We start from the raw sequence: 115,343 nt of genomic DNA, 5'->3' as shown, positions 1-115,343 counted from the left end.
CGCCACCGCCACGGTGACCGCAGAACGCGGCCGCAGGGCACACCCGTTGAGTGTCGTCTCCAGAACGGCCGCTTCGCAGGGGTTGCCCACGAGCCGGTTGGCCAGCGCCGCCGCGGGCTCGTCGAGGGCGCCGGAGCGCGGTACGCCGAGGTGCGCGTGGCCGGGACGGCCCTGGTCCTGGACGGTGGTCAGGGCCCCGGCCCGGACGACGGAGAGGGCACGGTCGGTCATGAGCGCCTCGGTGCTGACAAGAGGGCCGGGTCGGTCACGGGCACCTCGTCGGTACGAAGCGGACCCGGGCGCCCGGAGCGAGCAGCGCGGCCGGCACGCGAGCGTGGTCCCACAACACGGCGTCCGTCGTCCCGATCAGCTGCCAGCCGCCCGGCGACGAGCGCGGGTACACGCCCGTGTATGGGCCCGCCAGCGCAACGGAACCCGCGGGAACCGTCGTACGCGGAGTCGCCCGGCGCGGGACGCCGTAGCGCGCCGGCAAGCCCGTGAGGTAGCCGAAGCCAGGCGCGAACCCGCAGAAGGCGACCCGGAATTCGGCCGCCGCGTGGATCTGGGGCACCAGCTGCTCGGGCACACCCCACAGAGCCGCGACATCCGCCAGGTCGGGACCGTCGTACCGTACGGGGATCTCGATCGCCTCGTCGGCGCGCGCGGGCAGCGGCGGGATGTCCCATGTCGGGAGCCGCTCCGCCAGGCGCGCGGGGTCGTCCAGGCCGTCCAGGAGGACCGTGCGGGCCGCGGGGACGATCTCCCGCACCGACAGGGAGCCCTCCGCGCGGCGGCGCAGCAGTTCGGCGTGCAGGGCCTGGGCCGCGTCGCCCGAGGAGACCTCGACGAGCAGGGCGCGGTCGCCGACGGGCAGCGCCCTCATGCCGTCGCCGGCGGACGGAGTCCTCCTCCCGTCCCCGGCAGGCAGTGCGCTCATACGAAGGCCTCCACGCGGACGCCGGACGATTCCAGCCGGGCGCGCACCCGGCGGGCCAGCTCCACCGCGCCCGGCGTGTCTCCGTGCAGGCACAGGGAGCGGGCGTGGACCGGGATGCGCTCCCCGGAGCGGGAGGTCACCGTGCCGAAGTGGGCCAGCCCCACCGAGCGTTCGACCACCGTGTCCGCGTCCGTGATCACCGCGCCGTCCTGGGTGCGCGGCACCAGGGTGCCCTCCTCGTTGTATGCGCGGTCCGCGAACGCCTCGGTGGCGGTGGGCAGTCCCGCCTGCTCGGCCAGCTTCAGGAAGCGGGAGGAGGGCAGGCCGAGGACGGGCAGGCCGGCGTCCGCGAGCACGACACCGTCGACGACCGCCCCCGCCTGTTCCTCGTCGTGCACGACGCGGTTGTAGAGCGCGCCGTGCGGCTTCACGTACGACACGCGCGTGCCCGCCGCGCGCGCGAACACCTCCAAGGCGCCGATCTGGTACGCCACTTCGGCGGCCAGCTCGTCGGGCGGCACGTCCATCGCGCGCCGCCCGAACCCCGCCAGGTCCCGGTAGGAGACCTGGGCGCCGATCCGCACACCGCGCTCGGCCGCCAGCTCGCACACCCGCCGCATCGTGGACGCGTCACCGGCGTGGAAACCGCAGGCCACATTGGCGCTGGTGACGACGGACAGCAGCTGCTCGTCGTCGGTGAGGCGCCAGCGGCCGAAGCCCTCGCCGAGGTCGGCGTTGAGATCGATCGGGGTCATGAGGTGGGTCTTCTCCTTCGTCGGGCCGTGATGTCGGCGGCTGTTCTCAGACCACGCGGTACTGCTCGTCGCGGGTGTCCGTGAGGAACATCTGGCCGGGCGCGTGGGTGATCGCGAAGGGCGGGCGGGACGCCATCACGGCCGCCTGCGGTGTCACTCCGCAGGCCCAGAACACTGGGATGTCGTCCGGTGCGGCGCCCACCGGATCGCCGAAGTCGGGGCGCGAGAGGTCCTCGATGCCCAGCCCCGACGGGTCCCCGCAGTGCACCGGGCTGCCGTGCACGGCGGGCAGCAGGCTGCTCTCCCTGATCGCCGCGGCCAGATGCTCCGGCGGGACAGGGCGCATCGACACCACCATCGGGCCGTGCAGCCGCCCGGCCGGACGGCACTGGCGCCCCGTCACATACATGGACACGTTGCGGCCCTGCTCGATGTGGCGCATCGGGACGCCCGCCTCGCTCAGCGCCCACTCGAAGGTGAAGCTGCACCCGATGAGGAACGAGACCAGGTCGTCGCGCCAGCGGTCGACCACGTCGGTGGGCTCGTCCACCAACTCGCCGTGTTCCCACACCCGGTAGCGCGGCAGATCGGTGCGCAGGTCGGCGCCCGGAGCGAGCGGAGTGCTCCAGGAACCGGCGTCGGTGACGTCGAGGACCGGACAGGGCTTCGGGTTGCGCTGGCAGAACAGCAGCATGTCGTAGGCCCAGTCGGCGGGCACCGAGATCAGGTTCGCCTGGGTGTGGCCCGCGGCGACTCCGGCGGTGGGGCCCGACACGCCCGAACGGAACTGGGCGCGCGCCTCGTTGGGTGTCCACGCGCACGCGTGGCCGTCGATTTCCAGCAGGCTCACCGGGCGGTCCTGGACGGTGTCGTTCACAGGAGTTCCTTCCCACGGGTCTCGGGGAGTCCGATCAGGGCCAGTGCGGCGAGGGCGTAGCCGATGGCGCCGAAGACCAGCGCACCGCCCACGCCCCAGCTGTCGGCAAGGAAGCCGACGGTGGTGGGGAAGACGGCGCCCACGGCGCGTCCCGTGTTGTACGTGAAGCCCTGCCCCGTGCCGCGCACCGCCGTCGGGTACAGCTCACTGAGGTACGAGCCGAAGCCGCTGAAGATCGCCGACATGCAGAAGCCGAGCGGGAAACCGAGCACAAGGAGAAGGGTGTTGGCGCCGCTGGGGATGTTCGCGTACGCCAGGATGCATGCCGCGGAGAGGATCGCGAAGAGCAGGATGTTGCGCTTGCGGCCAAGTTTGTCGGTGAGACAGCCGCCCGTGAGGTAGCCGATGAAGGCTCCGGAGATCAGGAACGTGAGATACGTGCCGGTGCCGACGACCGACAGTCCGCGCTCCGTCTTGAGGTACGTGGGCACCCAGGTGGCCAGCGTGTAGTAGCCGCCCTGGACTCCCGTGGAGAGCAGGCCCGCGAAGACCGTCGTCCGCAGCAGCCCGGGCGCGCCGTTCCTGCCCGGCTTGAAGATCGCCGCGAACGAGCCCTTCTCGGCGCTGTCCGCGCGGCGCTCGGCCGACTCCGGGGCGTCATGCACGTGGCGCCGCACCCAAAGGACGAGCAACGCGGGCAGCGCGCCGGACCAGAACATCACGCGCCAGGCCAGATCGGCGTCCAGGAACTGGAAGACAAGGGTGTTGACGAGCACGGCGAGCCCCCAGCCGACGGCCCAGGAGCTCTGGATCGCGCCGAGCGTACGGCCCCGGTGTTTGGGGCTCGCGTACTCGGCGACCAGGATCGCGCCGACCGCCCACTCGCCGCCGAAACCGAGGCCCTGGAGGGCGCGGAACACCAGCAGTGTCTCGTAGTTGGGCGCGAAACCGCAGGCCACGGTGAACACCGCGTAGGTGGCCACGGTGATCATCAGCGCTTTGACACGTCCGATCCGGTCCGCGACCACACCGGCGACGGCACCGCCGACCGCCGAGACGACCAGTGTGACCGTGGTGAACAGGCCGGTCTGGCCGCTGTCCAGGCCGAAGTACGCCGCCAGCGCGACCATGCTGAGCGGCAGTGTGAAGTAGTCGTAGGAGTCGAGGGCGTAGCCGCCGAACGCGCCGGCGAAGGCGCGGCGGCCGCGCGGACCGAGCGCGCGCAGCCAGGCGAACGCGCCTTCCTGAACGGTGAGTTCACCGGCGCCGGGCCGGGCGTCGGCCGTCAGGGCCTGGGGTGGAGGGGTCGTGCTCATGGGCACCTCACAGTGAGGGACGGAGGGTGCTGGGGATTGAGCCGTGCCGTGCGGGAGTCGAGAACGGGGCCGTGCCGTGCGGAAGCGGTGAGCGCCGCGGCGGTGCAGAGGGATGCGGTGCGGTCGAGCGGGCGGCGCCTGACCGCCAAGGTAGAGGATCGTTGAACGATCCCTCAATACCCATGTTGTTTCGTTCTTGTATCTGCGATTGAATTCCGGGCGTGGCAGAGCTGACGGGACTGGCCGACGATCGCGCCCTGCTGGGCCGCACCAGCACCGCCGAGCGGGTCTCCGACATCCTCAGGAGTCGCATCGCCGAGGGCTTCTTCCCGCCCGGCACGCGGCTGTCCGAGGACAGCATCGGAGGGGCGCTCGGCGTCTCGCGCAACACCCTGCGCGAGGCGTTCCGGCTGCTCACGCATGAGCGGCTGCTGGTGCACGAACTCAATCGCGGGGTCTTCGTCCGGGTGCTGACCGTCGAGGACGTCGAGGACATCTACCGCACCCGCGGTCTCGTCGAGTGCGCCGTGGTCCGCGGCCTCGGCGAGCCGCCGTACGCCGTGGACGGCCTCGCCCAGGCCGTCGCCGACGGGCGGCGGGCGGCACGCGAAGGTGACTGGAAAGGTGTCTCAACCGCCAACATCCACTTCCACCGGGAGCTGGTCGCGCTCGCCGGGAGTGCCCGCACCGATGAGCTGATGCGCAGCGTCTTCGCCGAACTGCGCCTTGCCTTCCACGTGGTGGACGACCCGCAGCGCCTCCACGAGCCCTATCTCGCCCGTAACCGTGAGATCCTCCGGACCCTCGAGGCGGGCGACCGGGACGGAGCCGAGCGGCTGCTCGCGGTCTATCTCGACGACTCGCTCAAGGGGCTCGTGGAGGTGTACGCGCGGCGGGTGGCCGACGGCGGGCAGGGTATCGGCTGAGTCGGGACGGGACGGGACGAGCACGAGGCACGGGGCGACGACTCGTTCCCCGGCCGCACGGCACAGGTCACCGGGGATCGGCCGCGATCATGAAGCAGCGGTACAGCCAGGGCCTTCTGCGTCGTTTCGACCGTTGTCAGACCGAGGACCTAGTCTGTGCACCGTGACTTCGCCTGCATCGACGGACAGCGTTCCGCCCCAGCTCAGCGCGGGGCCGCGCCCCGCTCCGGGCCCGGCCGCCGACGAGGGCCTGGCGCGGCGGCTGCGCGCGCTCGCCTGCACCGCGCCGCTGCACGACCTCGACGTACGCAAGGCGAACCTCGCGGGTGAGTACACGGTGTACGGGATGGCCGAGGTCGCCCTCGCCGCCATCGACCTCGTCACACTGAACATGGACTTCGACACGGGCGCCGACCACGACCAGATAGTGGCCAGGCTCATCCCGCGCATCGCCGCCCAGGCCCCGCGGCGGACCGTTGCCGAGCACGAGCGCGTGGCCCGCTGGGTGCTGGAGAACCTGATCAACGTCGGCAGTGTCGACCGCGGCTTCCGCGCCGTATACGGCACTTTCGCCCCGGACGGCTCCTATGTGCGCCGCGACTACGACTTCAAGCTGATCGAGGAGGTGCCCGGACACGGGGGAAGTGTCTATCTCCGGACGACCGACGAAGCGGTCAACGTCCTCGTCGGCGCCCTCGACACCGACGTCACCAGTGCGCAGATCGCCGCCGAGGTCAAGCTCGAGGTGCTGATCAGCCGCGGCCGGCTCGCCGACGCCCAGCTCGCCGCCGAGCAGGCCCGCTACCGGACCGTGCAGTACTCGGAGACGCTTCGCAGGGCCCTCGACGCGACCCGGCGCAATGTGCGCGCCGTCGACTGGCTCCAGGCCGTGCCCGACATGATCGCCGAGGCCCTCGACCACGTCGCCGACCGTTACCGCCATGAGAACGCGATCCTCACCAACATCCGCAAGGCCCGCGACGAGTCCGAGGACCCCGAGCAGAAGCGCCGCGCCGCCGAGCTCGTCGACATCGTCAAGGACTGCATCCGCAGGCATACGCAACTGCAGTCCCGGCTCCTGGAGGCCGGCCCGCTGTTCCGCGCCGAGCAGGACCGGCAGGCCTTCGCCACCCCCATGACGACCTCCGGCATCGACCTCTACGGTCATCTCGTGGCGCCCGTGCTGCCGCTGCCCGTGGAGCAGGCGCTGCGCGTGACGGACGCGTTCTTCGCGCGCGGGACGGGGTTGCGCACGCCTGTGGCCGTACGGGTGGGGGACCTGGTCGACATTCTGCTGACGCCGCCGCTGGAGCGGGAGCACCTCGGGGCGGAGATGCCCGAGCCCGATCTCATCGCCACCCCCGACGACAGTCGGTTCAGCGAGGAGCAGCTCGTCGGCGCGATGGAGTTGCTCGACCTGCCGGCCGATGCGCCGCGGCGGCTGTCCGGGCTGCTGGCCGAGGCCCGCCGCCGCGACCCTGAACTGCCCTACCTCGTTGCCCTGTTGGCCGTCCACGCGGCCAGTCCGCCGGTCGGTACCGCGTACCGGCAGGGCGAGGAGAAGCTGCTGTTCGCCGTGGACGACGGGACCGAGCTGGACGATCCCGAGTTCGGTGGGGCGGATCTCATCGTGGGGACGGCCCTGCTGGATGCGGCCGGGATGGCGGCCGACCGGACGGAGGCGGCGTGAACCGCGGGTCGTCCTCTTGCCGCGGGCCGGCTGTGGCTGGTCGCGCCCACTCGGCGGAGCCGCACGAGGTCACGCCCAGCGCCCCGTACGGGGCTGCCCTCGCCCCGGTTCTTCAGATCAAGGAGCCCCAACCGTGACCGAGCACGTCGAGTGGAGTGAGCCGGAGGCAGTCGCCGCTCCGGCGAACGCGCCCGTCACACCCGCCGACGCCGCCGACGCGGCGCGGCTCGTTGCCTTCGGGCTGCAGCCCAAGCTGCAGCCCGCGCGCGACCAGGAGTACGCGGAGCTGCTGCGGCGCTACCGCGAGGACCCGCCGTTCGCGCGGCTCGCCGACGCCGTGGCCGCCGGGCTCGGGCTGGTCGTCCTGGAGGTGTCCTCGCGCGCGGGCATGGCCGTGACCGCCGCGGAGGACTCCGTGTTCGCCGTCCGGATGGGCGACTACGCGCGTCGCGCGTCGGCCGACTCCGGGGACCGGTTCCTGCACGGGCTCGCACATCTCGCCGTCGCCGCCATGGCGTTCCCGCGCCCCGAGGACCTCGCGGACGACGGGTACATCGGGCGGGTCTCGGTCAACGGCGTCGACGCGTTCGTACGGCAGGCCTGTCGTCGTCTGGAGGAGCGGGCCGAGGAGCAGGGCGAGAACACCGACCCGGCCACGGACGCACCCGACTTGGAGGCCGCATGGCGGATCTGGGCGCGGCGCAGTTCCACCGGTGCCACCAAGGACGCGCGAAGACTCGCCGGTTCGACCACCGGCATCGTCGGCAAGGCCGTCGCGTTCCTCACCGACTCCGGGTTCCTGCAGCGCACCGGGGACGACGGTGGAGGGACGTACCGGACGACGGCCCGCTATCAGCTTCAGGTCCGTGACATGGCCGGCAGTGCGGCCATGGCCGAGCTTCTCGAGCTGGGCATCGTCCCGGTGACCGACGGCACCGCGACGCTGCTGCCCGCCGAGGACACCGACGACCTGGAGTTGGCGGCCGGAGCCGGACTGCCCTTCCACTCCTGAACAGGCCACGCAGCCTGAACTTCCTCGATCCTCCCCAGACTTACGACGAGAGTCCGCCGCCATGTACGAGCTGTCCCGGGTCCGCCTCTACTCCATCGGGCCTGCCGGTGCGCGCTACGCCGACACCGTGCTTGACCTGCGGGGTGTCGGCGAGCCCGTGCCCGACCCCGCGCCCACCCAGGCGGAGTTCTTCGAGGAGGACCCCATCGGGCCGCCGCGCCGGCCCGCGCCCGCGGGGGTGCTCTTCCTGGAGAACGGCGGCGGCAAGTCGGTGCTGCTCAAGCTGATCTTCTCGGTGATGCTCCCGGGCCACCGGAACACGCTGGGCGGTGCCAGCTCCGGTGTGCTGCGCAAGTTCCTGCTCGCCGACGACTGCGGGCATGTCGCGCTGGAGTGGCAGCACACACTGACCGGCGAGTGCGTCGTGGTCGGCAAGGTGAGCGAGTGGCGGGGGCGGCAGGTCTCCAACGACCCGAGGAAGTTCGCCGAGGCCTGGTACTCGTTCCGGCCCGGGCCGGGGCTGAGCCTGGACAATCTTCCGGTGGCCGAGGCCACCGCCGTGCGCACGCCCGTCGAGGGGGCCTCCGGCGCGCAGGGGCGGCGGCGCACCATGAAGGGCTTCCGGGACGCGATCAGCGAGGCAGGCAAGGCGTACCCGCACCTCGAAGTGCACTGGGAGGAGATTCACGACCGCTGGAACGAGCACCTCGGCGACCTGGGCCTTGACCCCGAACTCTTCCGCTACCAGCGGGAGATGAACGCCGACGAGGGCGAGGCGGCTGGTCTCTTCGCCGTCAAGAAGGACTCCGACTTCACGGATCTGCTGCTGCGTGCCGTCACCGACACCCGGGACACGGACGGGCTCGCCGACCTGGTCGGCGGCTTCGGCAACAAGCTGGGCCGGCGCGCCGAGCTGATCGCCGAGCGCGACTTCACCGCCGGGTCCGTGGATCTGCTCGGCCGGATCGTCGACGCCGCCGAGGCACGGGCGCACGCGCGCGACATCCACGCGGGCGCCGAGCGGCGTACCCGGACGCTCGCGCGGCGGCTGTCCGCGAGGGCCGTGCAGGAGCGAGTGCGCGCCGGTGAACTCGCGCAGCGCGTGACCGCCTCCGCGTACGCCGTCACGCACGCCGAGGGCGCCCGCGAACGCGGCGCGCTCATCGCCGCCGAACTCGCCTACCGGCACGCCTCGTTGGCGCTCGCGGGGGCGGAGAAGTCCGCCGCCGCGCAGAAGCGTGAGCTGGCCGACGCGCGCACCTTGCACGCCGCCTGGCAGGCCGCCGAGGCCGTGCTGCGGCACCGCGCCGCCGCCGACCGCTCCGCGCGCGTGGCCGCCGCGATCCGCGAGGCCGAGCGGGACGCCGCGCCCGCGCTCGCCGCGCGCGCCAAGGCCGCCGCCGACCTCGTACGCGCCCTGCACCGCGCCGCCGAAGGCGCCGAGGCGCTCGCCAACGAGGAGGAGGAGCGGTCCACCGGGCTCCAGGAGGTCGGCGAGACCGCGTACGCCGACTCGACCGCGGCGGCCACCGCCGCGCAGCGCGCCCGCAGCGAGGTCGGGCATCTGCGCCAGCGGCTCACCGAGGTCGAGCAGGAGACCGCCGAGGCAGTCCGCGCGGGCTGGCTCGACGACAGCGCCCCCGACGCCGACCCGGCCCGCGCTGCCCTCGCCGCCAGCGACGCCGAGAAGTCGGCCGTCGCCGCCTGGGACACCGCACGCGAGGCCTCGCGGCGCGCTTCGGAGCATGCGCGGGAGGCGGCCTCCACCGAGTCCCGCGCGGAGCTCACGGCAGCGCGCGCAGCCGATGCGGCGACTGCCGCCGAGCGGGCGTACGACGCGGAGCGGCGTACGGCGGAGGCGCTGGCGGGGGAGGAGCGGCTGGCGGAGCTGCTCAGCCTGCCGGGCGCCTCCGGCGCCGGGCGTGGCGGCGTGCCGGTGCCGCGAGCGGGAGCCGACGGTTCGGGCGGGCGCGGGGCCGCGCCCGAGGACAACGGGGATGGCAGCCAGGGCGGTGCCCGCACGACGCGACACCGTCCCGGCGCCGGTGACGGCACCGCGGGCGGCGCGACCGGAGCCGACGACCGGGGTGCCTCCGGTCGGCAGATCAGTGGCGCGGTGGGCGCCGGCTCAGGAAGCGTCCGGCAGGCCGTCGGCGCAGTGGCCGGCCGCCCGGGCGGCGGTTCCGGCGTGGCGCGGGCCGATACCTGGCCCCCGGCCGAAGGTCCCCTCACCCCTGAGCAGTTGGACCACTACGCCGACGAGCTCCGTGAGCTCCTAGACGACTCTGTCGCCTCCGCCGAGCGCCAGCTCTTCGAGCTGCGGACCGCCGCGGCGGACGACGCACGCATCCTGGGGGCACTCGGTGACGGCGGCCTGCTGCCGCCCGGGCCGGACGTCCTGGCCACGGTCGAGTACCTCGGCGAGCACGGAATCCCGGCGCTGCCCGGCTGGCGCTACCTCGCTCAGGCCGTCGACCCCGCCGACCACGCGCGCGTCCTGGCCACCAGGCCGGAGCTGGTCGACGGTGTGATCATCACCGACCCGGACACGCACACCCGGGCCCGCGAGGCGCTCAGCGAGGCCGCCCTGCTGCCGCGGTCCGCCGTCGCCGTCGGTACGGCCGCCGCACTGCTCGCTCCGACTCCGGCCCCCGGCGCGGGCGACAGCGACGTGTTCCTCGTCCCGCCGAACCCCGCCATGCACGACGAGCACGCCGCTGACGAGGAGCGGCAGGCGCTGCGCGCCCGCGCGACCCGGCGGGACGAGGAGATCCGGGCGCTCGCGGCCCGGCTCGGCAAGGACCGCGAACTGGCCGCGCGGCTGGCGTCCTGGCGGACCGGCTGCCCCGCGGGACGGCTCGTCGAGCTCGCCGCGGCCGCCCGGGACGCGCGCGCCTTCGCCGGGGAGGCCGAGGCCGAGCTCGCCGAGGCGCGGACCGTCCGGGCGGAGGCCGACGAGGCGGCGGCCGAGGCGGCCCACGTACGGGACGAGCGGCAGGAGGCCGCCCAGCGGGCCCGGCGCGCCGCCGACGCCCTCGCCGGGCTCGCCTTCCGGTTGCGCGAGCGGGCCGGCTGGCAGGTCAAGCTGCGCGAACTCGCCGACGAGGCAACGGAATCGGAGGCCCGCGCCCAGGTCTGCCTGGAGCGTGCCCGCGCCGCCGACGAGGACCGCCGCGCCGCCCAGCGCGCCGCCGACGACGCCCGCCGTACGGCCCGCGCGCTGCGTGCCGAGCGCGCGGAGATCGCCGGCGCCCCCGATGACGTACCGGAGGACGAGGCGGGCCCGGCGAAATCGTCGCTGCCCGCCCTGCGTGAGGCCTACCGGGCCGCGTCCCAGCTGTACGAGAAGGTCGGTGTCGGTGCCGACCTGAGGGCCGAGCAGGCGCGGGCCGAGAGCGACGAGAGCGCGGCGCTCGCGGAGCTGGACCGGCTCAGCAACAAGGTGCGCACCCGCGCGGCGACACTCCTGGAGTCGCCGGACGGTTCCGACGGGCCCTCCCGGCAGGCCGCCGCCGCGCGTGCCGAAGAGCTCGTGCAGCTCCTGGAGACCCGGATGTCCACCGCGAGCGAGCAGCTCGGACGGCTGCGCGGCGAGGCCGAGCGGCATGCGCCCAAGGACGGCGAGGTCCACACCGAGCTGGCCGAGGAGCTGGTCCCGCGCGACGCCGAGCACGCGCAGAGCCTGCTGCGCACCGCGACCACCGAACTCGCCTCCCGGACCGAGGCATTGAGCCAGGCGCGCGAGGCACACGCCGAGCTGCTCGACGCCCACCGCGCGGCCGAGGACGCGGCCGGCGGCTTCGACGAGACGGCCGCCCTCCTCAGGGACCTGCTGCGGGAGCATGCCGAGGAGGAGCAGGAGGAGCCCGAGCCCTACCCCGGCACCCTCGAAGAGGCACGGCACTCCGCCGCCGAGACCCGCCGCTCCCTGCGCGGCTGCGCCGCCGACCTCTCGGCCGCCGAGGCCGCCGTGCGCGAGGCGAGCGACGTCCTCGTACGGCATGCGAACTCCACACGGTACGAGCAGGTGCGCACCCCCGCCCGGCAGCAGATCCGTGAGCTGCCCGCTTCCGCGCTGCCCGAGCACGCGCGGAAGTGGGCGGACGCGTTCGCGCCCCGACTGCGGGTCCTCACCGACGAGTTGGAGCAACTGGAACGCAACCGGGACTCGATCGTCGACCGGTTGCGTGGGCTCGTGGAGTCCGCGCTGGCGACCCTGCGGTCCGCTCAGCGGCTCTCCCGGCTTCCCGAGGGGCTCGGCGAGTGGTCCGGGCAGGAGTTCCTGCGCATCCGCTTCGAGGAGCCCGACCAGGCGACGCTCACCGAGCGGCTGGGCGAGGTCGTCGACGAGGCCACCCGCGCGGCGGTCAAGAAGAACTCCGACATGCGCCGCGACGGCGTGTCGCTGCTGCTGCGCGGAGTCAGCGCCGCGCTCCAGCCCAAGGGCATCGCCGTCGAGATCCTCAAGCCGGACGCCGTGCTGCGCGCCGAGCGCGTCCCCGTCGGACAGATGGGCGACGTCTTCTCCGGCGGCCAGCTGCTCACCGCGGCCATCGCGCTGTACTGCACGATGGCGGCGCTGCGCAGCAACGACCGGGGCCGCGACAAGCACCGACACGCTGGAACGCTGTTCCTGGACAACCCCATCGGGCGCGCCAACGCGACGTACCTGCTGGAGTTGCAGAGGGCTGTCTCGGATGCGCTCGGTGTCCAGCTCCTCTACACCACCGGCCTGTTCGACACGACCGCGCTCGCCGAGTTCCCGCTGGTCATCCGGTTGCGCAACGACGCCGACCTGCGCGCCGGGCTGAAGTACATCAGCGTGGAGGAACACCTCCGGCCGGGACTGCCGCAGCGGCCTCATGAGGACGAGGCGGTGCACAGCGAGATCACGGCCACCCGGATGTTCAAACGCCCGGCACCTGCAACCCCCTAGGGGCGCGGGACTGTGTTGATATGCGGCTCCGCGGCGTGGGCGCAGGCGGTGCTTTGCGACAGCGAGGACGTGCTCGGTCTTGCGTTCCTCGCCGCGGGAGTCGGGTTCGTCGAGGACCAGACGGTGTAGCCGAGGGCCCACCTGGCCAATTGAAATGACCTGTAACGGACGCCAACGACCCCTCCCGTTGCCTGGCGCACCGCCGGACACGGAGAAATTCGGCGATGAACTCCCTTTCCTCTCAGGTAAGTTCAGGCTCGACCAGCTGTCCGAGAGAGGAACTCTGCCTTGCGCACTCCCTACCGTCGTCTGACGACTGTCCTCGGGACAGCCGCGGCTTCCGCGTCGGCGCTCGTCCTGGCCACCGCCCCGGCACAGGCCGACGGGTACATCTACGAGGCCTACAACGCCATCACCTCGCCGACCGCGAAGACCGAGTTCGCCCAGGACGGAGAGATCCTCACCGCCCTCGACATGAAGAAGGACGGCCACGGCACCGCCGCGCAGTGGCGCTACAACTCGAGCTCCGCCACCCACTCGTACTACAACGGCTACGGCTACGCCGTCGCCCACGAATGGAACCTGTCCTTCGCGGAGGGCACCACCCTGCAGATCCGCGCCTGCCTGCAGGACACGTCCAGCGGCACCCCGTACGACTGCGGCGGCTGGGAGTACGCCAGGGCCTGACCGTCACAAGTCGGCGAACGGGCGGGCCCTCGGGCCCGCCGCTTTCGTGTTCGCGGGTCAGTGCTCGCCCTGCGCCAGTGGCCGCGGCCCAGCGCCGGTTCACCGAGTGGGGCAAGGCCGGGGTGTGGGCCGAGCTGCACCGCCTGGTCCTCTACGACCTCGGCTCCCTCAAGGGTGCGACAACTGCCCCGTCTCGCCCCGTCGGCGTATGCTCTCCTGAGGCCGCTCCGCGGTACGCGCCTGCCGTCGTGCCCTGCGCCGCTCGCGCCGCAGGGATCGGGCGGTGCTGCTCGGTGCCGACACCACGCCGTTGCGCTGGTTCCACACCTGGCGCGTCACCCAGACGTCGAGGGCGGCCCACGTCGCCACCACGGTGCTCGCCACGCTACTGAGGACCATCGGGAACGCCAGCCATGATCCGGTTACAGTGCACAGGAACGCCACCATCGCCTGGATCAGCGTCATGGCGATGATCAGCACCGCCCGCACCGCAGCTGTGCGCACCGGATCGGGCATTCGGCGGCGCCGCGCGGACTCCTCGATCCACAATGGCCGGTAGTACGGCTGCTCTTGAGCCGTGGCGTGCCCAGCGGGCCCGGTCCCGCCTCCGTGCGCCGGAATGTCGCGATCCAGTGCCTCGGGGCTCCGCCGCGCCGCCAGGTGCGCCACACTGCTCTCCGTGGGCGCCTCGCGCCGCTCAGCCGTGCCCATTAACGTGTCACTCCCCACCGCCAGCAGACCGCTCGCCCCGTGTCCGAACATACGGCTCCCCAGTGGCTGCCCGGCTTGCGCTGTTTTACCCACCCAGTTGCGGGATGCGGCTCGTGTGGCCGATTCCGCCCCCATTTCCCGAAGAGAAGGACGAACGGCGCGTCCCGAAGATTCCCAGGAAACGAAAAGTTCTGGCCAACTGGCCGGCCGTGCCGATCGGATCCGTATGAGCGGTCGTCGCGCGATCGCGGGAGGCAATCTCCCGCAATGCCCGGACAACTCGCCATCTCGCTTCGCCAGTACGGAAGTTCGTCCTCCGGACGGGTCTTCGAGTTAACTGTGGGTCGGTAGTAGGCTCGCGCCGTTTGTTGACGCATATGTGTACCCCCGGCCGGCGGGGGTCGAGCTGGGGGAGGCCATGCGCTTTCGCGGGAAGTCGATCCGCCGGAAGATCGTGGCGCTGCTTCTCGTGCCGCTGGTGTCCCTGACGACGATCTGGGGCTTTGCCACGGTACTCACGGGGCGGGCGGTCACTCAGCTGTTCCAGGTGTCGACCGCTGTCGAGGACATCGGTTACCCCACCGAGGACACCGTCCGTGTCCTGCAGCAGGAACGCCGCCAGACTCTCGTCTATCTGGCCGACCCGCGGGCGTCGGACGCACTCTCCGCGCTCCGCAGCACCCGCAGCGCCACCGACGACGCCATCGTCAAGATCCGCAAGAACGCGAAGGACCCCGACGTCCGCGACGAACTGGACCAGGGCGATGGCGAACGCCTCACCGCCGTCCTGGACGCTTTCGACGGCGTCGACTCCTTGCGCCGCAGCGTCGAGGAGGGCACGGTCACCCGCCTCCAGGCCCTCGACCGCTACAACCGCCTGGTCGACCCCTGCTACGCCCTGCTGGCCTCCCTCGACGGGGTGGACGACGTGGAGATGGACACGCAGGCCCGCGCCCTCGTCAACATCACCCGCGCCCGCGAACTCCTCTCCCGTGAGGACGCCCTGCTCGGCTCCGCCCTTGTGGTCGGGAAGTTCACCCGCGAAGAGATCCGCGACATCTCCGACCTGATCGCGCAGCGCACCCTGATGTACGACATCAGCCTGCCGGTGCTGCCCGCGGCGGAACGCGAACGCTACGACAGGTTCTGGAAGAACGCCTCCACCGCTTCGCTGCACTACGCCGAGCAGTCCATCATCAACTCCGACCCCAGTACGCCCCGTTCCGTGGGCGCCAAGAGCTGGGACGCCGCCGCGGGCAGCGTGCTGAGCGAGCTCGCCACCCTCAACGACCAGGCCGGCGACCGTCTGCAGGAACGCGTCCAGCCGGTCGCGATGAACCTCATCGTCAAGGCGGCCGTCGTCGGCGTCCTCGGCCTGGTCGCCCTGCTCTTCTCGTTCTTCCTCTCGGTACGCATCGGCCGCGGCCTCATCCGCGACCTGAGGCAGCTGCGCCTGGAGGCCCACGAGGCGTCCGGCGTCCGGCTGCCCAGTGTCATGCGCCGCCTCTCCGCCGGCGAACAGGTCGACGTCGAGACCGAAGTGCCGCGCCTGGAGTACGACAAGAACGAGATCGGCGAGGTCGGCCAGGCCCTCAACACCCTTCAGCGCGCCGCCGTCGAGGCCGCCGTCAAACAGTCCGAACTGCGCGACGGTGTCTCCGAGGTCTTCGTCAACCTCGCCCGCCGCAGCCAGGTCCTGCTCCACAAGCAGCTCACCCTGCTCGACACGATGGAGCGCAGGACCGAGGACACCGACGAACTCGCCGACCTCTTCCGCCTCGACCACCTGACCACGCGCATGCGCCGCCATGCCGAGGGCCTGGTCATCCTCTCCGGCGCCGCCCCGTCCCGGCAGTGGCGCAAGCCGGTCCAGCTCATGGACATCGTCCGCGCCGCCGTCGCCGAGGTCGAGGACTACGAACGCATCGAGGTGCGGCGTCTTCCGCGCGTCGCCGTCACAGGACCCGCGGTCGCCGACCTCACCCACCTGGTGGCCGAACTCCTGGAGAATGCCACGGTGTTCTCACCCCCGCACACCGCCGTCCAGGTCCACGGCGAGCGTGTCGCCAACGGCTTCACCCTGGAGATCCACGATCGCGGCCTGGGCATGGCCGCCGAGACGCTCCTGGACGCCAACCTGCGCCTCGCCGAGACCCCCGAGTTCGAACTCTCCGACACCGACCGGCTCGGCCTCTTCGTGGTCAGCCGGCTCGCCCAGCGGCAGAACGTCCGTGTCTCCCTCCAGCCGTCCCCGTACGGCGGTACCACCGCAGTCGTGTTCATGCCCGACGCGCTGCTCACGGACGACGTCCCGGACACCAACGGCATCGGCTTCCGCCTCGACCGCGCGCTGCCCTCGAAGGAGGGCGAGAGCGAGGAGGGCCGCACGGCGGCGCTCTCCCAGGTGCCGGTGCGGCTCCCGGGCCTGCCCGCCTCGATCCTGGACGGTCCGGTCGAACTGGAGGCTCCGGTCGACCTGGACCGGGGGCTCGACACCCTCACCGGTTTCCCGGGCGCCCTCGACGACGTGGACAGCGAGCGCGGCGGACTGTTCCGGCCGCGCCGCTCCGTCGTCGGCGTCCCTGGAGAGCCGCACCAGCAGGCGGGCGACAGCAGTGGCGAGCCCGCCCGTTCCGGCGACGACGACCTTGCGGATGCCGCCCCCGTCCCGCTGTCGAGGCGCAGGGCCCCCAAGCTCGTCAGCTCGCACGGCCGCCCCGTGACCCAGACGAGGTCGCGGCGCGACGAGACGGACGAGGAACTCGCCAAGGACTTCGAGCCACTGCAGAGTCTGGAGCCGGTGCAGAACCTTGAGCCGACGGAGCGCGGCGCGCTGGAGCTCGACGGCGCGAAGCCGCTGCCGGCCCGGCGCGGTGAGCGCCGTGAGACCCCGGCACGGCGTGGCGGCGAGCGCTCCGAGGCTCCTGGCCTTCAAGAAGCCTCCGGCGCGCGAGAGACCACCGGTCTGCGTGAGGCGCCCGGCCTCCGCGATGCCCCCGCCCTCCCCAAGCGCACCCGTCGTACCTCCGCGTCGCCGATTACGGGCGAGACCACCCCGCGCTCCGACGCCATGACGGGAGAGGCAGAATCGGGTGTGGGCCCACTGCCCCGCCGCGTCCGACAGGCCAATCTGGCCCCGCAGTTGAAGGCCGGCCCCGAACGCCGAACCGAGCGGGACAAGGCTCGCAACGGCACAGGAGCGGACCCTGCCGACCGCGACGCCGACAAGGTACGCAGCCGGATGGCCTCGCTCCAGCGGGGCTGGCAGCGCGGCCGCCAGGAGAACGCCGCGGGCGACGAGGCCCAGGACGGCACAGCACCAGGAACGACAAAGGGGGACGGTCGATGACCGCACCGAAGGCCGCAGGACCCACCACGACCGGCACGGCGTCAGGCGAACTGAACTGGCTTCTCGACGAACTGGTGGACCGCGTCGCCAGCATCCGCAAGGCGATCGTGCTCTCCGGCGACGGCCTTCCCACCGGGGCCTCCAAGGATCTGACACGCGAGGACAGCGAGCACCTGGCCGCCGTCGCATCCGGCTTCCACAGCCTCGCCAAGGGCGTCGGCCGCCACTTCGAGGCGGGCAGCGTCCGGCAGACCGTCGTCGAACTCGACGAGGCCTTCCTGTTCGTCACGGCCGCCGGTGACGGCAGCTGCCTCGCCGTCCTCTCGGATGCCGACTCCGACGTCGGGCAGGTCGCGTACGAGATGACGCTCCTCGTCAAGCGGGTCGGCGTACATCTGGCAGCCACTCCGCGCACCGATCTGCCTTCGGGCGGGTAGTGGGATGACATGAGCGGAGACGGTCAGGGAAAACGCCACTGGTTCGACGACGAGGCCGGACCGGTGGTCCGTCCGTACGCCATGACACGCGGCCGCACCACCAGTCCGGCCCAGCACCGCCTCGACCTGATCGCGGTGGTCGTCACGGAACCACACGCCGACGACCCGGAAGCGGACCAGACGCTGTCCCCGGAACACGTGGACATCGTAGGACTCTGCCGCGACGCCCCCCAGTCGGTCGCCGAACTCGCCGCCGAACTCGATCTGCCCATCGGCGTGGTACGGGTCCTCATCGGCGACCTGGTCGACGAGGAAATGGTCCATGTGACACGCCCCGTACCCCCTGCCGAACTACCGGACGAGAGTATTCTGCGCGACGTGATCAACGGCCTCCGGGCGCTCTGAGCAGGGCGGAAGCGGGGAACAGACGTGACAGGCTGGCAGTTCTGGGTCGACCGAGGCGGCACCTTCACCGACATCGTCGCGCGACGCCCGGACGGCTGCCTGCTCACGCACAAGCTGCTGTCCGAGAACCCTGCCAGGTATGCAGACGCGGCGGTCGCGGGTGTGCGTGAGCTCTTCGACGAGGGCGGGGAGATCGAAGCCGTCCGTATGGGCACCACCGTCGCCACCAACGCCCTCCTGGAACGCAAGGGCGAGCGCTCCCTCCTCGTCGTCACCCGCGGCTTCCGCGACGCCCTGCGCATCGCCTATCAGAACCGCCCCCGCATCTTCGCCCGCGCGATCGAACTGCCCGAGCTGCTGTACGAGCGTGTCATCGAGGTCGACGAACGGATCGCCGCCGACGGCACGGTCCTGCGCGCCCCCGACCTGGACACCCTCGCCGGGCCGCTCCAGGAGGCGTACGACTCGGGGATCCGCGCGGTCGCCGTCGTCTGCATGCACAGCCACCTCCACCCCGCCCACGAACAAGCCGTCGGCGAGCTGGCAGCCCGCATCGGCTTCCCGCAGATCTCGCTCTCCAGCGAGGTCAGCCCGCTGATGAAGCTCGTCCCACGCGGTGACACGGCCGTCGTCGACGCCTATCTGTCGCCCGTACTGCGCCGCTACATCCAGCATGTCGCCGACGAACTCCAGGGCGTGCGGCTGATGTTCATGCAGTCCAACGGAGGTCTCGCCGAAGCGGGCCAGTTCCGCGGCAAGGACGCCATCCTGTCCGGACCCGCCGGCGGGATCGTCGGTATGGCCCGGATGTCGCAGCTCGCCGGCTTCGACCGCGTCATCGGCTTCGACATGGGCGGTACGTCCACGGACGTCTCGCACTTCGCGGGCGAGTACGAGCGGGTCTTCACCACCCAGATCGCCGGAGTCCGGCTGCGCGCGCCGATGCTCGACATTCACACCGTCGCCGCGGGCGGCGGCTCGGTGCTCCACTTCGACGGCTCCCGCTATCGCGTGGGCCCCGACTCGGCGGGCGCCGCCCCCGGGCCCGCCTGCTACCGCGGCGGCGGCCCACTCACCGTGACCGACGCCAACGTCGCTCTCGGCCGCATCCAACCCGCACACTTCCCACGGGTGTTCGGCCCCGATGGCGACCAGCCCCTCGACGACGCGCTGGTCCGCGACCGGTTCGCCGCCCTCGCGCGCGAGATTCGTGAGCGGACCGGCGACGACCGCACCCCGGAGCAGGTCGCCGAGGGCTACCTGCAGATCGCGGTGGCCAACATCGCCAACGCCGTCAAGCGGATCTCGGTACAGAAGGGCCACGACGTCACCCGGTACGCGCTGACCACCTTCGGGGGCGCGGGCGGCCAGCACGCGTGCATGGTCGCCGATTCGCTGGGCATCCGTACCGTCCTCGTCCCGCCCATGGCCGGCGTCCTGTCCGCCCTCGGCATCGGACTCGCCGATACGACGGCCATGCGCGAGCAGTCCGTGGAGGCGCCCCTGGGAACCTCCTCGATGCCCGGCATCCACAAGACGGCCGACGACTTGGAAAGCGCCGCCCGCGCCGAACTCCTTGCCGAGGACGTGCCCGAGGGCCGCATTCAGGTCACCCGCCGCGCCCAGCTCCGCTATGACGGCACGGACACAGCGCTCACGGTCGAGCTCACCGAGCCCGACACCATGACCCGCGCCTTCGAAGAACGTCATCGCGCCACCTACTCCTTCACCCTCGATCGTCCGGTCGTCGTGGAAGCCCTCTCCGTAGAAGCCACCGGTCTCACCGAACCCCCCGATCTCTCCGCACTCGCTCCCTACGAAACGGCCCTCGAAGGTCCCTCCGCCGCCGGGGAGACGGTCAGCCTGCACACCGGCGGTGCCTGGCGCGACGTCCCCCTGCATCGCCGCGAGGAACTGCCCCCGGGTGAGGCGGTCACCGGCCCCGCGATCATCACCGAGGCCAGCGCGACGACCGTCGTCGACGACGGGTGGCGGGCCGCGGCGACAGACGACGGGCATCTGGTCATGGAACGCGTCGCGGTTACGGAGAGTTCCGAACTCGGCACGGAAGCCGACCCCGTTCTCCTGGAGGTCTTCAACAACCTCTTCATGTCCATCGCCGAACAGATGGGTGCTCGCCTGGAGTCCACCGCCCAGTCGGTCAACATCAAGGAGCGATTGGACTTCTCCTGCGCCCTCTTCGATCCTGACGGCAACCTCGTCGCCAACGCCCCTCATATCCCGGTCCATCTGGGCTCGATGGGCACGAGCGTGAAGGAAGTCATCCGTCGCCGCGGCGGCGGTATGCGCCCGGGTGACACGTATGCGGTCAACGATCCCTACCACGGCGGCACCCACCTCCCGGACGTCACCGTGATCACCCCGGTCTTCGACACCGGGAGCGCGGAGAACACGGAGGGTGAGCGGATCCTCTTCTATGTGGCCTCGCGCGGTCACCACGCCGAGATCGGCGGCATCGCACCGGGCTCCATGCCCGCGAACAGCCGCACCATCGACGAGGAGGGCATCCTCTTCGACAACTGGCTGCTCGCCGAGAACGGCCGCTTCCGCGAGGCCGAGACCCTGGCCCTGCTCACCGAGGCGCCTCACCCCTCGCGCAACCCGAAGACCAACCTCGCCGACCTGCGCGCCCAGATCGCCGCCAACCAGAAGGGCGTGGACGAAGTCGGCCGCATGATCGAGGACTTCGGGCTCGACGTGGTCCAGGCGTACATGAGGCACGTCCAGGACAACGCCGAAGAAGCGGTGCGCCGCGTCATCGACGCTCTGGAAGACGGTGAGTTCGCCTATGAGACCGACTCCGGGGCCGTCATCCGAGTCCGCGTCCGCGTAGACCGGGAACAACGCTCCGCGACCATCGACTTCACCGGTACGTCCCCGCAGCTCACCACCAACTTCAACGCGCCCTTCGCGGTGGTCAATGCCGCGGTCCTGTACGTCTTCCGCACCCTGGTCGCCGACGACATTCCGCTCAACGACGGGTGTCTGCGGCCTCTCGACATCGTGGTGCCGCCGGGTTCGATGCTCGCCCCCGAGCCCCCGGCCGCCGTGGTCGCGGGTAACGTGGAGACGTCACAGGCGATCACCGGCGCCCTGTACGCGGCCCTGGGAGTGCAGGCCGAGGGCTCGGGCACCATGAACAACGTCACCTTCGGAAACGAGCGGTACCAGTACTACGAGACCGTGGCCTCCGGATCTGGCGCGGGCGACGGCTTCCCCGGCGCGCCCGTCGTGCAGACTCATATGACCAACTCGCGGCTCACCGACCCCGAGGTCCTGGAGTGGCGACTGCCCGTCCGGCTCGAGGAGTTCGCGGTCAGGCGCGGCAGCGGTGGCGCCGGGCGTCGGCGTGGCGGTGACGGTGCGGTGCGCCGCGTCCGGTTCCTCGAGCCGATGACCGTCTCCACGCTGTCCCAGCATCGCCGGGTGCCGCCCTACGGCATGGCGGGCGGCGCGCCCGGAGCGCTCGGCGCCAACCGTGTCGAGCGCGCGGACGGCACGGTCACCGAACTCGGCGGAAGTGATTCGACGGACGTCGGCCCCGACGACGTACTCGTCATCGAAACCCCCGGCGGCGGGGGCTACGGCCCACCGTCGCACGACCCCCATCAAGCAGGAGAAGAGATCGATGATCTTCGGGCGTTCTGAGCGCGGCAAGCCCCCGGTCGAGCCCGTCACGCTCAAGATCCTCGTGGCCGGCGGCTTCGGCGTGGGCAAGACGACCCTCGTCGGCGCGGTCAGCGAGATCAAGCCGCTGCGCACCGAGGAGGTGCTCACCGAGGCGGGCCGGCCGGTCGACGACACCAGTGGCGTGGAGGGCAAGCACACCACCACCGTCGCCATGGACTTCGGCCGCATCACGCTCCGCGAGGACCTGGTGCTCTACCTCTTCGGGACTCCCGGGCAGGATCGCTTCTGGTTCCTCTGGGACGAGCTCGCCACCGGTTCGCTGGGCGCCGTCGTACTCGCCGACACCCGCCGTCTGGAGGACTGCTTCGCCGCCGTCGACTACTTCGAGCGCCGTTCCATACCCTTCGTGGTCGGCGTCAACTGCTTCGAGGGCGCTGCCCGTTACCCCGCCGATGCTGTCCGCCAGGCCCTGGACCTCGATCCCGGAGTGCCTGTCGTCCTCTGTGACGCGCGGGACCGGGAATCCGTCAAGGAGGTCCTCATCGGAGTCGTCCAGCACGCGATGGCGTACGCCGCCGACCGCCGCCAGACGGTCACCACCTGACGCACGGCCGCAGCCCCGCACATGTCATGACCTGACGCACGGTACGGCCCGCCGATGCACAGGTACGGCCCGTACCCCCGCCGACCGGGGTACGGGCCGTAGTCATGCACGCGCGCGTGGCTCACGCGAGACGCACGCACGCGTAGACCCCTGTTTCAGCCGACCTCGTCCTCGTGCCAGCCGAAGCTCTTCTCCACCGCCTTGCGCCAGTTGTGGTACTCGTGGTCGCGCACGGAGGCCTCCATGGCCGGTGTCCACTCGACGTCCTTCTGCCAGTGCGACTTCAGCTCGTCGAGGTCGTTCCACACACCGGTCGCGAGCCCGGCCGCGTATGCGGCGCCCAGGCAGGTCGTCTCGGAGACCTTCGGACGGATCACCGGCACCCCGAGGACATCCGCCTGGTGCTGCATCAGCAGATTGTTCTTGGTCATGCCGCCGTCCACCTTCAGGGTGGTGATCTGCACTCCGGAGTCCTGGAACATGGCGTCCACGACCTCACGTGTCTGCCAGCTCGTCGCCTCCAGGACCGCGCGGGCCAGGTGCGCCTTCGTGACGTACCGGGTGAGTCCGGTGACGACACCGCGCGCGTCGGAGCGCCAGTACGGCGCGAACAGGCCCGAGAACGCGGGCACGATGTACGCGCCACCGTTGTCCTCGACGCTCGCCGCCAGTGTCTCGATCTCGTCGGCGCTGCGGATGATGCCGAGCTGGTCGCGGAACCACTGCACCAGCGCCCCGGTGATCGCGATCGACCCTTCGAGACAGTAGACCGGCGCCTCGGTGCCGATCTTGTACCCCATGGTCGTCAGTAGACCGTTCTTCGAAGGAACGGGCCGGTTACCGGTGTTGAGCAGCAGGAAGCTGCCCGTGCCGTACGTGTTCTTCGCCGTGCCCACGTCGTAGCAGGCCTGCCCGAACACCGCCGCCTGCTGGTCACCGAGCGCCGAAGCGACGGGGACGCCCGAGAGTTGGCCCACTGCGGTGCCGTACACCTCGGAGGAGGACCTGATCTCGGGGAGGACCGCTTCGGGGACGTTCATCGCGGAGAGGATGGACTGGTCCCACTGGAGCGTCTCCAGGTTCATCAGCATGGTGCGCCCGGCGTTGGTCACATCGGTGACGTGCCGACCGCCCTCCGTGCCGCCGGTCAGATTCCAGATCAGCCAGGAGTCGATGGTGCCGAAGGCGATCTCGCCGCGCTCGGCACGCGCGCGCAGCCCTGGCACGTTGTCGAGCAGCCAGGCCGCCTTGGGCCCGGAGAAGTAGCTGGCCAGGGGCAGTCCGGTCTGCTCGCGGAAACGGTCCTGTCCGTCCGAGCCGCCCAGTTCGTTGCAGAGGGCGGAGGTACGGGTGTCCTGCCAGACGATCGCGTTGTGCACGGGCTTGCCGGTGGCGCGGTCCCACAGGACGGTCGTCTCGCGCTGGTTGGTGATGCCGAGCGCGCTGATCTGGTCGGCGCGCAGACCGGCCTTGGCGATCGCGCCCGCGACCACCGCCTGCACCTTGGACCAGATCTCGGTGGCGTCGTGCTCCACCCAGCCCGGCTTCGGGAAGATCTGGCGGTGCTCGCGCTGGTCGACGGCGACGATCGCGCCGTCGTGGTTGAAGATGATGCAGCGGCTTGAGGTGGTGCCCTGGTCGATTGCGGCGACGTACTTCTCGGCATGGTCCGTCATGACGTCCCCTTCGTCAGAAGGCTGCGTTGTAGATCGCGGCCCCGAGGGCGGCACCCGCGATCGGGCCGACCACCGGGATCCAGGAGTAACTCCACTCCGAGGTGCCTTTGTTGGGAATCGGCAGCAGCGCGTGGGTGAGGCGCGGCCCCAGGTCGCGGGCCGGGTTGATGGCGTACCCGGTGGGGCCGCCCAGTGAGAGGCCGATGCCGACGACGAGGAGGGAGATGAGCAGGACGGGCAGGCCCGCGTCGCCGATGCCCGCGACGTGCTTGCTCCCGCCGACCAGCCCGAGGATGGGCAGCATCAGGGCGGCGGTGGCGATGATCTCGGTGATCAGGTTCTGCACGGGGTTGTTGATCTCCGGCCGAGTCGAGAAGATCCCCAGCGTCTCGATGGCCTTGTCCTCTTCGGCGTTGAGGTTGAACTGGCCGAGGTAGAGCAGCCAGCAGAGGGTGGCTCCGATGATGGCTCCGGCGAACTGCCCGAGGATGTAGAAGGGCACGTCCTCCCACTTCGTGGAGCCCTCGATCGCGAAGCCGATGGTCACCGCCGGGTTGATCTGTCCCCCGGACAGCGGTGCCGAGGTGTACGCACCGGCGAGCACGCCGAAGCCCCACCCGAAGGCGATGACCACCCAGCCCGCTCCCTGCGCCTTGGATTTGTTGAGTGTGACAGCGGCGCACACTCCCGCGCCGAACAGGATGAGAATTGCTGTGCCGATCAACTCGCCGACAAAAATGTCTCCGTTGCTCATGGCGACTCCTAGGCCCTCGCCCGGGGCGATCGGCCCCGGGCCACCGTGCAGGGTGCGTTTCCCATGGCTACTTCAGCCGAAGGCAGGGAGGTCCCGCGCCCCGCCCGGCATCCGTGACGAGCGTGCCGTCGCAGCGGAATCGCCCGTGGGGGAACGGCCCGTGGGTACAGGTCGGGAACCCGAGCGGTGCGGTGCCTGTAGACGCCCGAATGCGGCGATGCCGACTGACACCCGGAAGTGTTCACCGGTGCCCAGGGGGCGTCAAGGTCGCGGACCGCAACGGTTCGAAGGCCGCAAAGGGGACGTGGGGCGAGGGCCCGCCGAGTGCCGGCCCGGGACCGGGCACGGGCAAGCGGCTGGGCGCCTCGACTCCGCGACGGCAATCGCCGAGCCCGATCGGCGTTGACGGCCGAGGCACGGTGGCGGACCGGCTCGTGCACCAACGCTGGCGAAGGGGCGAAGGGGCGAAGGGGCGGAGGGGCGGAGGGGCGAAGGGGCGAAGGGGCGGGCCAGCGCGTCTGCGGGTCCCGGGGTCGGCAGGTTCGGCGGTCCTCCGGGGCGGCGGTGTGGCAGGTCGGTGGTCAGCCGGGGCGGGCGGTCAGCCCGGGGCCTGGGCCGAGCGGTCAGCCCCTCGGCCCAACAGCCCGTCGGCCCGTCAGCCCGCCAGCGTATGCCCGGACGGCTGGGTCGGTGCGGCCCCCGAGCCGCGGCGGATCTCGTGGCCAGGCAGACCCGCGCGCCCCAGCACCCAACTTGCCCCGTTCAGCGCCTTCGCGGCCTGCTTGAGAGGCGCCAGGCAGGCGGCCGCCTGCCGGTGATCGGTCACGCTGCCCGGCGCGCACAGCACCGTGGCCAGCGACAGTGTGACGATGCGTCCGCCCGCCGACCAGGGCGTGTCGAGCACCGAGTTGGCCAGCGGATCAAGGCTGTCCGGGTCCGCGAGGACCAGGAAGTCGTCCCCGCCGATGTGCCCTACCCGCGTCGTCTCGGATGCCGCGTACTGCAACGCCCGCCCGACCGCCCGGATCAGCTCGTCACCCGCCGCGAACCCCGCGCCGTCGTTGACCTGCTTGAAGTGGTCGACGTCCAGCCAGCTCAGTGCGAACGTCCGGCCGTCCGCGATCCGCCGGTCCACCTCGCCCGTGATCGCGTCCGAACCGGGCAGCCGCGTCAGCGGGTTGAGCGCCGCCGCCTCCTCGACCCGGCTCTCGGCCAGCGCACGGACGAGATCGGCCAGCCGTACGACACCCACGCACCGCCCGAACCGGTCGACGACCGCGACGTCGTCGGATGTGCGGTCCCGTTCCCCGTCCGCGACCACGTCGAGCACCTCCCACGCGGTGGCGTCGACACCGACCGTGCGCGGCGGATCGCCGAGCTTGGCGGCCGGCCGGTCGGCGTACAACGCATGCCCGTAGCGCGCCGACATCGACAGCAGGAACCGCGACCGGTGGACCGACCGGACCGGGATCCCGGAGGAATCCACGAGCAGCACCCCGGACACGTCGGTCGAGCCGGTGAGCAGCGCCCGCACCTGCCCTGCGGAGGCGGTGGTGGGCAGCAGCGCCGCCGGCCGCACGAACTGCCGCACGGACGGACCCGACCGGGGCGTCGACGCGACGCCGGGGGAGAGGGCCGGAACGTATACGTCCGCCGCGGGCAGCCGAGCGGGCGGCGCGAACAGCTCGCCCTGTGCCAGCTGCGCGCCCGCCGACACCGCGGCCGCGCACTGCAGCTCGGTCTCGACCCCCTCGACGGACAGCAGCGCGCCCAACTGCTCGCACAGCGTGCGCATCGCCCGCACCGCCGCCGGCCGCGTCAGCAGGGACACGTCGAGCTTCATCAGCTCGGGCGCGAGGTCTGTGAGCAGCCGCAGGGGTACGTCGCCGTCGCCCACCCCGTCCGCGCAGATCCGGAAGCCCTCGCCCCGCAGTGCGGCCACCGCTTCCAGCAGGGCGTGTTGCGGCACGTGGGTATACGGCGGCCCGACGTCGACGGTCACCTCCCACGGCAGCCGCCCGGCCTCGCGCACCGCATCGCGCATCGCCGCGAGGCCGCCGAGGTCGGCCAGGGTCCCGGCGAACACGTTGACGTGCAGCGGCAACAGGGTCTCCTTGCGTGCCGCAGCACGGATCGCCAACGCGGCCAGTCGGCCGTCGAGTTCGGGGTCACGGCGGGCCTGTGCCAGGATGTCGCCGGCCTCAGGACGGGCGAGTATCTCCAGCGCCGCAACCGCGCCGGTCGTCAGATTGACGACCGGTTGGAAGGCGAAGCGGACAGTATCCGTCCAGGAGGGCACGGCAGCATTTTGGCGCCGCCCGCGCAGGCCCGGGCCCGATTCATGAGCTGTTCACGCAGGATTCCGAGCTCGTCACACTGGGTGGCGACGGCTGCCGGGATGAGGGCGTGCGGCGGGTCACCGAGCCCACGACGGGCACACGCGGCCGGTCGCCGAGACGGCGACGAGCGCACGAGGACAGGTGCCGGAGCAAGCGTATGAGGACGGTTGCCGGGGCGAGCGTACGAGGACGCGCGCTGGGGCGACTGCCCGCCAACGCCTGCCGATTCAGCGTACGGCGACGACCGACGACCCGTGTCCGAAGAGCCCCTGGTTCGCGGTGACCCCCACCCGTGCCCCGGCGACCTGCCGGTCACCCGCACTGCCCCGCAACTGCCATGTCAGCTCGCACACCTGGGCGATGGCTTGCGCCGGGACGGCCTCCCCGAAGGAGGCGAGCCCGCCGCTCACGTTCACCGGTATGCGTCCGCCGAGTGCCGTCGCGCCCTCTCGCAGCAGCTTGGTTGCCTCTCCCTCCCCGCACAGCCCCAGGTCCTCGTACCACTGCAACTCCAGGGCCGTGGAGAGGTCGTACACCTCGGCCAGTGAGAGATCCTCGGGGCCGATGCCCGCCTCCTCGTACGCCGCGCGCGCGATCGACGCCCGGAAGGTGTCGGCCGCAGGTTCCACCGCGACGGCGGAGTCCGTGGCGATGTCGGGCAGATCGAGCACCGCGTGGGGATAGCGTGGAGTCACCGTGGACACCCCGCGGATCCGCACGGGATCGGCCGCCCCGTGCCGGCGCGCGAACTCCATGCTGGACAACACCACGGCCGCGCCGCCGTCCGAGGTCGCGCAGATGTCGAGCAGTCGCAGCGGATCGGAGACGACCGCGGACCCGGCGACCTCCTCGGCGGTGACCCTCTTTCGGTAGCGCGCATGGGGATTCAGTGCCCCTAGCGCGGCGTTTTTCACCTTGACCTGCGCGAAGTCCTCCAGCGTGTCCCCGTGGAGGGCCATCCGCCGCCGTGCGTACAGCCCGAAGTAAGTCGGATTTGTCGCCCCTAGGACGCGGAACCGCAACCAGTCGGGATCGTCCTGTCTGTCCCCGCCCGCCGGTCGGAAGAACCCCTTGGGCGCCGCGTCCGCGCCCACCACGAGCACGACGTCCGCGAGGCCCGAAAGGATCTGCGCCCGAGCCGTGTTGAGTGCCTGCGCCCCCGATGCGCACGCCGCGTACACGCTCGCGACCCGCGCACCCTGCCAGCCCAGTGCCTTGGCGAAGGTCGCCCCGGCCACGTACCCCGGATAGCCGCCACGCACGGTGTCCGCGCCCACGATCGAGCCGATGTCCCGCCAGTCGACTCCCGCGTCGGTCAGCGCCGCGCGCGCCGCCACGACCCCGTACTCGACGAACCCACGCCCCCATTTGCCCCACGGATGCATGCCCGCGCCGAGCACCGCCACGTCGCCGGTCATGCCGTCACCCCCGTACGCCCCATGCCCTTCATGCCGTCGCCCCCGTCGGCCGCCAGTGCCACGTCGTCCAGGTCGTCTCCGCGTCCTCGTTCAGCACACCGGGGACGACCTCCACCTCCATGCCCACCGTCAGGTCGGCGACGGTGATCCCGGGAACCGCCCGGCCGAGTATCACGATGCGCTCGGATTCCAGCTCCACAGCGATCAACGCGTAGGGCTCCCAGGAGAGTTCCGGATCGGTCACATAGGGTGGCGGCGGCCGATACCGGCTGTCGGTGTACGACCAGACGCGGCCGCGTCGGGACAGCGGCACCTCGGCCAGTTCTCCGCCAGAGCAGCCCGGATTGCGGCAGAAGGTGTCCTCGCGGGGGAAGAACACCGAGGAGCACGCCGAGCAGCGCGTACCGAGGAGGCGGAAGTCCGCCCCTTCCCCGGCGAACCACCCGGCGACAACAGGCGTGCGTGTACGCGACAAGTCCCCTCCATGACAATGGATCTGACGGAACGTCAGAAGTGTGCCACGGGCAACGGGAATTGGGCAGAGCGTCGGGACGAACCACAGGCGCCGCTCGGGCGTCGGAGTACCGGAGGGACGGCCGGGGCCCACGGGGGTGGTTCCGTCCGTTCCGCCGTACCCAGCAGGGCGCGCTCTGGTAGAGACGTCCGTCCGGTGATCGGATACAGTCCGCGGCGTGTCCGCAACCCCGCACCCGCCCGCCGACTTCGCACCGGACTCGCACTGTTCGAGCTGTGGCGCACCCTACGGAGAAGGCGTCTCCGGCTGGCCCCGCACCTGCGCCGCCTGCGGCACCGTGGCCTACCGCAATCCGCTGCCGGTCGCGGTGGCCCTGCAGCCCGTGTACGACGCAAGGGGAACGTCCCTGGTCGTCATCACCCGGACCATCGCCCCCGCGCGCGGGGGCATCGCCCTGCCCGGAGGGTTCATCGACCACCGGGAGGACTGGCGGCACGCCATCGTGCGCGAACTCAAGGAAGAGACGGGCATCGACGCGGCGAGCCGGGAAGTGCGGCTCGCCGACGCGATGAGTTCTCCCGCCGGGCATCTGCTCCTCTTCGGGCTCCTCCCGGAGCGCCCGGCCGCCGAGCTGCCGCCATCCGCGGCCACTGACGAGACGGAGGGCTGGCACCTGCTGCGCAGACCCGCCGAACTCGCCTTCCCGCTGCACACCTTGGCGGTGCGAGCGTGGTTCGAGGGACGGTACGTCTGAGGGGCCCGCGCACCCCTGGACAGGCTCGGCCTCCCCCGCCCAGATGTAGCCCCGCCGCGTCCGCACGTCTCACGGCGCGTTCGGGATGCTCAGTGATCCGTCAAAGGTGCCCCGAGCCCGCGCACCCGAACGGGATACGGCGGCTCGCTCATGCCGCCCTCACCCTCCCGCAGCACGACCACATGCCGACCCTCCCAGCGCGTCACATAACGCTCGACCTCGGGCTCCTCCCACCCGTCGCCCACGTCCGGCACGACAAGCCCGCCCCCGCTGCGTCCGCGCGTGGGAGCCCATGCCTCGAGCTCCAGACCGCCATCGGATCCCCGTACGGGCACGACGGCGCCGGCCCGAGCCAGCACCGGAATCCGCGACAAGGGTGCGTCGATCAGCACCTGGGCCGGTCCCTCGTAGGCCTCCTCGGTGACGGTGTCGTACCAGCGTCCCCGCGGCAGTTGCACCGCCCGCCGGTCCACCCCGTGGTCCAGTACCGGCGCCACCAGGAGACAATCGCCGAGCAGGAAGGCATCCTCGCAGTCGCGCAGCGCCCGGTCCTCGGGCGCACCCCACCACACCGGTCGCACATACGGCGCACCGGTTCGGCGTGCCAGATGCGCCAGTGTCATGAAGTGCGGGAGCAGCCGCCGCCGTTCGACGAGCGCCACGCGCGCGTGCTCCAGGACTTCGTCACCGAACTCCCAGGGCTCCCTGCGCCCCGCGCGCAGACTTGAGTGCGTACGGAACAGCGGGAGGTACGCGCCGAGCTGGAACCACCGCAGATACAGTTCGGGCGACGGGCTCCCGTCGAAGCCGCCCACATCGGGTCCCGAGTAGGGCACCCCGCACAGCCCGAGCCCCATCACCAGCGACAGCGACGCCCGCAACCCGGGCCAGCCCGTGGCCACATCCCCGGACCAGCTCCCCCCGTAGCGCTGCATTCCGGCCCACCCGGACCGAGAGAAGAGAAACGGCCGCTCCTGGGGTGCCCGTTCATGCAGACCCTCGTAGGCTGCCCGGGCCATCCCCAGCGCGTACACGTTGTGCGCCTCGCGATGGTCTCCGCCGCGCCCCTCCAGAGAGTGCCGGGCCGAGCGGGGCAGCGTCGACTCCCCGAACGCCGTGAAGGACGTCGGCTCGTTCATGTCGTGCCAGAACCCGGCGAACCCCTGCGCGAGCCGCTCCTCGTACAGCCCGCCCCACCAATCACGCACGCGCGCGTGCGTGAAGTCCGGGTAGACCGACTCTCCAGGCCATACGACACCCCGCACGGGCCGCCCCGAGGCATCCCGTACGAACGCGTCCTCGGCGAGCCCACTGTCGTACACGGTGTTGCCGGGCTCGGCCTTGACCGCCGGGTCGATGATCGACACCAGGCGGATACCGTCGCGGCCCAGCTCCTCGGCGAGCACCGGCAGCTTCGGGAAGTGCTCCCGGTCGACCGTGAACACCTGGTGCGCGTCGTAATGGTCGATGTCCAGGTGGACCGCGTCGAGCGGAAGACCGCGCTCCTGGTAACCCGCGACGATCCGCCGCACCTCCTGCTCGCTGCCGAAACCCCACCGCGCGTGATGGTGCCCCAGCGCCCACGCGGGCGGCAGCGCGGGCGCTCCGGTGAGCGAGACCCACGCGTGCAGCACGCGCGCGGGGGTGCCCACCATCACCCAGCAGCGCAGCGGGCCGCCGTCCATCCGGAGCTCACACGTACCGGCTCGGTCGTGCCCCGAGCCGGCCCCTTCCTCGCCTTCCCGCAGCGTCACCGTGCCGTCCCACGACGTGTCGTGGAACACGAGGTGCGTGGCAGCGTCCGCGACCACCATCTGCACGGGCATGGTGATGTACAGCGGATCGTCGCCGGGCCCGAAGGGCCGGCCGGGGTCCGTGTTCCACAGCCGGTACTGCCCGTCACGCAGCCGGGGACCCGCCGCGCGTCCGCCCAGACCGAAGAACCTCGCGTCGGCGGCCACTTCGGAACGTTGCATCCAGCGGGCCCCGCCGCCGTCGACCGGCTCCCACCAGCGAGGCGGCAGATCGCGACGCAGGGTCACACCACCGGGGGTACGCACCTCGACGGCCCCGTGCCGCGACACGACGACGGTCGCCCGTTCGGCCACGACCCGCCAGCCGCCGTCCTTGTCCGGCTCCAGGACGGCGCGCGGGTCCGGCTCCGGGCAGCGGCCGGCGAGCGCGTACGACGGCTCCGGGCCGACCCCGTCCCAGCCCCAGAACACCGCTCCGTTCACCGCGACCATGATCCGCAGTTCGGACCGCGTGAACCGGACGACACCGCCGCCCGGTCCCGGCTCCACACCGCGTACCGGCCCCGGCACCCGCGCGCGCTCGGCGCCCCGCCGCGGCAACCCAGCGGCGTCGGCACGCCTCCTGCGCCACGCGGCCCGCATGGTGCGCAACCCTTGAGCGGCACCCCCCGAACCGACCGACTTCACCGAACGCACCAGGTCACGACCGTCCATGCTGCTCACCCTGCCATTGCCGGCGCCAAATGGGTGAGTCGTTCAACTTCCGTTCACCCGTGGCGACGCCACATCTTCACTCTGCCGACTATGTGTGGCGCACCCTGGTGCAGAAGTCGATCACATGGCATCGTCCGTGTCAGCCGCGTGTCGCGCACACCCCTGCTCGTGCGCGACAGACGCACACGACGCGCACAGTCCGGGAGCCGCCCCATGTCCACCGCGAACCCCTCGCCGCTCTGGCAGCCCACCGAGGAACGCATCGCCCTGGCACAGATCACCAAGTTCCAGGCCTGGGCGGCCGAGCACCACGGAGCCCCGTCGGACGGCGGCTACGCGGCGCTGCACCGCTGGTCGGTGGACGAGCTGGACACGTTCTGGCAGGCCGTGACCGAGTGGTTCGACGTACGGTTTTCGACGCCCTACGTGCGCGTGCTCGGCGACCGCTCCATGCCCGGCGCCGCATGGTTCCCCGGGGCGACCCTCAACTACGCGGAGCACGCCCTCCGCGCGGCGGACTCTCGCGCGGACGAGCCGGCCCTCCTCTATGTCGACGAGACCCATGAGCCGACCCCGGTGACCTGGTCCGAGCTGCGTCGCCAGGTCGGCTCCCTGTCCGCCGAGCTGCGCGCCCTCGGCGTACGCCCCGGAGACCGTGTCAGCGGCTATCTCCCGAACATTCCGCAGGCCGTGGTCGCCCTGCTCGCGACAGCCGCTGTAGGGGGCGTCTGGACGTCCTGTGCCCCCGACTTCGGCGCCCGCAGCGTCCTCGACCGCTTCCAGCAGGTCGAACCCGTCGTGCTGTTCACGGTCGACGGCTACCGCTACGGCGGCAAGGAGCACGACCGCCGCGACACCGTCGCCGAACTTCGCCGGGAACTGCCCACCCTGCGCGCCGTCGTGCACATCCCGCTGCTCGGCGCCGAGGCGCCCGAGGGCGCCCTGGAATGGTCCGCCCTGACCTCAGCCGACGTGGAGCCGGTCTTCGAGGAGGTGCCCTTCGACCACCCCTTGTGGGTGCTCTACTCCTCCGGCACGACCGGCCTCCCCAAGGCCATCGTCCAGTCCCAGGGCGGCATCCTCGTCGAGCACCTCAAGCAGCTCGGCCTGCACTGCGACCTGGGCTCCGAGGACCGCTTCTTCTGGTACACGTCCACGGGCTGGATGATGTGGAACTTCCTCGTCTCCGGCCTGCTCACGGGCACCACGATCGTCCTGTACGACGGCAGCCCGGGCTATCCGGACACGGGCGCCCAGTGGCGCATCGCCGAACGCACGGGGGCGACCCTGTTCGGCACCTCTGCGGCGTACGTCATGGCGTGCCGCAAGGCGGGCGTCCACCCGTCCCGCGACTTCGACCTCGCGCGCGTGCAGTGCGTCGCCACCACCGGCTCGCCTCTGCCGCCCGACGGCTTCCGCTGGCTGCACGACGAGGTACGCGAGGATCTGTGGATCGCCTCCGTCAGTGGCGGCACCGACGTGTGCTCCTGCTTCGCAGGAGCCGTACCGACCCTCCCGGTGCACATCGGCGAACTTCAGGCCCCCGGCCTCGGCACCGACCTCCAGTCGTGGGACCCCAGTGGAAAGCCCCTCATCGACGAAGTCGGTGAGCTGGTGGTCACCAAAGCGATGCCGTCCATGCCCATCCGCTTCTGGAACGACCCCGACGGCAGTCGCTACCACGACAGCTACTTCGACACGTATCCCGGAGTGTGGCGCCACGGCGACTGGATCACCGTCACCTCGCACGGCTCAGTCGTCATCCACGGCCGCTCCGACTCCACGCTCAACCGTCAGGGCGTGCGCATGGGGTCGGCCGACATCTACGAAGCGGTCGAACGCCTCCCCGAGATCAAGGAGTCGCTCGTCATCGGCATCGAACAGCCCGACGGCGGCTACTGGATGCCCCTTTTCGTACACCTCGCTCCCGGAGCGGTACTCGACGAGGCCCTCCTGAAGCGCATCAAGGAGACCATCCGTGAACAGCTCTCCCCGCGCCACGTCCCCGACGAGGTAATCGAGGTACCCGGGGTGCCCCACACCCTCACGGGCAAGCGCATCGAGGTCCCGGTCAAACGTCTCCTCCAGGGCGCCTCCGTGGAGAAGGCGGTCAACGTCGGTTCCGTGGACAACGTCGAACTACTGCGCTTCTACGAAGACCTCGCCCGCAAGCGCGCCTGATCATCCCCCGTAGGTGGCCTCGGACTCGCCGAGCACGGCGGCGAAGTCCGAGGCCAGCCGCGCCGCGTCGGCGGGGTCGAGATCAGCGACCGAGATCCGTACACCGGGTCCGGAAGCGAGCCGGAAGCGCGCACCCGCCGCCACCCACCACCCGTCCGACCTCAGCCCGTTCACGACGGCCGACTCGTTCCGCACGGGCACCCAGAGGTTCATCCCACTGACACCGTGGGCCTCGATCCCGCGCCCTGCGAGCTCCCGGACGAGAGCGCGGCGCCGCAGCCGATACGTCTCCTGGGCACGTGCCACCAACGCGCGCGTGCCCTCGTCCGTCATGAGCCCGTACACCGTCTCCTGCAACAGATGACTGACCCAGCCCGACGTCAACAGCAGCCGACCGTCGTGCCGAGCCAGCGTCGTCGGATCGCAGGCCGCCGCGGCACACCTCAGATCGGTCCCCAGGAACTTGCTCACGGTCCGCACGTGCACCCAGCGACCCAGACAGCCCGTGGTCAACGTGCGCAGAGGTGCATCCGCGACGGCTGACGCGTGGTCGTTCTCGACGACCAGCACATCGGGCTCCTCGCGAAGCACCTCGACAAGCGCGTCCCGGCGCTCCGCCGAGAAACCGCCGCCGTACGGATTCTGCGCCCGCGGACTGCACACCACCGCGCGTACACCCGTCCGCAGGGCACCGCGCAGCGCCTCGGGGAGCATCCTCTCGTCGTCCACCGCGACCGGAACGGTACGCAGCCCCAATGCCGTGACCAGGTCAAGCAGATGGTGATATCCGGGGTCCTCCATGGCAACGCCGTCTCCCGGACGCAACTCCACTGAGAGCAGCCGCCCGATCAGATCCAGCGCACCGTGCGCGAACGTCACATGGTCCGTCGGCACCCCGTCGGGCCCGAGCCAGTCCCGTACTACGTCCTCCAGCCGCGCCAGCCGCGGCGTGCTGCGGTGCGACCGCGCACCTGGGGAGAGCCGCGAAGGCGGCACCAGATGGGGCAGCAGCTCTGGGTCCGGATGCCCGCCCGCCAAGTCGCGCAGTCCTTCCGGCACTTTCGGCGGACGCCGCGACGCGACCGAGGGCGCGGCGGCGACCACGGTCCCGCCGCGCCCCCGAGTCACCACGATCCCGCGCCGCCGCAGCTCCTTGTAGGCCGTAGCGACCGTCCCCGGACTCACGCCGAGCTCATCGGCAAGCCCGCGCACCGGAGGCAGTGTCGTTCCCGGCTCCAACCCGCCTTCGGACACGCCTCGTTCGACGGACGAGGCAATTCCCTTGGCCGTCGTGCCGCTGATCCCAAATTGTGTTGCCACGTTGCTGAGTGGAGCGGCAGACGGTCGGCGATACCCCCGACACGGCCCAGGCGCCTATCTCGGCGCCCACGGACTGGCGCAGTCCGCCCAACGCAGCGTCGGACCACTGGCCGTCACCGCGGCCATCGCCATGGGCCCCCTCGGCTGGACCGCATTCGGCGCGACCATAGCCGTGACCTGCCTGTTTCAACACCGTCTGGTGCGCGACCACCTCGCCCGCCCGGCATTGTCAGTGCCGCCAGTTACTGTGAGTGAGCATTGATCGACTGTGCACAGGGGGAAACATGGCGCACACCCAGCACCAGACCATGCGACGCGTTCTGCGTCGCGAAATCGCCGGCACCATCGGCCTGTTGACCGACGAACAGGACTTCACGGCGATGCGGCGCTACCGCACCTTCGCCTTCGACGACCACACCACCTACCTGCAGCAGGTGGAAGCCCTGCTCAGGACCCTCGCCGCCCAGGGCAGCCACACCACGGTGGCACTCTTCGACCCCGAGGAGTATGCCGAATTCTGCGCCGAAAGCGGCCTGGAACCCGACGCCCCGGCCAGCCGCACACGCTTCACCGCCGAGCTGGCCGCTACGGGCCCCACCGTTCCGTACGACGGACAGCCCCTCGACGAACTCGTCCCGGACCTCGTCGACGAGGCCGTCCGCAAGGCCACCTGGGAGTACGCGACCACACTCCTGGCCCGCATCGGCAACTGCGCTTCCTGCGGTGAGGACATCGGCCGAGCGTCCTTCGCCCGCGCCTCGCACCTGCTCGCCCGCATCATCGACACCGCGGGCCGCGGCGACCTGCACCTCGTCTGCAGCGTCTCGGCAGCCCCAGAGACACTCGTCGCCGTACTCCGAGCCGAAGGTGGCCGAGAGGGCGGTACCCGCCTCGATGAGACAGAAGTCCTCGAATTCACCACCGTGCTGGCCCTCGGTATCGCGACACGGAGTGCCGGAGGAGTGGTCATGCGTACCATCGCCCCCGACACCAGCGACCGTGTCCACGGTTGGCGCCTGCGTGGCGAAGACCTGGAACCCCTGACCGCCGCGGAAGTCTTCGACGCCTACTGCACCGACGCCGATTCCGGGGACCTCGTCTCCCCGGAATCGGGAGTCGACTACTGCGTGCCACCCGACCTCGGAGACGAAGGCCAAGGGACCGGGCATACGCACTGAACGCGCAGGGGCGCCCGACCCGCGGGTGGAGCGCCCCTGGACACCGGTCGAGCGACAACGCGGCCCGGCTTACTCGCCGGACAGCACCGCCTGCGCCGCCGTACGCGCCTCTTCGGCGGTGTCCGCGGCACGTGCGGCCGCGGCCGCACGCTCACACTGGGCCAGCGTGTACTTGGCCAGCGTCGCCCGAACATAAGGAATGGACGCGGCACCCATGGAAAGAGAGGTGACGCCGAGACCGGTCAGCACACACGCGAGCAGCGGGTCCGATGCGGCCTCACCGCAGACACCACAGCTCTTGCCCTCGGCCTTCGCCGCCTCGGCGGACAGTGCGACCAGGTCGAGCAGCGCGGGCTGCCACGGGTCCTGCAGACGGGACACCGCACCCACCTGGCGGTCGGCGGCGAAGGTGTACTGCGCGAGGTCGTTGGTCCCCAGGGACAGGAACTCGACCTCCTGCAGAATCGACCGCGCCCGCAGTGCAGCCGAAGGGATCTCCACCATCGCGCCGAACTTCGCCTGCAGTCCGGCCGCCCGGCACGCGTCCGCGAACGCCTTGGCGTCGGTGCGGTCAGCGACCATCGGAGCCATCACTTCGAGGTAGACCGGCAGCCCCTCCGAAGCCTTCGCAAGAGCGGCCAGCTGCGTACGCAGCACCTCGGGGTGGTCGAGCAGCGACCTAAGACCCCGCACACCCAGCGCCGGGTTCGGCTCGTCGGCCGGAGTCAGGAATTCGAGCGGTTTGTCCGCGCCCGCGTCGAGCACACGCACCACGACGCGGCCCTCGGGGAAGGCCTCAAGGACCCGACGGTACGCCTCGACCTGCTTCTCCTCGGACGGCGCGTTCTTGCTGTCGTCCAGGAAGAGGAATTCGGTACGGAAAAGACCGACACCCTCGGCACCGGCCTCGACAGCGGCCGCGACGTCCGCCGGACCGCCCACGTTCGCCAGCAGCGGCACCTTGTGACCGTCGGAGGTGGCACCCGGACCCGTCGACGCGGACAGCGCCGCCTTGCGCTCCGCCGCCGCGGCCTCCATCTGTGCCTTCTTCTCCGCGCTCGGCTCCACGAAGATCTCACCGGTGCTGCCGTCCACGGCGATCACCGTGCCTTCGGCGAGCTCACCGGCACCGGGGAGCGCGACCACGGCGGGGACGCCGAGCGCACGCGCCAGGATCGCGCTGTGGCTGGTCGGCCCGCCCTCCTCGGTGACAAAACCGAGCACCAGACTCGGGTCGAGCAGCGCCGTGTCCGCAGGCGCGAGGTCACGAGCAATGAGAACGTATGGCTCGTCGCTGTCCGGGACACCCGGCATGGGCACCCCGAGCAGCCGCGCGACGATACGGTTCCGCACGTCGTCGAGGTCGGCCACGCGGCCGGCGAGGTACTCCCCGGCGCCCGCCAGCAGCGCGCGATACGCGGCGAATGCATCGTAGACGGCGCGCTCGGCCGTGCTGCCGACAGCGATGCGCCGTTCCACATCCGCCATCAACTCGGGGTCCTGGGCCATCATGGCCTGGGCCTCGAGCACCGCCTGGGCTTCGCCCCCCGCCAGATTGCCGCGCGCAATCAGGTCGGCTGCCACCGCCTCCACGGCCTGGCGGGCACGCCCCTGTTCGCGCTCCGCGTCCTCCGCAGGGATCTGCTTGGCAGGCGGCTCAAGAACCGCCGTTCCCATGTGCCGAACCTCGCCGATCGCCACACCGTGGCTCACGCCGACGCCTCGCAGCGTTGTCTCCATCTCACCCGTCTCCGATAGTGCGGCGGGTCCCGCCGCCGCGGTGGTGGTTGTCCAAGTCGCCGTCTGTGACGGCCCTGATGTCAGCGCCAGGTGAAGAGAACGTCGCCGGCCTTCGTGTCGCCGTCCTCCTGGAGGTCGGAGAGGGAGTCGGCGGTGGCCTCAAGTGCCACGATCGGGCACACCGGGGACTTGCCGGCCTCCTCGACGACGACCGGGTTCCAACGCACGACGCTCTGGCCCCGCGTGACGGTGTCACCCTTGTTGACGAGCAGCTCGAAGCCCTCACCGTTGAGCTGTACGGTGTCGATGCCCAGGTGCGTGAGCACACCGTGCCCCTCGCCGTCGACGACGACGAAAGCATGCGGGTGAAGCGAGACGATCACTCCGTCCACGGGGGCGACAGCCTCCGAGGGCTCGCGCACCGGGTCGATCGCCGTGCCAGGGCCCACCATCGCCCCGGAGAACACGGGATCAGGTACTGCGGCGAGTCCGATGGCGCGTCCTGCAATAGGGGACGTCACGGTGGTCATGGGAAGCCTCCCAGGGGTGGAGATTTATATGGGCCGTCACTGCCTGTCCCGGACGGCACACTGCTGAGCAGGGTATGTCATATGAACTGCCGGTTCCGCATGGGACGTCCGGGTTGGCGGCCGTAGAGCACAGGGCAAACGATTTGCGCCCGCTCCCGGGCCCCATGTAGAGTCGTACTCCTGCTTGAGGCTGAGCGACGCGACCAAGCGTCCTTGCCTGGCAGCACCCAACTTGTCAGATCCTATCTCGGGGTCCCGTTCTGCATGTCCGCAGGATGATGGTCAGAGAGACGGAAAAACACTGATAGAGTTTGAAACACCGAAGGGAAGCGCCCGGAGGAAAGCCTGAGAGAGCCTCTCGGGTGAGTACAAAGGAAGCGTCCGTTCCTTGAGAACTCAACAGCGTGCCAAAAATCAACGCCAGATATGTTGATACCCCGTCTCCGGCCGATCGGCTGGGACGAGGTTCCTTTGAAAAAGTCCTGCCGGACAGTGTTCGGTAGGCGCACAGCGAGGACGCTGCGAATCGTCCGATTATTCCTCGGACGGTTCCGCTCTCGTGGTGTCGTCCCGATTACGGGAAAACATTCACGGAGAGTTTGATCCTGGCTCAGGACGAACGCTGGCGGCGTGCTTAACACATGCAAGTCGAACGATGAAGCCCTTCGGGGTGGATTAGTGGCGAACGGGTGAGTAACACGTGGGCAATCTGCCCTTCACTCTGGGACAAGCCCTGGAAACGGGGTCTAATACCGGATAATACTGCGGACCGCATGGTCTGCGGTTGAAAGCTCCGGCGGTGAAGGATGAGCCCGCGGCCTATCAGCTTGTTGGTGAGGTAGTGGCTCACCAAGGCGACGACGGGTAGCCGGCCTGAGAGGGCGACCGGCCACACTGGGACTGAGACACGGCCCAGACTCCTACGGGAGGCAGCAGTGGGGAATATTGCACAATGGGCGAAAGCCTGATGCAGCGACGCCGCGTGAGGGATGACGGCCTTCGGGTTGTAAACCTCTTTCAGCAGGGAAGAAGCGAAAGTGACGGTACCTGCAGAAGAAGCGCCGGCTAACTACGTGCCAGCAGCCGCGGTAATACGTAGGGCGCAAGCGTTGTCCGGAATTATTGGGCGTAAAGAGCTCGTAGGCGGCTTGTCACGTCGGTTGTGAAAGCCCGGGGCTTAACCCCGGGTCTGCAGTCGATACGGGCAGGCTAGAGTGTGGTAGGGGAGATCGGAATTCCTGGTGTAGCGGTGAAATGCGCAGATATCAGGAGGAACACCGGTGGCGAAGGCGGATCTCTGGGCCATTACTGACGCTGAGGAGCGAAAGCGTGGGGAGCGAACAGGATTAGATACCCTGGTAGTCCACGCCGTAAACGGTGGGCACTAGGTGTTGGCGACATTCCACGTCGTCGGTGCCGCAGCTAACGCATTAAGTGCCCCGCCTGGGGAGTACGGCCGCAAGGCTAAAACTCAAAGGAATTGACGGGGGCCCGCACAAGCAGCGGAGCATGTGGCTTAATTCGACGCAACGCGAAGAACCTTACCAAGGCTTGACATACACCGGAAACGGCCAGAGATGGTCGCCCCCTTGTGGTCGGTGTACAGGTGGTGCATGGCTGTCGTCAGCTCGTGTCGTGAGATGTTGGGTTAAGTCCCGCAACGAGCGCAACCCTTGTTCTGTGTTGCCAGCATGCCCTTCGGGGTGATGGGGACTCACAGGAGACTGCCGGGGTCAACTCGGAGGAAGGTGGGGACGACGTCAAGTCATCATGCCCCTTATGTCTTGGGCTGCACACGTGCTACAATGGCAGGTACAAAGAGCTGCGAAGCCGCGAGGCGGAGCGAATCTCAAAAAGCCTGTCTCAGTTCGGATTGGGGTCTGCAACTCGACCCCATGAAGTCGGAGTTGCTAGTAATCGCAGATCAGCATTGCTGCGGTGAATACGTTCCCGGGCCTTGTACACACCGCCCGTCACGTCACGAAAGTCGGTAACACCCGAAGCCGGTGGCCCAACCCCTTGTGGGAGGGAGCTGTCGAAGGTGGGACTGGCGATTGGGACGAAGTCGTAACAAGGTAGCCGTACCGGAAGGTGCGGCTGGATCACCTCCTTTCTAAGGAGCATCTAGGCCGCCAAGCTTGCTTGGTGGTCCAGGGCCACAACGCAGGCGAATGTCCTGCGGTGGTTGCTCATGGGTGGAACGTTGATTATTCGGCATCTTCAGCCAACTCGGGCTGCCAGTACTGCTCTTCGGAGTGTGGAACGCAGGCCACGGGTGGCGGGGGTGTCGGGCACGTTGTTGGGTGTCTGAAGGTACGGCCGAATGTGGCTGCCTTCAGTGCCGGCCCCAGTGAACTCCGGGTTGTACCGGGGGTGATGGGTGGTTGGTCGTTGTTTGAGAACTGCACAGTGGACGCGAGCATCTGTGGCCAAGTTTTTAAGGGCGCACGGTGGATGCCTTGGCACCAGGAACCGATGAAGGACGTGGGAGGCCACGATAGTCCCCGGGGAGTCGTCAACCAGGCTTTGATCCGGGGGTTTCCGAATGGGGAAACCCGGCAGTCGTCATGGGCTGTCACCCGCTGCTGAACACATAGGCAGTGTGGAGGGAACGCGGGGAAGTGAAACATCTCAGTACCCGCAGGAAGAGAAAACAACCGTGATTCCGGGAGTAGTGGCGAGCGAAACCGGATGAGGCCAAACCTCAAGCGTGTGAGACCCGGCAGGGGTTGCGCTTGGGGGGTTGTGGGATCTCTCTTCTGTCGTCTGCCGGCGACAGGACGAGTCAGAAACCGTTGATGTAGGCGAAGGACATGCGAAAGGTCCGGCGTAGAGGGTAAGACCCCCGTAGTCGAAACATCAGCGGCTCGTTTGAGAGACACCCAAGTAGCACGGGGCCCGAGAAATCCCGTGTGAATCTGGCGGGACCACCCGCTAAGCCTAAATATTCCCTGGTGACCGATAGCGGATAGTACCGTGAGGGAATGGTGAAAAGTACCGCGGGAGCGGAGTGAAATAGTACCTGAAACCGTGTGCCTACAAGCCGTGGGAGCGTCGGACAAGCACTTGTGCTTGTCTCGTGACTGCGTGCCTTTTGAAGAATGAGCCTGCGAGTTTGCGGTGTGTTGCGAGGTTAACCCGTGTGGGGAAGCCGTAGCGAAAGCGAGTCCGAACAGGGCGGTTTAGTAGCGCGCTCAAGACCCGAAGCGGAGTGATCTAGCCATGGGCAGGTTGAAGCGGCTGTAAGAGGTCGTGGAGGACCGAACCCACCAGGGTTGAAAACCTGGGGGATGACCTGTGGTTAGGGGTGAAAGGCCAATCAAACTCCGTGATAGCTGGTTCTCCCCGAAATGCATTTAGGTGCAGCGTCGTGTGTTTCTTGCCGGAGGTAGAGCACTGGATAGGCGATGGGCCCTACCGGGTTACTGACCTTAGCCAAACTCCGAATGCCGGTAAGTGAGAGCGCGGCAGTGAGACTGTGGGGGATAAGCTCCATGGTCGAGAGGGAAACAGCCCAGAGCATCGACTAAGGCCCCTAAGCGTACGCTAAGTGGGAAAGGATGTGGAGTCGCACAGACAACCAGGAGGTTGGCTTAGAAGCAGCCACCCTTGAAAGAGTGCGTAATAGCTCACTGGTCTAGTGATTCCGCGCCGACAATGTAGCGGGGCTCAAGCGTACCGCCGAAGTCGTGTCATTGCAGCATGAGGGCCAACGCCCGCTGTGATGGGTAGGGGAGCGTCGTGTGCCGGGTGAAGCCGCGCCGGAAGGCAGTGGTGGACGGTTCACGAGTGAGAATGCAGGCATGAGTAGCGATACACACGTGAGAAACGTGTGCGCCGATTGACTAAGGGTTCCTGGGTCAAGCTGATCTGCCCAGGGTAAGTCGGGACCTAAGGCGAGGCCGACAGGCGTAGTCGATGGATAACCGGTTGATATTCCGGTACCCGCTGTGAAGCGTCAAACATCGAACCAGGCGATGCTAAGTCCGTGAAGCCGCCCCGGAGCCTTCGGGCAAAGGGGAGTGGTGGAGCCGACGGACCAGACCTGTAGTAGGTGAGTGATGGGGTGACGCAGGAAGGTAGTCCATCCCGGGCGGTGGTTGTCCCGGGGTAAGGGTGTAGGCCGTGCGATAGGTAAATCCGTCGCACTTGTGGCTGAGACCTGATGCCGAGCCGATTGTGGTGAAGTGGATGATCCTATGCTGTCGAGAAAAGCCTCTAGCGAGTTTCATGGCGGCCCGTACCCTAAACCGACTCAGGTGGTCAGGTAGAGAATACCGAGGCGTTCGGGTGAACTATGGTTAAGGAACTCGGCAAAATGCCCCCGTAACTTCGGGAGAAGGGGGGCCATCACCGGTGAGGGAACTTGCTTCCTGAGCTGGGGGTGGCCGCAGAGACCAGCGAGAAGCGACTGTTTACTAAAAACACAGGTCCGTGCGAAGCCGTAAGGCGATGTATACGGACTGACGCCTGCCCGGTGCTGGAACGTTAAGGGGACCGGTTAGTCACAATTCGTTGTGGCGAAGCTGAGAACTTAAGCGCCAGTAAACGGCGGTGGTAACTATAACCATCCTAAGGTAGCGAAATTCCTTGTCGGGTAAGTTCCGACCTGCACGAATGGCGTAACGACTTCTCGACTGTCTCAACCATAGGCCCGGTGAAATTGCACTACGAGTAAAGATGCTCGTTTCGCGCAGCAGGACGGAAAGACCCCGGGACCTTTACTACAGTTTGATATTGGTGTTCGGTTCGGCTTGTGTAGGATAGCTGGGAGACTGTGAAGCATTGGCGCCAGCCAGTGTGGAGTCGTCGTTGAAATACCAGTCTGGTCGTGCTGGATGTCTAACCTGGGTCCGTGATCCGGATCAGGGACAGTGTCTGATGGGTAGTTTAACTGGGGCGGTTGCCTCCCAAAGAGTAACGGAGGCGCCCAAAGGTTCCCTCAGCCTGGTTGGCAATCAGGTGTTGAGTGTAAGTGCACAAGGGAGCTTGACTGTGAGACCGACGGGTCGAGCAGGGACGAAAGTCGGGACTAGTGATCCGGCGGTGGCTTGTGGAAGCGCCGTCGCTCAACGGATAAAAGGTACCCCGGGGATAACAGGCTGATCTTCCCCAAGAGTCCATATCGACGGGATGGTTTGGCACCTCGATGTCGGCTCGTCGCATCCTGGGGCTGGAGTCGGTCCCAAGGGTTGGGCTGTTCGCCCATTAAAGCGGTACGCGAGCTGGGTTTAGAACGTCGTGAGACAGTTCGGTCCCTATCCGCTGTGCGCGTAGGAGTCTTGAGAAGGGCTGTCCCTAGTACGAGAGGACCGGGACGGACGAACCTCTGGTGTGCCAGTTGTCCTGCCAAGGGCATGGCTGGTTGGCTACGTTCGGGAGGGATAACCGCTGAAAGCATCTAAGCGGGAAGCCTGCTTCGAGATGAGGACTCCCACCCCCTTGAGGGGTTAAGGCTCCCAGTAGACGACTGGGTTGATAGGCCAGATCTGGAAGGCGGGTAACCGCTGGAGGTGACTGGTACTAATAGGCCGAGGGCTTGTCCTCAGTTGCTCGCGTCCACTGTGTTGGTTCTGAAACCACGAACAACCCCATGCCCCGGGGCCACCGGGCATGGTGCGGTTGACAGTTTCATAGTGTTTCGGTGGTCATAGCGTGAGGGAAACGCCCGGTTACATTCCGAACCCGGAAGCTAAGCCTTACAGCGCCGATGGTACTGCAGGGGGGACCCTGTGGGAGAGTAGGACGCCGCCGAACTAATTGTAGAGCTCCGGCTCTTGGGCATGTCGCCCAAGAGCCGGAGCTTTTTTGTTTCTCGAGGAGTTGTCCGATGGCGTCTCCACCACCCCTCCGCTCCGCCGCGTATGCGCTGCGGGTAAGGTCAGGGGGCATCGTTGGCTCGTTTCCCACAGGAGGCCCCCGGGTGGAGGTCCAGGAGACCCATGTCCAGACGGACCGGGTGCTCACCATCCCGAACATCCTCAGCATGGCGCGCCTTGTCGGCGTACCCATCTTCCTGTGGCTCATCCTCAGGCCCGAGTTCGGCGGTCCCAAGAGCGACGGTTGGGCGCTGCTCGTGCTCATGCTGAGCGGTATCAGCGACTATCTGGACGGGAAGCTCGCCCGCCGTTGGAACCAGATCAGCAGCCTCGGCCGGCTGCTCGACCCCGCGGCCGACCGGCTTTACATTCTTTCGACTCTCGTGGGGCTGACCTGGCGGGAGATTCTCCCGCTCTGGTTGACAGCTGTACTTTTGGCGCGCGAGCTGGTTCTGCTGGTGATGGTGGGCATCCTCAGGCGCCACGGCTATCCACCGCCTCAGGTCAACTTCCTTGGCAAGGCTGCCACGTTCAACCTGATGTACGCCTTCCCGTTGCTACTGCTCAGTGACGGAAGTGGATGGATCGCGTCACTCGCTGCTATTTTCGGATGGGCGTTCGCCGGATGGGGTACAACGCTGTACTGGTGGGCAGGGATCCTCTACGTGGTTCAGGTCCGCCGTCTTGTCCGGGCGGACACCATGGCCGATTGAGCTCGCCGATAGCGGGCTGTAGTGGCTCGTTGGCCCGCGGACGAAAAGTGCGGGACAATCTGGACGGGTGAAGTCGGCTAGACCGTCGTCTCTTCAAGGAGGACGCTTCCGACATGAAGGCCGTCGTGATGGCCGGAGGCGAAGGCACACGCCTTCGTCCCATGACCTCAAGCATGCCCAAGCCGCTCCTGCCGGTGGTGAACCGCCCGATCATGGAGCACGTGCTCAGGCTGCTCAAAAGGCATGGGCTCAACGAGACCGTCGTTACTGTCCAGTTCTTGGCATCACTGGTCAAGAACTACTTCGGTGATGGCGAAGAGCTCGGTATGGAGCTCACCTATGCCAATGAGGAGAAGCCACTCGGTACCGCCGGGAGTGTCAAGAACGCCGAGGAAGCGTTGAAGGACGACGCCTTCCTCGTCATCTCCGGCGATGCTCTGACCGACTTCGATCTCACCGACCTCATCAATTTCCACAAGGAAAAGGGCGCGCTCGTCACCGTCTGTCTGACGCGCGTACCGAACCCCCTCGAATTCGGCATCACCATCGTGGACGAAGAGGGCAAGGTCGAGCGCTTCCTGGAGAAGCCGACCTGGGGTCAGGTCTTCTCGGACACCGTGAACACGGGTATCTACGTCATGGAGCCCGAGGTCTTCGACTACGTCGAGGCCGATGTCTCCGTCGACTGGTCCGGCGATGTCTTCCCTCAGCTGATGAAGGAAGGCAAGCCGATCTACGGCTATGTCGCCGAGGGCTACTGGGAGGACGTCGGTACGCACGAGAGCTATGTGAAGGCGCAGGCCGATGTCCTGGAGGGCAAGGTCGACGTCGAGATCGACGGCTTCGAGATCTCCCCGGGCGTATGGGTCGCCGAGGGTGCGGAAGTACATCCCGACGCGGTACTGCGCGGACCGCTCTACATCGGGGACTACGCCAAGGTCGAGGCGAACACCGAAATCCGAGAGCACACCGTTGTCGGCTCGAATGTCGTCGTCAAGAGCGGCGCATTCCTGCACAGGGCCGTTGTGCACGACAACGTGTACATCGGTCAGCACAGCAATCTGCGCGGCTGCGTCATCGGGAAGAACACCGACATCATGCGGGCCGCGCGGATCGAGGACGGAGCCGTCATCGGCGACGAATGCCTCGTCGGCGAAGAATCGATCATCCAGGGCAACGTGCGCGTCTACCCGTTCAAGACCATCGAGGCCGGCGCCTTCGTCAACACCTCAGTGATCTGGGAGTCGCGAGGCCAGGCGCATCTCTTCGGCGCCCGAGGCGTGTCCGGCATCCTGAACGTGGAGATCACCCCGGAGCTGGCCGTGCGCCTCGCGGGAGCGTACGCGACGACCCTGAAGAAGGGCTCCACCGTCACCACGGCCCGTGACCATTCCCGAGGCGCCCGCGCGCTGAAGCGGGCGGTCATCTCGGCGCTGCAGGCCAGCGCCATGGACGTACGCGACCTGGAGAACGTACCGCTGCCGGTGGCCCGGCAGCAGACTGCCAGGGGCAGTGCGGGCGGGATCATGATCCGGACGACGCCCGGTGTTCCGGACTCCGTCGACATCATGTTCTTCGACGGAGCGGGAGCGGACCTGTCGCAGGCTGGGCAGCGGAAGCTGGACCGTGTCTTCGCGCGGCAGGAGTACCGGCGTGCGTTCCCCGGTGAGATCGGGGATCTGCACTTCCCGTCCAGCGTCTTCGACTCGTACACAGGGTCGCTGCTGAGGAATGTCGACACCAGCGGTATCGCGGAATCCGGGCTCAAGGTGGTCGTGGATGCCTCGAACGGCAGCGCCGGCCTCGTCCTGCCCAGCTTGCTGGGCAAGCTCGGGGTCGACTCGCTGACCATCAACCCGGGTCTCGACGAATCGCGGCCTACGGAGACGGCGGACACCCGGCGGGCCGGTCTGGTGCGGCTCGGTGAGATCGTGGCGTCCGCGCGGGCGGCGTTCGGGGTGCGCTTCGATCCGGTGGGTGAGCGGCTCTCGCTCGTCGACGAGAAGGGGCGGATCGTCGAGGACGACCGGGCCCTGCTCGTCATGCTCGACCTGGTGGCCGCGGAGCGGCGCAGTGGGCGGGTGGCGCTGCCGGTGACCACCACGCGGATCGCCGAGCAGGTGGCGGCGTACCACGGCACGCAGGTGGAGTGGACGACCACGTCTCCCGATGATCTGACGCGGGTCGGGCGTGAAGAGTCGACGATCTTCGGCGGCGACGGGCGCGGTGGCTTCATCATTCCGGAGTTCAGCGGCGTGTTCGACGGCGCGGCCGCCTTCGTACGACTCATCGGGCTGGTGGCGCGCACGCAGCTCACCCTCAGCCAGATCGACGCGCGGATTCCGCGGGCGCACGTCCTCAAGCGCGATCTCGCGACTCCCTGGGCCGTCAAGGGACTTGTGATGCGTCGGGTCGTGGAAGAGGCCGGAGACCGCTTCGTGGACACGACCGACGGTGTACGGGTCGTGGAGACGGACGGGCGCTGGGTGATGGTGCTCCCGGACCCCGCCGAGGCCGTCACACATCTGTGGGCCGAAGGGCCCGACGACGAGTCCGCGGAGGCCCTGCTCGACGAGTGGGCGGCCGTGGTGGACAGCGCCGGTCGCTGAAACACCCAGCACACGCGCGTGCCGGACAAGTGCCCCCAAGGGGGCGTGTCCGGCACGCCGGTGGGGCCATTCGGAGGTAGCGCCCGCGACGTGCGACGATGTGCGGCATGCCGCAGCAGCCCCCCATTCGGAGCAGCGCTCCGCGCCCCTCGCGCCCGGACGCCTCCATGTCGCTGCTCACCAACGTCATGGACCACAGCCTCGACGACGGATATGCCGAGGTGGCTGCCCGTAAGAAGGCCGAGGGCGACGGTGGCATGCCGAAGACGGTGCGGGCGAAGTTCGGTCTGGCCGCCGGTCTGGTGCTCGCGGCCCTTGTGGTGACGGTGGGGGCGGCGAACGCGCGGATCGCGGCCCCGGTCGTCGCCAAGGAGCGCCAGGAGCTCATCGACCGCATCGAGCGTGAGACCACGGCCGCCGACAAGCTCGAGGGCAATGTCGACACTCTGCGTGCCGATGTGAACGCGCGGCAGCGCGAGGCGCTGAAGAAGAACGGCGGCGGGCAGGTCGACCTGGTGAGCATTCTGTCGGGCGCCACCGATGTGCACGGCCCCGGCGTGAAGCTTGTCGTGAACGACGCCAAGGAAGCCAGCACAGGTGGCGACGGCAATCCGCGGGAGACCTCCGGCTTCTCCGACACGGGACGCGTGCGCGACCGTGACATGCAGCGCGTTGTCAACGGGCTCTGGGAGTCGGGCGCCGAGGCCATCGCGATCAACGGACAGCGGCTGACGGCCCTGTCGGCGATCAGGGCCGCGGGTGACGCGATACTGGTCGACAACAAGCCGCTGGTGCCGCCGTACACGGTGCTCGCGGTGGGGGACGGCAAGCGGCTCAGCACCAGGTTCCAGAACAGTGCCGACGGGCTTTATCTGCACGCCCTGCAAGAGAACTTCGGCATCCGGACCAGCATCTCCGTCGAGGACGACATCCGGTTGTCCGCCGCACCAAGTGTGATCGTACGTACAGCACAGCCGAGCACAGAGAAGGGCACATCGTGATCGCCGTACTGGGCCTCGTCGTGGGAGTCGTGGCTGGATTGTTGGTCCGGCCCGAGGTTCCGGCGGTCGTCGAGCCTTACCTTCCGATCGCCGTGGTGGCGGCGTTGGACGCCGTGTTCGGAGGCCTGCGCGCGATGCTCGACGGCATCTTCGACGACAAGGTCTTCGTGGTGTCGTTCCTGTCGAACGTGGTCGTGGCCGCGCTGATCGTCTTCCTGGGTGACAAGTTGGGCGTGGGCGCCCAGCTCTCCACGGGTGTCGTGGTCGTCCTCGGTATCCGGATCTTCTCCAATGCCGCGGCGATCCGTCGGCACGTCTTCCGGGCGTGAGGCCGATGAGCAACGAGGAAGAGAGCCCTCAGCCCTCGCAGACCCCCCGGCCGGCCGAGACGCCGGAGAACCGGCTGCGCAAGGAGTTGCCCGACGAGGTGCCCGCGGCGGCTCCCGAGAGTTCCGAGCAGGGCAAGGGCGAAGAGGACGCCGCACCGTCGCTGACCGGCCGGCAGCGTCTGGTGAAGGGTCTGTGGCCGCCGCGTGTGACACGCGCGCAACTCATCGTCGCCGTGCTGTTGTTCGGCCTCGGCTTCGGCCTGGCCGTCCAGGTCGCCTCCAACAGTGACAGCGGCAGTGCCCTGCGCGGTGCACGTCAGGAAGATCTCGTACGCATCCTCGATGAACTCGACAACCGAACTCAGCGTCTTGAGGACGAGAAGCAGGGTCTCGAAGATCAGCGCACCGAGCTGGAGAACAGCTCGGACCAGGCCGAGGAGGCTCGCAAGCAGACGGTCGAGAAGGAGAAGCAACTCGGCATTCTGGCGGGCACCGTGGCTGCGCAGGGACCCGGCATCACCCTGACGATCGATGACACGAAGGGGACGGTCAAGGCGGACATGCTGCTCGACGCGATCCAGGAGCTGCGCGCGGCCGGCGCGGAAGCGATCCAGGTGAACGGCGTACGCGTCGTCGCCAGCACCTACCTGACGGACTCCGGAAGCGGAGTGAAGGTCGACGGGAACCAGATCACCCAGCCCTATCGTTTCAAGGTCATCGGCAAACCGCAGGACCTGGAACCGGCGCTGAACATCCCCGGAGGCGTGGTGCAGACAATGGAGAAGGAGCAGGCCACCGTCACGGTGGACCGCTCGACGAAGATCGTTGTAGACGCCTTGCGACCGGCGAAGCGGCCTGACTACGCTCGGTCGTCCTCCCAGTGAGCCGGGGTCGCATGGCGGGCGTTCGGCGAGGGCATGAGGTTGCGGGGGGTCGGCGCACCGAATGGGTGGTGCGTGGTGGAAACTGTCTGGTGGATACGGACGTTGTGAGGATGTCCGGGTCGACCGGTGTGTTCAATCAGGGTTCGTCCTGCCCCACGGGCGGGTCTGTTTCGGTCAAGGGGAATCGCCCGTGAAGTTGTTTGCGAAGTTGTTCGGCAAGAGCGCGCGAGAGGGCAGCGGTGACAGTGCGACTGCCCGCCACCGCGCACCGCGCCATGGAGACGTGGAGGGCCAGGGCGGCGACCGCCCGCTGTTCCGGGACCAGGTCGGTGACATTTCCGGTGGTCAGGGCGCGCCGTCTGTTGACCCTGCCCAGTCCGGCCGCATAGGTTTCGGGGATCCGTCGACCTCAAGTACGGGTGGAGGGTTTACCCCGGACCCGTACGCGTCCCATGCCCCTGGTGGGCAGCCGCGGCAGGAGGATCCGTCCATGTCGGCCCTGGTGTGTACGAGGTGCGGTAACCGCAACGCGGAGAACAGCCGCTTCTGCTCCAACTGCGGTGCGCCGCTGCGGGGCGGCACGGAGCGTCCGTCCGAGACGACGTCCACGATCTCCATTTCGGGCCTTGAGGCCTACGATGCCGAGGTGACGGGCCAGACGCCCTCGCCGATGCTCTCCCCGGAGGCGCAGGCGGCCGTCGACGCGCTGCCGCTCGGCTCGGCGCTCCTGGTGGTGCGCCGTGGCCCGAATTCGGGCAGCCGCTTCCTGCTGGACGGCGAGCTGACCACGGCCGGGCGTCATCCGCAGAGCGACATCTTCCTGGACGACGTGACGGTGTCGCGCCGCCATGTGGAGTTCCGCCGCCTCGCGGACGGCTCGTTCACAGTGGCCGACGTCGGCAGCCTGAACGGCACTTATGTCAACCGCGAGCGGATCGACCAGGTCGCTCTGTCGAACGGTGACGAGGTGCAGATCGGCAAGTACCGGCTGGTCTTCTACGCGAGCCAGCGGGGCATCTGACCGTCCCCCGGGCTCCGTCCGGGGGGACCCCCAGGAAGGTCCATGCTTCAAAGACCGAGCGGCGGTGCCGGCAGCGGTACCGCCGCCGCGGACAGTGGGCTGATGAGCATCGGCGTGGTGCTGAATGTGCTGCGCGACGAGTTCCCCGAAGTCACCATCTCCAAGATCAGGTTCCTGGAGTCGGAGGGGCTCATCGAGCCGCAGCGAACCCCCTCGGGGTATCGCAAGTTCAGCGCGAACGACGTCGAGCGCCTCGGTCACGTCCTGAGGATGCAGCGGGACCACTACCTGCCGCTGAAGGTGATTCGCGAGCACCTGGACGCTTTGGAGCGGGGCGAGCCGGTCCGGCTGCCGTCCGTGGGGCGTCAGCGCGCCTCCGGCGACGGTGAGTCGCTCGGTGACCTCTTCGGAGAGCCCGAGGTGCCCACGGCGGCGCGCGTGGGCCGTGCCGAGCTGCTGGCCGCCGCGGAGATCGGCGAGCAGGAACTCGAGGAGTGGGAGTCGTACGGGCTGATCGCACCGCTGTCGGACGGTGCGTACGACGCCGAGGCGGTGACCGTCGCCGCGCTAGTCGTCGAGCTGGGGAGGTTCGGGATCGAGCCGCGCCATCTGCGCGCGATGAAGGCCGCTGCCGACCGCGATGCGGGCCTTGTGGACCAGGTGGTGGCCCCGCTGCGCCGCCATCGCAATCCGCAGACCAGGGCGCACGCGGAGGCCCGTACGAAGGAGCTGGCGGGGCTCACGGTGAAACTGCACGCGGCGCTGGTGCAGACCGCGCTCGGCGTGCGACTGCCCTGATCCGGGGCGCGCGCCCAGGCTGTGGATCGTCCACCCGTTCTGTGCCCGACTACCCAAACGTCCCGGGCACGGCCTAGGGTTGCTGTGTGAACGAGCTCGATGTCGTAGGTGTCCGGGTCGAAATGCCCTCCAACCAACCGATCGTGCTTCTGCGTGAAGTGGGAGGCGACCGCTACCTCCCCATCTGGATCGGACCGGGGGAGGCGACGGCGATCGCCTTCGCCCAGCAGGGCATGGCCCCCGCGCGACCGCTGACCCACGACCTGTTCAAGGACGTGCTGGAGGCCGTCGGCCAGGAGCTCACCGAAGTGCGTATCACGGACCTGCGTGAGGGCGTCTTCTATGCGGAGTTGGTGTTCGCCAGCGGGGTCGAGGTGAGCGCGCGGCCGTCAGACGCCATAGCGCTGGCTCTGCGCACCGGGACGCCGATCTACGGCAGCGACGGGGTGCTCGACGACGCCGGCATCGCGATCCCGGACGAGCAGGAGGACGAGGTCGAGAAGTTCCGCGAGTTCCTCGACCAGATCTCGCCCGAGGACTTCGGCACCAATAGCCAGTGACGACCTGAAGCGTCAGCGCGCTCCGGGCGGCATTTGCCTGCGGCCAGTGTGGTGCGCCGCGGTCCGCTCTAGAGCATTCGGCTAGCCTTTCCCCGCGATGGGGCACGGGAAACCACTCCTAGGGTGATTATCACTCGGCGTGCCGAGTGTGGCGATCGTTGACGCACCCCTGGTGACTGCCTACCGTCGAGAGGGCAGGTCAAGGACGGAGGTCGGCGTGAGTAGCAGCGGCGACGGTACGGCTGGGGGTGCCCCCGGACGCGGTCCGGGGGAGAGCGGCCCGTACCCGCTTCACGGCAGCGCGGCCGATCACGTTCCGCGGCGGCCGACGGCAGTGCCCGGCGAGGCAGGGGCGGTTCCCGAGGAAGTCGGCTACCGCGGTCCCACGGCGTGCGCCGCCGCGGGCATCACCTACCGGCAGCTCGACTACTGGGCGCGGACCGGTCTGGTCGAGCCGAGTGTGCGGCCCGCCTACGGGTCGGGCACGCAGCGCCTCTACAGCTTCCGGGACGTGGTCGTCCTGAAGATCGTCAAGCGGTTCCTCGATACCGGGGTGTCGCTGCAGAACATTCGCACCACCGTCCAGCACCTCAGGAAGCGCGGCTTCCGGGACCTGGAGCGGATGACGCTGATGAGCGACGGCGCGACGGTCTATGAATGCACGTCCCCCGATGACGTCCACGCCCTGCTCCAGGGTGGCCAGGGGGTCTTCGGTATCGCCGTGGGTGTGGTGTGGCAGGACGTCGAGAGCGCCCTCTCGCAGCTGCACGGAGAGCGCGTGGACACGGGTGAGACGCTCGTCGGACACCACCCCGCGGACGAGCTGGCGCGACGGCGCAACCGGGCCGTCTGAGGCCCGGGCGCGGCGGCAGGGGGGTCGGCCGGGGCCGGGAGAAGGGCACGGGGAGCGGGCCGACCCGGGGCATTGTCAGTGGCGTAGGGCAGCATCGGAGATGTGAGAACCGCGCCCACGATCCTGCATCTCGACATGGATGCCTTCTTCGCCTCGGCGGAGCAGGCATCCAAGCCGAGCCTGCGCGGGAAAGCGGTCGTCGTGGGCGGGCTCGGGCCGCGCGGCGTCGTCGCCACCGCCTCGTACGAGGCCCGCGTCTTCGGAGTGCACTCGGCGATGCCCATGGCCCAGGCGCGCCGGCTCGCGCCGAACGCCGCGTATCTGGTGCCGCGCTTCGGGCTCTACCGCGAGGTCAGCGAGCAGGTCATGGGGCTGCTGCGGGCCCTGTCGCCGCTCGTGGAACCGCTGAGCCTGGACGAGGCCTTCGTGGACCTCGAAGCGGGGGGGACGGCCTGGGACGAAGGCTCGGCGCGGCTGGCAGGGGTCAAGCTGCGCGCGGACATCCGGGCCGTCACGGGGCTCACGGGATCGGTGGGGCTCGCCGCTTCCAAGATGCTCGCGAAGATCGCCTCGGAACAGGCCAAGCCCGACGGTCTCGTCGTGATAGAGCCGGGTACCGAGCGCGCGCTGCTGGGGCCGATGTCGGTGCGGACGCTGCCGGGCGTGGGGCCCGCGACCGGGGACCATCTGCGGCGTGCCGGGATCACCACCGTCGACGAGATCGCCGAGGCGGGCGAGGACGAGCTCGTACGGCTGCTGGGGAAGGCGCATGGGCACGCGCTGTACGCGATGGCGCTGGCCCACGACGAGCGGCCAGTGGTGGCCGAGCGGGAGACCAAGTCGGTGTCGGTCGAGGACACGTACGACGTGGACATCCATGACCGGGTGCGGGTCGGCCTGGAGGTGCAGCGGCTCGCCGACCGGTGTGTGCGGCGGCTGCGCGGGGCGGGGCTGTCGGGGCGGACCATCGTCCTGAAGGTGCGCAGGTACGACTTCTCGACGCTGACCCGGTCCGAGACGCTGCGGGGACCCACGGACGATTCGACGGTCGTGCGGGAGGCCGCCGCGCGGCTTCTGGAGGCGGTGGACACGACCGGTGGCGTACGGCTGCTGGGTGTGGGCGTGACCGGGCTCGCCGACTACACACAGGAGGACCTGTTCGCGCAGGCGTATGCGCAGGCGCAGGCCGCCGCGGGGGAGCCGGCGATCCAAGAGCATTCCGCGGAGGAGACGCAGCAGGAGTCCTCCGAGGAACATGTGCCGCCCGCCGAGCGGAGGTGGCCCGCCGGGCACGACGTGCGGCATGCCGAGTTCGGGCACGGGTGGGTGCAGGGCAGCGGCCTCGGGCGGGTCACCGTGCGGTTCGAGACGCCTTACTCCGAGCCCGGGCGCGTACGGACGCTCCGGACCGACGATCCGGAGCTGGAACCGGCGGAATCGCTGCCTCTGGTGGAACGAAGACTGCGGGATCCGGAGCCCCGGGTCGCGGACCCCGGACCTCAGGCGTCCTCCGTGCCCGCGAGTCGGCCGAAGTCGCGGTCCGGCGGGGGCGGAGCGGGCGCCACATCGAGACCGTAGTGGTGGTAGAGCTGGAGTTCCTGCTCGGGGGAGAGGTGGCGTCCGACGCCGAAGTCGGGGGCGTCCTTGATCAGGGCTCGGTCGAAGGGGATGCGAAGGGCGCCCTCGACGAGTTCACTGGGCTCCAGGGGCACGAAGGCGTCCCTGCTGAACAGGCCCGTGCGTATGGCCGCCCACTCCGGGATCCCGGTCGCGTCGTCGAGGTAGACCTCGTCGATCGTGCCGATCTTGGTGCCATTGCGGTCGAACGCCTTGCGGCCGATCAGGTTGCGCGGATCGATGTCGGTCTGCACGGTCCCTCCTCTTGGTCGCAACTCATCCGTAAGCACTACAAAAGAGCACATTCAGGAAGGCGGCCACTCGAAGGTTGGGCTCTTGTCCTCGCTGGTAGGCTGGCAGGCGGCTGCTGACCCCGTGCGGGAGAGTCCTCCAGACTTCATCGGAGGCGCCGAAGGAGCAAATCCTCCCCGGAATCTCTCAGGCTCACGTACCGCACGGACGAGGTCACTCTGGAAAGCAGGGCGGGCGTCGATGGCCTCCGCTCTCACCGACGGTGAAAACCGGGTCGTCAGCGGACGGTCCGGTGAAACTCTCAGGTTGAGATGACAGAGGGGGAGGCCGTCGGGGTACCCGTGCCGGGGTGCCCCTCGAAGGTCGCGTCAGACCAGGAGGCCTCCGCAATGACCGCCCATCGCATTCCGCTCTCCGAGCTCGAACAGGGAATCCCCTTCGAGCAGCGCCACATCGGGCCCGACTCCGAGGCACGGGCCAAGATGCTCGCGCAGGTCGGGTACGGCTCGCTCGACGAGCTGACGGCCGCCGCGGTCCCGGACGTCATCAAGAACGCCGACGCCCTGGACCTGCCGGGCGCGCGCACCGAGGCCGAGGTGCTGGCCGAGCTGCGCTCCCTCGCGGACCGCAACCAGGTGCTCGACTCGATGGTCGGCCTCGGCTACTACGGCACGTTCACGCCGCCGGTGATCCTGCGCAACGTCATGGAGAACCCGGCCTGGTACACCGCCTACACGCCGTACCAGCCGGAGATCTCGCAGGGCCGTCTCGAGGCGCTGCTGAACTTCCAGACCGTGGTCGCCGAGCTGACCGGGCTGCCGACCTCCGGCGCCTCGTTGCTCGACGAGGGCACCGCGGCCGCCGAGGCGATGGCACTGTCCCGGCGCATGGGCAAGAACAAGAAGGGTCTGTTCCTGGTCGACGCGGACGCCCTGCCGCAGACCATAGCCGTCATCGAGACCCGCGCCGAGCCGACCGGCGTCGAGGTCGTCGTGGCGGACCTCAGTGAGGGCATCCCCGCCGAGATCGCCGAGCGTGAGATCAATGGCGTAATGATCCAGTACCCGGGCGCCTCCGGTGCCGTACGCGACCTCAAGCCGATCATCGAGCAGGCACACGAGCTGGGCGCGGTCGTCACCGTCGCCGCCGACCTGCTTGCCCTGACCCTGCTCACCTCGCCCGGCGAGTTCGGCGCCGACATCGCGGTCGGTACGACACAGCGCTTCGGTGTGCCGATGGGCTTCGGCGGGCCGCACGCCGGATACATGGCGGTGCGCGAGGCCTTCGCGCGCAGCCTTCCGGGGCGACTCGTCGGCGTGTCCGTCGACGCGGACGGACACAAGGCGTACCGCCTGGCCCTGCAGACGCGTGAGCAGCACATCCGCCGCGAGAAGGCGACCAGCAACATCTGTACGGCTCAGGTGCTGCTCGCGGTGATGGCCGGTATGTACGCCGTCTACCACGGTCCCGAGGGCCTGACGACCATCGCGCGGCGTACGCACCGGTACGCCACGATCCTCGCCGCGGGTCTGACGGCGGGCGGGGTCGAGGTCGTGCACGGCGCGTACTTCGACACGCTGACCGTGCGGGTGCCGGGCAAGGCCGCCGACGCCGTCGCCGCCGCGCGCGTGGGCGGTGTCAACCTCCACCTCGTGGACGCCGACCACGTGTCGATCGCCTGCGACGAGACCACCACGCGCAAGCAACTGGCCGGCGTATGGACCGCGTTCGGCGTCGAGGGCGACATCGAGGCGCTGGACGCGACGGCGCTGGACACGCTGCCGGCCGAGCTGCTGCGCACCGACGGCTACCTCGCCCACCCGGTCTTCCACCAGCATCGCTCCGAGACCGCGATGCTGCGCTACCTGCGCAAGCTCTCCGACCGCGACTACGCGCTCGACCGCGGCATGATCCCGCTGGGCTCCTGCACGATGAAGCTCAACGCGACCACGGAGATGGAGCCGGTCACCTGGCCCGAGTTCGGCCAGATGCACCCCTTCGCGCCCGCCGAGCAGGCGCAGGGCTACCTCACGCTCATCCGTGAGCTGGAGGAGCGGCTCGCCGAGGTCACCGGCTACGACAAGGTCTCGCTCCAGCCGAACGCCGGCTCGCAGGGCGAGCTGGCCGGTCTGCTGGCCGTGCGTGGCTACCACCGTGCCAACGGCGACGCGCAGCGAACCGTTTGCCTCATCCCGTCCTCCGCACACGGCACGAACGCCGCGAGCGCCGTGATGGCCGGCATGAAGGTCGTGGTCGTCAAGACCTCGGACGACGGCGAGATCGACGTCGAGGATCTGCGTGCCAAGATCGAGCAGTACCGCGACGAGCTGGCGGTGCTGATGATCACCTACCCCTCGACGCACGGTGTGTTCGAGGAGCATGTCGCCGACATCTGCGCGCAGGTGCACGAGGCCGGCGGTCAGGTCTACGTCGACGGCGCCAACCTCAACGCGCTGGTGGGCCTCGCCAAGCCGGGCCACTTCGGCGGTGACGTCTCGCACCTCAACCTGCACAAGACGTTCTGCATCCCGCACGGCGGCGGCGGTCCGGGCGTCGGCCCGGTCGGAGTGCGCGCGCACCTGGCGCCGTATCTGCCGAACCACCCGCTGCAGCCCGCGGCGGGTCCCGACACCGGTGTCGGTCCGATCTCGGCCGCTCCCTGGGGCTCCGCGGGCATCCTGCCGATCTCGTGGGCGTACGTCCGGCTCATGGGCGGCGAGGGCCTCAAGCGGGCCACGCAGGTGGCGGTGCTGTCCGCCAACTACATCGCCAAGCGCCTGGAGCCGCACTACCCGGTGCTCTACACCGGTCCGGGCGGGCTCGTCGCGCACGAGTGCATCATCGACCTGCGCCCGCTGACCAAGGCGACCGGCGTCACCGTCGACGACATGGCCAAGCGCCTGATCGACTACGGCTTCCACGCGCCGACGATGTCGTTCCCGGTGGCCGGCACGCTGATGATCGAGCCGACCGAGTCCGAGGACCTGGGCGAGCTCGACCGGTTCTGCGACGCGATGATCGCGATCCGCGCGGAGATCGAGAAGGTCGGCTCGGGCGAGTGGGCGGCGGAGGACAACCCGCTGCGGGGTGCGCCGCACACTGCCGCCGCGCTCGGCGGGGACTGGGAGCACGCTTACACGCGTGAGGAGGCCGTCTTCCCGGCCGGTGTCTCGGCCGCGGACAAGTACTGGCCGCCGGTGCGCCGCATCGACCAGGCGTACGGCGACCGGAACCTTGTCTGCTCCTGCCCGCCGCTGGACGCCTACGAGGACTGATCAGCGCTCGGGACTTGGACGCCTACGGGGAGTAATCACCCTCGGACATGCGTCGGGGCCGGTTCGGAGAGTACGTCTCCGGGCCGGCCCCTCTTATGTCTGGGTGGCTTGCTGGTGAGGCCACCCGGTTGTGCGGCTCAGGCGGCCGTCATCACGTGTTCGCTGCCCATGGGGCGGTGTGGGGCGATGATCTGGCCGTCCGGCAGGAGCTCACCGGTGTCCTCGAAGAGCAGAACGCCGTTGCACAGCAGGCTCCATCCCTGCTCCGGGTGGTGCGCCACGAGACGGGCGGACTCCCGGTCGGCTGATTCGGCTGACGGACACGGTGGCTGGTGCTGGCACATGGATGGGATCTTTCGCTGGGTTGAGATGTGAGTGATGGCTGTGGTGTCTGTCCCGCGGCTTGATGTGTTCATGGCCGCCCCCCGTTGGTGTGTGGTCTGGGACCCAGTGTTGCCCTACGGGCGTCAATCCGCAGGGATTTCGCGGCACCGCTTCTCACAGGTTGATGACGCATCACCCGTGCGGTCGGTTCATTCCAACTGCACTGTCCCTTCGGGTGGTTCGAGGTGGCCGAATGGGGCTAGTCCGGTCGGGGTGAACGGGCGTTTTCCCTCGTACGAGCGGGGTGCAGCGCTAACGAGCAACGTGCCCCGCGGCCGAATGAACGGCGGCGGGGCACGGATGTTTCGCTGGTGCGGGGACTTATGCGGGGACCTCCGCGGGGGAGCCCAGCAGCGGGGCGCGCGTGACCCGGAGGGTGAGGACCGGCAGCAGTTCGGCGACGCGGTGCGGGCGGTGCGCGGCGATGCCGGGCGGGGCGGGTGCCAGCGGCACCAGGAGGTCGGTGGCGGCCGGATGGCCGGTGGCGCCGTCCGCGGCGCAGTCGCCGTGCAGCCAGAGCGTGAGCATGTAGAGCTCGGGCACGGACAACAGGCGTGCCTGGTACGGCTGCTGCATGGACTCGGCCTGGCGCAGGGCGCGTTCGGTGGCGGTGATGTACGGGCCCTCGAAGAAGCGCGAGAAGGCCCAGCCGTCGGGAGTCAGCATGGTGTCGGCGGCGGCCACCGAGCGGTCCCCGCTGCGGATCAGGAAACGCCACCCGGCGAGCCGGGTGGCGGAGGCGCCCGCGGGAGTGATCCGGTCCAGGACGTGCACCGGCAGCGGGAGTTCGGGCGTGACGGGTCCCTGGGCCAGGCGCAGGGACGGAGTGCGCGCCTCGCGGACAGCGGTGGGGGAACCGAGTGCCGTGAGGACGGTGCGCAGGGCGGGCGCGGGAGCCGGGGGTACGTGCAGCGGCATGGTGGGTCGCCTCTCATTCGACAGGCACAGTGGCGCGAGGGCGGGGGCGGACGGCGCTGTCAGCTCTCGGGGTCAGAAGGGCGAGCAGGTCTGGATCTGCCAACAGGGTGTCGCCTGCCGTACGCCACCTTGACGACGGGACCTAGGACCGCGAGCGCCAACTCTCTGCCTCGTTTGCGGAGTTTATACGACACGTGTTCAGACGGTGTTTCGTCTAGCCGTCTCGAATATGAAGAGCAAGACACTATTCGGTCGGCGAAACGCGAAGTTGATCCCGATTCCGTGGAGGCGTGCCGCGATGACCTCGGAATGCTTCGCCGGAGCGGTCGGCCGATTCGCGTCGGCATTTTTCACGAGATCATGTCGGGCTGAAACATGCACATTGCATCATGCCCGGTGAATGTGCCGCGGGTACCCGGGTACAGGGTAGCGGGCGGAGGGTGTGCCCAGGGCGTTATCGATCGCGTTGCCTGGGCATCATCCCCCGTGACCCGGGACGCCAGAGGGCCGGAGCATCGGCCTGCCCATCCGAGGAGGGACACTTCGATGGGGGAGAAGGTCGTGGCAGGGCCGTTCGACCTGTCCGATCGGCAGCGCTACCGCGGCAAGCTCCGGCAGTGTCTGACGGGGCTGGAGCGGCTGCTGGAGGAGAAGAGGTTCGATCGTCCGCAGAATCTCATGGGCCTGGAGATCGAGCTGAATCTCGCGGGACCCGACGGCATGCCGAGAATGATGAATGCGCAAGTGCTCGAAAGGATTGCGAGCCGCGATTTCCAAACAGAACTCGCCATGTTCAACCTTGAAGTCAACATAGCTCCCCATCGATTGGGTGGGCGGGTATTCGACCGGCTCGCCGAGGAGCTGCGCACCTCGCTCGGGTATGCCCATCGGAAAGCGAGCGAGGTCGACGCCGGAATCGTGATGATCGGCATCCTGCCGACCCTTGGTCAGAACGACCTGGTCTCCTCGAATTTGTCGGACGTGGACCGTTACACCCTGCTCAACGACCAGATCGTGGCCGCCCGCGGCGAGGACTTCGCCCTCGACATCGACGGTGTGGAGCGCCTCGTCTGTACGTCGAGGTCCATCGCGCCCGAAGCCGCCTGTACCTCCGTGCAGTTGCACCTCCAGGTCACCCCGGGCCGCTTCGCGGACGTGTGGAACGCGGCGCAGGCGGTGGCCGCCGCCCAGATCGCGGTGGGCGCCAACTCGCCGTTCCTGTTCGGTCGTGAGCTGTGGCGCGAATCGCGGCCCCCCTTGTTCCAGCAGTCCACCGACACCCGGCCGCCCGAGCTGCAGGCGCAGGGGGTCAGGCCGCGCACCTGGTTCGGCGAGCGGTGGATCTCGTCGGCGTACGACCTCTTCGCGGAGAACCTGCGCTTCTTCCCTCCCTTGCTGCCCATCTGCGACGACCAGGACCCACTCGCCGTCCTCGACGCGGGAGACATCCCCAAGCTCGCCGAACTCGTGCTGCACAACGGCACGGTGTACCGGTGGAACCGGCCGGTGTACGGCATCGCCGACGGCGTCCCGCATCTGCGCGTCGAGAACCGGGTGCTGCCCGCGGGCCCCACCGTCACCGACGTCATCGCCAACGCGGCCTTCTACTACGGGCTCGTGCGCGCGCTGGCCGAGGAGGCACGGCCCGTGTGGACGCGGCTGTCGTTCGAGTCGGCCGCCGCCAACTTCGACGCCGCCTGCCGCCATGGCATCGAGGCGCGGCTGGAGTGGCCGCGGCGCGGCCGGTACGGCGGGACCGGGCGGGTGGACGCCGTGAATCTGGTGCGTGAGGAGCTGCTGCCGCTCGCCGCCGCAGGGCTGGACGCGTGGGGTGTCGAGCCCGCCGACCGGGACTTCTACCTGGGCGTCATCGAGGACCGGTGCCGATTGCGTGTGAATGGCGCGAGCTGGCAGGCGGCCACCTTCCACCGGGCCCTGGAGAAGGGGCTCGGGCGGGATGCCGCGCTGGCCGCGACGACCCGGCGGTACGGCGAGCTGATGCACCTCGGGGAGCCCGTGCACACCTGGCCGGTGGGGCTGCCGGAGCCGGTTCCGCTCGGGTGAGCCCTTGGTCCGTGCCGCCGCACTGCTGAGCTGCGTCAGCGCGAGCAGGCCGGTCGCGCTGCACGTCGGATCGGCCGCCCCGAGCTTCAGCCGATCGCTCGTCATCGTCGCGCCGGCCAACTCGGTCCAGGTGTACGTCTTCTCGGGCCACCCCAGGGACTTCGCGGCCGACGGGACCATGGCGATGCCGACCGGTGAGTACGCGACGTTGCCCGCGTTGGTCACCTCGATCGCCGTGCTGTCCGCGCTCGCGCGCTGCACCCACACGTCGGAGTCCGGCACCCACACCTGAACGTCCGACGTCTTGCCCGACCGCAACGCGTCGGTGAACTTGTACGACTCGCGCGCGGTCACACTGACGTCGAGGCAACGGCCGTCGGAGGTGATGTTGTTCGTGCGGGCGTGATCGGCGGTGGCCCTGAGGGCGGGCGCCACGTCCGGCGACGCGGCGACCTCAAGGTGCACGGCGTTGTCCTGGCAGGAGCCGCCGAAGGAGAGCAGGCCACCGCGGACGGCGGCCGCCGTGCCCGCCGCGACCGTGAGCACGAGCACCGTCGCGATGGCCACGTTGCGGCGGCGCACGCGAGGTCGGGGGTCGACTGCGCCCGCCCGGTACGCGTCGGGCAAGCTGTGACGTCCCATGACGGTAGTGCCCCTCCCTGTTGAGCCTTGAGCCGTAGGACAGCCGTAAGACAGCCGTAAGACAGACAAAGGGGAGGTACGCCCCGTGCGGCGGCCGTCCCCCCAACGGCCTGTCGCGCACGATCTTCGTAACTTCTTTCGAGACCCTAGCGGGGCGAAGATGGGGATGAGGCGGGATTACTCAACTGGAGGCGGGAGTGCAGGTGGAGGCGGGGTCGGTGGCCGATCCCTTTCCGAAGGAGCCGCTGGCACGACGGATTTTCCGGGACGAGACGCTGCTCGTCCTCGGTCTCTCGCTCGGTGCGAGCGGGGTGTCCGCGCTGATCAGCTTTGTCGGATCGGTCACCAAACCGGGGGGTCTGAAGGACCAGGCGGCCACCCTGAACGCCTCGGCCGCGCCGGGTCGACCCTGGCTTGATCTGGCCTGGCAGTTGTTCGGAATCGCGTCGGCTCTGGTGCCGGTCGCACTGGTCGCGCACTTCCTGCTGCGGGAGGGGCAGGGGCTGCGCGTGATCGGTTTCGACCGCACGCGGCCGTGGCCGGACCTCGGGCGCGGGGCGGTGATCGCGGCGGTGATCGGCAGCACCGGCATCGCCTTCTATCTGGCGGCCCGGGGGCTCGGCTTCAACCTCACCGTGGTGCCGGAGGCGCTGCCCGACGTGTGGTGGAAGTACCCGGTGCTGATCCTTTCGGCCGTGCAGAACGCCGTGCTGGAGGAGGTCGTCGTCGTCGGGTATCTGCTGCGCCGGCTCGGGCAGTTGGGCTGGACGCCGGGCACCGCCCTGGTGGCGAGCTCGGTGCTGCGCGGCTCGTACCACCTCTACCAGGGCATCGGCGGCTTCGTCGGCAACATGGCGATGGGTGTGGTCTTCGTCATCCTGTACCGGCGTTGGGGGCGGGTGGGACCGCTTGTGGTCGCGCACTCGCTGCTCGACATCGGGGCGTTCGTGGGCTACGCGCTGTTGGCCGGGAAGGTGGGGTGGCTGCCGACGGCGTGAGCGGTGTGAGCTGCGTGAGCAGGCCTCAGGGGGCGTACGACACTCTCGTACGCCCCCTGCTGTGTGCCGTGCCGCTCGTCGCGGGCGGCGCGGTGGACGCTATGCGAGCAGCTCTCCCTCGATGACCGTGACCGCGCGGCCGGTGAGCAGGGTGCGGTCGCCGCGCTGTTGCGTGCGGACGAGGCCGGAGCGCGGGGAGGCCTGCAGGCCGGTGAGATCGGGACGGCCGAGGCGCTCGGACCAGTAGGGGGCGAGGGCCGTGTGGGCGCTGCCGGTGACGGGGTCCTCGTCGATGCCGACATTCGGGAAGAAACAGCGGGAGACGAAGTCGTAGCCGCGGGAGGGGTCTTCGGCGCGGGCGGTAGCGATGATGCCGCGCTCGGAGTACCGCGCGAGCGCCTTGTGGTCCGGGGTGAGGCCCAGGACCGTCTTCTCGTCGGCGACTTCGATCAGCAGGTCCCCGATGTTCGAGCCGGTGTCGAAGGCGGTGAGCGGTGCGGCGCCCAGCGCCTCGGCGACGCCGTCCGGGACCTCGACCGGGGTGAGCGGCGCGGTCGGGAAGTCCAGTGTGACGGCACCGTCCTCGTGGGGCGTGGCGATGAGGACGCCGCTGAGCGTGGCGAACCGTACGGGTCCCTCGTGGGCGCCCGTGGTGTGCAGCACGTGCGCGGTGGCCAGCGTCGCGTGCCCGCACATCGCGACCTCGGTGGCAGGCGTGAACCAGCGCAGCGCCCAGTCGGCATCGCCGCCCTGGGGAAGGCGGTGGGCGAACGCCGTTTCGGCGTGGTTGACCTCGAGGGCCACGTTCTGGAGCCAGGCGTCCTCCGGGAACGAGTCGAGGAGGACGACACCGGCAGGGTTGCCGGAGAAGGGGCGGTCGGTGAAGGCGTCGACGATTCGAATCCGCATGGCGCGACGCTAGCCGCGCCGCAAAGCCGCTGGCCAAGGCCAATTCGGGGTAGCTGGCCCTGTTGTCGGCCCGCTCGGCCCGCCGAGTCCGATCCGGAGTCTCGGCGCTGCCCAGTCCTCGGGGGTTGTCACGCGAACGCTTCCGATATATCGTTGACGCATCGCGACTGATCAGCGATGGAATGGAGTGATTGCGATGCGTTCCCGTGGAGAAGACTTCGGATACGAACACGGACACGGACCCCACGGCGGACCCGGCCATCGAGGTCGGGGCGGCTTCGAGGGGCGGCGTGGGGCTTTCGGGCCGTTCGGGCCGGGCGGTCCCGGCTTCGGCGGTGGCCCCGGCTTCGGCTCGGGCCCCTGGGGTGGGCGCGGCGGCCGCGGCGGGCCCCGGGGGAGGGCGCGGCGCGGCGACGTGCGCGCGTCGATCCTGGCCCTGCTCAAGGACCGGCCCATGCATGGTTACGAGATGATCCAGGAGATTGCCGAGCGCAGCGGCGGGGCGTGGAAGCCCAGCCCGGGTTCGGTCTACCCGACCCTTCAGCTGCTGGAGGACGAGGGCATGATCACCAGCGAGGCCGAGGGCGGCAAGAAGCTGTTCTCGCTCACCGAGTCGGGCCGCAGTGCGGCCGACGAGGGCCCCGACGCGCCTTGGGAAGAGGCCGGACGCGGGGTCGACTGGGAGACGCTGCACGAGATCCGGCAGGCCGGCTTCGGCCTCATGGAGGCCTTCGGTCAGGTCTGGAAGACCGGCAGCAAGGACCAGCGCGACAAGGCGGTGGCGGTCATCAACGAAGCCCGCAAGAAGCTGTACCTGATCCTCGCCGACGAGGACTGACGGCGTGCTGTGGTACCTGACGGCGCCCCGCGGAAGCGTTTCCGCGGGGCGCCTTTCCGCGTACGGGGCCGCGGGGTGCCGTTCCCGGTCGGGCGGCGGTGCGCGAGGCTCAGGTGACCAGTCCGGCCAGCTTGCGCAACGACTCGTTGAGGGCGGCCGTCGCCGAGTCCTTGAGCTTGCCCGCCATCAGCGAGACGGCGGCGCCGGTGAACTCCCCGTCGATCCGGACGGACGTGGCGTCGCCGTCGGGGGTCAGGGTGTATCGCGTGGCGACGTTCACCGCCATCGGGCCCTTGCCCCGGATGGCCAGGGTGCGGGCGGTCTCCAGTTCCTCGATGGTCCAGTTGACCTCGGCAGGGAAGCCCATCAGCTTCATGTTCTCCTCGAAGGTGCCGCCGACCTCCAGTGATGCGGGGCCGCCCTTCGGGAAGCTGGTGTGGGTCGAGTTCCACTCGCCGTACGAGGAGAAGTCCGTGAGTTGCGCCCAGACCTTCTCGGCAGGCGCCTCTATGCGAGCTTCCGCGCTGACTTCGGCCATGCGACCACCTCTTCGTGTCGGGCTACGGTGTCGCGGAACGTAGCCGCAGGGCCCGGAACATTCAATACTGATGAACTGTCAGAAATCGTGCAGGAGACGGTGGTAGGGGGCGGTGCGGGGAGGCGGTGCCGGGGGAGGTGACAGTGGGAGGGGGCGGCGGGAGGTCGCGTCAACAGGGGGTCAGCCCCCTGTCGTGTCACCGCCGCGTCGAACAGGTCCCACGCCCGTGGGTGGGCCCTTTCTCGTGGCAATGCCACGCCTCCCCGAACAGGTCGGCGAGCAGCGCGTTCTCGGGGCGTACATCCGGTACGCGTACTGCCTGCCGTGCGACCGCCGGCAGGACCACCAACCAGCACCTGCCCTCCATGCCCCGAGGGATGAACGCCGGAGCGGCGCGGTTGCTTGCGGGGCGCAGAGCAAGACGGCGCGCGCCCCAGGGGGAAATCGGCGCGAAGTCATCCGTAAGGAGGAGAAGTCGCCCATGGATGCCCACCCTGTGTGGGACGTCAAAATGCTGCCGGCCGGGGATGACCCGGCTCGCAGAGACTGATGGGGTAGGGGTTGTGCCATCCCGTATTCCCCAGCAGCCAGCCGCCGAGAGCGGCCCGAACCGTACGGAAGTCATAGCCGGGCTCAGCGCCGAGCTGGCCGCGGTGGTCTCCGGTGCGCGCAGGAGGGCGCTGCGGGACGGGGACCGGCAGATCGACACGGCCCATCTGTTGCACTCACTGCTGGAGTCCGACCCCGAGGTGCGCGCCGTCTTCGACGGCGGGTCGCAGGTCGCCCGGCTGCTCGGCTACCTCGTGCAGCGCAGCATCGGCTACGGGCTGCGCTGGCAGAGCACGGTCGAGGACTCCGGTGCCCTGCCGGTGGTCGCCGAGGCGGGCTGGTCCCCGGTGGCGGCCGGTGCCATGGAGGGCGCGTACGAGCGTGCGGTACTGCGGGGCCACGAGCGGGCCCGCGGTCTCGATCTGCTCGCGGCGGTCGTCGCCGATCCCCAGTCGCGGGCGGTCGAGGTCCTCGGACGCGCGGGAGTCGACGCCCGCGCGCTGTTGGGGCGTATTGAGGCAGCCGGGTTCGAGGAGTACGCCGCGCGGGGCGACGGCGGCTGCTGAATCCAGGGCGGGCAGCGGGCGGGGCTGAGTTCGGGGGAGCGCCAGGGGCTGGGCCCGGCGGAGAGCTGCTCGCTGAGCCCGGATGAAGGCGGCAGACCTTCACGTCGAGTCGCCGCGTCCACATCCAACCGTTGGGACAGGTGTCATTGGGGGTGACGCTCATGTCATCGCCTGTCATCATGTGCCGGTGCATACGTCTCAGGGCAGTCAGGACAACCGCGGAAGGGGCGTCGGCCTGGGCCTCGCGCTCGCGTCGGCGGTCGCGTTCGGCGGATCGGGTGTCGCGGCCAAGCCGCTGATCGAGGCGGGTCTCGACCCGCTCCACGTGGTGTGGCTGCGCGTCGCGGGCGCCGCGCTGGTGATGCTGCCGCTGGCCGTACGCCACCGGGCGCTGGTGCGGCAGCGTCCCGCGCTGCTCGCCGGGTTCGGACTGCTCGGTGTGGCCGGCGTCCAGGCCTGCTACTTCGCCGCGATCTCCCGTATCCCCGTCGGCGTCGCACTGCTCGTCGAGTACCTCGCGCCCGCGCTCGTGCTCGGCTGGGTGCGCTTCGTGCAGCGCCGGCCCGTGACGCGCGCCGCCGCCCTCGGGGTCGTCCTTGCGGTCGGTGGACTCGCCTGTGTGGTCGAGGTGTGGTCGGGGCTGAGCTTCGACGCCGTCGGACTGGTCCTCGCGCTGGGTGCCGCCTGCTGTCAGGTCGGCTACTTCGTCCTGTCCGACCAGGGCAGCGAGGCGGGCGAGGCGGCGCCGGACCCGCTCGGCGTGATTGCGTACGGGCTGCTCGTCGGCGCGCTCGTGCTGACGGTCGTCGCCCGGCCCTGGACGATGGACTGGTCCGTGCTCGTGGGCAGTGCGGACATGAACGGGACGTCCGTGCTCGCCGCGCTGCTCCTCGGCTGGATCGTGCTGATCGCCACCGTCGTCGCGTACGGCACCGGAGTGCTCTCCGTGCGCAGGCTCTCTCCACAGGTCGCGGGTGTCGTGGCCTGCCTCGAAGCGGTGATCGCGACCGTTCTCGCCTGGGTGCTGCTCGGCGAGCATCTCTCGGCACCACAGATCGTCGGCGGATCGGTGGTGCTGCTCGGCGCGTTCATCGCGCAGTCGTCGGCGCCGGCGAAGCCGTCGGACGGTCCCGTCGCGCGCGGCGGGAGCGACCTCGAATGGGAGTTGTCGGCCCATGGAACCACAGCGTAGGGTGCAGATCATGCCTTCCACGCTCGTTCTTCCGCCTCCGGCCGCCTGAGGCGGGCCCTCCGGAATCCACGCCCGGCCCTGAACCGGGCGGAACGGTGCTGCCCGCAGAAGAAGTCCGAGGACCTTTCCGTATGCCCCCGCCTTTTGGCATGGGCTGCGACGTGGTCCCTTCCTGAACTTCTGCATGTCTGCGGAGAGAACACGTGTCGAACACTGCATCCGGCCTGCCCATCGGGCGAGGCCTCCTCTATCTGATCGTCGCCGGTGCCGCCTGGGGTACCGCGGGCGCCGCCGCGTCACTGGTCTACCGGGCCAGCGACATGGGGCCCATCGCCCTCTCCTTCTGGCGCTGCGCGGGCGGACTCGCGCTGCTCCTCGCCATGCGGCTGCGGCGCCGGGGGCACGTCGCGCCCACCGTCCGTGAGCCGCTCGGTCGCAAGGCCCTGCGGATCGCCGGCACGGGTTTGGGGCTCGCCGTCTTCCAGACCGCCTACTTCGCGGCCGTCGAGGCGACCGGTCTCGCGGTGGCGACCGTCGTCACCCTGGGCGCCGGGCCCGTGCTCATCGCGCTCGGCGCGCGGCTGACGATGGGGGAGCGGCTGGGACGCGGCGGGAGTGCCGCCGTGGCCGGGGCGCTCGCCGGGCTCGGAGTACTGGTGCTGGGCAGCGGGGGTGCGACCGTGCGCCCCTGGGGCGTCCTGCTCGCCGTCGTGTCCGCGGCCGGTTACTGCACGACGACGCTGCTCACCCGGTGGTGGGGGCGCGACGGCCGAGCCGACGGGTCCGGTACGACGGTGTGGGCGTTCGCCGTCACCACCGGGTGCCTGCTTCCCTTCGGCCTGGCCGAGGGTCTGGTCCCGCACGCCGCCCAACCGGTGCACGTCCTGGCCCTGTTGGTGTACATCGCCGCCATCCCCACGGCTCTGGCCTACGCCCTGTTCTTCGCGGGCGCGGCCGTCGTCCGTTCCGCGACCGTCTCCGTGATCATGCTCCTGGAGCCGGTGAGCGCGGCCGTGCTGGCTGTCGGTCTGCTCGGTGAACGCCTGACGGCGGCCACGATGGCGGGCACCTTGCTGATGCTGGGCTCGGTCACGGGGCTCGCACTGGCGGAGGCACGGGGCGCGGGGGTCGACGGGCATACGGCGCCCGAGAAGGAATCGGCGCTCGTGTGAGACGCGGGGCGCGGGTTCGCTCGGGCCTGCGCCCCTGGGCTCACTCGGGCAGGTGGTTTTCGCTCCCTGCATCGCGCTGACGCGCTCGCCCTCGAACGCCGGACGGGCTGAATGCCATCAGCCCGTCCGGCGTGACAGGGGCACCGGATACCGGCATCACAGAGTCGCCAGATAGTCGGGAAGCTCGACGCCGGGGGCCAGGTCGTCCGACGGGATCGGGGCGCCGTATCCCTTGGCCAGCGGGAGGACTCCGGTCCAGTGGGGGAGCGAGAGGTCTTCGGGCTCGTCGTTCGGGCCGCCGGTGCGCAGCTTCGCGGAGACCTCGTTCAGGTCGAGGCGGATCACGGCGGTGGCGGCGAGTTCCTTGGCGTTGGCGGGGCGCGAGTCGCGCGCGCGGCCGGGGACGACATGGTCGACCAGCGCGTCCAGGGCCTCGCGCTTCTCGTCCGGGTCCGTCACCTGGTGGGCGACGCCGTGCACGACCACGGAGCGGTAGTTGATCGAGTGGTGGAAGGCCGAGCGGGCCAGGACCAGGCCGTCGACGTGGGTCACGGTCAGGCAGACCGGCAGCCCGGGGTCGGCCTGGCCGGTCATCCGCAGCGGGCGCGAACCCGTCGAGCCGTGCACGTAGAGGCGCTCGCCGACGCGTCCGTACAGCGTGGGCAGCACGACCGGCGCGCCGTCGCGGACGAAGCCGAGGTGGCAGACGTATCCCTCGTCGAGTATCGCGTGCACCATCTCGTGGTCGTACGCGGCACGGTCCTTGGAGCGGGTGGGGACGGTGCGGTCGGTCGGGGCGTAGGCAGCGGGCTGCGTCGTCCCAGGCTGAGTGCTCGTCTCCGACATTGCTTTCTCCATTGCACTAGTGCATAATCTACTTTGTGCTAGGAGAATATCGGATCGAAGGGCGTCGCGCAGTCGAGATTGCCGCGAGCGTCGAGCGCGCGGTGGGGTCGGGAGGTCTGGAGCCGGGTCAACTGCTGCCGCCGATGCGGGAGTTGGCCGAGCGGCTCGGCGTGAATCCGAATACGGTCGCCGCCGCCTATCGCACGCTGCGTGAGCGCGGGGTGATCGAGACCGCGGGCCGACGGGGCAGTCGGGTGCGCTCCAAGCCTGCCACCACGGGGCGCGAGTACATCCGGGTCGAGGTGCCGGAGGGGGCGCGGGACGTGGCCGACGGCAACCCTGATCGCGCGCTGCTGCCCGGTCTCGCCGAGGCATTCGCGGGGGCGGCAGCGTGGTCGGACCGCGAGCCCGTCATGTACGGGGAGGCAGCCGTCGAACCGGAGTTGGAACGGCTCGCGCGCGCCGACCTCGATGCGGACGGGGTACCCGACGGACCCGTCTTCGTCACCTCGGGATCGCTCGACGCCATTGAGCGCGTCCTCGCGGTCCATCTCAAACCCGGGGATGCCGTGGCCGTCGAGGACCCCGGCTGGGGCAGCCTGCTCGACCTCGCCCCGGCGCTCGGGCTGCGCACGGTGGGCGTCGGCGTCGACGACGAGGGCCCGCTCCCTGACGCCGTACGCCGTGCGCTGGAGGCCGGGGCGCGGGCCCTGATCGTCACCGACCGGGCGCAGAACCCGACCGGCGCCGCGGTGAGCGCCACGCGGGCGCGGGCCCTGCGGTCCGTGCTCGAGGCGTACCCGGAGACCCTGCTCATCGAGGACGACCACGGGCATCGGATCGTCGACCTGCCTCTGCATCCTCTGGCCGGAGTCACGCACAGCTGGGCCCTCGTGCGCTCCGTCGCCAAGGCGTACGGCCCCGACCTGCGGCTCGCCGTCCTCACTGGGGACCCCGTCACGGTGGACCATGTGCACGGCCGGCAGCGGCTGGGGCCCGGCTGGGTGAGCCATCTGCTCCAGCGGGCCGTCGTCCACCTGTGGACGTCGGGTGCCGTGGACGCCGAAGCGGTGGCGGCTGCGTACGGGCGGCGCCGCGAAGCGCTGATCGACGCCCTGAAGGAGCGCGGCATCGCGGCGTACGGGCGCAGCGGGATGAACGTGTGGATCCCCGTCCCGGACGAGACGGGGGCGGTCGCACGGCTGCTGCACTCCGGCTGGGCGGTCGCGCCCGGGGCGCGCTTCCGGATGAGTGCGCCGCCTGCCGTCCGGATCACGGTCTCGACCCTCACCCCGCACGACATCGAGCCGCTGGCGGACGCCGTCAGCTCCGCCGTCGGCCCGGCGCCCGCACGTCGTTACATCTGAGTCAGCGGCGCGTCTTCGCCTGGGTGAGCGCCGCGCCCGCTAGGACGATCACCGCGCCGACCGGAGTCGACCAGGTGAGCGACTCGCCGAGGATCGCGACGCCCGCGGCGGTGGCTATCACCGGGATGAAGTACGTGACCATCTGGGCCGTCGTCGGGCCGACCTCGGCGACGATGCCGTACTGGACGAGCATGGCCAGGCCCGTGCCGAGGGCTCCCAGGGCGGCGATCGCGAGCAGCGGCACGACCGGGAAGTGGCCCGGCAGCGTGGTGAACAGCGGGGTCACGAACGCCAGTTGTGCGGTGGCCAGCAGCAGCTGGGCGCCGGTCATCGACAGGTGCGAGTGACCGGTGCCGGCCAGGGTGCGACGGACGTAGATCCAGCCGATCGGGTAGCTCAGCGAGGCCAGCAGGGCCATCGCCGTGCCCGTGGCGTCCAGACCGTGGAAGCCCTGCCAGACGCCGAGGACCGTGAGCACGCCCAGGAAGCCGATGCCGAGGCCGGCAACCCTGAGGCGGGTCGGCCGGTCCTCGGAGAGGGCGACCAGGGACAGGGTCATGCCCCACAGCGGCGAGGTCGCGTTGCAGATGCCCGCGAGCGTCGACGGAATGGTCAGCTCGGAGTAGGCGAAGAGCGAGAAGGGCAGCGCGTTCAGCAGGAAGGCCGCGACCGCGAGATGCCCCCAGGTGCGCGCGCCACGCGGCAGCCGCTCCCGCTTCACCACCATCGCCGCCGCGAGCACCGCGGTCCCGAACAGCAGCCGCCCGAAGGTCACTTGGAACGGTGCGTAGCCCTCTGTGCCGACCTTGATGAGCAGAAAGCTGAAGCCCCAGATCAGGGAGAGGGCGCCGAAGCGGATCCGCCAGTCGAGGGCGGTGCGGCGGTGCGGACTCGGGGTGGTGGCCGCGGGGGTGCGACGGCTGGTGACGGTGCTCATGGAGGTAACGATGAAGCACTGAATCTCGTAGCACAAGCGAGATTTTTCGAGCGATATCTCGTAGCATTGCTTATATGTTGAATCTGGAGCGCCTGCGCACCCTCGACGCCCTGGCCCGGCACGGTTCGGTGAGCGGCGCGGCCGAGGGGTTGCACGTGACGACGTCGGCCGTCTCCCAGCAGATGTCCAAGCTGGAGCGCGAGGTCGGGCAGCAGCTGCTCGCCAAGAACGGCAGGGGCGTGCGCCTCACCGACGCCGGACGGCTGCTCGCCGACCATGCCGCGCGGATCCTGTCCCAGGTCGAGCTCGCGCAGTCCGACCTGGAGGCGCAGCGCGGTCAGGTGGTGGGTGAGTTGCGGCTTTCGGCGTTCCCGACCGCTGCGCGCGGGCTCTTTCCCGCCGCGCTCGCCGCCCTGCGTGTCGATCACCCCGGGCTGCGGGTGCGCTCCTGCGAGCTGGAGCCGGAAGCCGGCGTAGCCGGGGTGGTGCGTGGCGACCTCGACCTGGCGGTCGTGCTCGACTGGTACAACAAGCCGATGCCGCTGCCCGACGGCCTGGTGAAGGCGTCGATCCTCGACGACCCGGCCGATGTGGCGATGCCGGTCGGGCACCGGCTCGCGGACCGTGACGAGGTGGACCTCGGTGATTTCGCCGACGACGAGTGGATCACCTGGGGGGAGGGCGAGTTCTGCCATGAGTGGTTGATGTTCACGCTGCGCTCCAAGGGCGTCGAACCGCGCATCGGGCACCGCGCGGCGGAGACGCACACCCAACTCGGCCTGGTCGCCGCGCGGCTCGGGGTGTGCGTGGCTCCGCTGCTCGGGCGCCATCCGATGCCCGAGGGTGTCGTCACGGTGCCGGTGCGGCAGCGCGTGCGGCGCCATGTCTATGTCGTGTGGCGGGCCGACGCCGACCGCCGGCCCTCGATCAGGGCGGCGGTGGATGCTCTGCGTAAGGCCGGGGAAGGCGTCAAGTGAACTACAACGTCAGCAGAGTTGACGGTTCATCCGACTCGCGTGGCCAAGTGCTCTACAGAGGAGGCAGTTTCCGGAAGTCCCACGAAGCGATCGCCTCCGGAGTCAGCCGCGCCCAGGCATGGCGGCCGTCGTGCGGCATCTCCTCCAGACCGAAGTTCTTGCGCGCGAACAGGGTCTCCGGGACGTCGAGTTCGGCGCACAGCTCCCCGATGCGCGGGACCTCCCCCACGAACTCCACCGTGCCGGACAGCTCGACGCCGCGCAGTTCCCCGTACTCCTCGCCCGAGTCGATCACCACGGCGACGCGCGGGTCGCGGCGCAGCTCCGCCCAGCGCTTGCTGCGCACCACGGAGTACAGCCACAACGAGGTCCCGTCCCAGGCGAACCAGAGGGCGCTCACATGCGGTGCACCGTCCTTCGACACGGTCGCGACGCGGCAGGTGCGCTGGGTGGTGAGGAACTCGTCGAGTTCGCCGGGAGTCATCATGATCTTCCGGCCCCTGCGCTGAGTGACAGCCATGCGGTCCTCTCTTCTTCCGCGTCGGCCCTCGTCCGAGCCGACAGAGATCCTCTGACATCGCGTCAGAAAAGCATGGGCCGTCTTCCGTCCCCACGCAATGGTCGTTACGCTCGCCCGCTCCGACCTCCGACGACAAGGGGAGCCATGCCGTCGTACGAACAGCTCAGTGAACTCCTCGACCCCGCCACCACGGTGCTGCTCACCGTGGAGTGCCAGCAGGGTGTCGTGGGCCAGGACAGCGCGCTGCCCGAACTCGCCAAGGAGGCACGGTCGTCGGGGGTGCTCGCCAACGTCGCCCGGCTGGTGGCCGCCGCGCACGAGAGCGGGGTGCAGGTCGTCCACGCGATCGCCGAGCGGCGCCCGGACGGCCGGGGCGCCAACCGCAACGCCCGACTGTTCCGCGCGGCCGAGCGGCTGCCCGTGCAGCAGCTGACGGGGACCACGGCCGTGCGGATCGTGCCGCCCATCGAGGTCGCCGAGGAGGACTTCGTCGTACGCCGGCTGCACGGCCTCTCGCCGATCGCGGGCACCGACGTCGATCCGCTGCTGCGCAACCTGGGCTGCCGCACCCTCGTGGTGACCGGTGTCTCGGCCAACGTGGCCATTCCCAATACCGTGTTCGATGCCGTGAACCGTGGCTACACCGCCGTCGTGCCCGCGGACGCCATCGCGGGGGTGCCCTCCGACTACACCCCCGCGATGATCCGCAACACGCTCGCGCTGGTCGCCACTATCACCGCGACCGACGACGTGCTGGCCTGCTTCAAGCGACCACGCCGCTGAAGTCCCCAGGGGCCGCGCAAACTTGACCGCTGGAGTCTCCGGAAGCAACGCGAGCTTGACTGCTGAAGTCCCCGGGGGACCGCGCGAGCCCGTCCGCTGATGTCCGCAGCGATCACGCCAACGTGATCGAGTCGCCGTCGACGGTGATCTTGGCGGCGGCCAGCGCGCTCGTCGCGGGCCCCTTCTTCACGCTGCCGTCGGTGGCGGAGAACTGGCTGCCGTGGCAGGGGCAGTTGATCACGCCGTTCGAGATGCCCTTCACCGCACAGCCCTGGTGGGTGCACTTGGAGGAGAAGGCCTTGAACGTCCCCGCGGTCGGCTGGGTGACCACCACACCCTGGTCGGCGAAGACCTTGCCGCCGCCCTCGGGGATGTCGGTGGTCTTGGCGAGGACATCGGCTCCGGCGTTCCCGGCCGCGGCGTTGTCGCCGCCTCCGGAGCCACCCCCGCTCACTTCGGTGGAACCGGACGACTTCTTGTCGTCCGACCCGCACGCGGTCAGCGCGACGGCGAGTCCCGCCGCGCCGACGGCCGCCACAACGGTGCGGCGGGCCGGAGCCGAGACGGGCTGAAGCGATTCGCTGGTCATGCTGACTTTCCCTTCAACGAACGTGAGGCTGATCCGTAAAGGAGTACGGCCTGCCCGTGCGCCCTGTTCAGGGGGTTGGAGACTTCTTGGCCAAATCGACAGCGGGTCGACAGCACGGTCGCCCCCGCCGGATCCGGGCGCGGGGGCGGCCACGGGCAGCGTCCGTCGGCCGTGGTCACCCCAGTAGCCTGGGGCGATGCTCAAGGAAGTCATCGCGACCCGCTACATCACGCCCCTGCGTGAGGGCGGCTCGCTGCCGGGACTCGTCGAGGCCGACGATCTCGGGACGTACGTCATGAAGTTCACCGGCGCCGGACAGGGGCGCAAGACGCTCGTTGCCGAGGTCGTCTGCGGTGAACTCGCCCGCCGGCTCGGCCTGCGCGTACCCGGTCTGGTGACGATCGACCTGGACCCGGTCATGGGCCTTGGCGAGCCGGACCAGGAGGTCCAGGAGCTGCTGAAGTCGAGCGGGGGGCTGAATCTCGGGATGGACTTCCTCTCCCGCGCGATCGGCTTCGACTCACTCGCCTTCGATGTGAGCCCCGAGGAGGCCGGCCGGATCGTCTGGTTCGACGCGCTCGTCAACAACGTCGACCGCTCCTGGCGCAACCCCAACATGCTCGTCCGAAGCGGCGACCTGTGGCTCATCGACCACGGCGCCACGATGATCTGGCACCACCACTGGCCCGGCGCGGGGGCCTCCGCAGCCAAGCCGTACGACGTCTCCGATCACGCGCTCGCGCCCTTCGGGCCGGACATCGTCTCGGCCGCCGCCGAGCTGGCGCCGCTGGTCACGGAGGAACTGCTCGCCGAGGTGACCGCCGAGATCCCCGAGGTGTGGCTGGCCGACGAGCCCGGCTTCGACTCGACCGACGCGCTGCGCCGCGCCTACGCGCAGCCGCTCCTGGCGCGCGCCTGCGTCATCCACGAACGCATCAAGGGCATCGAGGGGGACAAGTGAGCGAGCGGGACGTCTTCGAGTACGCGCTGCTGCGCGTGGTGCCGCGCGTCGAGCGCGGTGAGTGCTTCAACGCGGGCGTGCTGGTGTACTGCCGCGCCAAGTCCTTCGTCGCGGCGCGGACACATCTGGACGAAACCAAGCTGCGGGCGCTGGACCCCGACGCGGACGTGGCGGGCGTACGGGCCGCGCTGCGCGCCGTCGAAGGGGTCTGCACCGGAGGAGAAGCGGCTGGTCAGGCGGCCCGCGATGACGCAGGGCGGCGTTTTCGCTGGCTGATCGCGCCGCGCTCGACGGTCGTCCAGCCGGGGCCCGTGCACACCGGACTCACCGCCGATCCGGCGGTCGAGGCCGGACGGTTGCTCGACCTGCTGGTCAGGTAATGGATCACACCACGCGGTGTGCCGTTGACACCGGGTGCCAGGGCTTCTAGCGTCACGTCTGCTGAAGGTACTAAGCGGTCGCTCACCGAAGTGGCGTACCGTGAGCCGCAGGCTTTTCAGGACCGCCGAGGCGTCCGCGAGGGTGCCAAGGTTGCCGAGACGGGCCTTCCCACAGGCTTTCCGACAGGCTTTTCCAAGGGCGAGGAGAACCAGCAATGTCCACCACTGAGCAGCGCGTCGCCGTAGTCACCGGTGCCGCGCGCGGCATCGGCGCCGCGACCGCCGTACGACTGGCCGCCGAGGGCCGCGCCGTCGCGGTGATCGACCTCGACGAGGCCGCGTGCAAGGACACCGTGGAGAAGATCACCGCCGCCGGTGGCAAGGCCATCGCGGTCGGTTGCGACGTCTCCGACGAGGCCCAGGTCGAGGCTGCCATCACGCGGATCGCCGAGGAGCTCGGTGCGCCGACGATCCTGGTGAACAACGCGGGCGTGCTCCGCGACAACCTGCTGTTCAAGATGAGCGCGTCCGACTGGGACACGGTCATGAGCGTGCACCTGCGCGGCTCCTTCCTGATGACGCGAGCCGTCCAGAAGTACATGGTGGACGCCAAGTTCGGCCGGATCGTGAACCTGTCCTCGTCCTCGGCACTCGGCAACCGCGGCCAGGTGAACTACTCCGCCGCCAAGGCCGGTCTGCAGGGCTTCACCAAGACGCTCGCGTTCGAGCTCGGCAAGTTCGGCGTCACCGCGAACGCCGTCGCACCCGGCTTCATCGTCACCGACATGACCGCCGCCACCGCGGCCCGCGTCGGCATGGGCTTCGAGGAGTTCCAGGCCGCCGCAGCCACGCAGATCCCCGTGCAGCGCGTCGGCAACCCCGACGACATCGCCAACGCGATCGCCTTCTTCACCGGCGAGGCCGCCGGCTTCGTCTCCGGCCAGGTGCTGTACGTGGCCGGCGGGCCGCTCAACTAAGGCCGGGGGACACGGACATGACCACACTTCCCGAACTTTCGGGCAAGGTCGCGCTCATCACGGGCGCGAGCCGCGGCATCGGCTACGGCATCGCGGAGGCCCTGGTCGCCCGCGGCGATCGGGTCTGCATCACCGGCCGCAACGAGGACGCCCTGAAGGAGGCCGTCGAGGCGCTCGGCTCCGACCGTGTCATCGGCGTCGCCGGCAAGGCCCACGACGAGGCCCACCAGGCCATCGCCGTCGAGCGCACCATGGAGGCCTTCGGGCGCGTCGACTACCTGGTCAACAACGCCGGTACGAACCCGGTGTTCGGGCCGATCGCCGAGCTGGACCTCAATGTAGCGCGCAAGGTCTTCGAGACCAATGTCGTCTCGGCGCTCGGCTTCGCCCAGCAGACCTGGAAGGCCTGGCAGAGCGAGAACGGCGGCGCGATCGTCAACATCGCCTCCGTCGCGGGCCTCGCTCCCTCGCCGTTCATCGGCGCGTACGGCATCAGCAAGGCCGCCATGATCAACCTGACCGTGCAGCTGGCGCACGAGTTCGCCCCCAAGGTGCGGGTCAACGCCATCGCGCCCGCCGTGGTGAAGACAAAGTTCGCCGCGGCCCTGTACGAGGGCCGCGAGGCGGAGGCGGCCGCGGGCTACCCGCTCGGCCGGCTCGGTGTGCCCTCCGACATCGGGGGAGCCGCCGCGTTTCTCACCTCGCAGCAGGCGGACTGGGTCACCGGCCAGACGCTCGTGGTCGACGGCGGCAAGTTCCTGAACGCCGGAGTCGAGTAACCCGCGCGTTGTGGAGAGCTGACAAAAACTACGTCGAAGTCGACCGAGGTCGACTTCGACGAAGACTTCGGCAACGGGTTCACAGAGGTATGACAACGTAGTCACATCCGTGCTGATCAAGTGCCCTGCCGGGAAGGTGGTTCCACCGGCAGGGCACTGCGGTATGGTCTGCCGACCCTTGGTACGGCAGATCGAGGAGCGTGCGCGTGTTCAACCGGAACCGATGTCTGCGGCAACTGGCGGCGGCCACGTCCATAACCCTGGTGGCCGGGTGTGGCGTGCTCTCCTCGGGATCGTCCGGCGACAAGGGGCCGATCGTCGTGGGCACCACCAGTGCGCCGAGCACGCTGGACCCGGCCGCCTCCTGGGACGGCTCCTGGGAGCTGTTCCGCAACATCTACCAGACGCTGCTGAGCTACCCCAACGGCGCGGTCACGCCCCAGCCGGACGCGGCCAAGAACTGCGAGTTCACGGACCGATCCAATCGCGCGTACCGCTGCGTGCTCCGCCCGGACATGAAGTTCTCCGACGGAGACACGCTCGATGCCCGGGCCGTCAAGCACTCCATCGACCGGATCAAGAAGATCGGGGTACGCGGCGGTCCGGCGGGCCTGCTCGGCAGCCTCGACCGGGTCCAGGTTCTGGGTGACCGCGAGCTCGTCTTCCACCTCAACAAGCCGGACGCCACCTTCCCATTTGTCCTGGCCACCCCCGCCATGTCGATCGTCGACCCCGACGACTACCCCGCCGACGCCCTACGCACGGACGACAAGGTCTTCGGATCCGGGCCGTACACCCTCCAGTCCTACGAGGAGGGCAAGAAGGCCGAACTGGTCAGGAACGACCACTACGACGGCTTCGCCCAGCGGAAGAACGACGCGGTCACCATCCGCTACTTCCCGGACTCGGCCCAGATGGTCGAAGCGCTCAGGAAAAAGAAGATCGACGTCACCTACCGCGGGCTCGCCGCATCGGACATCGTCGAGCTCCAGGGGCGCGACTCCCAGAAGGGCATCCAGCTCCTCGAAGGCGCCGGTACCGAAATCAGTTACCTGGTGTTCAATCCGAAGGACCCGTGGGCCGGGAAGCTCGCGGTCCGCAAGGCGATCGCCCAGCTCGTCGACCGGCCGGCCATCGTGCACAAGGTCTACAAGGACACCGTCGACCCGCTGTACTCCATGGTCCCCGCGGGCCTGATCGGGCACAGCGCCGGGTTTTTCGACGACTACGGGGACCCCAGTTCGTCCAAGGCCCGCAAGATCCTCCTGGAGGCGGGTATCAAGGAGCCCGTCCCGCTCACGCTCTGGTACACGACCGACCGCTACGGTTCCGAGACCGCCCCGGAGTTCCGGGAGCTCAAGAGCCAGCTCGAAGGCTCCGGCCTGTTCCGCGTCACGCTGAAGAGCCGCCCCTGGAAGACGTACGAGGCGGGCTACCGCAAGGGCGAGTACCCGGTGTTCGGGCGCGGCTGGTTCCCCGACTTCCCGGACGCCGAGAACTTCATCGCGCCTTTCGTGGGCGATCAGAACGCCCTCGGTACGCCCTATCAGGCCCCGCGGATCACGAACAGCCTGCTGCCGGAGTCGCGTCGTCAGAGCAACCGCGGCGCCGTGGTCAAGGAGTTCGAGGAGGCCCAGCAGATCCTCGTCGACGACGCCCGGCTGCTGCCGCTGTGGCAGGGCAAGCAGTACGTGGCCGCGAGCGAGGAGATCTCGGGCGGCGAGCGGGCCCTGGACCCGTCGACGATCATGGCGATGTGGGAGCTGCACCGCAAAACCAGCTGGTAGCGCACGGCTGGACCGGCTGGACCAGCCGTGCGGGAGCGGGCCGGAGCCGATTGTCAGTGGGCGACGGTAGGTTCTGTGGTCTGGAAGTGACCGCACATCGGAGGAAGTTGACGTGACCGATATCGCCATGCTGCCCGAGTCCTGGCGCGGCGTCCTGGGCGAGGAGCTGCAGCAGCCCTACTTCAAGGAACTCACCGAGTTCGTCGAGGAGGAGCGCGCGAAGGGTCCCGTCTACCCTCCGCGGGAGGAGGTCTTCGCCGCGCTCGACGCGACGCCGTACGAGCGGGTGAAGGTGCTCATCCTCGGCCAGGACCCCTACCACGGTGAGGGTCAGGGGCATGGCCTCTGCTTCTCGGTCCGCCCGGGGGTGAAGACCCCGCCTTCGCTCCGCAACATCTACAAGGAGATGAAGGAGGAGCTGGACACCTCGATCCCGGACAACGGCTATCTGATGCCGTGGGCCGAGCAGGGTGTGCTGCTGCTGAACGCGGTGCTGACCGTGCGCTCCGGCGAGGCCAACTCGCACAAGGGCAAGGGCTGGGAGAGGTTCACGGACGCGGTGATCCGCGCGGTGGCCGACCGGCCCGACCCGGCCGTCTTCGTACTGTGGGGCAACTACGCGCAGAAGAAGCTCCCGCTGATCGACGAAGAGCGGCACGTGGTGGTGAAGGGGGCGCACCCCTCGCCGCTGTCCGCGAAGAAGTTCTTCGGTTCGCGTCCGTTCACGCAGATCAACGAGGCGGTGGCCCGGCAGGGCCACGAGCCCATCGATTGGCAGATCCCGGACCTGGGCTGACGCCACAGCCGCTGGGCCGGACCGTCACCGGGCCGGCCCAGCGGTGCACGGGGCGCCTGAGCGTGATTGTCACTGCCTCGGGCTAGCGTCGTGAGGGACAGCGACGAGCCTGGAGGACGCGGTGGCGGAGCAACAGGAGCAGGCGGCGCCGGACGCCATCATGACCCGGATCGGCCAGGTCGTCATGCTGCACCACGGCGGTGACCGCGAGGAGGCTCGGGGCCGCTTCCTGGACCTGTGGGCGGAGATCGGCGAGGACGGCGACCCCCTGCACCGCTGCACGCTGGCGCACTACATGGCCGACACGCAGGACGATCCTTCGGACGAACTCGCCTGGGACCTGAGGGCGTTGTCGGCGGCAGAGGAGCTCAGCGACGGGCGGGTCGCCGAGCACCACCAGCCGCTCGCGGTACGCGCGTTCTACCCGTCACTGCATCTGAACCTGGCCGCCGACTATCTGAAGCTGGGCCGCTCCGAGGCCGCCCGCAGCCATCTGCGCCGGGCTCGCGGGGCGGTCGGCGCCCTCGGGGACGACAGCTACGGGGATGGCGTGCGGGCGGCGATCGGCCGCCTCGAGCTGCGGCTCGACGGTGCCGGGGCATCGGGTGAGGCCTGCGGACCCGACCGCCTCGGCGGGCCCGGAGGCGAGACACTGGGGCCGCCGAGACAGCGGCCCTAGCGTGCGTGCCGGCCGGCTGCCTCGTATCCATGGAGGAACCGGCCGCACGCCGGCACCCGTGGCGCGCGCCTCGCGGCCGCGCACCCGCTTGCGGCCGGTGCCGACTCCGTCAATGTCCGTACGCTCCCCGGCAGATGGTCGACTCCGGACTGTCCGCCTGCCAGCCCCCGTACTTCTTGCCGAGGGCACACACGTCCGCGTTCTGCGACATATCGGGGGCTGCGGGCGGGACGGCGACGCGGGGCTCGGGGCGCCGTGGCTCGGGATGCGGGGCGGGACGGGGGCGGCGCGGAGGGGCGGCCGGTGCCGCGGCGGGCGGTGCGGGAGCCGCACGGCGCGGTGTCGCCGCACTCGGTGAGGGCTTCCGGGACGGCCCGATGAGCTCCAGCGCCTCCCGCGCCGGTGCCTGCACGATCTGCGGCTCGGCCTTGCCGTCCGGACGCCGTGCGTCGTGCCGGGACGGCGCCGGCGGCGTGCCGGAGGCGGGCGATCGCTGGACGGTCACGCAGCCGGAGAGGGCGGTGACAGCCACGGTGACCAGGAGCGTTGCGGTCGTTGTCGTTCGATGCACCCGCTCAACTCTGCTGGGTCGGGTCTGTCTTGGGGAGCGGATAAGCGAAGGTTGCTCCACACGGGTGACCTTCCGCTCCTCCGGTGGGTGTCGACGTCAGCAGGGTGACCCGGCGCCGGGTGACTCGACCTCCGGAGGCGCCGTGGTGCGTGCCGCACCCTTCCCTGTCGCCGTGGTGCGTGCGCACCCTGTCACCGTCGCCGTAGTGCGTGTCTCACCGGCTCGTCGGCGCGGTGGTGCGTGCCGCACCCTCCCGCCGGCGCTGTGTTCGCTGTTCTACGTCGCCCGGAGGCGCCGTCGATCCGCTCCCGGATCGGATTCGCGTGACTGATGTGGCGCGCGTACTCCTCGATCATGTGGGTGGACCGCTCATTCCGTGTCCGTGGCGGGTTCGGTTCGCGCCGCTCCGCCCTCATGGCGTCAGCATCCCCCTCAACAGCTCTCGGAAGCTCTCCCGCAGTTCGTCGACGTTCGGGACGGAGTCGTGGAATGAACCCGCCACGCACGAGAACATCAGCCCATCGCACCAGGCGACCAGCGACAGCACATGGCGAGCGGGATCGCGTGACCCCGCCGCCGAGACCAGCGCGTTCAGCGGATCCCGGAAGCGCTGCCCCGTCGCGTCGAAGGACTTCCGCAGCTCCGGCCGCCGGGTGGCCTCCAGGGCCAGCTCGTAGCGGGCGACGAGCAGTTCGCGATGGCGCGTCAGATACCGGTGCAGGGCGAGCGCGAGACCGTCGGCGAGCGTGTCCGGCCCACCCCGCGGATCCGGCATCTCGTCGGGCGTCAGCACCTGAGCCTCGCGCTCCGCGAGGTCACTGTCCTGGAACGCTCCTCCACGCTCGCCCCGGTCGGCGCCGGCATCTCCCTCGCCCCCAATGCCCTGCGCGCGCTCGACGTGATCGGCGTGGGTGACGAGATCCGGGAACTCGCCGCCTGGCAGGGTGACGGCGGGATGCGCACCCCGGACGGCCGCTGGGTGTCCCACACCAGTGCCACCGCCCTCGCCGACCGCTTCGGCGACCCGCTTGTGGTTCTGCACCGGGCGGCCCTCATCGACCGGCTGGCCGCGCGGCTCCCCGAGGGCACTGTGCGTACGGCAGCCCCCGCGCCCCTGGTCGACCCCGGCAATGGCACGCGCCCCGCCCTGGTCCTTACCCCGGACGGCCAGCTGGAGGCCGAGCTGGTCGTGGGCGCCGACGGCATCCACTCCGGCGTGCGGCAGGCGCTCTTCCCGCGGCACCCCGGGCCCGTCCACTCCGGCTTCACCACGTGGCGCTTCGTCATCCCGGCGCCGGAGCTGCGCTTCGCCGCGCACGAGACCTGGGGCAGGGGCCGGATCTGGGGGACGCAGCCGCTCCAGGACGGCAGGATCTACGCCTACGGCGCCGCCGTGGCTCCCGCCGGGGAGCGAGCGGACGACGAGAAGCAGGAGCTCCTGCGCCGGTTTGGCGACCGGCACGATCCGATCCCTGCCCTGATCGACGCGGTCCGCCCGCTGGACGTACTGCGCCACGACGTCCATCACATGGTCGAGCCGCTGCCCGCCTTGCACGGCGGACGGGTCGCCCTGCTCGGCGACGCCGCGCACGCCATGCCGCCGACCCTCGGGCAGGGCGGCAACCAGGCCATCGAGGACGCGATCGTGCTCGCCCACCACGCGCGCCCGGAGGGAACCGAGCTGGCCGCTTACACGGCGGACCGCAAGCCCCGTACGACCGCCATCGCGCGGAAGGCCGTCCAGGTGGCCCGGCTGAACCTGATGAGCAACCGCGCCGGCATCGCCGTACGCAACGCCGCGATCGCGGCGCTGTCCCAGGCCGGGCCCGCGTCGTTCCTGCGGAGCTTCGACGGCATCGTCGACTGGCGGCCGCCCGGGCAGCCGTATGCTTCCCCCGAGGTCAGGAACCCGCAACGCACCCTTCGAGGAGACCCCTGTGCCGTGCCTTCCCGGGGGACAATCCCCGGCCTCCCGGCAGAAGAGCAGGTCGGCCTCGGTCACCGGCGCATCATCGAGAGGCGGGCTGTTGTGAAAGTCGGCTGCATCGGACTCGGCGACATCGCGCAGAAGGCCTATCTGCCGGTGCTCGGCGTCCAGCCCGGGGTGGAGCTGCATCTGCAGACGCGGGCGCCCGCGACGCTCGGCCAGGTCGCCGACAGCCTCCACCTTCCGGAGGCGCAGCGACACACCGACCTGGCGGAACTCCTGGCGCAGGACCTCGACGCGGCGTTCGTGCACGCCGCCACTGTCGCGCATCCCGAGATCGTCACACGCCTGCTGGAGGCGGGGGTACCGACGTACGTCGACAAGCCGCTCGCGTACGAACTGGCCGACTCCGAGCGGCTCGTGCGGCTCGCGGAGGAGCGCAGCGTCGGTCTCGCCGTCGGCTTCAACCGGCGGTACGCGCCCGCTTACGCGCAGTGCGCCGATCACCCGCGTGAGCTGATCCTGATGCAGAAGAACCGCGTAGGACTGCCCGAGGCGCCGCGCACGATGGTCCTGGACGACTTCATCCATGTCGTGGACACCCTGCGGTTCCTGGTGCCGGGACCGGTCGACGACGTGACCGTACGGGCCCGCGTCGAGAACGGGCTGATGCACCATGTCGTGCTGCAACTGGCAGGGGACGGCTTCACGGCGATCGGCGTGATGAACCGCCTCAGCGGCTCGAACGAAGAGATCCTCGAGGTCTCGGGCCAGGACACCAAGCGGCAGGTGGTCAACCTCGCCGAGGTGATCGATCACAAGGGGCAGCCGACCGTCCGGCGGCGCGGGGACTGGGTGCCGGTGGCCAGGCAGCGCGGTATCGAGCAGGTGGCGATCGCCTTCCTCGACGCGGTGCGGGCCGGCAAAGTGCTCAGTGCCCGTGACGCGCTGGCGACTCACGAACTGTGCGAGCGGGTGGTACGTGCGGTTGAGGAGCGTGCCGCCGCGCTCTGATCGCGCGGGCGCCCTCCGTCGCGCAGAGCGCCCCCAGCACCAGCAGGGCCGCGTGCACCGGCCAGTCGCCGAACCTGACGTACGGCGTGACACCCCGGGCCAGCGGCACCTCGTACACCATCGTCGTGCTCGCGTCCGTGCCGAGCCAGGAACCGATGCGCTCGCCGCTCGGGCCGTAGACGGCGGAGACGCCGGTCAGCGTCGCGTGCACCATGGGGCGGCCGGTCTCGGCGGCCCGCAGCGCGGCCAGCGAGGCGTGCTGCTCGGGTGCCCAGCTCTTCTGGAAGGTCGATGTCGAGGACTGCGCGAGGAGCACCTCGGCGCCGTCCTGGGCGAGATGGCGGCTCATGTCGGGGAACGCCGTCTCGAAGCAGACCATGGGTCCGATGCGCAGCCCGTGCCCGACGTTCATCACCACCTGCTCGGAGCCGCGCCTGCGGTTCTCGCCCGCCGCCTTGCCCACCGAGGTCGCCCAGCCGAGCAGGGAACGCGCGGGTACGTACTCGCCGAAGGGCACGAGCCGCATCTTGTCGTAGCGGTCGCCGGTCGGGCCCTGCGGTCCCACCAGGACCGAACTCTTGTAGATGCCGGGCCGGTCGGAGCGGCGCGCGTCGACGTTCACCAGGATGTCCGCGCCGGTGAGGCGGGAGAGCGCGGCGATCCGGTTCGCCAGGTCGGGGCGGTGGGCCAGGTCGAACCCGACGCTGCTCTCGCCCCAGACGACCAGGTTCACATGCTGCCCGGCGAGCGTACGCGTGAGCGCCTCCTCGCGCGCGAACCGCTTGGCGGGGCTGCCCAGGCCGTCGACGATCCCGGGCTGCACGACGGCGATCCGGACCCGGCCGTCCACGTCGGGGCGCGGCGACCACACCCACGCCGCCGAGGTCGCCGCAGCCGTCGCGAGCAGCCCTGCCACGGCGGGCCTACGGGACTCACGCACCGCGACCAGTACGGCGACGGCGACGTTGACCGCCACCACCAGGAAGCTGAGCAGCCACACCCCGCCGACGGAGGCCAGCCGCAGCGCGGGCTCCACCTGCCACTGGCTCGACCCGAGCAGGCCCCACGGTCCGCCCAAGCCCTGCCAGGACCGGGCCAGTTCGACCACCAGCCACCCCGACGACAGTACGACGAGCGCGGCGCCGACCCGCCCCGCCGAGGGCACCCCGGCGAGGAACCGACGGACGAGCCAGCCCCAAGGGGCCCACAGCGCACCGAGCAGGGCCGCTATGACCACCGTGAACACATGGAGGCTCGGCAGCAGCCAGTGGTGCACCGCGAGCATGAAGCCCAGTCCGCCGAGCCAGCCGTCGAACGCGGCCCGTCTGCCGGTCGGGGCCGAGCGGGCCAGCAGGATCCAGGGCACGAGCGCGATGTACGCGAACCACCACCAGGACGGGGCGGGAAAGGCGAACACGGGCAGCGCGCCCGCCAGCACGGCGGTGATCCCGCGCCGCCAAGGAGAGGCGAGCCATTGGTCGGGCCTCTTCATGCAGCGCCTCCCTCCCCAGGTGCGTGCCTCCAGTGTGCGCGTCGGAGACGATCTCCGACAGGGGGCATGGACAGGGGGCGGCCGTGGTGGTGAGTGTGGTCGGCAGGGCGCCGCTCCGGTGGCGGGTGTCGTGGCCGGGGGCCCGCTCAGGTGGCGGGTTTCGTGGCCGGGGGCCCGCTCAGGTGGCGGGTGTCGTCGGTGGGGAGCCCGCTTCGGCGGCGGGCACGCTCAGGTGGCGGCCGGTTGCTGGAGCGTCCGCGGGTTGCGGCGCCACTTCTCCTGGACGATCACGTGGCGTAGTCGCCAGCCGTCGTCCGTACGCAGCAGCCCGAAGGCGTAACGGCCGCCGCACACGAAGTCCGGCGCGGTGGATCCTCCGTCGTGTCCCGCGAACCTCATCGGATTGATGTAATCCGCCTGGACCCGGGCCGTATCGCCCGTGTCCTGCTCGAGGATCCCGAACCGGACGCGCCGGTTGACGATCAAATGCTGGCGCATCGGGAACAGCTCCATGCTCTGGGCGAGCCATCCCGCCACCTGGTCGGCGTCCCCCTCGATGCCGCCGGCCGAGCGGTAGTCCGCGCGCCCGTCCGGCGCGAACAGTCCCCGGTACGCCTCCCAGTCCCCGTCGTCCACCGCCACCGCGTAGTCGGTGACGAGTCCATCCACGGCGAACCGGTCCATCACGGTCGCGAGCTCCACACGCTGCGTCATCGGCTCAGTGTTGGCCACGGGGCGTGCCACGCCAAGGGCCGTGCGGTGATATTCGGCGGCTGATATTCGCTGACCCCGACGGGGGCGCCCGGTGGACGCTGTTGCCCGTGAACGATCAATCCCTTGCGAACGAGCCCAAGTTCCGCGTACGCGCCCTTCATACGCCGTCCACGGTCACCGTCTGCCAGGCGTACAGCCCGGGGATCGGCCGTCCCGCGGCGCGCCAACCGTTTTCCGTCCGCGTGGAAGCGGGACCGGATGACATGGGTCATCAAGCCACGTTCACAGCCCACAGGGATTCGTGTCTGAAGTGCCACAACGCCCGACACGCGCCGGCGACGGAGGTGGTCGCTTCGCCGACCTGCGTGACGGAGTGGTTCCGGACAGTGGCCACTCCCATTCCTTGCACGCGACTCCTTGCACGCGCTGAGCGTCGCCATGCCACTCCTGCCGAACCGCCGAACCGCCGAACCGCCGGGGCGGCTGCCACGCTCGGCAGCCCCGGCGAGTTCGTGCACTACGCGGCAACCAAGGCGGCCTTCGACGCCCTGACGACGGGTCTGGCCAAGGAACTCGGCCCCGACGGCATCCGCGTCAAACGCGGTCGCACCCGGCGTGATCGACACCGAGTTGCACGCGACGATGGGTGACCCGGGGCGCGCCGAGCGCGCCAGCTCGTCGATTCCGCTCCGTCGCGTCGGACAGGCCGAGGAAATCGCCGCCGCCATCGCGTGGTTGATGTCGCCCGACTCGTCGTACACGACGGGGGCTGTACTTCGGGTGTCCGGGGGCGGTGACGGGGCGCCACCGCTCGGCGGCCGACGCTGAACCGCGGGCTCTTCGGGCTCAAGTGAGCACGGGTGCGCCGGCCTCAAGTGGCGGGTTGCCGTGGGGACGTACTGGCCTCGGCCGGCGGGCTGCAGTGTGGATGTCGATGGGCCGGCTGCGGCTGGCCGGCTGCCCTGAAGACGCGCCGACTTCGATTGGTCGGCTGCCCTGAAGACGAGTCGGCTGCGGCTGGTCGGCTGCGTGTCGGCTTGGGCTGGGGCGGCTGTGGCCGTCACACGCGGTCGGCTGCCCTCGAGATACATCGGCTTCGACTGACCGGCTCTCGTGGAGATGCGTCGGCTTGGACCGGTGCGTAGCCAGGGCCCGGTCGGCGCGCTCACCCCGCGGCTCTCATGCCGCCTCGACGATCTCTCCCCGAATCGCTTCCGCCCACTTCACGACCAGCAGTTCGTACTCCGCCCGCTCCTGGGCGGACAGGGAACCGCCCGCGCGCGTCCACAGGGCGCGGATCTGCTCGTTTAACGCGGCAGCGGACCGCACGGAACCAGAGGGAGTGAAATCGGGGGACATGCGCACAAGCCTAGGGGCAAGGACTGACGGTGCGCTACCGGACGGCTACTCATGCCGTATGTGCTTCGTCACGGCGGGCGGGGAATCCGAGGCGCTGCCCGTCGAGCACCGCCTCGAGCGGGCTCAGTCGATCCACTCAGTCGATCCAGACGACGACGCACTGACCGCGCAGTTGCGCGCCGCGGAAGAAGGCACGCAGCGCGAGGAAGTGCTCGACCAGGTAGTCCCGTACGTTGCCACGAAACCCCTCGAATCCGACGACAGAGGCGGCGGCTTCCGGGGATTGCGGCAGATCCGCGAGGACTCGGCCGATGTCCACGTCGAAGAGGGCGCGGGTGATCTCGTCGACCGCGGCGGGAGCCAGCAGACCGGGCGGGTCGGCGACGGCGTCGTACACCTCGTCGTGGTCGAGGAAGCCGATGTCGCCCCCGGGATCGCCGGTCAACGCCCGGCCGAGCACGTCGACCAGACGTGGGTGGGCGGCCGTCTTGCGGCAGTACCAGATGAGGCCCCACAACGCCCAGTCGGCGTCGAGGAGATCGCGGGACGGAGGGGCCCAACCGGGGGCAGCACCGGGCGAACCGAGGGCCGACTCGCGACACTGCGCCAGGTACTCCGGAGAGACACGGGCGAATTGCTGAGTCAAGGCCATGGAAAGGGATTATGGCCAGGCCCGAGGCCCGCTGTCGCTGGACTTTCGCGGGGTCGTCGAGGGCTGGGTTCAAGCGCGCTGCGGTCCCGGTCCGGGCCTCGCTCTCACTCTCGCTCGGCCCAGGCGCGGGACCAGTCCAGCAGAGGCCGCATCGCGGTCACCAAGTCGTCGCCGAGGGGGGTGAGATGCCAGGCCGACTGGGCCGTATGCGCGGCGATGTCCGCCTCACGGAGTTCTCTGAGTCGGGTGGCCAGGACGCTGGAGGACATGTCGTCGCAGCGGCGCCGCAGGTCGCGGAAGCCGATCGGAGCTTCGCTGCGGTGAAGTTCCCAGATCACGCGCAGGGCCCAGCGTCGGCCGAGGAGGTCGAGGGCGGCCATGACGGGACGGCCGGTGGCCGAACCGCGCACCGGGCGGCCGGGGGTGGGGGTGCCTCCCATCGTGGCGCGCGCGTGAGCGACGCGGTGTGGAGCGGGCTGTGCGAGCATCTCGACGAACAGGAGTTCCTGGAGCTGCTGGTCCTCGCGGGCTGGTACCGGACGATCGCGTACGTCGCCAACGGGGCGCGGATCGAGGAGGAACCCTGGGCGCTCGCCCTGCCCGGGACGACAGGGGCGCCCGGGGTGCGAGCCGTCAGCCCGACGACTCCGCCGCGTGCGGGCTCAGACCGCCCGTCGACACCAGCGCGATGATGACGATGCCGAGCGTGATCCGGTACCAGACGAACGGCATGAAGCTCTTGTGCGAGATGAACTTCATGAACCATGCGATGACGGCGTAGCCGACCGCGAACGCGATCACCGTCGCGAAGATCGTCGGACCCCAGGAGATGTGCCCCTCCTCGGCGGCGTCCTTGAGCTCGAAGGTGCCGGAGGCGAGGACGGCGGGCATGGCGAGGAGGAAGGAGTATCGGGCGGCCGCCTCGCGGGTGTAGCCCATGAACAGGCCGCCGCTGATGGTCGCGCCGGACCGGGAGACTCCGGGGACCAGTGCCATCGCCTGGCAGAGGCCGTAGAGCAGGCCGTCCTTGGCGTTCAGATCCTCAAGTGTCTTGCGCTGCTTGGCCGCCCGGTGCCTGCCGCCCGTCTCGTCGCGTGCCGCGAGCCGGTCGGCGACGCCGATGACCACGCCCATCACGATCAGCATCGTCGCGGTGACCCGAAGATCGCGGAAGGGCCCCTCGATCTGGTCCTTGAGCGTCACCCCCAGCACACCGATCGGAATGGAGCCGACGATCACCAGCCAGCCCATCTGTGCGTCGTGGTCCCGCCGCATCGTCTTGCTGGTGAGCGAGCGGAACCACGCCGAGAGAATCCGTCCGACGTCCTTGCGGAAGTAGATCAGGACCGCGGCCTCCGTGCCGAGCTGGGTGATCGCGGTGAAGGCCGCACCCGGGTCGTCCCAGCTCGCGAACGCCGCGGTCAGACGCAGATGGGCGCTGGAGGAGACGGGAAGGAACTCGGTCAGCCCCTGGACAAGTCCGAGGATGAGGGATTCAAACCAAGACATGAAGTTACGTGGTCCAAGTGCCGATGGTGGGAGGGGCGTCGGGCAGGCCGTGCCGCCGTTCGGGTGATCAAGGGTGTGGAGGGCAGCGTAGCGTCCGGCCGTGACAGCCCGGCCACAGGGGTTTCGCAGCCGTACGAGGCGGGCCTGCCCGGGATGCGCGGCAGCGTTGTCCATGGCGTGACCGGGGTGTTGACCGGCCGCTGGATCGCCGCATACGTTGCAGCATTGGAGAAAGCGCTTGCTGTTGCCGGGTTTCGCTCGGGGCATCATGCGTCTGCCAACGTCTGACGTCACGTCCGATGGAGCGCTGATCACGTACATGAGCACATCCCGCACCGCAAGCAGCCCCGAGACCTCCGCGAACCGCCCCGCGACCGCGTTCGACGGCCGCCCGATCCGGGCCGCCCTCATCGGCGCGGGCGCCATCGCGCGCGGGAGCCACTATCCGGCGCTCGCGCGGCTCGCCGAGGAGGGCGAGACGGAGATCGTGGCCGCGGTCGACATCGCCGAGGGCGCGGTCCGGGAGTTCTGCGCCGAGGCGGGGATTCCGCATGCGTACACCGATCTGGCCCGGATGCTCGAAGAACAGCGGCCCGACCTGGTCGCCATCTGCACTCCGCCGACCCTGCACCGCGAGCAGACCGTCGCCGCGCTGCGCGCCGGCGCCTGGGTGTGGTGCGAGAAGCCGCCCGTCCCGACGCTGACCGACTTCGACGCCGTCGAGGCGGAGGAGGGGACGGACGGGGGCCCGTACGCGTCGATCGTCTTCCAGCACCGCTTCGGCTCGGGCGCCCGGCACGTACGGCGCCTGATCGCCGAGGAGGCCATGGGCCGTCCCCTGGTCGCGCACTGCCAGACCACCTGGTACCGCAACGCCGACTACTATGCCGTGCCCTGGCGCGGACGCTGGGCCACCGAGGGCGGCGGGCCCGCGATGGGACACGGCATCCACCAGATGGACCTGCTGCTCGACCTGCTGGGGCCGTGGAGCGAGGTGCGGGCGATGGCCGGACGCCTGGTGCACGATGTGGAGACGGAGGACGTCTCGACCGCACTCGTCCGCTTCGCGAGCGGCGCGATGGCCACTGTCGTCAACAGCGTTCTGAGCCCCGACGAGGTGAGCCGCATCCGCATCGACTGCGAGCGCGGGACCGTCGAGCTCACGCACCTGTACGGGCACAGCAACGACAACTGGCGCATCACTCCGGCACCGGATGTGCCGGACGCCGACGTCGCGGCCTGGCGGAACTTCGGCGCGGACGTGCCGAGTTCGCACCTCGCGCAGTTGCGGGAGCTGGTCGCGAGCATGCGCGCCGGGGAACGGCCGCGCAGCAGCGGCGCCGACGGACGGACCAGCCTGGAACTGATCACCGCGCTCTACAAGTCGGCGTTCACGGACACGACCGTCCGCGCGGGGGAGATCGGCCCGGGGGATCCGTACTACGCGGCCCTGCACGGCGGCGCGCCCGGCTGGGCGCCCGTGGTCCCCGAGGTGTCCCTGGACCAGGAGGTGCCGGCGTGACCATGTCCTCGCAGGGGGGCCTGCGCCTCGTCCACACACACGGGGAGCGCGTCACCGTCAGTGAAGTCACCAGCGGCGTGGAGCTGTTGAGCTACGTCTACCGGCCCGAGGCCGCCTGGGAGTCCCCGAAGCCGTATCTGCATCCGCTCAGGACACTGGCGAACAACGTCGTCACGGACTACCGGCCCAACGACCACCGGTGGCACAAGGGCCTCCAGATGACGGCCTCGCACCTCTCCGGGCAGAACCTGTGGGGTGGCAACACATACGTCCACGGAAAGGGATATCTCGAACTCCCGGAGCGCGTCGGGTCGATGGCGCACGTCATCTTCGACGAGGTCGCCTCGGACGGTGCCCGCGCGGTCATCGCCGAGCGCCTCACCTGGCATCCGTACGACGGTGACCCGTGGGCCGACGAGGAGCGCCGCATCGAGGTGCACGACATCGATCTCGGAGCGGGCTCCTGGGCGCTGACCTGGACCACCGCGGTCACCAACCGCCGTGCGGAGCCCCTGCGCTTCGGCAGCCCCACCACCGCCGGGCGGGAGATGGCGGGCTACACGGGCCTGTTCTGGCGTGGCCCGCGCGCCTTCCGTGGCGGCCGGGTCATCGGGCCCGACTCCGAAGAGGTCGAGCTGATGGGGCGGCAGGCGTCGTGGCTCGCGTACTCGGGTGAGCACGACGGGTCCGACGGCCACGCGACCCTCGTCTTCGCGCACGCCCCCGAGAACGACCACTCCGGGTCGCGAGGCGCCCACCCGGCCCACTGGTTCGTCCGCAACGAGCCCTTCGCGGCCGTCGCCCCGTCGCTCGCCTTCTTCGACGAACTGGAGCTCGCGCCCGGGGAAACACTCACCCGCCGCTACCGGGTCGTCGTCGCCGAGGGCGCCTGGGAGCGCGAGGAGGTCGCCAAGTACCTGGAGGAGCATCCCTGGTGAGCGCTGTGATCCCCGGCTTCACCGGACTCCCGGGGGCCGTCGCCGTCTCGCACCTCTGCGTCTACGACTGGCCCGCGGCCGACGGCGTGCGCGGTGGAACCCCTCATCTGCACCTGACCTGTTCGGAGGCGTACGTCGTCACCGGCGGGCGCGGATCGGTGCAGACGCTGACGACGTCGGGGTATGAGGTCACACGGCTCGTCCCGGGCACGGTCGCGTGGTTCACGCCCGGCACGATCCACCGGCTCGTCAATGAGGACGACCTGCGCATCACCGTCCTCATGCAGAACAACGGTCTGCCGGAGGCGGGTGACGCGGTCCTCACCTTGCCCCCCGCGTATCTGGCCGACCCCGGGGCCTACGCGGCCGCGACCGTCATTCCGGCGGACGCGACCGAGGAGGAGCAGGCGCGGGCCGCCCGGGCCCGGCGCGATCTTGCCCTGGAGGGCTACCGGGCGCTGCGCGACGCGGACGGACCCGAGCCGCTCGCCGCGTTTCACCGGGCCGCCGCCGCGCTGGTGCGGCCCCGGCTCGCGGAGTGGCGTGAGCGGTGGCGGCGGGGCGCCGAGGCGGCCGCCGCGGCCACGGGGGACCAGCTCGACCGCCTGGAGCGGGGCGACACGTCCCATCTCGGTGACGCCGTGGTGCGGGCCGAGCGGCCGGCCGTCCATGGCCGGTTCGGGATGTGCGGACGGCTCGACATCTACAAGGGGACCGTCTAGGCCCGTAGAAGGAGGACCGACCAGGCCCGTTGAACGGCGACCGTCCAGGCCCGCAAGGGGCCCGTCGGGCCTGCGCCGGGCCGCGTGCTACGCCGCCGCGGGCCCCGTCACCGTCCAGCCCGGTGCCTGTGGGTGCGCCTTCAGGTCGCCTTGCTCCACCTCATTGCCGCACTCGCCGCAGACTACCCGCGGGACGAGTTCGTGGCCGCAGATGTGCTCGATCACCATCGGGCGGTCGCCGTCGGCGTGGAGGTGGCGGTCGCCCCACGCCATGAGCGTCCACAGGACCGGCACCAGCTCCAGACCGGCCTGGGTGGGCCGGTACTCGTAGCGCTTGGGGCGGTCGCTGTACTCGATCTTCTCCAGTACGTCGGCGTCGACGAGCCGCTTGAGGCGAGCCGTCAGTACGTCGCGCGGGGCGCCGATGTTGCGGACCAGTTGGTCGAACCGCGTGGCGCCCAACGACACCTCACGCAGGACGAGCAGGGAGTACTTCTCGCCGACGAGAGCGAGGGTGTCGGCGATCGAGCAGGGGCGCGCGTCCTTCATGCCACCAGTCTAGGGGGTGGGTTGGATAGTCCAACCCACTGAGCTACTCTTGAGTCACTTAGCGGGTTTGGAAAGCAAACTTATTGAGTTTGAAGAGCGAACCCGCTCGGTCACCGGTTCCCTGACCTCAGAGACCTGAGAGGCATCCCATGCGTGACGCCGTGATCGTCGAAGCCGTACGCACCCCCATCGGCAAGGGCAAGCCGAATGGCTCCCTCGCCCATGTCCACCCCGTGGAGCTCCTCGCCCATACGCTGCGCACCCTCGTCGAGCGCTCCGGGGTCGACCCGGCCCTGATCGACGACGTCATCGGGGGCACCGTCGACCAGGTCGGCGAGCAGGCCATGAACACCACCCGGTACGCCGTGCTCTCCGCGGGATTCCCCGAGACGGTGCCGGCGACCACCGTGGACCGGCAGTGCGGCTCCTCGCAGCAGGCCGTGCACTTCGCCGCGCAGGGCGTCATGTCGGGCGCGTACGACATGGTCGTCGCCTGCGGTGTGGAGTCGATGAGCCGGGTCCCGATGTGGTCGAACGTGCCGGCGGGCAAGGATCCCTTCGGGCCGGGCGTCGCCGAGCGCTACCCGGAGGGTCTGGTGCCGCAGGGGATCAGCGCCGAACTCATCGCCGCCAAGTGGGGCATCTCGCGCGAGCAGATGGACACCTTCGCGGTGAGCTCGCACCAGAAGGCGGCCGCGGCGTGGAACAACGGCCTGTTCGACGCCGAGGTCGCGCCCCTGGAGGGAGTGACCCGCGACGAGTGCGTTCGGCCCGCCAGCACCACGGAGATACTCGCCGGACTCAAGCCCGCCTACTACGACCCCACCTTCGGCGAGCGCTTCGGGCAGATCGACTGGTCCATCACGGCGGGCAACGCGAGCCCCATCAACGACGGCGCGTCGGCCGTGCTCATCACGTCGAGCGAGACCGCGGCCCGCCTCGGCCTGCGGCCCATCGCCCGGCTGCACAGCTTCGCCGTCACCGGCTCCGATCCGCTGCTGATGCTCACGGGCGTCGTCCCAGCCACCGAGAAGGTGCTGCGCAAGGCGGGGCTGGCCCTCGGGGACATCGATCTCTTCGAGGTGAACGAGGCCTTCGCGGCCGTCGTCCTCGCCTGGCAGCAGGAGACGGGCGCGGACCTTTCCAAGGTCAACGTGCACGGCGGAGCGATCGCGATCGGCCACCCGCTCGGCGCGAGCGGCACCCGCCTGACGACCACCCTCGTCCACGCCATGCGAACCCGCGGAGCCCGCTACGCGCTGCAGACGATGTGCGAGGCGGGCGGGCTGGCCAACGCGATGGTGCTGGAAGCCGTGTAGTGCCGGTGGCCGTGCGGTGCCGCCGCGGTGGTGAGGAAGGCCGTCAGCGCTTCCGCGACCGCGTGGTGTTTCAGCGGCCGCGCAGGTGGTGGCGCTTGCGCCAGGCCACCACCGCTCCGACCAGGGCCGGTACGGCGATGAAGCCCATCGCGACGAGGAAGGCGGGCGACGTCGGTGCCGAGGCCCGGGCGCCGGCGACGGCGTAGGCGGCGGTGTTCGGGATCGAGCCGAGCGCCGTCGCGAGGAGGAAGGGCAACCAGCCCATGCGGGAGACGGCCGCGCAGTAGTTGGCGGCCCAGAACGGCACCCCGGGGAACAGCCGGGCCACCATCATCGACCGGAAGCCGTGCCGGCTGAGCTGTCCGTCCGCCGCCTTCAGCCAGCGGGTGCGCAGCAACGGGCGCAGTGCGTCCTGCCCGAGGATCCGGCCCAGCCCGAAGGCGACACCGGCACCGAGCACGGTGCCCACGAGCGCGGTGCCCAGGCCCAGTTGGGAGCCGAAGAGGGCGCCCGCCGCCAGATTGAGGAGCGGCCGGGGCACGAACGCGACCGTGCACAGCCCGTACGCCACGGCGAACGCGACAGCCGCCGCGGCACCGCCGAGCTGCGGCGGCCAGCCGTCGGCGAGCAGCCGCTGCGGTTCGAAGAGCAGCACGCTCGACGCGGCCGCCGCGAGCAGCACCACGAGCAGGGAGAGCCGCGACCAGGGCGAGAGCAGTGCTCTCGTGCAGCGGGTGGTCAGGCCGATGCGTGCGGCGGTCAGGACGGCGGGTGCGGCGACGGCGAGCTCCACCGCGACGGTCAGGTCCGTGGCGACGGAGAGCTCCGTGGCGGCGGCCTGGGGAGTGGCCGTGGCGGTGCCCCCAGAGCGGGTGGTGGCATCGAGCATTCGGCGACACTAACCGACCAGTGTGTGTGATCGCCGTATGGTTCGTCTCATGGGCGTCACAGCTTCCGGAACCTCAGGTGTGCGGTTCGAGGTGCCGAACAGCGCTGTCGCGGACACCGTGCTGCCACGGCTCACGGCCACGTACGCCGCGGCCGCCGATGCGGAGCGGGCCGCGGCGATGCGCGCGTACATGAAGGACGTCGCGCCCTTCCTCGGGCTGAGCACGCCCGAGCGTCGCGCCCTGTCACGGACCGTCCTCCAGGACACCGCCCGACCTGACGAGGCCGACTGCACGGCGCTCGCGTTGCGCTGCTGGGATCTGCCCGAGCGCGAGTACCACTACTTCGCCGTCGACTATCTGCGCCGTCATGGGAAGCGGCTGTCGTCGGGCTTCCTGCCGTTGGCGCGCCACCTGGTTTGCACGGTCCCCTGGTGGGACACCGTCGACGCACTCGCCTCCCACGTAGTGGGAGGCCTGGTGGCAGCCGACCCGAAGCTGAAGACCGACATGGACGCGTGGATCGAGGACGACGACCTGTGGGTCGCGCGTACGGCCCTGCTCCACCAGCTCCGCTACAAGGACGCCAGCGACACCGAGCGCCTCTTCGGGTACTGCGTCCGCCAGTCCGGGCACCCCGATTTCTTCATCCGCAAGGCGATCGGCTGGTGTCTGCGCGAGTACGCGAAGACGGACCCGCAGGCCGTGCGGGACTTCGTCGCCCGGGAGCAGGGGAGGCTCGCGCCGCTGTCCGTGCGCGAGGCACTCAAGAACATCGGCGCCTGAGGCACCTTCAGCATCCGGACGCACCACCCGAAACCCCCGACTCCCGGGCGCCGAAAACCATTCGACGTGGGCCGACGCGTCGGCGATGATCTCCTCATGTTCCGGTACGCCTTCCTCCTCGCAGCATCCGCAGTCGCGGATGCCCCGAAGGCTGCCGTCCCGATCATCGTGGCCGCCGTCGACGGCGCCCGAAGCTGACCCTTCCCGGATCGTCCGGCGGACCCCGCAGGGGGAGGGTCGGCAAGCCCTTGGGGTCCCCGTCCCGGCCCGTATGCGCCGGGGCCATCACTCAGTTCCGCTGACACTGAAGAGGCTTCGAGGTACAGCCATGCCCAAGACGGCTTACGTGCGCACCAAACCGCACCTGAACATCGGCACGATGGGTCACGTCGACCACGGCAAGACCACCCTGACCGCAGCCATCACCAAGGTCCTCGCCGAGCGTGGCTCCGGCACCTTCGTTCCGTTCGACCGGATCGACCGTGCGCCGGAGGAGGCCGCTCGCGGCATCACCATCAACATCGCGCATGTCGAGTACGAGACCGACACCCGGCACTACGCGCACGTGGACATGCCGGGCCATGCCGACTACGTCAAGAACATGGTCACGGGCGCGGCCCAGCTCGACGGGGCGATCCTCGTCGTCTCGGCGCTCGACGGGATCATGCCGCAGACCGCCGAACACGTGCTGCTCGCCCGGCAGGTGGGCGTCGACCACATTGTCGTCGCCCTCAACAAGGCCGACGCGGGCGACGAGGAGCTCACCGACCTCGTGGAGCTGGAGGTCCGCGAGCTGCTCTCCGCGCACGGCTACGGGGGCGAAGCCGTACCCGTCGTACGCGTGTCCGGTCTCAAGGCCCTTGAGGGGGACCCCCGTTGGACGGCGGCCATCGACGCGCTGCTCGACGCGGTGGACACCTACGTGCCGATGCCCGAGCGGTATCTCGACGCGCCGTTCCTGCTGCCGATCGAGAACGTGCTCACGATCACGGGCCGCGGCACGGTCGTCACCGGTGCCGTGGAGCGCGGCACGATCCGGGTCGGCGACCGCGTCGAAGTGCTCGGCGCCACCGTCGACACGGTGGTCACCGGTCTGGAGACCTTCGGCAAGCCCATGGAGGAGGCGCAGGCCGGGGACAACGTGGCGCTGCTGCTGCGCGGTGTTCCGCGCGACGCGGTGCGACGCGGGCACATCGTCGCCGCGCCCGGCAGTGTCGTACCCGGTCGCCGTTTCGCGGCGCAGGTGTACGTCCTGTCGACGCGCGAGGGCGGACGCACGACACCCGTTTCCACCGGGTACCGCCCGCAGTTCTACATCCGCACCGCGGACGTGGTCGGCGACGTCGACCTCGGCGAGACGGCGGTCGCGCGTCCCGGCGACACCGTCACGATGACGGTGGAGCTCGGGCGCGAGGTCCCGCTGGAGCCCGGCCTGGGCTTCGCGATCCGCGAGGGCGGCCGGACGGTCGGTGCGGGGACGGTGACGTCGGTCGGCTGAGCGTCGGCCGAGGGACCAGGGTGCCCGCCCCGAGAGGGGCGGGCACCCGCTCGTACCGATGTCGGTGCCGTGCGCGAGACTGATCGCAGACGGAGCGTCAGGGGCACCGAGCCGAGGGGTGGGAACAGCCATGGGGGACAAGGCACTTGTGCTCGGCGGCGGGGGCAGCGGGGGGATCGGCTGGCTTGCCGGAATGCTGTACGGGCTCCTGGAGGCGGGTGTCGACCTGAGCGACGCCGATGTGGTGATCGGTACGTCGGCGGGCTCGTCCGTGGGCGCTCAGCTCGCCTCGGGACGGCTGACCCTCCTGGAGCTGTACCAGCGTCAACTCGGCCCGCAGAGCGGCGAGCTGCCCGCACGCCTGGGCGCGGGCGCCTACGCTCGCTATGCCTGGGCGACGCTGACGTCGCGCACCCCCGAGGACTACGGCCGGAAGATCGGCCGGATGGCACTGGCGGCCCGCACGGTGGACGAGGCGTCGCGTCGCTACGCGATCGAGAGCCGACTCGCCGCGCCCGAGTGGCCGACGCGGCCGCTGCGCATGCCCGCCGTCGACACGGCCACCGGCGAGCTGCGCGCCTTCGACAAGGACAGCGGGGTGCCGCTCGTGGACGCCATGGCCGCGAGCTGCGCGGTGCCGGGAGCATGGCCGCCGGTCACGATCGACGGCCGCCGCTGGATGGACGGCGGCACGCACTCGCCGGCCAACGCCCACCTCGCCGCCGGGTACGCGCGCGTGGTCGTCCTGGCTCCCGTCGCGGCGGGCGGCGGCCCCTTGGCCTCGGCCGCCGAGCAGGGCCGCAGGCTCACGGAGAACGGCGCCCGCGTCGCCGTCATCGCGCCCGACCGTGACGCGAAGCAGTCCTTCGGACGCAACCCCCTGGACCCCGAGGTCCGGGCGGCCGCGGCACGAGCCGGGCGGAAACAGGCCGCCGTACACGCGGCGGAAGCCGCCGAGGTGTGGCAGGGCTGAGACGGGGGGCCGTCGCCGGGACGGGGACGACCCCCCGTCTCGGGAGGTATGACGGCACAATGGACCCGTGGACGAGCCGATACCCGTGACACGGGCCGTGGATCACGGGACCGCCAAGCTGATGCCGGATGTCGACCGGAAGCGGGCGTGGCTCCTGACGGTGGACGGGGCGCCCCAGTCGTACGTCGATCTGGACGCGCCGACGCATCTGGAGTTCGAGTACGCGCGACGGCTCGGGCATGTACTGGACACGGTGGTGGAACCGGGAGCGGCCCTGGACGTGCTGCACCTCGGGGGCGGGGCGCTCACCCTGCCCCGCTATGTCGCCGCGACCCGGCCCGGTTCGCGGCAGGACGTGGTGGAGGCCGACCGCGGTCTGCTGTCCCTGGTCGGCGAGCATCTGCCCGTAGCCGACGGTTCGGGCATCACCCTGCACGGCGCGGACGCCCGTGCCTGGCTCGAAGCCGCCGCGCCCGACTCCGCCGACATCATGATCGCGGACGTCTTCGGCGGCACACGAGTACCGGCGCACCTGACCTCCACCGCGTACGCGCGCGCCGCCGAGCGGGTGCTGCGCGCCGACGGCGTCTACCTCGCCAACCTCGCGGACGCCGCGCCCTTCGCCTTCCTCCGCTCCCAACTCGCCACGTTCTCCACGGTGTTCGAGGAGCTGGCGCTGATCGCGGAACCGGGCGTCCTGCGCGGCCGCCGCTTCGGCAACGCGGTGCTCGTGGCGTCCCACCGCCCCCTCGACACGGCTACGCTCGCCCGCCGGACCGCCTCCGACGCCTTCCCTGCGCGTGTCGAACACGGACCCGCACTGCGGGAGTTCATCGGCGCTGCCGAACCCGTTCGTGACGAGAACGCGGTCCCTTCACCCGAGCCGCCCGACGGGGCCTTCAGCATCGGCTGACCCACTCACCAGGTCCGGCACCGGAGTCACGGTGCGTTCCGACATCCCGAACGACCACACAGCAGGGTTGTTCGAGTCCCGGCGCTCGTAGCGCCAGTACTCCTTGCCGGTCCGCAGGCTCGCTGCACGCTGCCGCCGTCGCAGCTTGCTCTACGGACGCCATCGGGCAGCGTGGCTGAGTCCGGTGGTGGCTTCCGTGGCACACGTGCGTGATCGTTCGGCACACCCGCCATCGTGGCTGACGGTCGTCGGCTGAGGCTCAGACGACACCAAGGCCGGCCTCCGCCCAAGGCGCTTCGGGGGCGTGCCAGTTGCGTGCCAGATCCTGCGGGGACTCACGGGGAACAGCGAGGACTCAGCCACGGATCACCAGAGCTGGAACACTACTCCGCCGCAGGTCAGTGCGGAACTTTCCCCCAGAAAGCCCGAGCTTCCCAAGCTCAGGTTCGTCCACGCGACCGTTCAGATGGAAGAGAAGCCACTCAAGCCGGTCGGCCGTGACTCCCAGAGACGAGGCCCAACCGTGCACGAAGCTGACGTAGGTGGCGTATCGGGTCGGCCAATGACGAGTGCCGGCCGCCTTCCAACTGGACCACCCGAGGGCGTTCAGCGAACGAAAGACCCGATCGTCGAGGATCAGGGCCCGACCGCACATGCCGTCGCGTTCGTCCACGGCAGCGAACCACTTCGTGAAGAAGGACCGCCCCACCCCACTGAGGACGAACCGTCGGTAGGCCTCGCGCAGGTCACCTTGTCGGACCGCTTCGCGCGTGGTCTGGAGAACAGCGGGCATGCGGGCGTCGGACAGGGCTGCTTCGGTGTACCGCGGCCCGCGTCCGTTGGTAGTGCCCGAGCCCCAGATCATGACGGCCACGAACAGGTCACGCAGACTATCGGGATCGTCACCAACGCGATCACGTAGATCGACCAAGTCGCCCCTGCTGATGAGTCGGTCCCCGCTCGAACCGTTCGCGTACTCGACGCCGATATCCAGTACGTGCGCTGCTCCGTGTGGATCCAGCCGTGAGCGCCACGTTCCGGGACGGAAGCGCACGGGCGTCTGTTCGCAATCGCGGTAGCGGACAACAAGCCTTTGAAGCTGCTCCATGATGTTCCCCCCTGGCCAGGACGGCAGCGTGCTGTGTGCCCAGGAGGCCCCTGAGCTGCCGTACGCGGCTCAGGAATCCGTCGGATCACCGTGCAGGCGTACCGTGCTGAGAATCTTCTGCACGGTCGCGTCCGACACCTCGTCGGACACGCCCTTGGCGCCGTAGAACGTCCAGGACACGAAGTCGCCGGCCGAGTTCTTGAAGGCGAACGTGGTCGCCTTGCCGTCGGAGTCGCACTTGCCCTTCTTGGGGACACCGGTCGAGTACGTCGTCGCGACACTGCCCTTGACGCCCGACTTCGTCGTGTACGGCTTGGGCTTGCCTATGGTGAGCAGCTTCTTGGAGGCGCTTTTCTGGTCGGTGTAGCCACCGAAGACCCACCACGCCGAGTCGTTGCGTGCGGGGTCGTCGGTGTTCTTGGCACCGCTCTGCCCCTTGGTGCCCGCGGCGGCCAGCGCCGTGTCGTTCTCGTACCCGTCCTTGTCGTCGTCGGACGTGCACCACTTTTCCTGGAGGAAGGCGGGCGCGGACATCCCGATCAGCGAGGAGCCGTCGCCCTTCTTCTCGTCCTCGAAGCCGATGAAGGTGCCGGGAGTCTTGACCTCCCAGTCCGCGGGTACGTCGAAGGCGGTGCCCCATTTCGGGTTCACCACGACCTTCCAGCCCGCGATCGTCGCCTTCTCCTCGTCGCCGCCGCGCGGGTTGTCGTCACCACCGCTCTCGCTCGGCGAAGAGGAGACGGACGGCTTGGGGGACTTGGACGGATCGCCACCCGCCTTGTCGTCCTTGTCGCCGCCGCCCAGGACCAGGAACCCGGTGACCCCGGCCGCGATCACGACGGCCGTCGCCGCGACGATCGCCGTGATCCTGGTCTTGTTCCCGCCACCGCCGTTGCCCCCCGAGGCCTGCGGCGCGCCGGGGGGCTCCGACGGAGCCCCCCACTGCGGCTGCCCGTACGGGTTGGGCTGCTGATATCCCGGCTGGCCGCCGGTCTGCTGATATCCGGGCTGCTGGTACGGATTCGGCTGCTGGTACCCCGGCTGCTGGTACGGGTTCTGGTCCTGCGGGTTCTGCTCGCCCCCGGGCGGCTGCTGTCCTGGCCACATGGGCAGTAACCCTAGTGCTGCCTGTGACACGTTTCGGTCACCGCGATTCGTCAGGCATGTACCGGTCAGGAGTTGGACGGGACCTTGTAAAGGCGTACGGTGGCGACGATTTTGCGGACCGTCGCGTCCGGTACCTCCTCGGACACCCCCTTGGCGCCGAAGAACTCCCACGACACGATGTCGCCCGAAGGCTCCTTGAAGGAGAAGACGGTGGCCTTCCCGTCGGTGGCGCACTTTTTCGATTTCTTCACACTCGACGACGAGGCGGTGGCAAGGCTGCCCTTGAGTCCGGACGTCGTCGTGTACGACTCCACCGCTCCGGGCGTGACAAGTTTCTTGTCGGGCTGGGTGTAGGCGCCGTAGACCCAGGCGGCCGCGTCGTCACGGGCGGCCTCCTCGGGGCTCTTCGCACCGTTGTTGCGCTTGGTTCCGGCGCCCGCGAGCATCGTGTACTCCTTGGTGCCGTCCTTGTCCTCGTCGGTGCCGCACCACTGCTCCTTGAGGAGCGCGGGGGCTCCGACACCGATGAGGGGCTTGTCCTCGGGGTCGTCGTCCTTCGAGACGTAGGTGACCCAGCCGGTCGACTTGAGTCCCCACTGCGCGGGCACGTCGAAGGCGATGCCACGCTTGGGGTTCACCACGGTCTTCCAGCCGGCGACGGTCGGCTTCTCGGCACCGTCGGTGCCTCGCGGATCGCTCGCCGGACTCGACTGCCGGGACGGGGACTTGGTCGGCTCGGGGTCGGTCCTGTCGTCCTTGCCGCCGCCGAGCAGGACGAATCCGGTCACTCCGGCGGCGATCACGACGGCCGCGGCCGCGACGATCGCGATGACCTTCGTCCTGTTGCCGTCGCCGCCCGTCGGCGGCGGTCCCGCGGGACCTGCCGTGACCGTCGGGGCGTTCCATGGCTGCGGTTGCTGCTGGTACGGATTGGGCTGCTGGTACCCCGGCTGCTGATATGGATTCGGCTGCCCGCCTCCCGCGTACGGCTGCCCGCTGCCGGCATTCTGCTGCGAATTCTGCGCGCCCCCTGGCGGCTGCTCTCCTGGCCACATGCGGCGTAAGGATACGGCGATCATCATCGGGTACTGGTCAAGGATTGCTACTCGTGGGTAACGTGGCGATATGAGCGCAGACCAGATGACGATCGGCGAGATGCTCGCCGCCACCGTGCCGATGGCCCGGACCCTGAACCTCGAGTTCGTGGAGACCGGTCCGGAGAAGGCGGTCGTAGCGCTGCCGGACCAGAGCGACTACCACAACCATGTCGGCGGGCCGCACGCCGGAGCGATGTTCACGCTGGGGGAGTCGGCGAGCGGGGCGATCGTCCTCGCCGCGTTCGGGGAGCAGCTGTCGCGCGCAGTGCCGCTCGCGGTCAGCGCCGAAATCTCGTACAAGAAGCTCGCGATGGGACCCGTCACGGCCACCGCGACGCTCGGCCGGCCCGCCGCCGACGTCGTCGCCGAACTCGACGCCGGGCAGCGCCCCGAGTTCCCCGTCGCCATCGCCATCCAGCGCGGTGACGGTGCAGTGACCGGTGAGATGACCGTTGTCTGGACGCTCCGCCCGAACAGCTGAGCCACACGCCTTGCGCAGGGCCTCGGCCGGGTCGTACGACCTGGTCGAGGCCCTTGGCCGTTCATGCGGGACCGCTCTGCCCCTGCCGTTGGCGGTGCACCGCGCCGCCGCGTCGGGTGGCATGTGTGCGCAAGGCAGGTCGCCGGCCCCCCCCCCGGGGGTAGTGGCCTGCCTGCCGTCCATGTCTCTTCGGCGCCGCCGTCCTCGGCGCCACGGCACCGGCCCAGTCCGCCTCCGCTTCGGCTGCGCGGCATACCCTCGTGCGCACGGACGCGGGTTGGGTCCGCGGCGAGACCGCCACCGAGGGACGGCAGTTCCTCGGCATCCCGTATGCCGAGCCGCCCGTCGGCGATCTCCGGTGGAGGAACCCTCGGCCCGTCGAGCCCTGGCACGGTGTGCGCACCACGAAGGACTTCGGCAAGCACTGTGTGCAGACGGCGAGTTGGGACCCCGGCTACGAACAGCCCAGCCACACCGAGGACTGCCTGGACCTCAATGTGTACGTCCCCGACGGCGCCGGACGGCGTCCGGTGATGGTCTGGCTGCACGGTGGCGGGCTCACCGCGGGCGCGGGCGAGGACATCGTGCCCGACACCTTCGCCCGGCAGACCGGCGCGGTCGTCGTGACCGTCAACTACCGGCTCGGCGCGATGGGTTTCCTCGCCACGGCCGGACTCGACGGCGAGGCGCACGACGGGATCTCGGGCAACTTCGGGATGCTCGACCAGCAGGCCGCGCTGCGCTGGGTGCGGGCCGACATCGGGCGCTTCGGCGGCGATCCGGGACGCGTCACCATCGCGGGCGAGTCGGCCGGCGGCCGCTCGGTCTGCACCCAGATGGCCTCGCCGACCTCGAACGGCCTGTATCGCGCGGGCATTGTCGAGAGCGGCGCGTACGGGAACTGCGCGGCACGCACCCACGAGACGGCCGTCTCGGCCGGCGCCGCCTTCGCGAAGAAGGTGGGCTGTGCCGATCTTTCGCTCGGCTGCCTGCGGGGCAAGTCCTCCGAGGAGATCCTCGCCGCGCAGGCCGACTTCGACTGGGGACCCGTCGTCGGCGGTGACTTCCTGCCCGTGCAGCCCTTCGAGGTGTACGCGAAGGGGGCCGCCGCCCGGGTGCCCGTACTGAACGGGGCGAACGAGGACGAGGGGCGGCTGTTCGCCTTCGGCCAGTTCGACGCGAGTGGGACACCGCTCACCGCCGAGCAGTATCCGGTCGTCGTCAAGGCGGCCTTCGGCGCGGACCAGGGCGGGCGGGTGCTCCGGCGCTACCCGCTGTCGGACTACCCCTCGCCCACGATCGCGTACGGCACCGCCGTCGGCGACTACCTGATGGCCTGCCCGGCGCTCCGGCTCGACGGCGCGCTCGCGGCTCGTGGTCCGGTCTACTCGTACGAGTTCGCCGACCGCACCTCGCCGCCGTTTGCCTCGCTGCGCAATCTGCACACGGACTTCGACTTCGGCGCGACCCACGTCAACGAGGTGCAGTACCTCTTCAAGCACTTCGGGCTCGAGACCCCGCTGAACACCGAGCAGCGGGTGCTGTCGAGGCAGATGGTGCAGTACTGGGGATCCTTCATCCGGGGCGGCGTGCCCCGGGCGGACGGACAGCCCGCGATGCCCGACCGCACGGGGGCGGTGCTCTCGCTGCGGACCGCCTCCGCGGGCGGAAACACCCTCAGCACCACGGCCGCTCACGCGCACCGGTGCGACCTCAGGGACTCCGCCTCGTAAGAGGGACCAGGTAGGCTGCCCGGCGTGCGCCCAGGGGGGAGCGCACGCCGGGTGATCACGAACCGCACACGTACGGTGCACGCCCGGAACACGCACAGCGATACGGAGGAACCGGCGTTGCACGTCCAGGAGTGGCTCGAGACAGTGCCCGCGGTCAGCATCTATGCGCTGGTGGGCCTGGTCATCGGCCTGGAAAGCCTGGGCATCCCGTTGCCCGGCGAGATCATCCTGGTCTCGGCGGCCCTGCTCTCCTCGCAGCACGCGGGCATCAACCCCGTCATCCTCGGGGCGTGCGCCAGCCTCGGCGCGATCGTCGGTGACTCCATCGGCTACGCCATCGGCCGCAAGGGGGGACGGCCGCTGCTCGCCTGGCTCGGCGCCAAATTCCCCAAGCACTTCAGCGAAGGCCATGTCGCCACCGCCGAGCGGTCCTTCCAGAAGTGGGGGATGTGGGCCGTCTTCTTCGGCCGCTTCATCGCCCTGCTGCGGATCTTCGCGGGTCCGCTGGCGGGTGTGCTGCGGATGCCGTACTGGAAGTTCCTGATCGCCAACGTGCTCGGCGGCATCATCTGGGCCGGAGGTACGACCGCGGTCATCTACTACGTCGGTGTGGTCGCCGAGTCCTGGCTCAAGAGGTTCTCCTGGCTCGGGCTGGTGGCGGCGGTGCTCATCGGGCTCGCTTCGATGCTGATCGTCCGCCGCAAGGCGAGGAAAGCCACCGCTGAGCGTGAGGCGGAGCCCGAGCCCGTGCCCGCCGCCGAGTAGGTTCCCTCGGTTCGCAACTGCGCCCGCCGGTGGCTGGTCACGCAGTTCCCCGCGCCGCTACGGAGCGCTCTTCCTACCCCGCGTCGTGCGCCTCGCGGTGTGCCTTCGCCAGCTCCACGTACAGCGTGCCGTTCAGTGAGATGCCCTCACGCTCCTCGTCGGTCAGCCGACGCTTGACCTTGGCGGGGACGCCCGCGACCAGTGAGCCCGGGGGCACCTGCATCCCCTGCGGTACCAGGGCCTGCGCGGCCACCAGCGAACCGGTGCCTATCACCGCGCCGTTCAGCACGGTGGCGCCCATGCCGATCAGGCAGTCGTCCTCGACGGTCGCGCCGTGCACCACGGCGTTGTGCCCGATGGAGACCCGCGCGCCGATGGAGATGGGGAATCCGGGGTCCACGTGAAGGCTGCAGTTGTCCTGGACATTGCTGTCGGCGCCGATGACGATCGGCCCGCAGTCGGCGCGCAGCACCGCGCCGTACCAGACGCTCGCGCCCGCGTGCAGCGTGACGTCCCCGATGACCACGGACGTGGGCGCCGCGAACGCCTCCTGGTCCACCTGCGGATCCTTGCCGCCGATCCCCATGATCAGCGCCTGCTGCGTCATCACCGTCTCCTCGTAGTTCGGTACACCGGCACCGTATGCCATCGGTCCCGGCCCCGGTGGGGTGAAGATCACAGCCGTACGAGCTCATCGGCGTGCCGTGCGCTGAGTACCGTGAGCGGGTGCCCAGGAGCAAGAACACGTTCTCATCATGGCGGCGCCGCCTCGCGCAGCGCGCCGTCCACGCGGGCTGGGCCTGGGTGCAGCGCACGGGTGCGGTCACGGCCGAGCACCCCGGGCGATTCCGCTTCGGCGCGATGGGAACGGGTACCAGACTGGCCTTCCCGCTCGGCACGGTCTTCGGGGAACAGTGGATCCACCTCGGCGCCCACTGCATCGTCGCCGAGCAGGTCACGCTGACCGCCGGTCTGATGCCCGACCTCGACCTCGGCCCCGACCCGATCCTGCGCATCGGCGACGGCGTGGTGCTCGGCCGCGGCAGTCACGTCATCGCCGACACGACGGTCACCATCGGCAGCGACTGCTACTTCGGGCCCTACGTGTACGTCACGTCCACCAACCACTCCTACGACGATCCGCACGAGCCCATCGGCAAGCAGTGGCCGCGGATGGAGCCGGTGGAGATCGGGCCCGGTTGCTGGATCGGGACCGGGGCGGTGATCCTTCCGGGGGCGCGGATCGGACGGAATGTCGTGGTGGCGGCCGGTGCGGCGGTCCGCGGCGTGGTGCCGGACCACTCGGTCGTGGCGGGCGCACCCGCGCGCGTCGTGCGGCGCTGGGACCCGGTGCAGGGGTGGCAACCGCCGCTGCGGACACCGGCGCCGGTGCCCATTCCCGACGGCGTGACGCCGGAGCAGTTGCTGGCGCTGTCGGGGATGGACGAGGAGACCGCGGCGCGTCTGGCGGAACTGGACCTCGATGCCGAGGGCACCTCCGGAGACGTGCGCGCCGAGTCCTGAGCCCTCAGGGCGCTCAACCGGTGGCGAGCAGTACTGTGCCGACCAGCGCGAGGCCCGCGCCCGCCGCCTGCACCCCGCGCAGCCGTTCGCTGAGGATGCCGCGTGCGGCCAGGGCCGTGACCACCGGATAGAGCGAGGCGAGGACGGCGGCGACGGTGACCGGGCCGTGCTGGGCGGCGACCGAGTACGTGCCATTGGCCGCGACATCGGCGAGGCCTACGAAGGCGAGCGCGGGGAGGGAGCCCCAGCGGAAACCCCCCTCGGGGAGGGCCCGGGTACCACGCCTCACGGAGACGAACAGGGCTGTGCCGCCCACCGCCACATTGGTCACGCGCTGGACGAACAGTGCGAGGAACAGCCCGGTCACCGACGACGACGCCTCCGCGATCAGCGCGAACACCGTGCCGAAACCGAGCGCCGCGAGCAGCGTGAGGAGGATCGCCTGCCGCTGCACGGGGGCGCCGCGCAGCTGAGGTCCGCCGGCGAGCACGACGCCCACGACGGCGACCGCGATGCCCGCGAACTGCGTGAGCCCGGGACGCTCACCGAGGACGAGTCCCACGGTGATGGGGACGGCCACGCCCAGCGAGCCGAGCGGGGAGACGACCCCCATCGGGCCGAGGGCAAGCGCCTTGTAGAAGGAGAGCAGCGCGACCGGTCCCACCAGTCCGGCGGCGAACGCGAACCACAGCTGCGGCCCCGCCGCGCTCCAGCCCCCGGTGGCGACCACGATCGCGCCCAGCACCGCCGCCGCGATGGTCTGCGAGACGACGACCACCGTGAGGGCGGGAGTACGCCGGGTCAGGAGGCCTCCGCCGAAGTCGGCCAGGCCCCACAGGAGGCTGGTGGCCAGGGCGAAGAGTGCCGTCACGGGGTACCTCGCAGTACAGTTCGGTGAACGATCAGGTGCACCACACGATAGTTCACCGGATTGAACTATGTCATCCAGAATATTGGACGGAATGTGTCGGACCTCGACCTGCTGACTCAGTCCCTGGCGCGCAACGTGAAGCGCTGGCGCACCGAGCGCGGCTTCACCCTGGAAGCGCTAGCCGCTCGCGCCGGAGTCAGCCGCGGCATGCTCATCCAGATCGAGCAGGCCAGGACCAACCCCAGTCTGGGCACCGTCGTCAAGATCGGCGACGCCCTCGGTGTCAGCATCACCACCCTCCTCGACTACGAGCAGGGCCCCAAGGTCCGGATCGTCCCGGCCGAGCAGGCCGTACGCCTGTGGCACACGGACGCGGGCAGCTACAACCGGCTCCTCGCGGGCACCGAGGCGCCCGGCCCGCTGGAGATGTGGGACTGGCGGCTCATGCCCGGCGAGGGCAGCCCCTCGGACCCGCATCCCGCCGGCACCGTCGAGCTCGTCCATGTCATGGCGGGCGAGCTGACCCTCACGGTCGACGGAGTCGAGCACCGCGTCCCCGAGGGCGCGAGCGCCTCCTTCGAGGCCAACACCCCGCACACGTACGGCAATGACGGCGACGTCCCGGTCGAGATGGTCATGGCGGTGTCCGTCCCGCTCGTGCAGTGAGACACCCGGCGGGCGGCGCCCACGGGGCTGTTAGCGTGCGGTCATGCGCGCACCCATCGGACACTTCGACCACGCCACGCCCGCCCCCGAGTGCCTCGACGAACTCACCCGTCCGGTCGCCGACGCCGTGCGTGAGTGGCGGGGCAGCATCCCCGCCGAGCAGATCGTCTACGTCGACACGGACCCGCAGTGGGCCGACACCGCCACGTTCGTCGAGCACTACGGCCCCGAGCTGCTCGACCAGTCCGCCAACTGCGTGGTCGTCGCGGGCAGGCGCGGCGGCGAGACCACGCTCGCCGCGTGCGTCGTCCTTTCCACCGCCCGCGCCGACGTCAACGGCATGGTTCGCCGCCAACTGGGCGCCCGCAAGGCCTCGTTCGCGCCGATGGACACGGCGACCGGGGAGACCGGCATGGAGTACGGCGGCATCACGCCGATCGGACTCCCGGGCGGCTGGCCGGTGTTGGTGGACTCGGCTGTCATCGAGCTGCCGTACGTCCTGGTGGGCAGTGGTCGACGGCGCGGGAAGCTGCTGGTGCCGGGGAAGGTGTTCGCGGAACTGCCGAACGCGGTGGTGTTGGACGGACTCGGCGTGTGAGGGCGGCCTCGCCGATCGAGGAGAGCACGCGGCTGTGTCGCCACCTCGAACGGGCGCTCTGACACGGCGCTTCAGGCTCTTCGACGACAGCCTCGCCCAGCATCCACCGGTGCGGACCCATCAGGCCCGGGATCAGTGTGCCGCAGGCGCCGCGCGCCGTGTCCGACGCGGCTTCGATCCCGTCCTTGGTCCGGCGAGTACCCACCGTTGCTGATCGTGTATCCCGCGCGGCCGGAAGCTGGTGCCCCTCAGACTTCGGCGCCGCCTCCTGATGACGACGGCGTGTGGTGGGCCAGCGCCAGATGCGGATCCGTCTCGCCGGGGGCCGGTGCCGGATCGGCGTGGACCAGGGCGGCGGTGAGTTTCGGGACGGCGTGCAGCAGGGCGTGTTCGGCGTCCACGGCGATGCGATGGGCCCGGCGGACGGTCGCCTCGCCGTCCACGACGACCGCGACTTCGGCCCGCAGTCGGTGGCCGATCCACCGAAGCCGCAGCTCACCCACGTCGCGTACCCCCTCGACCTGCCGGAGCGCGCGCTCGGCGCGGCCCACCAACTCCGGTTCGACGGCGTCCATCACGCGCCGGAAGACCTCGCGGGCGGCATTGCGCAGCACCAGCAGAATCGCGGCCGTGATCGCCAACCCCACCAGCGGGTCGACGAGTTGCCGGCCGAGGGCGGCCCCGCCCGCGCCCACCAGCACGGCGAGTGAGGTGAATCCGTCCGTTCGGGCGTGCAGTCCGTCCGCGACGAGCGCCGCGGAGCCGATCTCGCGGCCGACGCGGATGCGGTGTCGCGCGACCCACTCGTTGCCCAGGAAGCCGATGAGGGCGGCCGCCGCGACGACCGGGATGTGCCGCATGGGCTGCGGGTCGAGCAGGCGGTCGACCGCCGTCCAGGCCGCGAACGTCCCGGACGCGGCGATCGTCAGCACGATCACGATGCCCGCGAGGTCCTCCGCCCGCCCGTAGCCGTACGTGAAGCGTCGTGTCGCCGCGCGGCGGCCCAGTACGAAGGCGATCCCGAGCGGTATGGCCGTCAGCGCGTCGGCGGTGTTGTGCACGGTGTCCCCGAGCAGCGCGACGGATCCCGAGACGACCACAACGACCGCTTGCGCCAAGGCGGTTGTGCCGAGGACGGTCAGGGAGAGCCAGAGCGCCCGCATGCCTCGGGCCGACGACTCCAGGGCGGAGTCGAGCTTGTCGGCGGTTTCATGGGAGTGGGGGGTGAGGAGGTGGCGCAGGCGGCTCACGAGGGTGGTGTGCGCGTGAGGGCGCGGGTGGCTGTGAGCGTGGGCGTGCCCGTGCCGGGGCTGGTGAGGGCGGTCGTGGTCGTGCGGGTGATCGGGGCCGTGCTGGTGTCCGTGCGGGTGCTCGTGGCTGTGCGGGTGCCGGTGGCCGTTCCCGTCCTCGTACGGCTCTTCGTGTGCGTGCTCGTGGTAGTGCCGATCGCTCACGTGGGGCCCCTTCCGCCGTGCGGGAGTGGACGTGTCGGTGTCCACGGGGCCATTATGTGCGTATGAGCGCACGCATGCACCTATCACCTGCGCATGATGCGCACCCGCGCACCCCCGGCGAGGAGCAGTTCGCGCTCGCCGCCGAACTCCTGGCTCTCCTCGGCGATCGCACCCGTCTCGCCCTGCTCCATGCCCTGACCGGCGGCGAGGCCGACGTCAGCACGCTCACGGAGGCGTGCGGTGCCGCGCGTCCCGCCGTCAGTCAGCATCTGGCCCGGCTGCGGCTCGCCGGGCTCGTGAACACCAGGAAGGAAGGCCGCCGGGTGATCTACTCGCTCGGCGACGGTCATCTGCGCCGGGTGGTCGACGAGGCACTGAGCCTTGCCGACCACCGCATCAACGACCGTCCCGCGCACGACTGAGGACGACCGGGAGGCCGTACGCCCCGTGGTCGCCGTACCCCTCAATCGTCGGTGTCGTTCAGTGGAACTGGGGCACGACCAGATGGATGCCGTACGCCACCACGGCCGCTCAGGCCAGGAAACAGAGCCCGGCCTGAGCGAATCCCAGTGCGGCGCCGCCACCGTCGCCCCCGCGCGCGGTCTCGACGCGGGCGAGGCCCCGACGGAGTCCCGGCGGGGCAGGGCGGGGCGCGTGCGCGGCTGTCCCGTCGCCCGCCGCGCAAACCGCTTGCCGTGATCGTCGCATGGTCAGCAGGATGGCGCCATGCCCACTTTCACCGCCCCCGACGGGACCCAACTCGCCTACCACGCAACGGGGGAGGGCGAGCCCCTGCTCTGCCTGCCCGGTGGGCCGATGCGCGCCTCCGCCTACCTCGGCGACCTCGGTGGACTGGCACGGCACCGCCGGCTGATCAGGCTCGACCTGCGGGGCACCGGCGACTCCGGCATCCCGGCCGACCCGGCGACCTACCGCTGCGACCGGCAGGTCGACGACGTCGAGGCACTCCGTGCGCACCTCGGGCTTGAACGCGTCGACCTGCTCGCCCACTCGGCGGGCGGCGACCTCGCCCTCCTGTACGCGGCCGGGTACCCGGGGCTCGTCCGCTCCCTCACACTCGTCACCGGCCGTGCGCGGGCCCTCGGCGTCGACTTCACCGAGGAGCACCGCAGGGAGGCGGCCGCCCTGCGCAAGGCGGAGCCGTGGTTCGAGGCAGCCCACGAGGCTTACGAACGGGTCTGGGCCGGTCTCGTGAGCGACGCCGACTGGGACGCCACCGCCCCGTTCTTCTACGGTCGTTGGGACGAGGCCGCCCGGGCGCATGCCGCGACCGACGTCGAGCAGACCAATGAGGAGGCCGCCGAACTCTACGCGTCCAGCGGAGCGTTCCGTCCCGCCGAGGCCCGCGCGGTCGTCGCCGCTTGGGACGCAAGGGTGTTGCTCCTCGTGGGCGCGCTCGACAGCGGCCCGTTGCCGCGCGTCGCCGCGGCCATCGCGGAACTCTTCCCGCGGGTCGAGCTGACTGTCCAGCCGGACGCCGGTCACTTCCCGTGGCTCGACGATCCGGACAGTTTCATCGGGACCGTCGCCGATTTCCTCGACCGGGGGAAGTGACCGCCTCAGGCCAGCCGCAGATCGATCCACTCGGCGGTCTCGCCCGGCAGCACATACCGCTCGATCTCGACGAACCCGTGCTTTTGCGCGAACCGCAGACCGTCCTCGTTGGCCGCCAGGACGACCGTCTCGATCACCTCGGCGCCCAGCGTGCGCGCCTGCTCGAGCCCGCGTGCGTACAGCTCCTCGCCGAAGCCCTGCCCGCGGTGTTCGGCGAGCACGCGAGCGATCACCGTGGCCGTGGCGGTGTCGTGCGTGGGCGGGCGCACCGTCGTGCAGCCCACCAGGACGTCGCCGAGATACGCGACCTCCAGGTGGTTGCGCCGGACGCGCTCCCGTACGTCGTGGAGCGACATGGCGGCGGGCGGGACGATCACGTTGTGGACATGCTGCCAGTCCTTGAGACGGGCTTCGTCGTCCGGCTGCTCGATGCGAAGGAGGTACACGGGGTGCAGGAAACCGGTGCCGCCCACGGGACGTCAACTGCATTTGCGCGTGGGGCGGCGACCGGTCAGCCGAGCCGAGGGATCTCGATGGCCGGGCAGAGGTCCATCACCATGTCGAGCCCCGCTGCCCGGGTCCTGTCGTACGCGGCCTCGTCGACGACATCGAGCTGGAACCAGACGGCCTTGGCGCCGATGGCGGCGGCTTCGTCGGCGACGGGGCCGGCGAGGTCGCCGTTCACGAACACATCGACGACGTCCACTTCGAAGGGGATCGCAGAGAGGGTGGGGTATCCCTTCTCACCGTGGACCGTCTCGGCCTTCGGGTGGACGGGGACGATGCGTTTGCCGAAACGCTGGAGGACGTCTGCCACCCGGAATGCCGCGCGCCGCTCGTTCGTCGAGAGGCCGACGATCGCCCAGGTGTCGCCGAGCTCGGTGAGGATCTTGCGGATCGTTGCCGGGTCGCCGTACACGGTCGGCCTCCTTGGAGTCTGTGCAGGTGCTGTCCAGCGGACCAACAGCGTGCGGCGGGCGACCATTCCCGGAGGCTGAGCGCTCCGCGCACCAG

99 protein-coding genes, 3 rRNA genes, 6 pseudogenes and 1 riboswitch (1 of these 109 cut by a window edge) are annotated in these 115,343 nt (G+C 70.0%); of the genes and pseudogenes, 64 read left to right on the top strand and 44 right to left on the bottom strand.

Annotated elements, in window-relative coordinates; all coding sequences use genetic code 11:
- The 5 genes in view from OG390_RS08800 to OG390_RS08780 are tightly spaced (at most 50 nt apart) and all read right to left on the bottom strand, a layout consistent with a single transcriptional unit that may run on beyond the window.
- Positions 1-231, bottom strand: the 5' end (the start) of a protein-coding gene (locus OG390_RS08800; protein WP_406166433.1) for a biotin-dependent carboxyltransferase family protein. Its footprint begins 639 nt before the window's first position; 231 of the gene's 870 nt are visible here — the first part of the coding sequence; its start codon is at positions 229-231; the stop codon falls past the left edge of the window.
- Between the two features lie 34 nt (positions 232-265).
- A complete protein-coding gene (locus tag OG390_RS08795; protein WP_406177566.1) occupies positions 266-883 on the bottom strand; it encodes an allophanate hydrolase subunit 1 in 618 nt (205 codons plus the stop codon).
- A gap of 50 nt (positions 884-933) precedes the next feature.
- Positions 934-1,692, bottom strand: a complete 759-nt coding sequence (locus OG390_RS08790) for a LamB/YcsF family protein (RefSeq protein ID WP_406166431.1) — start codon at positions 1,690-1,692, stop codon at positions 934-936.
- 46 nt (positions 1,693-1,738) lie between these two features.
- Positions 1,739-2,569 (bottom strand): putative hydro-lyase, encoded by an 831-nt coding sequence (locus OG390_RS08785; protein WP_406166430.1) that lies wholly within the window; start codon positions 2,567-2,569, stop codon positions 1,739-1,741.
- Positions 2,566-3,885 (bottom strand): MFS transporter, encoded by a 1,320-nt coding sequence (locus OG390_RS08780; protein WP_406166428.1) that lies wholly within the window; start codon positions 3,883-3,885, stop codon positions 2,566-2,568. Before OG390_RS08780 ends, OG390_RS08785 begins: the two co-directional genes overlap by 4 nt.
- 221 nt (positions 3,886-4,106) lie before the next feature.
- Between OG390_RS08780 and OG390_RS08775 the strand changes: the two genes are divergently transcribed.
- From OG390_RS08775 to OG390_RS08755, 5 genes are all read left to right on the top strand, one after another.
- Complete coding sequence (locus OG390_RS08775) at positions 4,107-4,811, top strand: GntR family transcriptional regulator (protein ID WP_406166426.1); 705 nt, start codon at positions 4,107-4,109, stop codon at positions 4,809-4,811.
- Between the two features lie 163 nt (positions 4,812-4,974).
- Positions 4,975-6,501, top strand: a complete 1,527-nt coding sequence (locus tag OG390_RS08770; protein WP_406166424.1) for a hypothetical protein — start codon at positions 4,975-4,977, stop codon at positions 6,499-6,501.
- A gap of 133 nt (positions 6,502-6,634) precedes the next feature.
- Positions 6,635-7,513 carry a hypothetical protein gene (locus tag OG390_RS08765; protein WP_406166423.1) on the top strand — a complete coding sequence of 293 codons (879 nt, stop codon included), beginning with the start codon at positions 6,635-6,637 and terminating at the stop codon, positions 7,511-7,513.
- Positions 7,514-7,574: 61 nt separating this feature from the next.
- Complete coding sequence (locus OG390_RS08760) at positions 7,575-12,449, top strand: hypothetical protein (RefSeq protein ID WP_406166421.1); 4,875 nt, start codon at positions 7,575-7,577, stop codon at positions 12,447-12,449.
- Positions 12,450-12,737: 288 nt separating this feature from the next.
- Entirely contained in the window at positions 12,738-13,136 is a 399-nt protein-coding gene (locus OG390_RS08755; protein ID WP_406166419.1) for a hypothetical protein, read from the top strand.
- A gap of 168 nt (positions 13,137-13,304) precedes the next feature.
- Here the strand turns inward: OG390_RS08755 and OG390_RS08750 are convergent, their stop codons facing one another.
- Positions 13,305-13,847 carry a hypothetical protein gene (locus OG390_RS08750; protein ID WP_406177565.1) on the bottom strand — a complete coding sequence of 181 codons (543 nt, stop codon included), beginning with the start codon at positions 13,845-13,847 and terminating at the stop codon, positions 13,305-13,307.
- Positions 13,848-14,265: 418 nt separating this feature from the next.
- Here OG390_RS08750 and OG390_RS08745 point away from each other — a divergent pair, with 418 nt between their 5' ends.
- Genes OG390_RS08745 through OG390_RS08725 form a run of 5 tightly spaced genes read left to right on the top strand, consistent with a single transcriptional unit; the run spans position 14,266 to position 22,293 of the window.
- Positions 14,266-17,196 carry a nitrate- and nitrite sensing domain-containing protein gene (locus tag OG390_RS08745; RefSeq protein WP_406166417.1) on the top strand — a complete coding sequence of 977 codons (2,931 nt, stop codon included), beginning with the start codon at positions 14,266-14,268 and terminating at the stop codon, positions 17,194-17,196.
- The gene (locus tag OG390_RS08740; protein ID WP_399076105.1) at positions 17,193-17,633 is read left to right on the top strand and encodes a roadblock/LC7 domain-containing protein; all 441 of its coding nucleotides are present in this window, start codon (positions 17,193-17,195) and stop codon (positions 17,631-17,633) included. The genes OG390_RS08745 and OG390_RS08740 overlap by 4 nt, the downstream gene beginning before the upstream one ends.
- Before the next feature lie 9 nt (positions 17,634-17,642).
- A complete protein-coding gene (locus tag OG390_RS08735; RefSeq protein ID WP_406166415.1) occupies positions 17,643-18,038 on the top strand; it encodes a DUF742 domain-containing protein in 396 nt (131 codons plus the stop codon).
- Between the two features lie 24 nt (positions 18,039-18,062).
- A complete protein-coding gene (locus OG390_RS08730) occupies positions 18,063-21,707 on the top strand; it encodes a hydantoinase B/oxoprolinase family protein (protein ID WP_406166413.1) in 3,645 nt (1,214 codons plus the stop codon).
- Entirely contained in the window at positions 21,688-22,293 is a 606-nt protein-coding gene (locus tag OG390_RS08725) for a GTP-binding protein (RefSeq protein ID WP_406166411.1), read from the top strand. The genes OG390_RS08730 and OG390_RS08725 overlap by 20 nt, the downstream gene beginning before the upstream one ends.
- A gap of 155 nt (positions 22,294-22,448) precedes the next feature.
- Here OG390_RS08725 and glpK read toward each other — a convergent pair whose 3' ends face one another.
- From glpK to OG390_RS08700, 5 genes are all read right to left on the bottom strand, one after another.
- Entirely contained in the window at positions 22,449-23,969 is a 1,521-nt protein-coding gene (gene glpK, locus OG390_RS08720; protein ID WP_406166409.1) for a glycerol kinase GlpK, read from the bottom strand.
- A 13-nt stretch (positions 23,970-23,982) separates the two neighbouring features.
- Positions 23,983-24,723, bottom strand: a complete 741-nt coding sequence (locus tag OG390_RS08715) for an MIP/aquaporin family protein (RefSeq protein WP_399076097.1) — start codon at positions 24,721-24,723, stop codon at positions 23,983-23,985.
- 655 nt (positions 24,724-25,378) lie between these two features.
- Positions 25,379-27,022, bottom strand: coding sequence for an EAL domain-containing protein (locus tag OG390_RS08710; protein ID WP_406166407.1), 1,644 nt, complete (start codon positions 27,020-27,022; stop codon positions 25,379-25,381).
- Between the two features lie 267 nt (positions 27,023-27,289).
- Entirely contained in the window at positions 27,290-28,480 is a 1,191-nt protein-coding gene (locus OG390_RS08705) for a lipid-transfer protein (RefSeq protein WP_406166405.1), read from the bottom strand.
- A 28-nt stretch (positions 28,481-28,508) separates the two neighbouring features.
- Entirely contained in the window at positions 28,509-28,955 is a 447-nt protein-coding gene (locus tag OG390_RS08700; protein WP_406166404.1) for a Zn-ribbon domain-containing OB-fold protein, read from the bottom strand.
- Positions 28,956-29,172: 217 nt separating this feature from the next.
- On the opposite strand from OG390_RS08700, the gene OG390_RS08695 reads away from it, so the two are divergent.
- Complete coding sequence (locus OG390_RS08695) at positions 29,173-29,709, top strand: NUDIX domain-containing protein (RefSeq protein ID WP_406166402.1); 537 nt, start codon at positions 29,173-29,175, stop codon at positions 29,707-29,709.
- An 89-nt stretch (positions 29,710-29,798) separates the two neighbouring features.
- Here OG390_RS08695 and OG390_RS08690 read toward each other — a convergent pair whose 3' ends face one another.
- Positions 29,799-32,177 (bottom strand): TIM-barrel domain-containing protein, encoded by a 2,379-nt coding sequence (locus tag OG390_RS08690; protein ID WP_406166400.1) that lies wholly within the window; start codon positions 32,175-32,177, stop codon positions 29,799-29,801.
- 213 nt (positions 32,178-32,390) lie between these two features.
- Here OG390_RS08690 and OG390_RS08685 point away from each other — a divergent pair, with 213 nt between their 5' ends.
- Positions 32,391-34,358: an acetoacetate--CoA ligase gene (locus OG390_RS08685; RefSeq protein ID WP_406166398.1), complete on the top strand. Its 1,968-nt coding sequence runs from the start codon at positions 32,391-32,393 to the stop codon at positions 34,356-34,358.
- Here the strand turns inward: OG390_RS08685 and OG390_RS08680 are convergent, their stop codons facing one another.
- Entirely contained in the window at positions 34,359-35,678 is a 1,320-nt protein-coding gene (locus tag OG390_RS08680) for an aminotransferase class I/II-fold pyridoxal phosphate-dependent enzyme (protein ID WP_406166396.1), read from the bottom strand.
- 284 nt (positions 35,679-35,962) lie between these two features.
- Here OG390_RS08680 and OG390_RS08675 point away from each other — a divergent pair, with 284 nt between their 5' ends.
- Positions 35,963-36,856 (top strand): hypothetical protein, encoded by an 894-nt coding sequence (locus OG390_RS08675; RefSeq protein WP_406166394.1) that lies wholly within the window; start codon positions 35,963-35,965, stop codon positions 36,854-36,856.
- 69 nt (positions 36,857-36,925) lie between these two features.
- Here the strand turns inward: OG390_RS08675 and ptsP are convergent, their stop codons facing one another.
- On the bottom strand, positions 36,926-38,596 hold the full coding sequence (ptsP, locus tag OG390_RS08670) for a phosphoenolpyruvate--protein phosphotransferase (RefSeq protein WP_406166392.1): 1,671 nt from the start codon (positions 38,594-38,596) through the stop codon (positions 36,926-36,928).
- An 80-nt stretch (positions 38,597-38,676) separates the two neighbouring features.
- Entirely contained in the window at positions 38,677-39,126 is a 450-nt protein-coding gene (locus tag OG390_RS08665) for a PTS glucose transporter subunit IIA (RefSeq protein ID WP_406166390.1), read from the bottom strand.
- A gap of 587 nt (positions 39,127-39,713) precedes the next feature.
- Between OG390_RS08665 and OG390_RS08660 the strand changes: the two genes are divergently transcribed.
- The 13 genes from OG390_RS08660 to OG390_RS08600 all read left to right on the top strand — a co-directional run bounded on the left by OG390_RS08660 (position 39,714) and on the right by OG390_RS08600 (position 55,291).
- Positions 39,714-41,239: ribosomal RNA gene (locus OG390_RS08660) — 16S ribosomal RNA — on the top strand.
- 314 nt (positions 41,240-41,553) lie between these two features.
- Positions 41,554-44,673, top strand: a 23S ribosomal RNA gene (locus tag OG390_RS08655).
- A 93-nt stretch (positions 44,674-44,766) separates the two neighbouring features.
- Positions 44,767-44,883 (top strand): 5S ribosomal RNA (rrf, locus tag OG390_RS08650).
- The 16S, 23S and 5S rRNA genes sit together here, the layout of an rRNA operon.
- A gap of 166 nt (positions 44,884-45,049) precedes the next feature.
- The gene (locus tag OG390_RS08645) at positions 45,050-45,658 is read left to right on the top strand and encodes a CDP-alcohol phosphatidyltransferase family protein (RefSeq protein WP_399080414.1); all 609 of its coding nucleotides are present in this window, start codon (positions 45,050-45,052) and stop codon (positions 45,656-45,658) included.
- Between the two features lie 113 nt (positions 45,659-45,771).
- Entirely contained in the window at positions 45,772-48,267 is a 2,496-nt protein-coding gene (locus OG390_RS08640) for a sugar phosphate nucleotidyltransferase (RefSeq protein WP_406166388.1), read from the top strand.
- A gap of 98 nt (positions 48,268-48,365) precedes the next feature.
- Complete coding sequence (locus OG390_RS08635; protein WP_406166386.1) at positions 48,366-49,268, top strand: DUF881 domain-containing protein; 903 nt, start codon at positions 48,366-48,368, stop codon at positions 49,266-49,268.
- Positions 49,265-49,597 carry a small basic family protein gene (locus OG390_RS08630; protein WP_003988855.1) on the top strand — a complete coding sequence of 111 codons (333 nt, stop codon included), beginning with the start codon at positions 49,265-49,267 and terminating at the stop codon, positions 49,595-49,597. Before OG390_RS08635 ends, OG390_RS08630 begins: the two co-directional genes overlap by 4 nt.
- A 5-nt stretch (positions 49,598-49,602) precedes the next feature.
- The gene (locus OG390_RS08625) at positions 49,603-50,481 is read left to right on the top strand and encodes a DUF881 domain-containing protein (protein WP_406166384.1); all 879 of its coding nucleotides are present in this window, start codon (positions 49,603-49,605) and stop codon (positions 50,479-50,481) included.
- A 61-nt stretch (positions 50,482-50,542) separates the two neighbouring features.
- Positions 50,543-51,502 (top strand): FHA domain-containing protein, encoded by a 960-nt coding sequence (locus OG390_RS08620; protein WP_406166382.1) that lies wholly within the window; start codon positions 50,543-50,545, stop codon positions 51,500-51,502.
- Positions 51,503-51,544: 42 nt separating this feature from the next.
- Positions 51,545-52,300, top strand: coding sequence for a MerR family transcriptional regulator (locus tag OG390_RS08615; RefSeq protein WP_406166380.1), 756 nt, complete (start codon positions 51,545-51,547; stop codon positions 52,298-52,300).
- Between the two features lie 86 nt (positions 52,301-52,386).
- Positions 52,387-52,860 (top strand): bifunctional nuclease family protein, encoded by a 474-nt coding sequence (locus OG390_RS08610; RefSeq protein WP_006123076.1) that lies wholly within the window; start codon positions 52,387-52,389, stop codon positions 52,858-52,860.
- Positions 52,861-53,077: 217 nt separating this feature from the next.
- The gene (locus OG390_RS08605; RefSeq protein WP_406166378.1) at positions 53,078-53,713 is read left to right on the top strand and encodes a MerR family transcriptional regulator; all 636 of its coding nucleotides are present in this window, start codon (positions 53,078-53,080) and stop codon (positions 53,711-53,713) included.
- Between the two features lie 102 nt (positions 53,714-53,815).
- Entirely contained in the window at positions 53,816-55,291 is a 1,476-nt protein-coding gene (locus OG390_RS08600) for a DNA polymerase IV (protein ID WP_406166376.1), read from the top strand.
- Here OG390_RS08600 and OG390_RS08595 read toward each other — a convergent pair.
- Positions 55,213-55,584 carry a PRC-barrel domain-containing protein gene (locus tag OG390_RS08595; protein WP_399080397.1) on the bottom strand — a complete coding sequence of 124 codons (372 nt, stop codon included), beginning with the start codon at positions 55,582-55,584 and terminating at the stop codon, positions 55,213-55,215. The two genes, OG390_RS08600 and OG390_RS08595, sit on opposite strands and share 79 nt — an antisense overlap.
- Before the next feature lie 114 nt (positions 55,585-55,698).
- Positions 55,699-55,794: riboswitch (glycine riboswitch) on the top strand.
- Between the two features lie 177 nt (positions 55,795-55,971).
- Here OG390_RS08595 and gcvP point away from each other — a divergent pair.
- Positions 55,972-58,857 (top strand): aminomethyl-transferring glycine dehydrogenase, encoded by a 2,886-nt coding sequence (gene gcvP, locus OG390_RS08590; RefSeq protein ID WP_406166374.1) that lies wholly within the window; start codon positions 55,972-55,974, stop codon positions 58,855-58,857.
- A 137-nt stretch (positions 58,858-58,994) separates the two neighbouring features.
- Here the strand turns inward: gcvP and OG390_RS08585 are convergent, their stop codons facing one another.
- Both OG390_RS08585 and OG390_RS08580 read right to left on the bottom strand, forming a co-directional pair.
- Positions 58,995-59,201: a DUF5999 family protein gene (locus OG390_RS08585; protein ID WP_189184557.1), complete on the bottom strand. Its 207-nt coding sequence runs from the start codon at positions 59,199-59,201 to the stop codon at positions 58,995-58,997.
- Positions 59,202-59,562: 361 nt separating this feature from the next.
- Entirely contained in the window at positions 59,563-60,159 is a 597-nt protein-coding gene (locus OG390_RS08580; RefSeq protein ID WP_406166372.1) for a hypothetical protein, read from the bottom strand.
- Positions 60,160-60,705: 546 nt separating this feature from the next.
- Between OG390_RS08580 and OG390_RS08575 the strand changes: the two genes are divergently transcribed.
- Entirely contained in the window at positions 60,706-62,223 is a 1,518-nt protein-coding gene (locus OG390_RS08575; protein ID WP_406166370.1) for a glutamate--cysteine ligase, read from the top strand.
- On the opposite strand, the pseudogene OG390_RS08570 reads toward OG390_RS08575, so the two are convergent.
- Positions 62,224-62,865: pseudogene (locus tag OG390_RS08570) on the bottom strand (hypothetical protein); the annotation flags it as partial.
- A gap of 197 nt (positions 62,866-63,062) precedes the next feature.
- On the opposite strand from OG390_RS08570, the gene OG390_RS08565 reads away from it, so the two are divergent.
- Positions 63,063-63,863 carry a CPBP family intramembrane glutamic endopeptidase gene (locus OG390_RS08565; protein WP_406166368.1) on the top strand — a complete coding sequence of 267 codons (801 nt, stop codon included), beginning with the start codon at positions 63,063-63,065 and terminating at the stop codon, positions 63,861-63,863.
- A 99-nt stretch (positions 63,864-63,962) separates the two neighbouring features.
- Here OG390_RS08565 and OG390_RS08560 read toward each other — a convergent pair whose 3' ends face one another.
- Entirely contained in the window at positions 63,963-64,772 is an 810-nt protein-coding gene (locus OG390_RS08560) for a PhzF family phenazine biosynthesis protein (protein ID WP_406166366.1), read from the bottom strand.
- A gap of 196 nt (positions 64,773-64,968) precedes the next feature.
- Between OG390_RS08560 and OG390_RS08555 the strand changes: the two genes are divergently transcribed.
- Positions 64,969-65,610, top strand: a complete 642-nt coding sequence (locus tag OG390_RS08555) for a PadR family transcriptional regulator (RefSeq protein ID WP_406166364.1) — start codon at positions 64,969-64,971, stop codon at positions 65,608-65,610.
- A gap of 109 nt (positions 65,611-65,719) precedes the next feature.
- Here the strand turns inward: OG390_RS08555 and OG390_RS08550 are convergent, their stop codons facing one another.
- Positions 65,720-66,148: an SRPBCC family protein gene (locus OG390_RS08550; protein ID WP_399080381.1), complete on the bottom strand. Its 429-nt coding sequence runs from the start codon at positions 66,146-66,148 to the stop codon at positions 65,720-65,722.
- A gap of 563 nt (positions 66,149-66,711) precedes the next feature.
- Between OG390_RS08550 and OG390_RS08545 the strand changes: the two genes are divergently transcribed.
- The 3 genes from OG390_RS08545 to OG390_RS08535 all read left to right on the top strand — a co-directional run bounded on the left by OG390_RS08545 (position 66,712) and on the right by OG390_RS08535 (position 69,627).
- Positions 66,712-67,263: a Clp protease N-terminal domain-containing protein gene (locus OG390_RS08545; protein ID WP_406166362.1), complete on the top strand. Its 552-nt coding sequence runs from the start codon at positions 66,712-66,714 to the stop codon at positions 67,261-67,263.
- 181 nt (positions 67,264-67,444) lie between these two features.
- A complete protein-coding gene (locus OG390_RS08540) occupies positions 67,445-68,455 on the top strand; it encodes an EamA family transporter (protein WP_406166360.1) in 1,011 nt (336 codons plus the stop codon).
- 203 nt (positions 68,456-68,658) lie between these two features.
- Complete coding sequence (locus OG390_RS08535) at positions 68,659-69,627, top strand: DMT family transporter (RefSeq protein ID WP_406166358.1); 969 nt, start codon at positions 68,659-68,661, stop codon at positions 69,625-69,627.
- Between the two features lie 156 nt (positions 69,628-69,783).
- Here OG390_RS08535 and OG390_RS08530 read toward each other — a convergent pair whose 3' ends face one another.
- The gene (locus tag OG390_RS08530) at positions 69,784-70,473 is read right to left on the bottom strand and encodes a pyridoxamine 5'-phosphate oxidase family protein (RefSeq protein ID WP_406166356.1); all 690 of its coding nucleotides are present in this window, start codon (positions 70,471-70,473) and stop codon (positions 69,784-69,786) included.
- A gap of 35 nt (positions 70,474-70,508) precedes the next feature.
- Here OG390_RS08530 and OG390_RS08525 point away from each other — a divergent pair, with 35 nt between their 5' ends.
- Positions 70,509-71,840: an aminotransferase class I/II-fold pyridoxal phosphate-dependent enzyme gene (locus OG390_RS08525; protein ID WP_406166355.1), complete on the top strand. Its 1,332-nt coding sequence runs from the start codon at positions 70,509-70,511 to the stop codon at positions 71,838-71,840.
- Between the two features lies 1 nt (position 71,841).
- Here the strand turns inward: OG390_RS08525 and OG390_RS08520 are convergent, their stop codons facing one another.
- Positions 71,842-72,777: a DMT family transporter gene (locus OG390_RS08520; RefSeq protein WP_406166353.1), complete on the bottom strand. Its 936-nt coding sequence runs from the start codon at positions 72,775-72,777 to the stop codon at positions 71,842-71,844.
- 74 nt (positions 72,778-72,851) lie between these two features.
- Here OG390_RS08520 and OG390_RS08515 point away from each other — a divergent pair, with 74 nt between their 5' ends.
- The gene (locus OG390_RS08515) at positions 72,852-73,754 is read left to right on the top strand and encodes a LysR family transcriptional regulator (protein WP_406166351.1); all 903 of its coding nucleotides are present in this window, start codon (positions 72,852-72,854) and stop codon (positions 73,752-73,754) included.
- 52 nt (positions 73,755-73,806) lie between these two features.
- Here OG390_RS08515 and OG390_RS08510 read toward each other — a convergent pair whose 3' ends face one another.
- Positions 73,807-74,274: a pyridoxamine 5'-phosphate oxidase family protein gene (locus OG390_RS08510; protein ID WP_399080367.1), complete on the bottom strand. Its 468-nt coding sequence runs from the start codon at positions 74,272-74,274 to the stop codon at positions 73,807-73,809.
- Between the two features lie 144 nt (positions 74,275-74,418).
- Between OG390_RS08510 and OG390_RS08505 the strand changes: the two genes are divergently transcribed.
- Positions 74,419-75,057: a cysteine hydrolase gene (locus OG390_RS08505; protein WP_406166349.1), complete on the top strand. Its 639-nt coding sequence runs from the start codon at positions 74,419-74,421 to the stop codon at positions 75,055-75,057.
- A 112-nt stretch (positions 75,058-75,169) separates the two neighbouring features.
- Here OG390_RS08505 and OG390_RS08500 read toward each other — a convergent pair whose 3' ends face one another.
- Positions 75,170-75,646 carry a Rieske (2Fe-2S) protein gene (locus tag OG390_RS08500; protein WP_406166347.1) on the bottom strand — a complete coding sequence of 159 codons (477 nt, stop codon included), beginning with the start codon at positions 75,644-75,646 and terminating at the stop codon, positions 75,170-75,172.
- A 196-nt stretch (positions 75,647-75,842) separates the two neighbouring features.
- On the opposite strand from OG390_RS08500, the gene OG390_RS08495 reads away from it, so the two are divergent.
- From OG390_RS08495 to OG390_RS08465, 7 genes are all read left to right on the top strand, one after another.
- Positions 75,843-76,607, top strand: a complete 765-nt coding sequence (locus OG390_RS08495; RefSeq protein WP_406166345.1) for a HipA family kinase — start codon at positions 75,843-75,845, stop codon at positions 76,605-76,607.
- Complete coding sequence (locus OG390_RS08490) at positions 76,604-76,987, top strand: DUF3037 domain-containing protein (protein ID WP_406166344.1); 384 nt, start codon at positions 76,604-76,606, stop codon at positions 76,985-76,987. The genes OG390_RS08495 and OG390_RS08490 overlap by 4 nt, the downstream gene beginning before the upstream one ends.
- Before the next feature lie 215 nt (positions 76,988-77,202).
- Positions 77,203-77,964 (top strand): 3-oxoacyl-ACP reductase FabG, encoded by a 762-nt coding sequence (gene fabG, locus OG390_RS08485; protein ID WP_399080102.1) that lies wholly within the window; start codon positions 77,203-77,205, stop codon positions 77,962-77,964.
- Between the two features lie 17 nt (positions 77,965-77,981).
- Positions 77,982-78,743, top strand: a complete 762-nt coding sequence (locus OG390_RS08480) for an SDR family oxidoreductase (protein WP_399080100.1) — start codon at positions 77,982-77,984, stop codon at positions 78,741-78,743.
- A 206-nt stretch (positions 78,744-78,949) separates the two neighbouring features.
- Entirely contained in the window at positions 78,950-80,530 is a 1,581-nt protein-coding gene (locus OG390_RS08475) for an ABC transporter substrate-binding protein (protein WP_406166341.1), read from the top strand.
- Positions 80,531-80,642: 112 nt separating this feature from the next.
- Positions 80,643-81,326 (top strand): uracil-DNA glycosylase, encoded by a 684-nt coding sequence (locus tag OG390_RS08470; protein WP_406166339.1) that lies wholly within the window; start codon positions 80,643-80,645, stop codon positions 81,324-81,326.
- Positions 81,327-81,447: 121 nt separating this feature from the next.
- The gene (locus OG390_RS08465) at positions 81,448-82,005 is read left to right on the top strand and encodes a hypothetical protein (RefSeq protein ID WP_406166338.1); all 558 of its coding nucleotides are present in this window, start codon (positions 81,448-81,450) and stop codon (positions 82,003-82,005) included.
- Between the two features lie 109 nt (positions 82,006-82,114).
- On the opposite strand, the gene OG390_RS08460 is transcribed toward OG390_RS08465, so the two are convergent.
- From OG390_RS08460 to OG390_RS08450, 3 genes and pseudogenes are all read right to left on the bottom strand, one after another.
- On the bottom strand, positions 82,115-82,576 hold the full coding sequence (locus tag OG390_RS08460) for a hypothetical protein (protein ID WP_406166337.1): 462 nt from the start codon (positions 82,574-82,576) through the stop codon (positions 82,115-82,117).
- Positions 82,577-82,860: 284 nt separating this feature from the next.
- Positions 82,861-82,977, bottom strand: a pseudogene (locus OG390_RS08455) (DUF664 domain-containing protein); the annotation flags it as partial.
- An 11-nt stretch (positions 82,978-82,988) separates the two neighbouring features.
- Positions 82,989-83,390: pseudogene (locus OG390_RS08450) on the bottom strand (TetR family transcriptional regulator C-terminal domain-containing protein); the annotation flags it as partial.
- On the opposite strand from OG390_RS08450, the pseudogene OG390_RS08445 reads away from it, so the two are divergent.
- Together OG390_RS08445 and OG390_RS08440 are read left to right on the top strand one after the other, a co-directional pair.
- Positions 83,343-84,470: pseudogene (locus OG390_RS08445) on the top strand (FAD-dependent monooxygenase); the annotation flags it as partial. The pseudogenes OG390_RS08450 and OG390_RS08445 sit on opposite strands and share 48 nt — an antisense overlap.
- 135 nt (positions 84,471-84,605) lie before the next feature.
- A complete protein-coding gene (locus OG390_RS08440; RefSeq protein WP_406177563.1) occupies positions 84,606-85,517 on the top strand; it encodes a Gfo/Idh/MocA family protein in 912 nt (303 codons plus the stop codon).
- On the opposite strand, the gene lnt is transcribed toward OG390_RS08440, so the two are convergent.
- Positions 85,435-87,009 (bottom strand): apolipoprotein N-acyltransferase, encoded by a 1,575-nt coding sequence (lnt, locus tag OG390_RS08435; protein ID WP_406166336.1) that lies wholly within the window; start codon positions 87,007-87,009, stop codon positions 85,435-85,437. The genes OG390_RS08440 and lnt overlap by 83 nt on opposite strands.
- A gap of 228 nt (positions 87,010-87,237) precedes the next feature.
- Positions 87,238-87,723: a nuclear transport factor 2 family protein gene (locus tag OG390_RS08430; protein WP_406166334.1), complete on the bottom strand. Its 486-nt coding sequence runs from the start codon at positions 87,721-87,723 to the stop codon at positions 87,238-87,240.
- Positions 87,724-87,830: 107 nt separating this feature from the next.
- Between OG390_RS08430 and OG390_RS08425 the strand changes: the two are divergent.
- Together OG390_RS08425 and OG390_RS08420 are read left to right on the top strand one after the other, a co-directional pair.
- Positions 87,831-88,002: pseudogene (locus tag OG390_RS08425) on the top strand (DUF4291 family protein); the annotation flags it as partial.
- 194 nt (positions 88,003-88,196) lie between these two features.
- Positions 88,197-88,551, top strand: a pseudogene (locus tag OG390_RS08420) (SDR family oxidoreductase); the annotation flags it as partial.
- 351 nt (positions 88,552-88,902) lie between these two features.
- Here OG390_RS08420 and OG390_RS08415 read toward each other — a convergent pair.
- The 3 genes from OG390_RS08415 to OG390_RS08405 all read right to left on the bottom strand — a co-directional run bounded on the left by OG390_RS08415 (position 88,903) and on the right by OG390_RS08405 (position 90,174).
- Positions 88,903-89,082, bottom strand: coding sequence for a hypothetical protein (locus OG390_RS08415; protein WP_399080078.1), 180 nt, complete (start codon positions 89,080-89,082; stop codon positions 88,903-88,905).
- Between the two features lie 136 nt (positions 89,083-89,218).
- Positions 89,219-89,734: a DUF1877 domain-containing protein gene (locus tag OG390_RS08410; RefSeq protein ID WP_406166332.1), complete on the bottom strand. Its 516-nt coding sequence runs from the start codon at positions 89,732-89,734 to the stop codon at positions 89,219-89,221.
- A 104-nt stretch (positions 89,735-89,838) separates the two neighbouring features.
- Positions 89,839-90,174 carry a winged helix-turn-helix transcriptional regulator gene (locus tag OG390_RS08405; protein WP_406166331.1) on the bottom strand — a complete coding sequence of 112 codons (336 nt, stop codon included), beginning with the start codon at positions 90,172-90,174 and terminating at the stop codon, positions 89,839-89,841.
- Between the two features lie 12 nt (positions 90,175-90,186).
- On the opposite strand from OG390_RS08405, the gene OG390_RS08400 reads away from it, so the two are divergent.
- A complete protein-coding gene (locus tag OG390_RS08400; RefSeq protein ID WP_406166329.1) occupies positions 90,187-90,426 on the top strand; it encodes a hypothetical protein in 240 nt (79 codons plus the stop codon).
- Here the strand turns inward: OG390_RS08400 and OG390_RS08395 are convergent.
- Positions 90,368-91,243: an undecaprenyl-diphosphate phosphatase gene (locus OG390_RS08395; RefSeq protein ID WP_406166327.1), complete on the bottom strand. Its 876-nt coding sequence runs from the start codon at positions 91,241-91,243 to the stop codon at positions 90,368-90,370. The genes OG390_RS08400 and OG390_RS08395 overlap by 59 nt on opposite strands.
- 319 nt (positions 91,244-91,562) lie before the next feature.
- Here OG390_RS08395 and OG390_RS08390 point away from each other — a divergent pair, with 319 nt between their 5' ends.
- Genes OG390_RS08390 through OG390_RS08380 form a run of 3 tightly spaced genes read left to right on the top strand, consistent with a single transcriptional unit; the run spans position 91,563 to position 94,425 of the window.
- A complete protein-coding gene (locus tag OG390_RS08390; protein ID WP_406166325.1) occupies positions 91,563-92,765 on the top strand; it encodes a Gfo/Idh/MocA family protein in 1,203 nt (400 codons plus the stop codon).
- 2 nt (positions 92,766-92,767) lie between these two features.
- Positions 92,768-93,703: a PmoA family protein gene (locus tag OG390_RS08385; protein ID WP_406166324.1), complete on the top strand. Its 936-nt coding sequence runs from the start codon at positions 92,768-92,770 to the stop codon at positions 93,701-93,703.
- Positions 93,697-94,425 (top strand): cupin domain-containing protein, encoded by a 729-nt coding sequence (locus tag OG390_RS08380; RefSeq protein WP_406177562.1) that lies wholly within the window; start codon positions 93,697-93,699, stop codon positions 94,423-94,425. Before OG390_RS08385 ends, OG390_RS08380 begins: the two co-directional genes overlap by 7 nt.
- Before the next feature lie 87 nt (positions 94,426-94,512).
- Here the strand turns inward: OG390_RS08380 and OG390_RS08375 are convergent, their stop codons facing one another.
- Complete coding sequence (locus OG390_RS08375; protein WP_406166322.1) at positions 94,513-94,974, bottom strand: winged helix-turn-helix transcriptional regulator; 462 nt, start codon at positions 94,972-94,974, stop codon at positions 94,513-94,515.
- Between the two features lie 149 nt (positions 94,975-95,123).
- Between OG390_RS08375 and OG390_RS08370 the strand changes: the two genes are divergently transcribed.
- Complete coding sequence (locus OG390_RS08370) at positions 95,124-96,293, top strand: thiolase family protein (protein WP_406166321.1); 1,170 nt, start codon at positions 95,124-95,126, stop codon at positions 96,291-96,293.
- Positions 96,294-96,363: 70 nt separating this feature from the next.
- On the opposite strand, the gene OG390_RS08365 is transcribed toward OG390_RS08370, so the two are convergent.
- Positions 96,364-97,182, bottom strand: coding sequence for a TVP38/TMEM64 family protein (locus OG390_RS08365; RefSeq protein WP_406166319.1), 819 nt, complete (start codon positions 97,180-97,182; stop codon positions 96,364-96,366).
- A 49-nt stretch (positions 97,183-97,231) separates the two neighbouring features.
- Here OG390_RS08365 and OG390_RS08360 point away from each other — a divergent pair, with 49 nt between their 5' ends.
- From OG390_RS08360 to OG390_RS08345, 4 genes are all read left to right on the top strand, one after another.
- The gene (locus tag OG390_RS08360; protein ID WP_406166317.1) at positions 97,232-97,966 is read left to right on the top strand and encodes a DNA alkylation repair protein; all 735 of its coding nucleotides are present in this window, start codon (positions 97,232-97,234) and stop codon (positions 97,964-97,966) included.
- A gap of 328 nt (positions 97,967-98,294) precedes the next feature.
- Complete coding sequence (gene tuf, locus OG390_RS08355) at positions 98,295-99,464, top strand: elongation factor Tu (protein ID WP_406166315.1); 1,170 nt, start codon at positions 98,295-98,297, stop codon at positions 99,462-99,464.
- A 130-nt stretch (positions 99,465-99,594) separates the two neighbouring features.
- On the top strand, positions 99,595-100,437 hold the full coding sequence (locus OG390_RS08350) for a patatin-like phospholipase family protein (protein ID WP_406166313.1): 843 nt from the start codon (positions 99,595-99,597) through the stop codon (positions 100,435-100,437).
- Between the two features lie 67 nt (positions 100,438-100,504).
- Complete coding sequence (locus tag OG390_RS08345) at positions 100,505-101,350, top strand: spermidine synthase (RefSeq protein WP_406166311.1); 846 nt, start codon at positions 100,505-100,507, stop codon at positions 101,348-101,350.
- A 355-nt stretch (positions 101,351-101,705) separates the two neighbouring features.
- Here OG390_RS08345 and OG390_RS08340 read toward each other — a convergent pair whose 3' ends face one another.
- The 3 genes from OG390_RS08340 to OG390_RS08330 form a co-directional block, all read right to left on the bottom strand.
- Complete coding sequence (locus OG390_RS08340; RefSeq protein ID WP_406166309.1) at positions 101,706-102,458, bottom strand: hypothetical protein; 753 nt, start codon at positions 102,456-102,458, stop codon at positions 101,706-101,708.
- Positions 102,459-102,527: 69 nt separating this feature from the next.
- Positions 102,528-103,565 carry a hypothetical protein gene (locus tag OG390_RS08335; RefSeq protein WP_406166307.1) on the bottom strand — a complete coding sequence of 346 codons (1,038 nt, stop codon included), beginning with the start codon at positions 103,563-103,565 and terminating at the stop codon, positions 102,528-102,530.
- Positions 103,566-103,630: 65 nt separating this feature from the next.
- Positions 103,631-104,620: a hypothetical protein gene (locus OG390_RS08330; RefSeq protein WP_406166305.1), complete on the bottom strand. Its 990-nt coding sequence runs from the start codon at positions 104,618-104,620 to the stop codon at positions 103,631-103,633.
- A gap of 85 nt (positions 104,621-104,705) precedes the next feature.
- Between OG390_RS08330 and OG390_RS08325 the strand changes: the two genes are divergently transcribed.
- From OG390_RS08325 to OG390_RS08315, 3 genes are all read left to right on the top strand, one after another.
- Positions 104,706-105,143, top strand: coding sequence for a DUF4442 domain-containing protein (locus tag OG390_RS08325; RefSeq protein WP_406177561.1), 438 nt, complete (start codon positions 104,706-104,708; stop codon positions 105,141-105,143).
- A 260-nt stretch (positions 105,144-105,403) separates the two neighbouring features.
- Positions 105,404-106,876 carry a carboxylesterase/lipase family protein gene (locus OG390_RS08320; protein WP_406166304.1) on the top strand — a complete coding sequence of 491 codons (1,473 nt, stop codon included), beginning with the start codon at positions 105,404-105,406 and terminating at the stop codon, positions 106,874-106,876.
- Between the two features lie 117 nt (positions 106,877-106,993).
- Positions 106,994-107,641, top strand: a complete 648-nt coding sequence (locus OG390_RS08315; protein WP_399080416.1) for a DedA family protein — start codon at positions 106,994-106,996, stop codon at positions 107,639-107,641.
- Between the two features lie 73 nt (positions 107,642-107,714).
- Here the strand turns inward: OG390_RS08315 and OG390_RS08310 are convergent, their stop codons facing one another.
- On the bottom strand, positions 107,715-108,248 hold the full coding sequence (locus OG390_RS08310) for a gamma carbonic anhydrase family protein (protein ID WP_406166302.1): 534 nt from the start codon (positions 108,246-108,248) through the stop codon (positions 107,715-107,717).
- Between the two features lie 86 nt (positions 108,249-108,334).
- On the opposite strand from OG390_RS08310, the gene OG390_RS08305 reads away from it, so the two are divergent.
- Entirely contained in the window at positions 108,335-109,165 is an 831-nt protein-coding gene (locus OG390_RS08305) for an acyltransferase (protein WP_406177559.1), read from the top strand.
- A gap of 13 nt (positions 109,166-109,178) precedes the next feature.
- Here OG390_RS08305 and OG390_RS08300 read toward each other — a convergent pair whose 3' ends face one another.
- The gene (locus OG390_RS08300; protein ID WP_406166300.1) at positions 109,179-110,036 is read right to left on the bottom strand and encodes an EamA family transporter; all 858 of its coding nucleotides are present in this window, start codon (positions 110,034-110,036) and stop codon (positions 109,179-109,181) included.
- Between the two features lie 93 nt (positions 110,037-110,129).
- Between OG390_RS08300 and OG390_RS08295 the strand changes: the two genes are divergently transcribed.
- Complete coding sequence (locus OG390_RS08295; RefSeq protein WP_399080028.1) at positions 110,130-110,702, top strand: helix-turn-helix domain-containing protein; 573 nt, start codon at positions 110,130-110,132, stop codon at positions 110,700-110,702.
- A 43-nt stretch (positions 110,703-110,745) separates the two neighbouring features.
- Positions 110,746-111,300, top strand: coding sequence for a YbaK/EbsC family protein (locus OG390_RS08290; protein ID WP_406166298.1), 555 nt, complete (start codon positions 110,746-110,748; stop codon positions 111,298-111,300).
- Between the two features lie 248 nt (positions 111,301-111,548).
- On the opposite strand, the gene OG390_RS08285 is transcribed toward OG390_RS08290, so the two are convergent.
- Positions 111,549-112,754 carry a cation diffusion facilitator family transporter gene (locus OG390_RS08285; protein WP_406166296.1) on the bottom strand — a complete coding sequence of 402 codons (1,206 nt, stop codon included), beginning with the start codon at positions 112,752-112,754 and terminating at the stop codon, positions 111,549-111,551.
- A gap of 62 nt (positions 112,755-112,816) precedes the next feature.
- On the opposite strand from OG390_RS08285, the gene OG390_RS08280 reads away from it, so the two are divergent.
- Both OG390_RS08280 and OG390_RS08275 read left to right on the top strand, forming a co-directional pair.
- The gene (locus OG390_RS08280) at positions 112,817-113,176 is read left to right on the top strand and encodes an ArsR/SmtB family transcription factor (RefSeq protein ID WP_406166294.1); all 360 of its coding nucleotides are present in this window, start codon (positions 112,817-112,819) and stop codon (positions 113,174-113,176) included.
- Positions 113,177-113,480: 304 nt separating this feature from the next.
- Positions 113,481-114,329 carry an alpha/beta fold hydrolase gene (locus OG390_RS08275; RefSeq protein ID WP_406166292.1) on the top strand — a complete coding sequence of 283 codons (849 nt, stop codon included), beginning with the start codon at positions 113,481-113,483 and terminating at the stop codon, positions 114,327-114,329.
- Between the two features lie 5 nt (positions 114,330-114,334).
- On the opposite strand, the gene OG390_RS08270 is transcribed toward OG390_RS08275, so the two are convergent.
- Positions 114,335-114,775: a GNAT family N-acetyltransferase gene (locus OG390_RS08270; RefSeq protein WP_406166290.1), complete on the bottom strand. Its 441-nt coding sequence runs from the start codon at positions 114,773-114,775 to the stop codon at positions 114,335-114,337.
- Between the two features lie 65 nt (positions 114,776-114,840).
- On the bottom strand, positions 114,841-115,248 hold the full coding sequence (locus OG390_RS08265) for a CoA-binding protein (RefSeq protein ID WP_406166288.1): 408 nt from the start codon (positions 115,246-115,248) through the stop codon (positions 114,841-114,843).
- Positions 115,249-115,343 lie beyond the last annotated feature (95 nt).

This window comes from Streptomyces sp. NBC_00996, from assembly GCF_045162675.1.
Classification (GTDB): Bacteria; Actinomycetota; Actinomycetes; order Streptomycetales; family Streptomycetaceae; genus Streptomyces.
This window is presented reverse-complemented; position numbering and strand designations above follow the sequence as displayed.

Coding starts and splice junctions, on each gene's coding strand:
- OG390_RS08795 (WP_406177566.1), bottom strand. CDS start 883: ATGAGGGCGCTGCCCGTCGGCGACCGCGCCCTGCTCGTCGAGGTCTCC.
- OG390_RS08790 (WP_406166431.1), bottom strand. CDS start 1,692: ATGACCCCGATCGATCTCAACGCCGACCTCGGCGAGGGCTTCGGCCGC.
- OG390_RS08780 (WP_406166428.1), bottom strand. CDS start 3,885: ATGAGCACGACCCCTCCACCCCAGGCCCTGACGGCCGACGCCCGGCCC.
- OG390_RS08760 (WP_406166421.1), top strand. CDS start 7,575: ATGTACGAGCTGTCCCGGGTCCGCCTCTACTCCATCGGGCCTGCCGGT.
- OG390_RS08750 (WP_406177565.1), bottom strand. CDS start 13,847: ATGGGCACGGCTGAGCGGCGCGAGGCGCCCACGGAGAGCAGTGTGGCG.
- OG390_RS08745 (WP_406166417.1), top strand. CDS start 14,266: ATGCGCTTTCGCGGGAAGTCGATCCGCCGGAAGATCGTGGCGCTGCTT.
- OG390_RS08740 (WP_399076105.1), top strand. CDS start 17,193: ATGACCGCACCGAAGGCCGCAGGACCCACCACGACCGGCACGGCGTCA.
- OG390_RS08735 (WP_406166415.1), top strand. CDS start 17,643: ATGAGCGGAGACGGTCAGGGAAAACGCCACTGGTTCGACGACGAGGCC.
- OG390_RS08725 (WP_406166411.1), top strand. CDS start 21,688: ATGATCTTCGGGCGTTCTGAGCGCGGCAAGCCCCCGGTCGAGCCCGTC.
- glpK (WP_406166409.1), bottom strand. CDS start 23,969: ATGACGGACCATGCCGAGAAGTACGTCGCCGCAATCGACCAGGGCACC.
- OG390_RS08715 (WP_399076097.1), bottom strand. CDS start 24,723: ATGAGCAACGGAGACATTTTTGTCGGCGAGTTGATCGGCACAGCAATT.
- OG390_RS08705 (WP_406166405.1), bottom strand. CDS start 28,480: ATGACCGGCGACGTGGCGGTGCTCGGCGCGGGCATGCATCCGTGGGGC.
- OG390_RS08690 (WP_406166400.1), bottom strand. CDS start 32,177: ATGGACGGTCGTGACCTGGTGCGTTCGGTGAAGTCGGTCGGTTCGGGG.
- OG390_RS08685 (WP_406166398.1), top strand. CDS start 32,391: ATGTCCACCGCGAACCCCTCGCCGCTCTGGCAGCCCACCGAGGAACGC.
- OG390_RS08675 (WP_406166394.1), top strand. CDS start 35,963: ATGGCGCACACCCAGCACCAGACCATGCGACGCGTTCTGCGTCGCGAA.
- ptsP (WP_406166392.1), bottom strand. CDS start 38,596: ATGGAGACAACGCTGCGAGGCGTCGGCGTGAGCCACGGTGTGGCGATC.
- OG390_RS08665 (WP_406166390.1), bottom strand. CDS start 39,126: ATGACCACCGTGACGTCCCCTATTGCAGGACGCGCCATCGGACTCGCC.
- OG390_RS08640 (WP_406166388.1), top strand. CDS start 45,772: ATGAAGGCCGTCGTGATGGCCGGAGGCGAAGGCACACGCCTTCGTCCC.
- OG390_RS08635 (WP_406166386.1), top strand. CDS start 48,366: ATGTGCGGCATGCCGCAGCAGCCCCCCATTCGGAGCAGCGCTCCGCGC.
- OG390_RS08625 (WP_406166384.1), top strand. CDS start 49,603: ATGAGCAACGAGGAAGAGAGCCCTCAGCCCTCGCAGACCCCCCGGCCG.
- OG390_RS08620 (WP_406166382.1), top strand. CDS start 50,543: ATGGGTGGTGCGTGGTGGAAACTGTCTGGTGGATACGGACGTTGTGAG.
- OG390_RS08615 (WP_406166380.1), top strand. CDS start 51,545: ATGCTTCAAAGACCGAGCGGCGGTGCCGGCAGCGGTACCGCCGCCGCG.
- gcvP (WP_406166374.1), top strand. CDS start 55,972: ATGACCGCCCATCGCATTCCGCTCTCCGAGCTCGAACAGGGAATCCCC.
- OG390_RS08585 (WP_189184557.1), bottom strand. CDS start 59,201: ATGTGCCAGCACCAGCCACCGTGTCCGTCAGCCGAATCAGCCGACCGG.
- OG390_RS08580 (WP_406166372.1), bottom strand. CDS start 60,159: ATGCCGCTGCACGTACCCCCGGCTCCCGCGCCCGCCCTGCGCACCGTC.
- OG390_RS08575 (WP_406166370.1), top strand. CDS start 60,706: ATGGGGGAGAAGGTCGTGGCAGGGCCGTTCGACCTGTCCGATCGGCAG.
- OG390_RS08560 (WP_406166366.1), bottom strand. CDS start 64,772: ATGCGGATTCGAATCGTCGACGCCTTCACCGACCGCCCCTTCTCCGGC.
- OG390_RS08555 (WP_406166364.1), top strand. CDS start 64,969: ATGCGTTCCCGTGGAGAAGACTTCGGATACGAACACGGACACGGACCC.
- OG390_RS08550 (WP_399080381.1), bottom strand. CDS start 66,148: ATGGCCGAAGTCAGCGCGGAAGCTCGCATAGAGGCGCCTGCCGAGAAG.
- OG390_RS08530 (WP_406166356.1), bottom strand. CDS start 70,473: ATGTCGGAGACGAGCACTCAGCCTGGGACGACGCAGCCCGCTGCCTAC.
- OG390_RS08520 (WP_406166353.1), bottom strand. CDS start 72,777: ATGAGCACCGTCACCAGCCGTCGCACCCCCGCGGCCACCACCCCGAGT.
- OG390_RS08515 (WP_406166351.1), top strand. CDS start 72,852: ATGTTGAATCTGGAGCGCCTGCGCACCCTCGACGCCCTGGCCCGGCAC.
- OG390_RS08510 (WP_399080367.1), bottom strand. CDS start 74,274: ATGGCTGTCACTCAGCGCAGGGGCCGGAAGATCATGATGACTCCCGGC.
- OG390_RS08505 (WP_406166349.1), top strand. CDS start 74,419: ATGCCGTCGTACGAACAGCTCAGTGAACTCCTCGACCCCGCCACCACG.
- OG390_RS08500 (WP_406166347.1), bottom strand. CDS start 75,646: ATGACCAGCGAATCGCTTCAGCCCGTCTCGGCTCCGGCCCGCCGCACC.
- OG390_RS08495 (WP_406166345.1), top strand. CDS start 75,843: ATGCTCAAGGAAGTCATCGCGACCCGCTACATCACGCCCCTGCGTGAG.
- fabG (WP_399080102.1), top strand. CDS start 77,203: ATGTCCACCACTGAGCAGCGCGTCGCCGTAGTCACCGGTGCCGCGCGC.
- OG390_RS08480 (WP_399080100.1), top strand. CDS start 77,982: ATGACCACACTTCCCGAACTTTCGGGCAAGGTCGCGCTCATCACGGGC.
- lnt (WP_406166336.1), bottom strand. CDS start 87,009: ATGAAGAGGCCCGACCAATGGCTCGCCTCTCCTTGGCGGCGCGGGATC.
- OG390_RS08430 (WP_406166334.1), bottom strand. CDS start 87,723: ATGACGCAGCGTGTGGAGCTCGCGACCGTGATGGACCGGTTCGCCGTG.
- OG390_RS08415 (WP_399080078.1), bottom strand. CDS start 89,082: ATGTCCCCCGATTTCACTCCCTCTGGTTCCGTGCGGTCCGCTGCCGCG.
- OG390_RS08410 (WP_406166332.1), bottom strand. CDS start 89,734: ATGGCCTTGACTCAGCAATTCGCCCGTGTCTCTCCGGAGTACCTGGCG.
- OG390_RS08405 (WP_406166331.1), bottom strand. CDS start 90,174: ATGGGAGGCACCCCCACCCCCGGCCGCCCGGTGCGCGGTTCGGCCACC.
- OG390_RS08395 (WP_406166327.1), bottom strand. CDS start 91,243: ATGTCTTGGTTTGAATCCCTCATCCTCGGACTTGTCCAGGGGCTGACC.
- OG390_RS08390 (WP_406166325.1), top strand. CDS start 91,563: ATGAGCACATCCCGCACCGCAAGCAGCCCCGAGACCTCCGCGAACCGC.
- OG390_RS08385 (WP_406166324.1), top strand. CDS start 92,768: ATGTCCTCGCAGGGGGGCCTGCGCCTCGTCCACACACACGGGGAGCGC.
- OG390_RS08375 (WP_406166322.1), bottom strand. CDS start 94,974: ATGAAGGACGCGCGCCCCTGCTCGATCGCCGACACCCTCGCTCTCGTC.
- OG390_RS08370 (WP_406166321.1), top strand. CDS start 95,124: ATGCGTGACGCCGTGATCGTCGAAGCCGTACGCACCCCCATCGGCAAG.
- OG390_RS08365 (WP_406166319.1), bottom strand. CDS start 97,182: ATGCTCGATGCCACCACCCGCTCTGGGGGCACCGCCACGGCCACTCCC.
- OG390_RS08360 (WP_406166317.1), top strand. CDS start 97,232: ATGGGCGTCACAGCTTCCGGAACCTCAGGTGTGCGGTTCGAGGTGCCG.
- tuf (WP_406166315.1), top strand. CDS start 98,295: ATGCCCAAGACGGCTTACGTGCGCACCAAACCGCACCTGAACATCGGC.
- OG390_RS08350 (WP_406166313.1), top strand. CDS start 99,595: ATGGGGGACAAGGCACTTGTGCTCGGCGGCGGGGGCAGCGGGGGGATC.
- OG390_RS08340 (WP_406166309.1), bottom strand. CDS start 102,458: ATGGAGCAGCTTCAAAGGCTTGTTGTCCGCTACCGCGATTGCGAACAG.
- OG390_RS08335 (WP_406166307.1), bottom strand. CDS start 103,565: ATGTGGCCAGGACAGCAGCCGCCCGGGGGCGAGCAGAACCCGCAGGAC.
- OG390_RS08330 (WP_406166305.1), bottom strand. CDS start 104,620: ATGTGGCCAGGAGAGCAGCCGCCAGGGGGCGCGCAGAATTCGCAGCAG.
- OG390_RS08325 (WP_406177561.1), top strand. CDS start 104,706: ATGACGATCGGCGAGATGCTCGCCGCCACCGTGCCGATGGCCCGGACC.
- OG390_RS08310 (WP_406166302.1), bottom strand. CDS start 108,248: ATGACGCAGCAGGCGCTGATCATGGGGATCGGCGGCAAGGATCCGCAG.
- OG390_RS08290 (WP_406166298.1), top strand. CDS start 110,746: ATGCGCGCACCCATCGGACACTTCGACCACGCCACGCCCGCCCCCGAG.
- OG390_RS08280 (WP_406166294.1), top strand. CDS start 112,817: ATGAGCGCACGCATGCACCTATCACCTGCGCATGATGCGCACCCGCGC.
- OG390_RS08275 (WP_406166292.1), top strand. CDS start 113,481: ATGCCCACTTTCACCGCCCCCGACGGGACCCAACTCGCCTACCACGCA.